The organism is Streptomyces sp. NPDC006624 (assembly GCF_040611555.1).
In the GTDB taxonomy this organism is placed as follows: Bacteria; Actinomycetota; Actinomycetes; order Streptomycetales; family Streptomycetaceae; genus Streptomyces.
Window position 1 is genome coordinate 1 of record NZ_JBEXOM010000021.1, and the last position, 111,615, is coordinate 111,615.

The following is a 111,615-nucleotide window of genomic DNA, read 5'->3' on the forward strand; positions in this document are numbered from 1 at the left end:
ACGCAGCGCGCACGCCAAGCCATGCACCCACCGGGACCGAGAGGTCACAACCCTACCCGTGAGGGCTGCAGAAGGGATGGTCCTCTAATGAGCACGATCGCGTTCTGCCTGCTCACCTACCGGCCCGACCACCCCTCGGGCATCGAGCGAAGCATCGCCGCCCTCGTCGAGGGCGTACGCCGGCTCGGCCACACCCCCCTCATCCTGGCGGCCGGCCCCGCCTCGCCCAGCGACGTCGCCGAGCCGGGCATGGTCCGGTTGGACTCGGTCCGCCTCCCCCGTCCCGCCCTCAACGACGACGTCCTGCGGGCCCTCGCCGACCCGCAGCCGGTCATCGAGGAAGTGCGCGGCATCCTCGCCCGCCACCAGGTGGACGCGGTGTGCTGGGCGGACACCTTGTGGGGCCTGGGCTACCTGAACCCGGTGCCGGACGGCGTCCGCTCTGCCCTCATGGTTCACAAGATCCGCCGCAGCAGCGAGGACCGCTGGCAGCAAGCCCTGGCCGCCGTCGACGTGGTGTGCCCGGCCAGCGACTACCTCGCCGCGGAAGGCGCGCAGGCCGGCCTGGACACCAGCCGCTGGGTGACCGTCCCCAACGCGCTGCTCACCGACCCCGCACCCGTGCCCGCGGACCAGCGCGAAGCTTTGCGAGCCGCCGGACCCATTCGCATCGCCTCCCGCGTGGAGCCTGCCAAGGGCCTGGCCGAGCTCCTCAAGGCCATGCCCGCCGACTGGGGGCGGCCGATTGAACTCGTACTGGCTGAAGCCGACTTCGAGTTCTTCCCCGGCATGCAGCGCGACGTCATCGCCGCCTGCAAGGAACAGCAGGCCGCCCGGCCCGAGCTGATCCGCATCCTGCCCGCGCTCGGCTGGCGCGAGGTCCCGCAGTTCCTCGCCGGAGCCGCCGCAACCGTCATTTCCTCAACCGAACCCGAAACCTTCTGCCACACCGCCGCCGAAGCCCTCTCCGTCGGCACACCCGTGATCACCTTCGACTTCGGCAACGTGCCGGGCATGGTGGGTCCCGCCGGCCGCGCCGTCCCCCTCGAGCACGGCGCGGACGCCCTGTGGAAGGCCCTGCGCGCCCTGCTGACCAGCCCCGATGACTACCGGGCCGCCAGCCAGTCCGCCCCCGACCGTGTCGCCGCCTTCAACCCGGCCGCAGCCGCCCGGACGCTGCTGGCCGCACTGCAGATCTGACGCGATCAGTCTCCGCCTCGCCGCACGGGCGCGCCGTGCGGTCCCGTCGCTCCCTTCCCACGGACAAGAGGAGGGCCTTCATGTTCGGCCTGAAACCCGGTGACCGCGCCCTCGTGGTCAGCACCCATCTCGACGACGAGACCCTCGGCCTCGGCGGCACCATCGCCAAGCTGACCGAGCACGGCGTCGACGTCGATGTCCTCGCCGTCGCCTGCACCACCGCGCCCATGTACGGCGGCAGCTCCGACGCCGGCACCCGCCGCGCCGAGTTCGACGCCGCCTGCTCCGTCCTCGGCGTCCACCAGCACCACGTGGCCTGGGTCGACACCGACCGCGCCGCCCATCCCGGAACGTACCTGCCCGAGTTGGTCGCCCTTATCGAATCCGGGCCCGGCCCGTGCCTGCACACCAGTCGGCCGCACGTCCTGTTCATCCCCACCGTCGACGCCCACCACCAGGACCACCAGGCCGTCCACACCGCCGCGCTCGCCGCGGCCCGGCCCGGCGCCGCGGACATACGGTGGATTCCGCCTCTCGTCCTCGGCTACGACGGACCCGAGGACCGGTCCTGGCGCGCCGCCGACGAACCGCGGACCGTCGTGGTGGACACCAGCACCGCCTGGCCGACCAAGGAGAAGGCGCTGCTCTGCTATACCAGCCAGCTCCGCGAGGCCCCGCACCCGCGCAGTACCGCCAAGATCCGCGCGCTCGACGAAGCGGCTGGCGCCACGATCGGCACGGAGACCGCCGAGCGGTTCCTTCCCTACCGGATGGCCTTCTGATGACCGCCCGCACCGACGTACTGGTCGCCCACCAGCCCGCGTACCTTCCGTGGCCCGGTTACTTCTCCCGCCTGCTCGACGTCGACCGGCTCATCCTGCTCGACCACGTGCAGTACACCGAGCGCGGCTGGCAGAACCGCAACTTCGTCCGCAATGCCCGCGGTGAGCGGGTGCGCCTCACGGTGCCGGTCACGGGCCGGTTCGGGCAGCCGATCCGTGCGGCCCGCATCGCCGACGACCGCTGGCGCGCCCGCCACTGGCGCACCCTCACCGAGTGCTACCAGCACGCCCGTTACTGGCCGCAGTGGGAAGGGCCGCTGCGCGCGGTCTACGGCCGCTCGTGGACGCACCTGGCCGACCTGAACCAGGAGCTGATCCGGCTCCTCCTCGACGCGTTCGGGCTGCAGATCGAACTGGCTCGCTCCTCCGCCATCACCCCTGCTGGGGCGAAGACGGACATGCTCATCGACCTGTGCAAGACCTCCGGCACCCGCGTGCTGCGGGTGGGCACCGGCGCTGCCGAATACCTCGACGCCGGCCTCCTCGCGCAGGCCGGGATCGAGGTCGAGGTCGCCACCTACAGCAGCCCTCCGTACGACCAGGGACGCGGGCCCTTCACTCCCGGCCTCTCCGCCCTGGACCTGCTGCTGCACCAAGGGCCCCAGGCGCGCGCAGTCCTCACCGACAGCGCCCACCTGCGGCCGTGGGCCCCGGAGATGGCGGTGCTCGGATGACCGCCACTGACACCCGCCTCCCCACCACCGACGGCATCGACCTCGGCGAGGTCGAGGCGCTCTACCGCAAGCTCCTGGTCGCGCTCGGCCAGGACGTCGACAGCGAAGGCCTGCGCGACACCCCCGCTCGAGTCGCCCGCTTCTGGAAGGACTTCCTCCAGCACGACCCCGGCACCACCGACACCGCCTTCACGCACCAGGAATCCGGCGGCCAGTACGTCGTCGTCAGCGGCATCCGGGCCTGGAGCCTGTGCCAGCATCATCTCCTCCCGTTCCGGCTGGACGTCCACATCGGCTACGTGCCGGCCGGGCGGGTCCTGGGCCTGTCGAAACTGCCGCGGATCGTCCAGACCTACGCCCACCGGCTGCAACTCCAGGAGGCACTGACCGCGCAGGTCGCTCACGAAGTCGCCGCGCTTTCGGGCAGCGGCGACGTCGGAGTGTGGTCGGTCGGTGAGCACCTGTGCATGGCCATGCGCGGCGTCCGCGACCAGGCCGCCCGCACGACGACAGCCTGTCTGCTCGGCCGGCTCGAGAGCGACGACCGACTCGCCGACCGGCTGCGCACCGCCGCCTTCCTCCCTCTGGGGGCGCGATGAGCAGGCAAATCGCGCTGGTGAACGTCGAGGGCACCAACGGGGTCGGCAAGACCCGACTCAGCCGCCAGGCCGCAGAGCGCCTCGGCCCCCGTTGCGTCCCGCTGGTCGAACTGCCCGACGCCCCGCCCGCCGGATTGCCCGGCCAGGTGATCGCCGCACTGCACCAGGACGGCGACCTCTTCCTGCGCACCGGCCACCCGCGCACCGAGACCCTGCTCCTCATGGGACTGCAGGTCCACCGCTTCGAGAGCCTGGGCCCGGTGACACCGGGACAGGTCGTCCTGGAAGACCGAGGCCCGCACTCCGTGGCCATCTACCAGGCCGCCGTGCTCGCCGAGACGGAACAGCACTCCGACGAACAGGCCCTGACCACCGCCTGGCACATCCTGTCGACGATCGAATCCTGGCGCCCGCAACCCACCGCCACGATCTTGCTGTTCGACGACCCTCGCCGCTGCCTCCAGCGATTCGAGCAACGCATCGGCCGCACCGCCACCGCCAGCGAGCGCTCCCTGATGGCCCGGGCCGACCGGCTCTACCGTCTGCTCGCCCACACCCAGCAGGGCCAGTACTACGTCCTCGACCGCCAACAGGTCGACGAGCCGCACGCCGTCGCCTTCATCACCGATGTGTGCCAGCGCGCCGCGGCCGCCGCCACGCCGAAAGGAGCCGTCCCGTGCCCGACCGGAACGTGACCGTACTGTGGGCGCTGCGCTCATGGTGCGCCTCCCACAAGTGCCTGCCGTGCTACTTCAACTGGCCCGAGAACGCCACGCTCCAGGCCCTGCCGCGGTCCGGCGTGCTGGACCATCAGTCGCCGGACGACGTCCCCACCCAGCAACTGTTCGCCTTCGCCCGCACCCTGGGCGACTCGCCTGTCCGCCGCGTCTTCCTCGCCGGCGGCGAGCCGCTGCTGTGGGCCCCGGCCCTGAAGCTGATCGAGATCCTCAAGACCCAGAGAATCGAGGTCGTGGTGTGCACCAGCGGCCCGGCCCTGAACAAGCCGGGCATGGCCGAGCGGCTGGTCGACCTCGGCGTGGACGCGTTCTCGGTCTCGCTGGACTCCACCGACGCCGAGTACAACGACCGCTGGCGCCCGCCGCGCAAGCCCGGCTTCGGCTGGGAGGGCGTCGTCAACGGCATCCGTACCGTCCTGACGGCACGCGGTGACCGGCCGCAACCCCGAGTCGGCATCTACAGCATGATCACCAAGCTCAACCTGGACGCCATCACCACGGTGCCCCGTCTGGCCGCCGAGCTGGGCTGCGACTACTTCGTCGCCCAGCCCGTCTCGCTGCCCGCCGACCACAATCTCCACGACGAGCTCGTGCTCACCGAGACGGACATTCCGCGCCTGCGCCGGGAGTTCGGGCAGCTCTACGCCTCCGGCCTGCCCCTGACCCTGCCTTCCGTCGACTACCCCGGCCAGTTCGTCTCGGCCGTCCAAGAGTCGACCGGCCTGGTCCGCGACTGCTTCGGTGGCAACGACCTGTTCTTCGTCGAACCCGACGGCTCGGTATGGGACTGCCCCTCCGCGCTGCGCATCGCCCAGACCCCGCCCCAGCGGCGCCGCAGCATCCGGGAGACCACCGCGGCGGACGCGTTCCGCCCGGCGGGCTGCGCGGACTGCGCGCTGTTCAGCGTGGACTGCGTCAACATGTGGCCCCTCATGGGATTCGACCGTGTCGTGGACCCCGCACCCGCCGGGAGCACATCATGAACGCCGGAGTCGATCCCGCGCTGATGCAGGCCTTGGAACAGGTTCTGGCCCGCATGCCCGACCCGGCCGGGCGCCGCGAGGCCGAAGCGCTGGAGAGCGAACTGGCGTCCGTCTTCGGCGCGCGGCACGCCGTTGTCGTGGCCTCGGGCACTTCGGCGCTGCACACCGCGGTCGTGGCCTGCGGCATTGGCCCCGGCGACGAGGTCCTCATGCCTGCCACCACCGTGATCATGACCGTCGAGGCCGTCGCCGCGACGGGCGCCACGCCCGTCTTCGTCGACTGCGCCCCAGGCGGAGGCGGCATCGACCTCAAGGACCTGTCCGCCAAGAGGACCCGCGCCACACGGGCGATCCTCCCTGTCCACCTCGCCGGCCGCACCGACGGCATCCACGAACTGGCCGCGTACGCCCAGGCGACCGGACTACGCCTGATCGAGGACGCGTGCCAGGCGCAAGGCAGCCGCACCCGCGGCCGCCAGGCCGGCACGATCGGCCACATCGGCTGCTTCTCCCTCAAAGACGGAAAGATCATCTCCAGCGGAGAGGGCGGATACCTCCTCACCGACGATCCGGAACTCGCCGCGCGCGCCGCCGCCTTCCGCACCCACTGGCACACCCCGGCCCCCGAGGCTCCGGCCGGCAGCCGACTGGGGCTCGGCCTCCGGCTCGCCGAGCCGCTGGCCGCCATCGCCCGCCACCAGCTCGCCGCGTTCGATGACGCGCTCGCCCGCCGCCGACACCAATGCAGGATGCTGCACGAACTCGTCGACGACACGCCCGGCCTCGTCCCGAACCATCCCCCGGACGAGCAGGAACCCAACGGCTACAGCGCCCTGTGGCACCTCACCCTCGACCGCCCGCGGGCGTTCAGCGCGCGCCTCGCCGAACAGGGGGTGACCAACAGCGTCGGCACCTTCGGTCTGCGCACCGCCCCCGAGCATCCGGCATGCCGCGAGCTTGGCCAGAATCCGTGTCCGAACGCAGCCCGTGCGGTAGACCGGCTCCTGGCCGTGCCCTTCACCGCCCGCATGGACGAGGAAGACCTCCACCAGATCGCGGCCACGATCCGCCGGGAGGCCGCACAGTGGACATCCTGACCCGCCTGCACTGCACCTTCGTCGTGATCGACTTCGAGGCCCTGACGCCCGCGGGCCGGCCCGCCGAGCCCACCGAGGTCGCCGCGATGGCGCTCGTCGTACGGGACGGCAAGCTGGTGGAGGACGGCCGCTTCGAGTCGCTGATTCAGCCGCCGGCCGACGTGCCGGTGACCTCCCGCGACATGAGCCACGGGATCACCGAGGCGGCGCTGCGGTCCGCCCCGCCCGCAGCCGCAGTGCTCGGCGAGCTGGACGGGTTGCTGTCGACACCCCCCTACCGACTGGTGGCGCAGCACGCTTCGACTGAGGCCGGGCTCATCGCCCGACAGGGGGAGCACTGCCCCACCCTGGCCACGACGCCGCTCGTGGACACCGTGAGGATGGCCCGGAAGACCGTCCGCGGCATGTCCTCGTACGGGCTGGACGAGCTGCTGCGCTACTACGGCATCCCCAAGCCCGTGCAGCGGCACCGGGCCATGCCGGACGTGGAGGTGACCGCCGACGTCTTCCGGTTGCTGCTGGAGGAAGGAGCGGCCGCGGGCCACTGGTCGACGCTTCTGGAACTCGACGCGGCCGCCGGTCTTCAACCGCGTCCCAAACCGGCTACGGAAGCCACCGTTCAGGACACGCTGTTCGGGCCCGACGGCGGGTAGCTCAGATGCAGTTAGCCCCGACGACGTCATCGATCCGTCCGAAGAGCTCCTTGGCCTGCAGCCGGGAGTCCTCGGCGATGCTCGGTGCCTCGGCCAGTTCCTGCTCGGTGAACCAGCGGACCTCATGGACCGGCTGCCGCGACGGCGTGGTGTCGTCCACTACGGCCACGAAGACGTGGTCGACATGCCGGTGCGGCGCGCGCGTGTGGTTGTCGGCGCCGGCCCGCATCTCGCACACGTACCACGGCGCGATCACCTGCGTGTGCGGGAAACCGGCGGGCAGTGGCAGCGCCGGCCCTGGCAGCAGCAGGGCGGTCAGGCCGGTCTCCTCGTCCACCTCACGCACCGCCGCCTCGGCGGCGCTCTCGTCACTCTCCACGTGTCCGCCGGCGGGAAGCCACTCCTCCAGACGCGGATGCCACACCAGCGCGCAGCGCCACACCCCTTTCTGGCCACGGTTGAAGACGAACACGCTCGCGGTGGATTCCTTGACGACCATCAGCGCACATCCCTCGGCTCGACAGGCACTTCCCGGCCCAACGGGGCACGGCCGCCCCAGGCCCGCATCGAGCCTCCCACAGCACCCAGGGCCACCACCGCAGATTCGCGCCACATCACCCGCGCCTTCGCCGATCCGACCCCCATCCCCCGGGAGGACCCCCATGGAACCCGTCTGGAACGGGATGCTGACCTGCGACTACGAGCGCAGCCGCCCCGCGAGCACGCTGCTGGAGTGGGATCTTTACACCACATCGCTCATAGCCTGGCCGAGGGTGCTCCTGGAGGATCCGACCCCGTACGGGCGGCTGCGGCGGCCGGGCATCGTCGACATCGACGAACCCGTACACCTTCGGCTCGTCGCCGCCTTGGAGAAGTTCCTGTCCGACCCCGATCGCGTCCGGGACCTGGCCGATCGCACGGCCCTCCACCGGGAGCAGACCGCCAGCGCACTAGACCAGGCCGAACAAGCCCTGAGCGACCGGGACGTGAAGGCAGCGGACGAAGCCATCGGGCGGGGGACGGCGGCGTTCTTGAAGGTGATGTCCGCCCACATCGTCAACTGGCTGCTGCCCGAGCAGCAGTGGGAGGACCTCCTGAGCCAGGTGCTGTCCAGCCGGGCCCGCGCCCGAGACTGCACGCTCGCCCTGGCCACCCCGAACCGCACCGGCCACCTGCTGCAGGCGCACCGTCTCCTCCTGGAAGCCGCCGCCAGCATCCGTGACGGACGTCCCCTTGCCCTGGCCGCAGCCGACGTCAGCGCCCGGGCCGGAACTCTGTACGGGGCGGGCTCACCGGCAGCTGCCGCCATGCCCCTTGAGGACCCCGACCGCGCCGCCGACCTGCTGCGAACCCTGTCGTCCAGCGCAGACCCCGAATCCGAGCTGGCATCCCTCACCGGCTCCCTGGACCGTTCTGCCGCCGTACGCGAGGCATGGGAGACCGCGGCGCTGCTGGCTGCCGGCGGCCGGCCCGGCCAGCTCGCCGCGGTGCGCGCCCTGAGCACCGCCCTCGCCTGGGCCGCCGACAGCGAGGAACGGCGCAAGGAGTTGCGCCACCGCTACCTGTCGCTGGTGCGCCGCTGGTGCACGGCCAGAGAGCACGATGCCACCCGCGTCACCACACCCGACTTGCTCGCCCTGGGAGACGGCCGATGACCCCCACCCCCCTGCTCCCCCTCGACCAGGCCCACAATGCGGCGCGCGTCGGCGGGAAGGCCGCCGCCCTGGCCCGGCTGCTCCGCCAAGGTCTGCCGGTTCCCGAGGGCCTGGTGGTCCCGGTCGGTACACCGGAGAGCGCGGTGCCGATCCTTGTGGACCGCATCCTGGCCTGGGCGGAGGGGCGCGCCCCGTACGGCCTGATCGCCCGGTCCTCCGCCGTCGCCGAGGACGGCGCCGCCGTCTCGTTCGCCGGGATGTACGCCTCACGCTTCACCCCCGCCCACTCCGGCCCGCTGCACGCTGCGATTACCGAGGTCCGCTCCTCCGCACTGCAGCCGACGGCGCAGGCATATGCGCGGGCCCACGGCATCACCGCGGCTCTCGGGATGGCCGTGGTCATCCAGCCCGCGCTGCGCCCCACTGCCTCCGGCGTACTGGCAGCCGAGGTGCTCGCCGGCCGGTGCGTCCGCTGGCGGATCGAGGCCGTCCGCGGCCTGGCCGAACCACTCGTCAGCGGCACCCAGACTGGCGAGGTCCACTCCGGCCTGCGTCACACCGCCCACCCTGTCCAGCCCGCCGAGCAGCGGATCATCCTCATGCCGGGTGCCCCCGACGAGCTGCGGCTGCCACCGGGGGAGTGGACGACGATCACCGGCGTCAATCAGGACGAGACACTCGCGAAGATCAAGACGTCACAGGAAGGCGTCCTGCACCTCCATACGCCGACGCCGTGGGCGGCTGATCCCGTGCTGAGCGAGGAACGCCGCCTGGCCCTCCTGGACAGCGCCGTTGTCGCGGCAGCCGCGCTGAGCCTCGAACGTATCGACCTGGAGTGGGCCTTCACCGCCGACGGCACCCTGCACCTGGTGCAAGCACGCCCGCTCACCCGCCCCCTCCACGAAGCCCGCGCAACCGGTCGGCACTGTGAGGACGGCTGGACCGGCATCCCTGCTGTCGCGGGCACCGCAGCGGGGCCGGCTGTTCGCATCGGCGAGGGCACAGCCCTGACCGGTGCCGTGCTGATCTGCGGCGCGCTCGGTCCCGAGGCGGCCGGCGCCCTGCTGGAGCAGCCCGCCGCAGTCGTCTCCACCACGGGGGGACCGCTCTCCCATACCGCGATCATCGCCCGCGAGCTCGGCATTCCCTGCGTCACCAACGTCAAGGCCGCGACCGCGATCCCCTCGGCGCGCCTGATCGAGGTCAACGGAACTGAAGGCACCGTGCGGCCCGTCGCGGGCATTCCGGAACAACGGACCGAGCGCGCCCGCCTGGACGGAGCGGCCGTCGTGCTCCAGCGCCTGCCGGCCACCGCCGCGCACGACGGGCGTGCCGCTACCCTCCTGCTGCACTCACCGGCAGAGCATCACCCTGTGCTCCCCACCCTCACGGCGTCGGCCGAGCACGGGACGGTGGGGGTGCTGATCGTGGACGAGGACGTCGCCACTCCGGAGCTGCCGGGGTTCCAGGTGATTCGTTTGAAGTCCCTCGGACGCCTGCTGTGGCCGGTGGACGGCGGAGACGTGCCGGAGACTCTTGTGACCGTCGACCCGAACGGCCGGGTCCTCCACAGCCGAGGCCTCCATGACTGATCTCCTGGGCGACACCGCCGGTCTCATCGTGGACTGGGACGGCACGGTCGTCGACAACGGCCGGCGGCGTCTCGACGCGCTGCGCCAAGCGCTCGTGCCGTACGGACTCACGGTCGAGGAGGACTGGTACACGGTGCATGCCGGGTTGCCGGTACGCGACCTCCTGCGGGTCCTGGCTGGCGAGCGCGAGCTCCCGGTCGAAGAGGTGGTCCACGCCAGCCGGCAACGCCTGCTGAACGGGCCCCCGCCTGCAGTGATCACGGCGACCCTGGAACTGCTCGAGCAGGCCCGTGCACGCAGGATCCCCCGGGCCGTCGCGTCCAGCGCGGCCGCAGTCCTGGTGCACACCGGGATCGAGCGCCTGGGACTGAACGGGCTCCTTCCGATCGTGGTCACTGCCGAGTCCGTGGCGCGCGGCAAACCCGCTCCCGACGTCTACCTGGAAGCGGCGCGACAGCTGGGCGTGGCGCCCTCGCACTGCCTGGCGGTGGACGACGCACCCGACGGCATCGCCGCGGCCCGATCAGCGGGCATGCGGCTGCTCACCGTGAGCGGCACCACTCTGGTTCCGGTCACATGAGCCACGTGAAGGATCACTGCGCACCTGGTGCGGCTCCCTCGGCAGCCGAGGCCAATCCCGTTGGGCGCAGCGGAAGCGTGCGGATGGTCTCCCACCGGTAGGTCCTTCCCTGGCGGCGGAGCTTCACCAGGTCCACTGACGAGACATCGAGAGCTACTGGGGGAAGCGAGCGCAGTTGCGACACCACGTCGACGACCGGCGCTGCCGGGCGCTCGGCGTTGTTGTAGGCCACTCCCAGATGCGGCCGGAAGGTGCTGGTCGGCTTGCCGCCGGGCACACCGGCTTGAGCACCGAGCGCGCTGAGCGCAGCGTGGAGGCCGACGAGCGGTCTCCACGGGGTGAGGCTGAAGCGGACGGCACCGCGGCTGCCGGCAAGGGGATGAGCCAGAATGCGGAACTCACCTACGGACAAGTGCTCCGCCAGGGAGATCAGGTGCTCGAGCTGGGGATGTGACACTCCTTCCGTGGCACCGATCCGGAGCAGGGTGACGTGCAGGCCGTCGGCGGGCACCAGGTCCATGCTGAGATGCTCGAGCGCGCCCTGGCAGTGCTCCGTGCGTCGCACCAGGGCGGTGGCGTCGGCGAAGGTGAGCATCCAGTAGTAGGCCTGCTGCCGTTCCGACCATCCCGGGCGATCCCAGTGGTTCTTCATGCGGTCGACAGCTTGGAAGGCCCGCCAGTCGTGCTCGACAATCACGCGGGAGTCGTCGAGGTCGGCGGGAGGTGCGCAGGGGAAGGCCCTGGTGTCGACGGCCAGCTCGGGCGCCACGGATCTCCTAGATATGTCAGGGCGCGATCTGAGCGCGCGAGCCGACCACGATCATTCCGGCCTGCGGCTGTGACCGCCACGTCCGCAGCTCCTCGGCATAGTCCCCCACATCGGGTTCGTCATGCCACCGCTCGGCGCATTGGTAGAGCTCGTTCGCGCGTTCCCACACAGACCTGATGGGCGCGGTGGTTCCGGACCTGAGGGCTCGCCGGCCCAACGCCATGGCCTGCTCGACCTCGGGAGATGGCTGCTGCAGTAGGGCCGTTGCCGTATCGAGCCCTACCAGGGCGCGGCTCCAGTCGGAGTCGGAGTGTGCGATCAGCTCGTCGATCTGCTCCGCGTGCGTCAGGACCTCGGCTGTGTCGCCGAGCGAGAGGCGTGTGGTGATGGCGTTGGCCAAGGTGCGAGCCATGGAGTACGGCTCGAAGCTGATGCACGAAGTGAGGCCGCCGGGCAGGGCGGCTTGCCGGTCGGAGAGCTCCAGGGCCTGGCCGATCGCCTGCTCGGCGCCACGCCGATCGTCGAGTCGGGCGAGCGCGCGGGAGCGCCCGTTGACGAGCAGCCGGATCGCCTGCGGGTTGTCCGGGGCGAGAGCGATTCCGGCCAGGGCTGCGTCGTCGGCTTCCGCGTACCGCTTCTGGTAGTACAGCCCCAGAGAGCGGGTCCCGCTCGCCCACATCTCCATGGGGACGTCGCCGACCTCGCGTGCCAGGGACTCCGCCTCCGAGCAGTACGCGTTCACCAGGTCATAGGTCGCACCAGCGTTGACGGCCATGTACCCCAGAAGCCCGGCGGCTTGGGAGGCGAGGCGGAAGAGTTCCGTACGGACCCGCGGGGGCTGCTGGCCGGCCAGGACGCCGTGCAGCATTTCGCGCACGACTCGGGCTTCGCCCGCCAGCTGCTGTGGCCCCTGCGCCTCGTAGCGGTCGATGATGCCCGAGATGGACCGTCTCACCATGACCAGGACCGGGTCGTCCGCGTTGGAGCTGGTCAGCTTGTGCGTCTGGGCGACGACGGCCAGCGGGTCGTCGAAGCCGAGGCTGGCCGCCGATGCACTGGCGAGGTCAGCGCTGGCCCGCAGCGAGACCAGCGCCCCAGGTTCCACGGGCTCGAAGAGCCGCTCGGGGGCCATGTTGAACATGTGGCGGAGTACGAGATAGGCGTCCCGCCGGGGTGTGCTCTTGATCGAGCCGCGGCGGCCCATATACCGGTCGAAACTGCTGCGGGACACTTCGACGCGGGCGAGCCGGGGATCGTTCTCCTTCTCGGCGGCGCGCGCAGCGGCTTTGGCGAAGTGGATACAGAACTTCTCGTACGAATCCCACTGGTTCTCCTGCACCAGGAGCGCGAACCGCGTGGTGGTCGTGCTGGTCACCGGGCTCCCCCCTCGGGTTCGGTTCGGACGGTCGGCTGCTGCTCTTGTGTCGGAGTGAGGCCTGGGTTCCAGAGTGGCTGCCCGTTCTGGAGGTATCGGGGGATGCTCTCCCCCAAGGCAGCCAGGGCCTGCTCCGCTCGGCGCCGCTGACGGTCCCGGAGCAGGGAAAGCGCCTGGTCTTCGGGGAAGAAGGCGCACTCCGCAAGCTCCTCGTCGTGCGGTCGCAGCGTGGCGCACGTGTCCCAGGACAGTTGCCCGGCGTCGAAGACGAACGCCATGAGGTCGTCCCACGGCCCGTGGGGAGGCACCCAGTCGATGCACAGGAGTGCGTACAGCGTGACGTCGAGCCCGAGCTCCTCGCGGAGTTCCCGCCGCACGGCATCGGTGGGAGCCTCGTTGGACTCCGCCATCCCGCCAGGAAGATCCCACCCCGGCTTGTAAGTGGGTTTGACCAGGAGAAGCCGACCGTCGGGGTCGCGAAGCAGCGCGTCGGCAGTCACCCGCTTGCGAGCCTGCTTGGCGTTGCCCTCGGCCAGGTAGGCATCCCACGCCGGCGTTCCGGGAGGAGGGGGTTTCGTCATGGATACCTGCCCATTCCCGGACGGGCGTCGAAGCTGGCCAGCAGGGCCGAACGGCGACGGTTGACCTGTACCAACTGCTCCAGCACGTCCCGCACCTGCGGGACGTCTCGGAAGGGAGTGAGAGTTCGACTAAGGGCGTGCAGATGTTCGGTGACCCGTGACGAGCCGAGCGGCTCACAAGCGGCCACAAGCTGCACCCCGGTGGCACAGGCCGCTTCGAGGTCCCCACTTTGGACGAGAAGCTCGGCGAGCGCGGACTGGCTGAATGCCCGACTGCGGGCACGGTTCTCTCCACGCAACGCCACGGCGCGCTCGGCTTCGATGGTCGCCACACTGAGCATGCCCAGGTCGCGGAGGGCGAGCGCTGACTCGCTGGCGAGTGCAGCCTGATCGAAGGGGGCAATCCAATGCGGGGGCGGCACAGCGGAGGCGTCTTCCAGAATTGCGCGCGCTGTTTCCAGAGCGCGTTGGGCGGCCACATCGTCTCCGATCCTGGCGTGAGCGCGACCCTCCATGGCGTGAAGGCGGGCGGTGAGCACCGGGATAGGCTCGGTGGTCGCCATGCGTTCATGTCCGCGGCGGGCTAGGGCCAGTGCCTGCCCGGCGTCGCCGAGTTGCAGGGCCAAGTGGCTCGTGCTCGCCAGGACGTTCGCTCCCACAGATGTTTCAGGAGTCGCGTGCGCGAGACCGAAGGCGACCCTGAAGTGTTCGGAGGCCTCCGTGTCGCGTCCCAGGTCATGGGCCATCCAGCCCGCCATTTCCGTGAGGACTGCTGCGGCCAGAAACACGTCAGCTTCGGGGGACTGCCCCTTGGGCCCGAACAGATCAACCGCGATGGAGGTCTGAAGATACTGCTGGAGAGACGAATAGACATGTCCAGCGCCGAGTTGACGATCAGCGTGCCTGAACGACTCCAGTGCCCCCAGGTAGGGCAACGGGCCGGCGCTCTCGGGCGGTGCAGCTCCGGGCAGCGTGAGCAGGGGCGCGAAGTCAGGGGTGGGTGTTCCTGGCCCGGCCTCGGCTGTCGCGGCATCGGTGGTGCTGGGAGGCTCACCGGTTGGTGGTCCGAACAGCGCCACTGCCGGCTCCCCGAGCAGATGCTCCAGCACACGGCAGGTGGGAGGCCAGGGCATCCTCTTGAGGTCCCCGGCCAACCACCGGTCGAAACTACGAGACGAGACCGTGACCGCCGCCAGCCGCGGGTCGCCGTCGATACGGGCGACGTCGCGGGCGGCACGCTGGAAGTGGATGCTGAACGTGGCGAACACCGTCCAGTGGTTTCCCTCCACCAACTGCCGGAACCGGGTCGCGCGCCGCATCGCCTTCTCCCTGGCTCAGTTCGAGTCGCCGAAGGTGAGAAGGGGAACGTCATACAGATCGGGGCTCTGCGGCCGGGTCACCGTAGGGGCGGTCCACTCCTCGATGACGAGCTCGCTGATGAACTGCACGGTGCCGCCCAGGAGGTGACTCGTTCGTCCATCGGCAGAGGCCCCTTTCAGGCCGGCGGTCACGTGGATGTGAGGTGCGACCTTGCTGTTCACGGTGTCCCACGCGAGCGTGCCGGCTCCGAGCACTTCGAGGGTCTCGACCTTGATCTCGTCCCACAGAGGGCGCTCCGGGTGCTCGAGTGGGCCGCACGAGCCCACCAGCCGGACACTGCTGAAGCCGCCGATGAACGTCGGGATGTGGCCAGCCCGGATCCCGGTGTCGCGGCAGAAGGCGTCCAGCGCAGGGAAGAAGTCTTCGCCATCATCGAGAGCGACGACGAACCGCCGCCCGGTGGTGACTTCAGTGGCACGCATGTGGCTCCTCGATCTCAGAATTCGATCTTGTGGGGGAAATCAGCGTCGGCGGAGTTCGAAGGCGTCCCTGATCTCCGGCAGCTCTGCTCCGGAGCGCAGAAGGGCCAGCAGGAGGAGCCGGGCTTTGCGCGGCTCCAGGCCGCCGCCGCTGATGAGGCCTCGCTTGAGCAGGTCTGTCTCGGAGCCGGGGCCGAAATCGTAGGTGTTGCTCAGGACGCTGCCCGCGCCGGTGCGGGCAGCAAGGATGACCGGCATACGGGTTGCCAGCTCACCCAGCGGTTCAGCCCATGTCTTGGGGGCGTGCCCCGCTCCGAAGGCTGCGATGACCAGGCCGTCCGCGAGGCCAGCAGAGGCCTCCAGAAGGGCCACGGAGGCGCCCAGGGTCGCCTGGATTACCTCCACGGACGCCGGACGGACCTGCGGCAGTGCCACCGGCGCCTGCCGCGGCACGGCGAAGTGAAAGCGGGGCTGGCCTTCCACCACGTACCCGACGGGACCGGCGCCGGGCGAAGCGAAGGCCGACGTGCTGGTGCTGTGGACCTTCTGCACATGGCGGGCGGCGTGCAGTTCGTCGGCGAAGGCGACGAGTACGCCGAGGCCGCGCGCGGAAGGGCTGGCCGCGGTGTGCACAGCGGCCACAAGATTGCCCGGGCCGTCAGCGCCGGCCATCTCCGCGGTGCGCATGGCGCCTGTGATCACGACCGGGGCTTCCCCGGTGTACAGGAGGTCGAGGAGGAAGGCGGTCTCCTCCAGGGTGTCGGTGCCCTGGGTGATGACGAAGCCAGCCGTGCCGGATTGCGCCCGCTGATTCAGCAGTTCGGCTATGGCGACGATGTCGTCGATCTCCAGCCAGGCGCCGGGGATCTGCCGGAAGTCCTGCAGCTCCAGCGTCGCAGCATCTGCCAGCTCCGGCACGGAGGCAACGAGATCGGCAGCCGCCAGACGGGGGGTCGCCCCGCTTCCGCCGCTCGGCGCCGACATGGCGATCGTGCCGCCGAGTGAAAGCACCAGGACAGTGGGGCGCTGGGACCGCGGGGTGGAGATCACGACGGCTGCCTTTCGGAGAAGTGGATCACGCAGTACGGGTCAGCGTCGGGCTCTCACCGGTCCGGGGCAAGGGCGCCGAGGAACTGGAAGACGTCGTCGAGCGCGCTCACGCTGAGGTGCCGACTGCGTGGACGCACGATGCTCGCTGTGCCGCACTCGCTCAACTCGCGGCACCGGCGAATCAGCCACGGCCACGGGATATCCAGAAAGCCGGCCAGTGTCCGCAACCGAGCTTCCGGGTCAGGGCCCGTCGCCACGCTGTGTGCGCGCGCCTCCCTGAAGGCCTCGTGATACGCCCGCAGCGCGGGACGATGGGTGACGGTATCGGCAGCCCAGATCGCCTCGGTCCGGACCCAATTGGCGACGGCCGCGCGCTGACTGGGGACCAACGCGAAGCCGTCGACCTCGGAGTACTCCGGGTCAGCGAGAACGTCGACCTTGATTCCGTGCAGTTCCATCAGCGCGATGGCCAGAAGCAGCAGGATGCGTTCGTACCGGCTGCTGCGGGTTACCTCGGCCTCCGGAACGCAGAAGACCCGGACCATGGGCGTCGCAGCGTCGGTGTACTGGGCCGCCAGAGTCTTGAGGTAGTCGGCTTTGTGACGGAACCACAGCCACGGGGCGGCCTGCTCACCGGTCTGTTCCCGAGTCCAGAAGACAGGGGATGTTGTCACCCCATCGAGTCGCCGCACGATGTGCCGGGCACAGAACGCAGATCCGAGCCACTGTGCTCCGGCCGTCGTGAGATCGGGCAGCGCCACCCGGCTCGGCGCGGAACGCGGCAGCGAGAGGTAGGTGTCCAGCGCCTCCTGTTCCTCGGCGAGGGCGAGGTCGTCCGCCAGGAGCCCGTCATCGAGCTGAACCAGGGACCACAGCAGTCCGTACGTCAGATCGTCCAGCAGGTGCGCGGCCGGCAGGGCAAGCACTTCGGCGTCGGAAGACACCGTCAGCGCGCGGCGGGCGTTCGCCGCGTCGATCACGTAGAGCTGGGTGTCGTCGCCCTGCTCAGCGACGCCTACGAGCATCCCGCGGCGGGCCGGTCGTAAGAACTGATGCAGCGCTGGGTCGGAGGCTTCGATATAGGCGGAGCTGTCCCGGACTGTGGCAGCCCGAATGCCGATCGCAGCGGTTGTGCCGTCGAGCACCTGCCGACCAGCGAGTTCCCACGAGTCGGCGACTTCATCGGAACTGGACAGGAACACCCTGCTGGTGGGCCAGCGCTCGGTGATCGTGGCGGCGGCGCGTATGTCTCCCCGGCTGTGCGGCAACGAACGCACCTGCATGACGGATGGCGCGGGACTGAACAAGTCGGAGCAGGGGACTCCGAACAGGCGCTCCAGAATCAAGGCCGCATCTGGCCAGGGCTGCCCGAACCAGTAGCCCTTCGCCCACCGGTCAAAGGTGGAACGTGAGACCGAGACGGTCGCCAGGCGCGGCGAGTCGGTCTCGTTGGCCAGCTCCCGTGCGGTCCGCTCGAAGTGGGTGCAGAAGACCACCCATCGGTCCCATCGGCGTTCTTCGAGGAGAACGCGGAACAACGTGGGGCGGGCGGACATCTCGGACCTTCCTGGGGCGAAGGCGGGGGAGCGTGCATCCGGGCTACGTGAGCTGGGTCACCACGCAACTATGCTCGCTACTCTGTGGCGTTGGCAAGCCTCACTCTGCAACCTGCATAGTTCGGGCTGCAGTCTGTTCGCCTCGTGGGTGCCGTGGCACACTTCAGCGAACGACAGCTGCCGGCCGAAGGGGAGAGGAACCGGCGTGAGCGAACCGAAGTCCGCCCCGACCGTGCTGGCCATCGTCTTGGGCCGGCGCCTGGCCGCCCTGCGCGAGGCGGCCGGCTTCACCGCTGCACAGGCCGCCAAGCCCCTGCGGATCGCGCCGACGACGGTCACCAGGATGGAGAAGGCCGAGACTTCTCTGAAGTACGCCACCGTCAAGACGCTTCTCGAGATCTACGGCGTCCCCCAGGCCGAGATCCAGGAATTTCTCGTCCTCCTTGACCAGGCGAGTACGCCCGGCTGGTGGCAGAGTTTCCGCGACGTACTCCCGGGCTGGTTCGGGGTGCACGTATCGCTGGAGGGGGCTGCGACCAGCCTCCGCGGCTACGAGCCTGGCGTCCTCCCTGGTCTGCTGCAGACACCCGGATACGCCCGCGCCGTCATGGAGCGAGGACTCCCTCGCATGGCGCCTGATGTTCTTGAACGAAGCGTCGACCTGCGCATCAAGCGCCAGGAGATCCTCACGCGCGAGAAGCCGGCCCCACCCCAGCTGTGGGTTGTAACGGACGAGACGAGCCTACGGCGCCCCGTCGGCGATGCGGCCGTCATGCGCGAGCAGATCGAGCACCTCTTGGAAGTGACCGACCTCCCGAACGTCACACTGCAGGTGTGCCCCTTCGCAGCAGGGCTCCACCCAGGCGCCTTCGGGCCATTCACCATCTTCCGATTCGAAATCCCCGAACTTCCCGACATCGTCTGCACCGACAGCCTGAGCCGCGCCGGATACAGCGAGGACAAGGAAGAAGTCGCCCTGTTCCGTGAAGCGCTGGGCGAGATGAGTGTGTACGCATTCTCAAAGCAAGAAACCAAGAAATTCCTTGGTGATATTCGCAAGGAGCTGTACCTATGAGTCACGTCCTGCGCGCCGCCACAGAGCTTGGAGCGGCAGAGTGGGTGAAGCCTTGGAGTGGTAGCAACGCCGGAAACTGCGTGGAGGCGAAGCCTCTCGACGATGGCCGCGTGGCGCTGCGCCAGTCGACCGACCCTGACGGCCCCGCGCTGATCTACACGCGGGGAGAAATCGCGGCCTTCATTATCGGGGCAAAGTCCGGGGATGCGGATTTCCTCCTCTCCTAAGCCCCACGTAGCTCGCAATACCGCGCCAAAAATCCGACACGAAGGGCAAACAGAATAGCGATGACGTTAAAGCCCATCGATACCAGCCGCCCCCACCCGGCCCGCATGTACGACTACTACCTCGGCGGCAAGGACAGTTACCCGGTCGACGAGGAGGCTGCCGAGAGAGTCATATCGTTCCTGCCGGCCATCAGGGTCGCTGCCCTCACCAACAGGGGCTTCATGAATCGGGCTGCCCGGCTCCTGGCTGACCGCGGCGTGCATCAGTTCCTCGACATCGGAACCGGCATCCCGACCGAACCCAACCTTCACCAGGTCGTCCAAGCGGTCAACCCGCAATCACGTGTGGTCTACGTCGACAACGACCCCGTCGTTCTGCGCCATGCGGAGGCGCTCCTGCGGAGTACGCCCGAGGGGGCGACGAAGTACATCGAGGCGGACGTCCGCGAGCCCGGGAAGATCATCGAAGGCGCCCAGGAGATCCTCGACTTCGAGGAGCCTGTCGCCCTCTCGCTCGTAGCCCTCCTGCACTTCGTCTCCGACGAGTACGGGCCCTACGATCTTGTCAACGAGCTCTTGGCCCCGCTCCCCTCAGGTAGCTTCCTCATGCTCTCGCACGTGACGGGAGACTTCGACCCTGCCGGGTGGGACAAGGCCGTCGAGATCTACCGGAAGAGCGGCATACCCGCGCAGGTGCGGTCGCGAGACGAATTCGCCCGTTTCTTCACGGGACTTGACCTGATTGATCCGGGCGTTCAGGTCGTCACCAACTGGCATCCGGAGCCTGATCAGGAGTTCGCCGACGAACAGGTGCCTCTCTACGTCGGCGTCGCGCAGAAGCCGTAGACGCCTGGCGGCATGGCTGGGCCGAGAGCCTGTCCAGCATCAGTCCGGACAGAGCACGGTGATGATGTGCGGAGAGGCCCTATGGAAAACAGCAGGGGGTATGTCTGATGGGCGACCGAGGTCTGGAGGACTCGCGTGCCAGCATGCTGGTCGCCGTCGACGAGCGAGACCTTCGCTTCGTTCCCCGCGCCCAGGGTTCGTTTTCCGTGTACTGGCGGGACGTTCACGCACGTGCGGTCCAAGCCCTGTCGGCGGGGGAGCCGGTCTTGCTGGCCCCGCTTGTCGACTTCGCCTACGTCAAGGGGTGCGAGGAAGCCGGACTGAATCCCCGTTCGGAGAAGGGTTTCCGCGCCTACGCGAGCCGATGGGTCCCGAGGAACGAGCTGTGGTCCTTCGCGGGAGAGACGGCTGACGAGATGCTCCTGCAGATGAAGCGGGAACAGCAGGCATGGGCCACGGCTGTTCGCTGCAGGAGCGTGTTCGACGCGGTGAACGCGCAGCACCCCGGTGCGGAGGCCTGGGCGAGAAGCTACGCGGCGGGCGTTCTGACGGCGCTGACCGAGGAGGCGGTGCGGCGTGCCGAGTCGCGCGGCGGTGCCGGCGGCCGGATCGCCTTGGTCGCCAAGGCCGGAGACCTGGAGCTCGGTAGTTACGCGATGCCGGTCGGCGTCATCGGCGGGGAGATCCGTGTACCGGATCGGGACCGGGAGCGATTCGTCGCGCTGCTGGGTGCCTCGCTCGTCGCCGCGTCGAGCGGCGTTCTGACGCTGGTGACCGGTGACGACGGCCCGGTGCACGTATGGACCGTAGGGAGGCAGGGGTTGGTGCCGAGCGAGCACGGCGAACTCATCCTCGAGCCGAATGACGCGCGCGGCCGGTCGGCGACGTACGTGCCTGGGTTTCCGCTGCCGTCGCCCGCGTAGCTGAGCGTCCCGGTCGCGAGCGCCGCAGTCAGAGGGCGCTGTAGGGGATCGAGGCCGCCACGAATCGGTCTCGTTCGGCCGCAGCCATCAGTTGACGCTGAAGTTCCTGTTCGCCGCCGCGGAGCGGCAGCCCGAGGTCATCGGACACGTACAAGACGACGTATCCCACCTTGTTCGCGAGGTAGTTCCAGCGCGGTGGCACGTCGCCCGCCAGTGTGAGCAGGGGTTCGTCTTCGTTCGGCATGTGGACTTCGATGGTTCGGGCGTCCTGGTGCAGGGTCATCCGCCAGCCGTGCGCTTCGCGGATGCGCATGGGGTGCCCGGCCTTGACCAGGGGGAGGCCGGCGGCGAGGAGTACGGCCAGCAGCTTGGGCATCAGCGGGCCGTTCGGGCCGAGGCGTACTTCCTCATGCGAATCCTGAAGGGCGTACCAGGCCAGCTTGTCCTGCGACATACCGGCAGACCATGCCCTGGTCTTCGCTTCGGTGGTGCTCATGCAGCTGCCTCATCTCGTGCGTGGTCAGGTGGCCCCGGCGGGTTAACGATCGGCTGTCCCCCTGGCTACGGGAGCGGCGGCCCGGCGGGCCGGGTCACGAACGTCGACGGAGGACTACGACACGCAGACCGACACACCGAGCGCACCAATGATCATGTACGGGCCGAAGGCGATGCGACCGCGGGTGCGTCCCTGGAGCAGGTTCACTGTGGCGCCGAGGGCGAACATCGCGAAGGTGCCGACGAGCACGGTGGCCCAGTTGTGCCAGCCGAGCAAGGCCCCGAGGGTGGGGGCGAGCTTCACATCGCCGAGTCCGATGCCGCCGAAGGTCATGAGGGCGAACGCGGAGCCGAGCGCGGCGGCGGCTGCAAGACAACGGGCGAAGCTGCCGGGTTCTCCGGCCGCTGCTGCGGCTGCCAGCAGGGTGATCGTCCCGGCGAAGGCGGGAGCGGTGAGGATGTTGGGGAGGCGGTGCACTTTGGCGTCGATCAGGATGAGCGCGGTGCCGCAGGCGGCGACCCAGTAATGCGCGGCGGCCAGCCAGCCCGTCAGGCCGGTGGCGGCGACGAGGGCGAAGGCGAGCGCGGTCATGGCCTCGGGGAGGCCGCGGGCCGGGTACCAAGGCGTGCGGCATGACGCACAGCGGCCTCGGGGCGGTGCGAGGAGCCGGATGGCCGTTGGGGCTGGTGCGTCACACGAGGGGCAGGCGTGCCGGAGCGGTGCGCCGGCGGGAACGGTCCTGGTGAACAGCAGCGGGCGGGTGGCGGTGCCGGCCAAGGCGCCGGCGAGAAGGGCGACGGTCGTGGTCAGCACGGTCATCACGGCGGCTCCCGGTGTCGTTCTGCCCCGGCATATGCCGGGATCTTGGAGCCTATGCGAGTCGCCCCCTCGGTTCGATGGGGTATCGGGGAGCAGGCCCGAAAGCAACGACCAGGTCACGGCGCGAGCAAGGGCCCTGATCACGGTGGATGCGCCGGGCCGGCGCTCCTACCGTTCAGATTCAGAAGCGCGATCACCGAACCGCGGAGGGGCGGAATGTCACACGGCGGCGGCTGATCGCACCTCTATAGGCGACAGCGCCGAGGGCACGGGCACGACGAAGGGGGCATGGGTCCATGACGATCACCGCCGATCTCGGGAAGGCGGGGGCGGTCGGGGGCGGCCGCCGCCGGGTCGTGTGGACACGTGGCCGCCGCATCACCTTCGGGATCATCGGGTTCGGGTCCCTGCTGATCGCCCTGACCGGCTTCGTTGGCTCTTACACGGCCGTACGCGACCTCGCCGAGGAGAAGGGTTTCGGCTGGTTTGCGACTATCTTTCCCCTTGGGATCGATATTGGCATCATCACGATGCTCGCCCTGGATCTTGCCCTGACCTGGGTCGACTTGCGGTATCCGCTCCTGCGGCACATCGCCTGGCTGCTGACCGTGGCAACGGTGGCATTCAACGCGTTCTCTTCTTACCCGGACATACTTGCATCTTTTATGCATGCGGCGATTCCCTTGCTGTTCATCGCGATCACCGAGGCGGTCCGGCATGCGATCGCCGTCGCGACGGCGCGCGAGGAAGGGCGGGAGGATTATGCGCTCTCGCTGGGCCGGTGGCTTCTCGCCCCCTGGTCGACCTGGTTGATCTGGCGCAGCAGGAAGCTGTGGCCGAGCACGATTTCCTCGTACGAGGTGGCGCTGGCGCTGTACCAGGAGAAGCTGGACTACCGCCGGGAGTTGCGGGACGCCTACGGCTGGCGCTGGCGGAGGAAGGCCACGCGCGAGGAACTGCGGCCGCTGCGCCGCAGCCGTCTGGGATACGCCGTCCGCCCGGCAGCAGAGCTGCGCCATCCGGAGCGGGAGGACCTGGCCGAGCAGTCCGCGCCTACCGCGCTCACCACGCCGGGGGTCGTGCTGGAGAAAGTGCCGGCCAGCCATCCGCCTGCCCTGTCACCGGCCTCCGCCTCGGCGTCGCCCGAGCCGGAGGATGCCGCCGAGCACGAGCGCGCGCAGTGCCCGCCGGCGGACCGCGCACGAGCCGGCACCGAGCCTGCGGAGGAGCCGCTGCTCGAGCACCCGCGCGAGGACCTCTTTGCCGGCGACACCCCTGTGAACCAGGAAGCCGAAGCAGCCGAAGACGAAGACCCCCTCGAGCAGCGAGAGCCCGACACGGGGCAGGCCGGCCACCCGGCCGGGGGCCAGGCCAACGTGGACGTGGACGAGGCCGAAGACGAGGAAGACCCCGTAGAAGACGAGGAAGGCCCCGACGAGGGCGATGATCCCGCCGCTGCCCCGCCGCCGACGATTGAACTGGGACCTGCTCCGGCGAACGAGAGCAAGAGGCAGCGGGCCGAGCGGATATACCTGGCGCACCAGAAGGCGGGCGTCGAGCTCACCCGCAAGGACCTGACCCGGTGGGCCGGATACCAGAACGAGGGGTCGGGACGGAGCGCCTACAACGACCTGGAGCGCAAGCACGGGCCGATCGTGGCCGGCGAGGCGGCGTGGGAGACCGATGGCGCCGAACTGGCCACGGTGCCGTCGTAGAGAGCGGCCGCGCGCAGCAGGCCGGCACCTACTGGCGATCATTCCTGCCGCAGCAAGCCATCCCCACCGGGACGGGCGCCGGGAACCGACCCGAGGCGCTGACCGCCCCGCCCGTGGTGGGACACGGTCTTCGTCGGCGCAGGGAGCCTTGGTCCGTCGGCCGGTTCACGTCTCGCGAGCGCGCCGCCGTCGAGTACCGGACTCCTGTGCTGGAGCGGGTGATTCACGGCCGGTCTCGGGTACCGCGATCATGGGACCGTGCGTCGGCTGCGCCTCAACCCATCCGTCGGCCGTGTGCTCGACCAGGTACCGGCGGGAGAACGGCGCCTCGCGCAGCGCGTTGAGCACCTCCTCGTGGTCGTAGGAAGAGGCGATGACGCGCTCGTCGGCGAACTCGTCCTCCTGTACAGCGACGCCGTACAGCACTGGGTCCGTCATCCTGTCCCTCCTGGGCAGATCCCACCACGGTATTCCGGCACGCTTGTGCGCGGTCCGGCCCGCTGCTGCGCCGGGCAGCACCAACTACCTGCGGGTCGTCCTTGGTTCAGCCATCGGCGCGCATCGGCGCGATGAACCGGCGCATCGCGACCATGAGCAGGCCGGCAGATGCGAGGCCGACCAGGAGCCCGGCCGCACGCACCGCCAGGTCCGCCCCACCGGCAAGGTCCAGGGTGTTCGCGACCGAGACGGCGCCGGTCCATCCGGCGCCCCACAGCACCATGCAGCCCAGGAACAGCAGGGTGACCCGCATGCCGAGCGAAACCCGGGACGCGGGCTGCGACGCGGGCCCGAGGCAGCGCCGGGCGGGGGGGGGGGGGGGGGGGGGCCCCCCCCCCCGCGGGGGGGGGGGGGGGGGGGGGGGGGGGGCGCCCCGGGCGGGGGGGGGGGGGGGGCGCCCCCCCCCCCCCACGCCTGCTGTGGTGTACCTGGCCGGTGGGGAGGCAGACGGCCGCACGAGCACAGTGCCCGGTGCTGGGCCTCGCCGGCAGCCGCGGAGGCGTCCTCGTCGATGACGAACTGCGGCTGATGCCGCCCGTCGTCGACGACGAACCGGTCATAACTCACCACAACGTGAAGTCCCTTCGGTAAAGAAGTCCCGCGGGCCCCGTCCGCCCGCCTTCAGCGGGGCCGGTGGCCGGGCAGGCTCGGCGGAGTCAGGGCAGTTGGCAGCCGTACCGTTCCAGGACCTCGCGGGTGCCGCGGTCCTGCGGCCGCAGCGGGTGTGTCCCGCCGTCCTCGGCCGGACCGAGCCGCAGCGTCGTATCCCCGCTGATCGGGCGGATCACCAGGGTCCCGCCCGCGACCTCGGACTGGATCGCGTCGTCGCGGTAGGGACTGGCGGCCAGGCAGCCGTCGCTGAACTCACGCTCGTAGCGCTCGAACGGGCCCGCGAAGAAGTAGCCCGCGACCGGCCCCTGCACCTGCATCACCAGGTAGGCCGCCACCCCCGCGGCAGCACCCGTCAACGCGATCGTCCGGCCGGACTGCCGCATCAGACGCGGCCCAGCCCGGTGAATGCCATAGGCGCCGAGCCCCGCCAGGGCAACAGCGCCGAGCAGTATCGGCTTGGGGTGGTCGGTGAGCACCCGGGCTTTCATGCCGACCGTCCACGGGATCGCGGCGATCACGAGTACCAGCCACCCGAGTACAGCGAGGGTGAACCCCTGGACGGCGGTCAGCTTCTGCGGCCACGGCGTCAGCCAGGGCACCGCCTGCTGCTCCCGACCGATCCAGCGGGCCGCCCCCCGGAGACGGGCAGCCCGTCCCGGGGCCGCAGGCCCGTGATGGTGCTCCAGCAGCCGCAGCACCGCGGAGCCGAACGCCTCCACCCGCGCGTGCACGGCACGCTCGTTGTCCTCCAGGGTGCGCAGGGTGCCCTCGCGGCCCGGCTGGATGCGCCAGCCGTCACCGCGGGCGAAGTTCTGGTTGACCCAGTGGCCCGGATCGGGAAACCCCGGCAGCGTTCGTGCCGTTCGGCCGTCGGAGAACCCGAGGGACGAGCGGGACGAGCGGTCGGGGATGTAACGCTCGTACAACCGGGGGCTGGTGCAGTGACCGTGGTGACTTGCCTGCAGATCCCTGATCGCTTCAATGACGTCCACGAGGACCTCGTCGTGGCCGGCGGCCTCGGCCTGGGCGAGCAGCGATGCTCGGGGGATTGCCCGCCACACACCGCCGCTGCGATCGTGCGCGTGTTGCCTCCACATGTGTCGCCACGGACGCGGCCACACCACCGCAACCGGTCTGCGCAGCGGCGGCCGGTCCCGGGACAGATGGGCGCGCAGCAGGGCGGTGGCACAGCGGAGGTAATCCGCCTCGCACACCTGCCACACGGCCTTCGCCGTGGCCAGCCGATCCCGGTGCTCGTCGAGGTCCGTGGCGTCGTCCGCGAGGGCGTCCATGAACTCCTCGACGCGGCGGCGTGCCTCGCGTACGGCTTCATCCTGGGCGCGCAGTGATGCGATCGCCGTCCCCCACCGGGCGTGTGTCATCTCCGCCTGCCCTCCCTGGCTGCCTGGGCCGACAGTACCCAACGGCATCCGCCCGGGTCAGGTCTGTTCGTACTGGTCGTACTGCGGGCCGGACCCGAACGGTCGGGCGCCCCCGGGTGGTTGTCAGCCCGCCAGAACGGGCCGTCGTCCCAGTGCTCACCGGCGCCGGGCGTGCCGGACCAGCCGTTGCCACAGTCGGGGCGCGGGCACGGGTGCCGACGGAGCCGGCACGGGCGGCGGAGGACCGGCTGGCCGCGGAGGCGGCACGATGCCCGCTGACGTCCCGGTCCCCGCGGGCGGCGTCGCGCCGGCCGGGTGCTCCGCCGCCCCCGTCGCCGGCAGGGACTCGGGCTCCGGCTCGGGCTCTGGGGGCGTGCGCAGTTCGGCGGCCTCCCCGTCCGCGGCCGTGACGGGCGAGGGCGGGGGTGACTGCTGTGGCTCGACTTCTGCTTCCGGTTCTGCGGGCGGCGTGGCGCGCGCGGCGTAGACCTCACGCGCGTGCTCGTTGCGCCAGGTGATCCGGCGCTCCTGGGCGGCGTAGAGGTCGTCCATCACCTGGTAGGCGTCGGCGGGCCGGAACGCGCCCCGGGTGCGGGTGAGCGAGACGAACGCGACCGGCACCAGGCCCCAGGTGTCGGCGTCGGGGGCCGGGCGCGGCTTGCTGATCCGCCAGTCGTCGCGCGGGTCCGACCGCCACTTCCAGTTCGTCCAGTCCTGGCCTGGCTGTACCGGGTGCTGGAATCGGCGGATGCCGTAGGGGACGAGGACCGCCTTCCCGTCGAGCCAGTACACGTGGCCGCCGGCCTCGTTGATGGCCTTCTGCCGCTCGTTGGGCGCCACCTGCTCGTGCAGTGCCTTCTGCCCCCGCAGCCACACGGGGTGCGGGGCAAGCTGCTGGAACTGGGCGAGGTCGCGTTTGAGGAACCACACATGCGCGGCCCCCGCGTGCTCATCCCGCACCGCGCGGATCCTGCGCCGGATCGCCTCCGGGCCCGGCAGTGCCGACGGCGCCTCGATCACCACCGTCGTGGTCCCGCACTGGGCCAGGACGGCCGGCGGCAGACCGGATGGGTGCTCAGGGTCCTCTCCTGGGGAGGCGGTGACGCAGTGCGTGACACCGGGAAGCGCGCGGATCTGCTCCCGCAGCTGGATGACGACTTCGTCGGCGGCATCCACGAGCGCCTCCTGCTCCGGTCTGCTGCAGCCGTCGTTGCCTCGGTGGGCGAAGTGCGGCTGGACCTTCGCGCTCGGGCGCGCCCCCTTGAGGATCAGCCGCTCGCCGCAGGCGCGGCACCGATAGCGTCCGCCGGCCATGCCGGGCGCCAGGCCCTCGACGCCGTCGTCGACCCATACGGTGGTTCTTCTCTCGGTGTCCCAGGCGCTCCTACCCATGCGGCTGATCATGTACGGCGTGGGCCGGCGCGCGCCAGAGTGCTGTCCGCCCGGCGGGCGCCACCACATCCCCGGCGCCGCAGGGCGGGAGATGAACTGCCGTGGCGTCCCGCCCGGCGGGCTCGTGCCAGTCGCAGCGCCGCCGATGGCCTCCAGGCTCGGCGCCGCCCGCGCCGTCCGTAGCAGGGCGGTCGGACCGGCCGGACTAGGCCTGGTCGCTGGCGCGTTGCGCTGAAAAGGGGATGTGGATCGGGCGAGTGCCGAGGACGCGGCGAGGGCGGAAGAGTGTGTCCAGCAGGTCCGCTGTCTTCGGCCCGTGGCAGGCCGGCTCGGAGACTGCAGCGGCGTGCTCGAAGTTCTTGACCAGCTCCCACATCTCGTCTTGCACGACGAGCGTGTTGGCAACGGCAGGCGACTGTTCCACGTCGATTCCTTCGGAGGGACGGCAAGGGCCCGGGCACGGCGGCCTGCAAAGGCTGGCGACGCGAAAGCCGGGCCCTGGGAGATCGTCCTGTCAGGGTAGTTCGTCAGTGTCACCAGGTCCGGCGCTGCCGGGACCGTCCTCGACCAGCGACTTCGGCCCCGGCACGGGAGCGCGGGTCTGCTGCTCACCGTTCCGTCGGCCCGCCTGCGAGAGGGCGGTGGTAAGGCCGACACGAAACGGCCCCGGCCGTCATGCACGGGGGGACGCGACGGCCGGGGCTCGTTCATTCCAGCTTAATGATCACAAGACACGTAGGAGGGTATTTCAGTCGGATTGGCGCATTTTCTCTGAGGGTTGATCGGTTCGGCCGATTCAAGTCCGTGCTGCTCTCCTGCCGTCCGGAGCCTGCCCGCTCCGCGCTGTTCAGCAGCGTCGCGGGCGGGATCCCAGGACATCCAGGATGAATGCCGGCCGTGCGCGTGCGTCACGGGTCCCGAACGCCTCGGGCTCGGCGGTCGGCATCCTGCTCTCGATGGCCGGAACGCGCCGGGTCAGGGCTGACCGCACGGCTACGCCCCTTGGGTGCCGGTGGCTGCGGGGTGGTGGAGGTAGACGGACAGCGACCGCTCCAGGTCCAAGACCACATCCGTTGCGTCTCCGGTCACCGGCGGGTCCTGCACATAGCCGTGGGGCGGGCGCCAGTTCCGGCCGGGCTCTTCCAGACCCGGCAGCGGCTCACCCACGGGTGCTCCTCCCCACAGGTGCGCGACCTCGGCGGCGACGTCCTCCGGCAGTGCCATGACCGGGCAGGCCAGATCACTCAGGCAGCTGCCGAGAGATTCGTCCGGTGCTGCTTCGAGAAAGGTGAACCAGCCGCTCGTGTCCATCCACCCCACCACCCAGCGCAGCGGCCGGTCCTCGCCCGGTTCGCGGTCCTCGTCGCCCTCGCCGAGGGTGATGTAGATGCGGCGGTCCTCATCGACGTGCACGTCCCAGTCGGCGATCCGGCCGCCGCGACCCCGGATGGCGGCGACGACGGCCAGGGCGTAGGCATCGGCGGTCTGGTGGAAGGGAACCGTGCCCCACAGCTCTGTGGCCTGGTCCTCGAGCATGCCCCGCTCGCTGCGGGTGAGCTGCAGCTGACCGCCGTCGGGAAAGAGGTCCTGCAAGTCCTGGCCGGCCGCGACGTCCCAGCCCGTCCAGGACAGGCTGTTGCGCAGGCTGTCCGTGTTGTACGCGGTGCGGACGTGGCCGTCGAGCGACATCTCCAGGGCGCCTCGCTCGCCCGGGGTCAGCCGGGCGGTCGCGGTGCGCGGGGTGTGGTGCTGGCGCAGAGCCGATGTGTACTTCGCGCCCTGGCGGGTCGTACGGCGGGCCTTCTTGGCGGCGGTGGACTGCTTCTTCGGCATGACGTACTCCTCGGCGCGACGGCCCCACGCTGCCGTCGGCGCTCGGTACGCACACCAGGCAGAGATCAGCGCGGGCCCCGGGAGACCTTGACCGGCAAAGTCACCGTGCGGCGTGGGGCGCCGGTGACGACGGCGGACGGCAGTACGCGGCTAGCCGTTGGATCATCAACGGTAGCGGGCACCACTGACACCGACCCCGAGCCGGCGATCCGCCGGTACGCCGGTACGCCGGTATGTGCGGTGTGCGGTGTGTGGAGAGGCCCGCAATGGCTTCGCGCGTGAATCCGTCGCCTTCTTCAACCACCGGGCCGGGCAGCGGATCGGCCCGCCCATACCCGGGTGCCGGCTGTCCGGCCAGGTACGCGCACGAGGCGTCAAGCCGCCCCACCATCGCTCCCGCAGGTCCACCCGCCGCCGAGCGGCCCGCGTGCAGCCGGGCGCCCGGGTCAGAGGCTGCGCAGCACGGCGACGACTTTGCCGAGGATGGCGGCGTCGTCTGCCGGCAACGGTGCGTAGGCCGGGTTGTGCGGCACAAGCCAGACGTGGCCGCCCTCGCGGCGTAGGCGTTTGACCGTGGCCTCACCGTCCAGGAGCGCGGCGACGATGTCGCCGTGGTCGGCGGAGTCCTGGCGGCGGACTGTGACGATGTCGCCGTCGCAGATCGCGGCGTCGATCATGCTGTCGCCCCGCACTTTCAGTGCAAACAGCTGGCCCTCGCCGACGAGGCGGCGGGGCAGGGACAGTACGTCCTCGACAGACTCTTCCGCGAGGATCGGTGCGCCTGCGGCGATCTGGCCGACCAAGGGGACGTCGGCCGTCTCGGGGGTGGTGCCGGTGGGCGCCTGGTCGAAGCCGGTGTCACGGTGGGGCCGGACGCGGTAGGCGCGGGGGCGGTGGGGGTCGCGGTAGAGGATGCCCTTGCGCTCCAGAGCCATGAGCTGGTGCGCGACGGATGAGGTGCTCTTGAGGTGGACCGCCGCGCCGATCTCGCGCATCGACGGGGGATACCCCTGGCGGGCGACGGTGCGCTCGATGAAGGTGACGATGTCCGCCTGCCGGGTCGTGAGTCCGTCGGGGCCGGTGACGATTCCGGGCGGGCGTCCGGCCCGGCCCGCTGGTTCGGTGACGTGCATGGTGCTTCCCCCCTGGCGGGATCTTGCTTGACGTGGACCGTAACCCCGAAACCACAGCAAAGGGAACACCAATTCGATGAACGCTCCCCGGTGCTGGTCAGGAGGCGGCTCGGTAGGCGGCAGCAGGGCCGATGACGCCGGCGCCGAACTTGTCACAGACCCGGTCGACGGCGGCTTCGGCCACCAGACGCGCCTCGCGGGCGTGGTCCAGCGTGATCTGCCGGGCCACGGTGCCGGCGTTGCACAGCTCCTCTGCCCGAAGGGACAGTGCGGTCAGGCGTCCTCGCTGCAGAGCTGCGGCGTCCATGAGCCGGTAGGCGGCAGCGCGCAGATCGTCCTCGTGCGCGGAGGGCTCGGGCAGGCGGTGGGTCTTGCTCCAGCGGCCGGTCCCGGCGAAGGACAGTGTCAGCGTCAGCGCCTGGGGTGATTGCCCGCGGCGACGCAGCATCCGTCCGAGCTGCACGACCAGGCGGAGCAGGGCAGAGCGCACGTCGGGGCCGTCCAGCGCGTGCCGGGCGAAGGAGCAGCTGACGCTCGCGGAGGCGGGCAGGGAGCGCGGGACGACCGGACGGGGGTCGGCGCCGCGCGCCCGGTCGCGGGCCAGGCGGCCGGCGCGCCCGCCGAGCAGCCGCTGGACGGTCTGGGCGGGGACGGCAGCGAGCAGGCCTGCGGTGTGGATGCCGTAGTCGTGGAGCACGCCCGCCTGCCGGGGGCCGATGCCGTGCAGGGCTTCCACCGGCAGCCCGGCGAGCCACTCCGCGGCCCGGTCGGGGGCCACGACCAGCACCCCTCCAGGCTCGGGGACCTGAGCAGATGCGGTCGCGGCCACGCTGATCGTAGGACCGATGCCGATGCGAAGGTCGGCGCCACAGCGGGTCAGCGTTCGCACGCGCAGCATCTGGCCCAGTCGGTCCACGTCCGCGCCGACGCCGTGGTAGCGCAGGGCGCCCTTCAGCTCGGCGAGGGCCGCGGTGGGCGGCAGTGCCTGCACGACGGGGGACAGCTCGGCCAGCTGCTCGAGGACGAGGCGGTACAGCTCCTCCGGGAGACGGTCCGGACAGCGCACGTGCATCACGGTGGGGACCCGCCCCGCAGGTGCCTGGTCGATCGTCACGTCGTCGCCTCCTCCCTCCCCAAGGATATCGAACACGTGACCGAATAGCTGTGTGGGGATCTCACCACCGGACAAATCGTCCCGTTGCGTGCTGCTCCGCTTCGCCCGTCGGGTCGTGGTGCAGCAGACGCCGCCTCGACCCACCCGCCCCGCCGGCCGGGGGCCCATGCCCCCTGCGGCGCGGCGGGCGGTTACGCGATCGCGGTCCCCACCACTGAGTTCGCTGCCAGCAGCGCATTGAGCAGAGCCACGGTCTCGGGCGAACTGTCGAGCCCGGTTTCGGTCGAGATCCGGTTGAGCTGATGGGCGGTGCGCTCGAGGCCGGCCCGGTCGCCGGTCTCGCTGTAGATCTGGAACAGGTCGCGGTAGAGAAGTTCGGCCTGGATGTCGCAGGTCAGTCCGATGGAGACTGCGCTGGCCGCGGCGCGGAAGTCACGGGCGGACATGCGGCGCATCGCCAGCTCGTGGGCGACGTCGACGCTGGCGGAGATCATTTCCTGGATGTTGTGCTCGGCCCAGGCGTAGCGGCTCTGGTCTATGCCGGAGAACGGCCGGCCCCGTACGAGGGCCAGGGCGTGAGCGAGTGCGGTGTCGGCGTCCTCGCCGTGGTGGTGCATGCCCTTGGCGTACAGGTCCTGGAACTGGTGCCAGTCGGCGGTGACGTCGGCGTTGAAGCTGTAGACCCCGTCGGTCACCGGCAGCAGGTAGGTGCTGTCGGGGGCGTCGGCGGGCAGGCGCGGGTCACGCCCGAGCCAGGTCCGCAGCTTGCTGATGGAGGTGTTGCGGGTCTTGGCATTCACCCGCTGGCCGGGCCAGATGGCCTCGTCGAGTTCGTGGCGGTTGCGTCCGGGGTGCAGCACGAGCCACGCCGCGATCTCGGTGAGGCTGTTGCGGCGGTAGGACTCGACACGACCCAGCGCACCGACCACGTCGACCGTGCCCAGGACCCGGATCTGTGGTGCTGCCGGCGGGTCGGGCGGGGTGTTCAGCGCCGCGAGGATGTGGGAGGTGACGGCGGTGACCCGGGCCAGGGGCGGCCTGGGCGCCTGCACGGCTGCAGCTTCGGGGGACGGATGCTGCTGCGGTGCCTCGTCGGCCGGCGGGCCTTCGAGGTGGGCGGGGCTGGCCGCGCCGTCGCTGGTCTCGTCGAGCTCGTCCGGCATGTCGGTGTTGGAGGCGGTGGTCTGCTCGTCGAGGACTTCCGCGATCACCTCGTCGAAGTCGAGGGGGGCTTCGCTGTCCGGAGCAGCGGGTGTCACCTGCTCGTCCAGGTCCTCCGACGTAGGGGCGGCAGCGCTGCTGACGGCGGGGTTCAGGGCGCTGTCCTCGTCCGTCCGCCAGAGGGCCTCTGAGCCCTCGTCTTCCCCAAGGTCTTCGTTGGCGGGGGGTTCCCACTCGGGCTCGAAGTCGTCGTACGCCGATTCCTCTTCCGGGTACGTGGCCGCATCCGGTGCGAGGGCACTGTCGCCGGAGGTCTCGGGCGACAGGCCGCCATCGCCTGCCGTCTCCGCCTCGCCGGGTTCGGCCGGCGCTTCGGCGGCCGTGGCGAGGGCGCCGAAGTCGGGCAGTGCCGTGGCGAAGTCGCCTGCGGTGGTGGAGGAGACGTGGACCGGCACCTCGCGGGACGGCCGGCTGGCGGCCTGCATCTCGCCGGCCGTCTCGGGCGCGGCGGTGCTGTCCTCGGCGGCCTCGGTCCATGCCGGGGCGGGGACGTCGTCCGTGCGGTTGGCCATCCCCAGCAGATCCAGGAGGGGGCCGTAGGCGTGGGGCTCCAGGCGCTGCAGGGTGACGGTCAGGTCGAGGCCGGGCAGCTGGACTTCGGCGCCGGGGGCGGCGGGAACCAGCCAGGCGCCGGGCAGCTGGAGGGCTTCCTCGGCGGAGGTGATCACCGCCAGGGCGGTGCGGGGGCGTGAGGCGAGCAGGTCGGACAGGGTCTCGGCGTGTTGCCCGCTGGGGGCGGTCGGGCACATGAGGACCCGGGGGATCCAGGTGTCGCCGCCGTCGGCGGACAGGCGGGCGTCCAGCAGGCTGTCCGCGCCGGCCGCGTCCAGGGCGCCTCGCTGGAGGGCGTCGTGTGCGCGCAGTTCGTCCAGTGCGGCGGCGAGCTGCGCGTGGTGCTGGATGCGGGCGGGGAAGACGGCCTCGAGTTCGGCCCCGAGTCCGGACAGCAGCAGGGCCGTGTCGTCGGTGAGTGTGGAGGAGGCGAGTTCGACCGCCATCCCGAGCATGACCGAGGTCACGTCGTCGGTGCTGCCGTGGAGTTGGAGCAGGCCGATGGTTTCGAGGTTGACCAGGACGGGGTCGCCGGCGGGGGTTTCACCGATGCTGACCAGGGCCGGGTAGGGGGCGGTGATGTCGCGGCCCTCGTCGGGGCCGAGCAGGGAGGTGCCGCGGGCAGGGCACCACCACACGGCGGGATCGGACTCGCTCTCGGTGAAGGGAGCGATCGCCGGGGCGGGCGCGGACAGGTGCAGTTCGAGGCCGCGCGCATCGAGGCGGGCGGCCTCGATCTCGGGCAGGGGCCGCCCGCTGCGGGCGCAGTTGGCGGCCAGGGTGCGCAAGGCCTGGTGGAGGAGGTCGAGGCCGTCGGCAGAGGAGTTGGCGCGCATCTCGTGCTCGAGTTCGGCGCTTGGGGTGTTCGCCTTGGGCATGGGGATACGCCGCTTGTGGCGCCGGCGGCGCTGCTGGTGGGCGCGGCGTGCGCCGAGCACGGCCAGGACGGTGGCGGCGAACAGGCTGGTGACGGCGGCTGCCGTGACTGCGGCGCTCGGCCCGGCGTCCTCGCCTGCGGGCTCGGCGTCCGGGGTGTGGTCGTCGGCGGGAGCCGGCGAGGCCTGCTCGGGCGCGGTCTGCTCGGGGGCGGGGGTGGAGGGCATGGTGTCCCGGTTGGTGTCGGAGCCGGCCGCGTCGCGGTCGGGGGCGGCGGGCTGCTCGGGCGGGGCCGTGTCGGACGGGTCCTTCGTGCTGTCGTTCTGCTCGGCGGGGGAGTCGTGGTCGCCGTCTTCGTGTTCCTCGGCGGGCTTGTCCGGGGCGGGGGAGCCGGTGTGGGGCAGGGCCAGCTGCCATCCGGGGTGGATGTCGTCCGGGTCGGTGAAGGTGCGGCCGTCGGCCTGCTTCTTGCCCTGGTTGAGGCGGGCGATGTCCATGTAGTCCGCGGCGTCGCCGAGTTCGTCCTCGGCGATCTGGGAGAGGGTCTCGCCGGAACGTACGGTGTGCTCGCGGTGCCCGGCGTCCTCGGTGTGCTGTGCGTCCTGGGGCTGCGTGTGCTTCCAGTCCTTGGGCATGAGCAGCTTCCAGCCCGGCTGCAGGACACCGCGGGCGGAGAAGGTCGTGCCGTCAACCATGGTGCGCCCGTCGTTGGCCTGTGCGATCTCCGTCCAGCGGTTGGCGTCACCGAGTTCCTGCAGCGCGATCTTCGTGAGGCTGTCGCGGGGCTGGACGGTGTAGCTCGACGCGGACGCGGAGGCGGCGGACTGCGGGGCGCTGGCCGGCGCGCTCTGCGGCGCCGCGGCGGTCACCGAGGGAGCGTGTGCGGGGGCGTGGGACGGGGCGGCCATGGCGGCCTGGGCCGGCAGCAGGAGCAGGACGCCGCCGACCAGGGTGGCGGCCAGCCGCTGAACGCCCAGTGTCGGCATGGACAGGCTCGGCCGGCCGCGCAGCTGCGCGGGGATCTCCAGCAGGGTGCACACGGCGAAGACGGCCCAGCCGGCCCACCCGCCGGCCATCACCACGGCGAAGAACGGCGCACCGAGGTTGCGGGACGTCATCAGGGCGGTGATCTCGTCCAGGGAGACCCCGTGCGGGAGCAGCACGCCGGTGAGGAACCACAGCAGGGCGGGCAGCCCGGCCAGCAGGGCGAGCAGGGCCAGGAGGCTGGCCAGGCCGCGCGCGAGGTTCGCGGCGAGGCTGCCGGAGCGGCGGGGTGTCATGGCAGGTCTCACTCCTCAGGAGCGCCGACGCCGTGGAGCAGCTCGGCCGAGGCGTGGCCTTCGACGTCCAGCGAGGGCTGGCCGAGGATCTGCAGGAAGACGGTGGGGCGTTGGGTGGTGACGTCGACGGTGATGGTGGTGCCGTTGCCGGCGACGGTGACGGTGCCGTCCACGCCGGCGGCGGACAGGTAGCGGCGGGCCTCGGCTGCGGCCTTGCCCGGGTCGAGGACGACGGCGTCGCCGGGAACGGCCTGGCTCTCGTCGATGGCCTGCGCGCCGGCCCGGGCGGCTTCGGCGGCGAGCGCGTCGGCGTGCTCGATGTCGCGGAGTTTGCCGCCCAGGTCGTAGGTGATCCCGAGCATGATCAGCAGAGGGATCACCATGAGGATCCACCACAGCGACAGGGAGCCGTCATCGGCGCGCAGCCGGGCGCGGAGCGGGTGAAGGCGCATCGGGAGTCTCATCGCTGGCGGTACCTGTCGATCACGGAGGTGAAGGACGACTCGACGGTCTTGGAGCCGAACCCGCTGCCGAGGTCGGCGAGTTGGACGGTGCACCGCACGCGTGCGGTGACCGCTCCGTACGCGCCGAGCGGGGCGGAGAAGCCGGAGGTGTCCACGGTCACGGACGTGCTCGAGCAGTGGAGCTTGCGTTCGGCGAACGCCGCCTGGGCCGCTGCCACGGCGCGTGGGTGGGCCTGGCTGGCGGTGCGGGCGAGGGAGGCCTCGCGGGCGGCGTCGGCGGCCGCGGCGTCGACCGCGTTGTCCGCGGTGATGATGCGCCCGGCGGTCATGGCCAGGGCGAAGAACACAAGCACGGCCGGGACCCAGAGAACGAACTCGAGCGCGATACGGCCCGAGTCGTCGGCCAGGTCCCGGCGCCACGGCGCCATCACGGGTTGGACCACCTCTCCACCGGGCCCGCCGCGTGCTCGGTCACGGTGATGTTCAGACCGAGCACGGACTGGGCCTTGCCGGTCACGGTGAATTCGATGCGGTCGGCGCTGCTGCGCGCGCTCACGCTGGGGGCGAGGAGGGTGTCTCCGACGCGGTCGAAGACCGCATCGGCCCGCCTGACGCCCTCGCCGGTGGTGCTGCCGTAGCCGCGGGCGCCGGCCACCGCCTCGCGGGCGGCGGTGGTCGCTGCGGTCTTGGCGTAGTAGATGTTGCAGGCGTCCACCACCAGGAACAGCAGCATCAGGACCGCGGGAAAGCAGATGAGCATCTCCAGCGATGCGTCACCGTCGTCCTGACGCAGCCGTCTCGCCTGGCGGCGGAGCCAGCTGGGGCACCGGATCACAGGTCACAGACCCGTCATGCCGTCGAGCTTGCCCTGGCCGAGGATCTTGAACGCGGCGATGGCGGCGCCGGCGAAGACGACCACGGCGACGATCCACATGATCATCGAGACGTCGTTGTTGCCGCGGTCGTCGTCCTCGCGCAGCTCGTCCAGGTGCCGGCCGAGACGCTCGGCGAGGTGGAGCACGGCGGCGTGGGCGTGGACTGCTATCCGCAGGTTCAGGTTTCCGGTCATGATGCTGCCTTCCTTGCGTGGATCAGATGGCGAAGATGCGGGCGAAGGCCGGGAATCCGAAGAACACCAGCAGCACCATGGACAGCAAGCTGACGGGCACTACGAGACTTTCGGATGCGGCGTTGGCGCGCGCCTGGTCGTCGGCGGCCTGCTCGGCAGCCAGGCTCTCGGCGCGGCTGCGCAGGGTGGCGTAGATGGCGGCGCCGTCGGTGCCGGCGCTGGAGACGATGTCGGCGATGTCGCCGGCGGCCGGCAGGTCGAGCTCGTCGGCGATCTGACGCATCGCCTCCCAGGCGGGCGCACGGTCGAGGCGTGCGCGCAGCAAGGCGGCCTGGATGCGCTGGAAGACCCAGCCGCTGCCGACCTCCGCGGGCCGCTCCAGGGTGTCCTGCGCGCCGGCGCTGGAGATCCGTTCCATCGCGGCGAGTTCGGCGTACGCCATGATCGCCTGAGTGGCCTCGGCGCGGGCGCGCGCGGCGCGCCGGGCGAGCTGCCGGTCGGGCAGGAACCACATCGCCGCGCCGGTCAGCAGCCCGACCAGGCCGGACAGGGCGATGGGGAACTGGATGCCGGCCATCGCGACGATCAGGGTGAACAGGGACGGCAGCAGCAGGCCCACGGTGAAGTGGAGCAGCTTCGCGCCGAACAGTTCACCGACTGATTCGCCCACCAGGTTCAGGTTCTTGACCGGGATGGTGATGCCGGGCCAGTGGCGTACGCGCTCGGCCACCGCCTCGCCCGTGCGGGTGAGGAAGGGCGCCTCGTCCTGGTCGCTCTTGCGGGAGCGGGGGGCCGGGGTGCCGTGCAGGCGTTCCAGGGCGGGGCCGAGAGCGGGCCCGGACGGGAAGAGCTCGCGTACGAGCAGGAACAGGCCGGCGCCCATACCGGCACCGATGAGCAATGACAGGGCGAGCGGGGTCACTTGGCTCCCTCCGGCTGCATGGCCGGCGCGGCCGCGGCCTTGGGTGTGGCGGGGACGGCGCTGCCCATGAAGCCCGGCAGGGTGACCGTGGCTCCGAGCCGGTTCATCCACCAGAACAGGGCGATGACGGCGGCGACCAGCAGCAGCATGACGATCATCCCCAGGGGGGTTCCGTAGGGGGCGACCTGCTCCTTGTTGAAGGAGGAGGCGATGACGACCACGACGGTGATGGCGCAGATCCAGCGGACCGTGGTGCGGTGCTTGGCCCGGTGGGCCTCGGTGTCACGGCGGCGGCGGACGATGTCCTTGGTCCGGGCCGCCATGTCGGACAGGACATCGGCCAGGCCCGGGCCGCGGTCGCGGATACGCAGCAGCAGGGCCGCGGCGACCAGGTCGGCCCGCGGGTCGCCCAGGGCCCGGGCGAATGCGGTCAGGGCCTCGCGCGGCTCCATGCGCGAGTGCAGCCGCACGGCAAGGTCGGCGACCTCCCGCTCGATCGCCTTGGGCGCGGTGCGTACCGAGGTGGCGATCGCGTCCTCGATGCCGGTGCCGGTCATGACCAGGTCGGACAGGCGCTGGGTCCATTGTGCGAGCGCTTCGAGGCGCTCGATCTGCTCGGTCGCGGTCCGGTTGGGGTTCAGCAGCCACGGCAGGAAGAACACCGCCAGAGCCGTGAGCAGCGCCGAGGGCAGCCAGCCGGTGACCGTCCAGGTGAGCATGGCTCCGCCGGCGGCGCCGGCGAGCTGCAGGCGCAGGACGCGGCGGGCACGGGGCGGACGGGCGGTGCGGACCTTCACCGGGCGGGCGGCAGCCGGGGCGCGGGTGCCGCGCACCCCGGCGACGAGCAGCAGCAGGCCGGCCACCGCGCCGGCGGCGGCGAATCCGGCAATCAGCATCCCCATCTCAGGCCACCTTGCCGTTCGGGCGGGCCGTCCAGGCCCCGATGTTCTGGTACGTGGACAGCCACTCCGGGTGGAATCCCGCCTGGAGCAGGTCGTCGAGGCATGCGGGCTGGATGCCGGTGGGCACCGCGCGCCCGTCGGAGCCGGGGCTGTAGATCCGGTTGAAGGACGGCGCCCCGGTCAGTTCGCTGAACTCGCCGGTGACCTCCAGCACCTGGTGGACGAAACGTTCCTTCGTGCCGCCGTGCTCGGTGCGGTCGTCCATGTGGATGTGCACGACGAAGTCCAGTGCCATGGCGGCGGTGAGGTAGGCGAGTTCCTGCGTCATGCCGCCGCCGTGTTGGATGCACAGCTGGGCGATCCGGGCGAAGACCGCGTCGGCCCGCTTGACGTGGATGGTGCACATCGAGCCGCCCTCGCCGGCGCTCATGGCCTGCAGCATGGGCACGATCTCCCTCGAGCGGACCTCCCCGACGATCATGCGGCGCAGCATCATGCGCAGCGACGGCGCGATCAGGTCGGCCAGCTCGATCTCACCGGCGTCCCGCCCGTCGACCCGTTCCCCGTTGCCCTCGCGGGCCTCCATCGGCACGACCTGCTGAAGGTGGCCGATCTCGTGCAGGAACAGCTCGTACTCGGTCTCCAGGGTGCCGACCCGCTCCTGGGGGTCGATCTCGCGGGCGAGCGCGATGAGCATGGTCGTCTTGCCGACGCCCTGCGTCCCGCTGATCATGATGTTCTTGCGGGCGGCCATCGCGGCCTTGAGGAAGTGCATCAGGCTCGCGTCGATGGTGCCGAGTTCCACCAGCTTCTCCAGGCTGGCGTCGCGCACCCGCTGCTTGCGGATGACGACGTAGGGCCGCGGCGTGACCTCGGTCAGCGCCTGCAGACGCGAGGTGTCCGACAGGCGCAGGGCCAGCGTGGGGGAGGCCTTGGACAGGCTGCGCTCACCGGCTCCGTGGCGCCGGGCGAGCATCTGCAGCAGCTCGACGAGCTCCTCGTCGGACTCGGCGATCGGAGCGACCTTGCGGTTGGGCTGGTTCGCGTAGTCCACCCACACGTCGTCGCAGCCGTTGATCAGGATGTTCTCCACCGCGTCGTCGTCCAGGTAGGGCTGGAGCCGGCCGTGGGCGAACTGCAGGTCGAAGACGGCCTGGGCCAGGCTCGTCTCGTCCGCGGACGTCGGCGAGATCTGCCGGGCCGCGGAGAAGTCGGCGGCCCAGCGCGCCACGAGGTCCTGGATGATCTCCCAGCCGCGCTGCTCGGCCTCCTCGGCCGACATCTCCGTGCCGGCCGACTCCTTGTACGTCTGGTACTCCGGCGCGATCCGCGCGCTGAGCTCGTCCCGCAGGGACCGCACCGTGGCCCAGTCCCACAGCGCCGCGCGGCCGGCGGCCGTGGGCGCGCCGGGCAGCGCCGCCGGGGTGCGCTCGGCCGGCGCGGCCGTTCCGCCGTCCGCTGCGACGGGAACGTCGGCCGGCGTGCCGGAAGGCGAGAGGGACGCAAACTGGCCCGGCCCGGGGGAGGTGGCCCCCGGGAACAGCGGCCTACCGCGCTGTGTCATGAGCGGCTCCCTTCGTCAGGCGGCGCAGGACGGTGGACGGGCGCAGTTCGGCCGGGGCGTGCAGCCGCAGATGCTCCTGCACGGCCAGGGCCTGGAGCGTGCGGGCCATCTCCGCGCCCTTGCGCATCAGCGGCGCGCCTGCGAAACCGCGGCCGCCGTCGCCGCCGTGGGTCAGGACACGGGCGGCCTTCTCGTCGAACGGCAGCTCCGCGAAGATCGGCAACTGGAGCTGCTCGGCGACATCGCGTGCCCGGTAGGGACCTTCGCCGATCACGACGAGGCCGATGCGACTGCTGTCGCGTCCGTGCAACTGCAGCGCCGCGCGCAGGGCCTCGACCCTGGGCTTGGCCGCGTGGACGGCGCGCAGCGTGGTGCGGACCACGATGGCGGTGAGGTCGGCGCTGCGGGCCAGGGCGCTGGCGGCGCCCGCGGCGCCGGAGCGGCCGAGGTCGACGAGGATGTCGTAGCCGCTCTCGCGCTGCTCCAGGTCGCGGAATAGCTGGGCCAGCCGGGGCCAGGTCTGGTGCAGGCCCGCGGCCTGGGCCGGGCTGGCCAGTCCGGGCAGCAGCAGCCGGTTGGCCTCCGCCTCCGGCTCGGACAGGTTCAGCAGCTGCTGCCAGAACACCTCCTCCAGGTGGCCGCGGCGGTCAGCGATCTGCAGGTGGTGCAGGCCGTGGTCGCCGAAGACGCGGGACTCGAGGTAGCCGGCCGCCACCGACCCGCCGTCCGGGTCGCATTCGGCCAGCACGACCCGCCGTCCGCCCGGCAGCGGCCAAGTCAGCAGAGCGGTGAGGGCGGTTGTGGTGGTGCCGGGACCGCCGCTGGCGCCGCAGAACGCGATGACGGCCATCTCAGCCCTCCGCCGGGACGATCGACAAGGTGACCTCTCCGGCCGCGGCCCAGATGGCCAGCCGGGTGCCGTCGAGCTGGGTGACGGCGAGGTCGACCACACGGGCGCCGGAGTTGTCCGGGCGGCCCACCTCGATCACCGTGGCCTGCATCGACTGCCCGGTCTCCTTGTCGTCATCGGCCGCTCCGGTCGCCGAGTCCTTCGGCGTATGGATCACCTTGACCTTCTGGCCCGGGCTCAGCCGGGTCGCCAGAAGCCGCGAGGGGGTGAGCGAGACACCGACCAGCTGCTCCCCGGCCTTGACGAGGGGCTCGTCCGTCACCGACGAGCGGGTCAGCAGGCTGCCGCGTGCCAGGCCCACCGTGGTGCGCTTGCCGATCAGCTTGTTCAGGTCGCGGGCCGGAACAGGGGTGAGCGCCGGATCGGTGGCGATCTGTGCTTCGACGAGGTCTTCGGCCTTCAGCTCGGCGCCCATGGGCACGTCCCGGGCGACGGCGACGACCGGCTCGCGGTGGCTGGTCTCCGTGTACAGCCAGCCGCCGGCGGCACCGGAAATGCAGATCACGGCCACGCCGAGCGCGATCCAGCTGGAACGGCGCCGGCGCACGACGGGCTGGCGCACCAGCGACTGCGGCGCCGGCGCCGGGGGCGCAGTGTCGGGTGCTGACGGCTTGGCGGTGGTGCTCATGAACGGCTTCCTTCGCGGTGCGGGAGCATCAGGGCTTGGCGACGGCCTGGGCCTCGCCGATGGTGATCTGGGCGGGCTCGGCCTCCCGCGTCGTGGTGATGTCGCCTTCCTGGCCACCGCCCACCCAGTGGACGACCCAGGTCGTGGTCGCCTTGACGGTGAAGGCGTTGTCCGGCTGAGAAGCGGATGTCTTGGTGTAGAGGTAGCCGCAGTCGGGGCTGGGCCGTCCGCCGAACCGCTTCTCGTACGGTGTGCCTGCGGTGGTGCATACCTCGGTGCCGCCGTCCCCCATCACGTATTCGATCTTCTTCACGGTCGCGGTCGCGGTGACGGTGATGCCGGGCGCGGAGGCGCTGTCGGTGATGGGCCCCCAGGTGCGCAGCGTCTTGTTGTTCCAGATCCACACGGGCATGCCGACCAGGCCGGTCTTGCCGGCCCCCGGCGCGGTGCGGATGTCGGCGCCCAGCAGGCGCATCTTCTTGATCGCTTCCTGGGCCAGTTCCTCGGCCGTGGGACCGCCTCCGAACCCGGGCGGCGGGTTCAGGGACCAGGTGCTGCCACCCATGAGCTCCCGACCCGCGCCGGGGCAGGTCACGTTGTAGACCTTGCCCTTGGCCCGCTCGGCGTCGCTGTCGGGTGCCGCGGTACCCCATTCCCAGTCGGCAGCGTCCTTCGCCGGCTGTGGCTCGAGGATCTCCCAGTAGCACTGACCGACCGGGTTGAACCAGCCCATGTCCTCGTCGTAGCAGGGCACTTCACCGATGTCGTCCCACTCGATGTAGCACTTGGCGGACCCGCCGCCGCCCCCGCTCGGCTTGCCGCCCGGTTTCGGCTTGTCCGGCTTGTCCTGGCCGCCGCCCCCGCCCGCGTTGATGTCGCAGTCAGGGACGAGCTCAGGGCATGTGACGCCGCCGCTGGGCTTGTCCCCGTCCTCAGCGAAGGCCGGAGCGGCGAACAGGCCGAGGTGGAGGGGGACGGCCGCGGCGGCGGCCGCGAGGAGCACCCCGCGGCCGCGCAGGTTCAGCATGTCGACCCCTTGTCGATCGTGGAGTCGGTGATCATCCACCTGCCGCTGCCGTACTGGGCCTTGGACGTCTGCACCTTGCGCCGGCTGGTGCTGTCGAGCTCGGACTTCTTGCCCGTCTTGCGGTTCTCGGGCACGAAGTTCGTGCTGTCGACGCAGTCGACGATCACCGCGCTCTTCGACGAGCCGCCGAGGCTGAGCGTGACCTTCGGGTCGTCCTTCAGCTTCGGCTCGCCCTTCACCACCAGGTCGTTGTTCTGGTAGTAGAAGGCCGCGGCGCGCACCTTCGCCAAGGCCTTGTCGGCGGCGTACTTCTCCAGCTGCGAGCCCTTGAACGACCCGCTGGCGTAGATCTTGACCTGTTCGGCCCACATGCCGCGGTAGGCCGCCAGCACCTGCTCCCGGGCCTGCTGCTCCGGATCAGCGGAAGGAGACGTGCTGGTGACGGGTGCAGCGGACGTCTTCTTGGCGGCCGGGGAGTCGGAGTCAGTGCCGCAGCCAGCCAGGAGCACAGCGGCGCCCAGACCCAACGCGGCCGCCGTGCGGATCTTCGCGGCCTTCGTGACGTCGGCCTTGGACAGTGCCATTGACATATCCCCCTCAATCGTGGTCGTGGAAGTACACCGTCCGGCCCCCGGAGAGGCCCGGGTCAGCCGGCGGGGCCCATGCGAACTAAGGAGCGTACGCGGCCAACCTGCGCCCCGGCATGGTCATTTCTCTCGCCGCTCGTGTTCCGCAGCGCTTGGGCCGCGCAGGCGCCCTCAGGGCGCGGCGCCGGGTGTGGAGAGCCGAGCGGGCCACCACGTCGAAGGGTCTGCCGAGGAGCTCGGCCAGCTCGCGCAGGAGCGCCGGCTCCGGTATGAGGACGCCCCGTTCGATCCTTGACCAGCGGGCCTGCGGCAGACCGAGCGACCTCGCAAGATCGCGCTGCCGGACGCCGCCCTCCACTCTCAGCCGGGCCAGATCCTCGGTCTCGACCGGCACCAGCAGTGACCGAATCTCCACACCGAGCGCCCTGGCCAACGCAACGAGCGTGCTCAACTGCGGCACCCGCGCTCCGACTTCGTACAGGCTGACATGGGCAGCGCTCAGGCACGGCTCGTACCGGGACGCGGACCGGGCCAACTCCTCCCGCGACAGATTCACGCCTGTGCGTTCGTTCAGCAGCGCGGCCGGAGCAAAGTCGGTCACTCCGCGACCGGCCACCGTCACGTCCTTCCCGCACGAACACGGTCCGGGGAGTCCGCGCGCTCCCCATCGCCGCGGCCGACATCGACGCAATTGAGCGCATCTGACACCCCCTCCGCCCGCAACAGCACAGCCTTCGACAACCACCGCTCCGCCGTGAATCTGAGCGGTGATCAACCCGAATCTGACACCGAACCCCAAGCCCGTCAAGATCGTTTTGTGATGGTTTGTCCGCTTTGATTGTTCGAGTATTTGCAGGCAGGCAGCATTGCGCGGACGTCACTTGGCAGCTGCCGATGTCTGGTCCTTCCCGCGGCGTGACGCGCTGCGCTTCACCGCGGCACCGGCCGCCGAGGCGCGCCGGTGTGCCGCGTCGACGACGGCGAACGAGGCGAGGAACGCGTAGAGGCACGCGGCGACACCCGCGCAGAAGGCGCCGACTGCGGCGGGCAGAACCAGCAGGCGGCCCCATGGCGCCGGCAGGTAGATCGTCGTCATCAGCGTGCCGACGAGGCTGACGGCGAGCAGCGTGAAGAGCACGGCCCGCCCGATGGCGCGCGCCGTGGTCATCTCGGCGGGTGCCCCTCCAGCGCCGGCCCCACGCCACAGCAGCCGGCGCACACGTGCCGCCTTGCCACGTGCTGCGGAGACAACGACCTCAGAAACTGGCTTCATGGGAATCCCTTGGACGGTGAGTGGGTGCCCGCTCCTACTGGGGGGCTGGGGGCGTGGGCGGGATGATCCGCCCGGGCAGGACGGCACCTATGCGGTGATGGCCTCGGGATGGCCTGCGGGCAGCGTGGGGTACCGGGACTGGACCAGGGCGAGCGCCGCCAGCGTCACGCCGCAGGTGATCCGGCCATCGGCCAGCCAGCGGGGCAGCTCCGCGGGTGCGATCCAGACGGGCTCGCTGACGGACTCCATGGCCTCCGGGCGGGCCGTCTGCGTCTCCGTGGTGTCCACCGGCGCGACGAAGACATGGATCGAGGAGGCGATGATGCCGGTGTCGGCATGAATGAGGCCGAGCCGGCGCGGCGCCTCGCAGGTCAGGCCTGTCTCCTCGCGCAGCTCGCGAGCGGCGGCCGCGGCGAGTTCCTCGTCGCCCTCGACGCCGCCCCGCGGGAACTCGATAGACGCGGCATGGACGGGGTAGCGATAGGAGGGCACGAGGGCGTACCCGGCCGAGCCGACCGGAACAACGACGACGCCGTCCTGGTTCCATTGCCACCGCAGGTACTGGCCGGCGGTGCCCGACGGTGCGACCACATCGTCGTTGAACAGGGTGCCGAAGCGGTTACGGAAGACAGCGACCTCCCGGACCCGTCGTATGGGCGCCGGAACGTCGACAGGTTGCGCGGACCTGGGCCCGGTCACTGTGGTCACTTTGGCCTCCTTCGGGGATCTCCAACGCCTATAGAGGTGTCGGGATCAGACGGCGTGTGACACAGCTGGCGGAACTTTTCCCGCGAGCGGCGGCCGGGGCGCGGCCGCTGGCCGAGTACCTGGACACGGGCGAACCTCGGCGGGAGGCGCCTGCCCACCTCACCCTCGGGGCAGGCGCCTGAGATCTTGTCCGCCGGGTTCAGGCCACCAGCCGGCGCAGCCCGCTCATCACGTCGGCGTCGGCGCCGTCGAGGAGGACGGCGAGCTGTGGGAACAGCAGCAGAGCGACAACTTCGGTGGGGGCGTGGAACCACGCGTCGTCCGGGGGCAGTTGAGTGAGCCGGGGGGCCTGTAGTGTCAGCCGCCCGTGCCGGTCGGCGTACATGGCGGGAGCGGGGGGAAAGTCGACGGAGCCACCGCGGCCGAGGGCCTGCACGAGACGCCCGCCGCGGCCGCAGCGCACCGCGGTGGCCTTGCCGGCGGCCAGCTGCTGCTGCAAGGCCTCGTCGGCGCGACCGTGGGCGGGGGAGGGGGACAAGCGGATCTGCTCGAAGACGGCGGCGTTCACCGACTTGGTGATCTCTGGTGCGCTGTCGAGCACGGTGACGGGCTTGACAGCGATGCGGGCGCCCGCCTTCGTCAGGACGACGTCCTGCTGCAGGGCTTGCCGGAGCACGTCGACGACGTCCGTACGGACCGCGGCCTCGGAGGGTTTCGTGCCCGACGCCTGCGCCCACGTGGCGGAGCCGACGGTGACGGTGACCTGTGCGGATGCCTGGATGCGTTTGCTCTGTCCAGCCGTCCCCCCATCGTGACGGGTTCTCTGGACGGCTTGGTGTTGGCCGGGCGCCGTGGCCGGGGCGGATCCGATCACTTGAGAGCCCCCTCGAACATGAGGCGGTCCCCGCCGCGCTGTTCCGCGTCGACGGTCACGGGGCCCGGGACCGCGCGGGAAGGAACGGAGACGTCGACGGTGCTCGTGGCGGTGCGATGCGGTGCGATGGGCGCGTCGTGGTAGCCGAGGCCGGCCGACGCCGTGTCCGCGGTGGTGAGCTCGGCGCCGACCAGAACCCGCACGGTGACGCCCATGCCGGGTCGGGGGGCGTCACTGTCGTTGCGCACCGACAGCTCGAGGGAGGCCTCGCGGCGTCCGTTGTCGTCCGCGGCGAGCTGCAGCGGGGAGATCCGGACGCCGTCCGGGGACCACTGACCGAGCGAGAGCCTCGCGCCTGCGGCCGCGGTGGCCGCGGGAGGGGACGAAGCGGGGGCGGTGGCGCCCGGAACCTTGCCTTCGAAGAACACCGCGTCGGCCTGGGCCAGGCCGGCCTGCGTCGCCTCGAGCGTGACGGTGGCCCGCTGCCCTGCACTGTGCGGAGGAACGGCTACACCGAAGTCGGCGGTAAACGTGGCTCCGGGCTTGACCTTGGCGCCGACGTCCGGCTCGGGGAAGCCGGCAACGCCAGGGCCGGTGAACGGCTTCGTCTCGAGGCCGAGTTCTCCGACGCGGACGGTCACCGAGGTCTCGGGCAGCAGAGCGATATCCGTCCCGGTGTTGGTGAGCGCCACCTTTACGCGGGCCGCGGACCAGCCGGAGGGCACCGAGTCCTTCGCGGGCGGTGTCATCTCCTGCAACGAGCGGACCGTCGCCGTCCACGATCCGCTCTCGAGCGGCTGGGCGGCACCGAAGGAAGCTATCCCGGCCGGCAGTTCGGCCGAGCCAGCCGTGGCCGGCTGCCGGGACCCGGAAGGAGCAGCGGGTGCCGGGGCGTCGTCCTGGCCGCATCCGGTCAGGACGAGGGCCAAGAGCACCGAGGCGGCGCCGACCAGAGGGGCGGTCTTCATGGGTAAAACTCCGTTGATGTGGGCGAGGCTGAGGCTGCGATAGGGATCATGCCAAAGCACCTGATCCGCTCGACAGGCTGTCCGCCCTGCATCAGGTCCACGCGCTCATCTTGGCCGGATAAGGCCTACGAAGGGCGGGACGGTACGGGAGGGCGGCCAGGCGGGGTGCCGGAGGGCTGTCCGGAGATGGTGCTGCTCCTGGGGTGCAGATGGTCCGGTTCGTGGAACGGCTGCGGGGGAGGCTGCGCCGGTGCGCAGCCTCCCCGTGCCGGAGGGGGCAGGAGGTCGTAGCCGTCAGGGAGTAGCGGGGATGGCGATGAGGTAGAACTCGTTCCCGTCCTCATCCGAGACGAGGACCGGGTGCCCCTGGTCGACCGCGGTGAAGACGCGGTCCTTGATGTCGTCGGCGCGGTCGGCCGCGGTCAGCGGGGCCTTGAGGCCGGACCGCACCGCCTCGTAGGTGGCGGGCTGCGGCCTGTAGCGGTACCGCTCACCCTTCACCACCCGGAAGCACTCGTCGATCTCCTCGGTGCTGATGGTGTCGTCGTAGCCCTGGAGTCGGGCGACCTGGCACGTGTTGACCGCGAGGAGCTGCCGGTTGTGGATGTTGCACAGGGCTCCGGGAGTGCCCTGGGGGTGAAAGTGGACGGCGGTGTCGATCGACGTGGGCAAGAGTAATCCTCCGCGATGGACGGGTAGTTGAGGCTCTGTCGAGCTCATGACATATAGAGTACGTCAGTAAATCCAATTAAGCAACCCCCGGAGTTGCCTCCGAGGGTTGTCGTCACGCAGAAGGCTCCGCTGTCAGCGGCCGAGATCGTTTCTGCGCATATGGCCAGCACCTGTCCGATGGTCTCGGCCCTACATCGCCGGGGTGTCGGTGTCTTGGGCGTTCGGCGGGAGGGGGGTGGTCCCGGCTGTCGGGAAGCGGAGCTTCTCCACATCGGTGACTGGGGGCTCGTCCTCTCGCGGATCGTGCTCCCAGTAGTCGAAGCAGTAGCGGGCCGGAGCGTCATCGGGATGTTGGGGCGCTGTGGCGATCGTGCCGCGGCATCGCGCGAAGCGCCGCCCGTCCTGGTAGACGAACCCGGCTGTTCTGCCGCCGCTGACGGTGAAGAGTTCGGGCGACGTGCTGCCGCTCTCCAGCAGGAGCAGATTCGCGGGCGGAAGGCGACGCCATCTGCTGTAGCTCGCTTCGCGCGACCAGTGGTCGCAGAACCACGACAGATCGCGGACCTCAACGGTGTGCGCGCTCAGGTAGAGGAACTCGATGTGCGCGGCAGGGTTTCTCTGGGCGTGGTTCCTCGGCACGTTGTCTCCTGAGGTCACCGGGGGGAATGCGGGCCGGGCGTCAGCCGCTGCCGGAGCTGGCGCGCGAGCCGGCCGAGTGTGTGGCGGAGTACCCCCCAGCGGGGGCGTGCCGCGTACTCGGTTGAGGCGTTGCGCGCGTCGAGGTAGCGATCGCCGGTGGACTGGGCGGGATAGGGGTTGAGCCGGCGTCGGGAACAGAAGGAGTTCCAGGCGCCGATGAACGCCTGCTCATAGGCGTCGTAGTCCTCATCGGGGCGACGAGGGCGGAAGCAGAACGAGGGCATGACGCTCTCCGGGAGGGGTTATGTGGGGCGCGGACGCAGCCACGTAGGGGCCTAGTGGGCCTTCGGGCTCTCGGCGGCCTCCGGCCCGTGTGCGATGCGGATGGCGTCGCTTAGCGCCTGGTGCTGTTCCTCGCTCAGCATGCCGAAGAAAGCGATGAGAGCGGCGGCGGGGTTGTCGCTCTGCGACCACGCGTCGTTCATCAGCGCGGCGGCGTAGGCGGCGCGGGTGGAGACCGCCTCATAGCGATAGGCCCGGCCTTCCGGCTGGCGGCGTACCAAGCCCTTCTGATGGAGGTTGCCGAGAACGGTCATCACCGTGGTGTAGGCGATCGGTCGTTCCTGCTGGAGGTCTTCCAGGACTTCTCGAACGGTCACCGGGCGGTTCCACTTCCACACCCGTGTCATGACCGCGTCTTCGAGTTCTCCCAACGGGCGAGGTGGCTTCAGCACTCAAGTTCCTTTGGTGTGGTCGGACGAAGGGAGCTCGTGCAGCCGCCGGCCGATGGTCGGGCCGGGGACTGCATGAGGGAGGGGTATGGGTGGCCCCTCCTAGGGGGGCCGAGCCACGGGCGCGAGGGCCGCGGCTGGAGAAGATGTGCGTTGCGTAGCGCTGGCGGGACTCGAACCCGCGACCCAGGACTTATAGGATCCGCGCTCTTCCAACTGAGCTACAGCGCCGGGAGGTTGACGGCCCGTACCCGGCGGGTGGGGGGGGGTACCGGGTACGGGCCGTGAGGGCGGTGGCCTCTCGCCGACCGCCTAGATAAACTCTACAGCATGCAATCCAATTAAGCAATCCCCGGTTGGGGTGGATGCACAGACCCTGGTGCGATCCCGCACGCTGCCTCGTGGGACGCGGCGTGCGGGATCGCCGGGCCGTACGGGTGCTTGGGGTAGGGGCGCGGGGTGAGGCCGATGACCGTCCGCGTCCGTTCTGCCCGCGTACGGCCAACCCGCAGCAGGTAGCGGTGGTTTCCTGGGTGCGCCTGGTGTCGGGCGCCGATCTGGGCGAGGGCCTGATTCAGCCACTGCTTGAGCGCCTCGCCAGGGCCCGGGGGCGGTGGTGGTGCCCCCATCTCCTCAAGGCGCCGAGCGACGCCGGCCGCCCCCGATTCCTGGCGCAGCAGCTTGGACCGCGCCCGTGCGGTGAATGTGCTGCCGTCCGGGAGCACGGTGAGCGTGCGGGCCGTCCCCAGACCGGTGTACGTCGCCGACAGCGCCTGATACACGATGCCCAGATGACCTCTGGTCTGGATGACATGGCCGTGCTCGGTCCGCCGCCATCGTGGGACGGGATCGCTGAACATGACCGCGCCGCGCAGGCCGGCGGCTGCGGCGGATCTCAGCGCGGCCGAGGTGAAGAAGCTCTCGCCGTTGCTGGGTACGGACTCGCTGAGGACGAGGCGCGCGATCTCGGCGCTCTCCCGGTAGGGGAGTTTCTGCGCACCGGGAGTGGTCGTCGTCGCAGGTCACATTGCGCGCCATCTATGAGTCAATGCATTGATGGATTGGGAACGTCTTCGGCAGAGCTCCGATCTCGGGCTTCCAACCGTGGCTGTCTACTCCTTCGGGTAGTTCAGGTCGCCGTTGTCGTCCGCGCCGTTCTGCGAGCTGGTGACGTCGGATCGCTCGAACTCGCTGCGGTCGTGCGCGGTCACCAACTCCTCGCCGCGAGCAGAGGCGCTGGACTGGCCCCAGCTACCTGCGTGGACGCCCTACCTGCCGTTTACGGTCTCTTTTAAGTCGTTATCACCCAATCTGATGTGAGAAGCGCGCGCCCTCGTTCGCCGGTGCCGCTACGCCTGCGGTCGGAGTGAAGCGACTGTCATATGGGCTTCACGGCCTGCGGGAGGGGTGTCGACGCTATGGCGGATCACGTTCTGGGGCCGATGCGGCGGATCGTCAAATACGTACGCCGGTGGCGTACCGGACGGGTACGCTGTCGGCGTACCTTATGGAGATCTCCGCGGCATACATCTTGGAGTCGGCGATGCGGGACACCGCGAGCCCGTTCGAGTTCGACGGGCCAGTCCCTCTTGACTGCATGATCAACCGGCGGGCGGAGGCCGACACCATCAGGGCATGGACCCACGAGAGCCAACTGATGGCCCTGGTGGCTCCGCGGCGCTATGGCAAGACAAGCCTGATCCGCAAGATCGCGTCCGAGGGTGAGAAGGTCGGGCTGATGGTGGTCACCGCCGACCTCTTCGAGGTTGCCAGTCTCTCCGATCTGGTGCTCCGTCTGGAGCGTGCGTGGGCCCAGCACACACCTGAGGAACTCCGACCAGCGGCAGGCAAGATCCTCAGCAGCGCTCAGGCCGGCGTGTCGATCTCTGGGGCTGGCTTCGCGCTGACCATGGCCGACAAGCCCACCACCGACCCGGAGCCGGCGCTGCACGCGCTGCTGGAACTGCCCGCCCAGCTAGCTCAGCACAGGCCTGGACGGATCTTGATCGTGCTGGACGAGTTCCAGTCTGTCGCCGGGGTCCCGGAGGCGCAGGCCCTGATCTGGAAGCACGCGTGGCAGCAGCGGCAGTCAGTCTCCTACCTCTTCGCCGGCGGCGGACCAGGCATGCTGTCGACTGCGCCGGACGACAGGGAACGCCCCGTAGGGCAGATGCGGACGCTTCAGTTGGACCGGCTGCCGGCCGCGGAGCTTCGCGAAGTGATCAAGGACCGGTTCGCCGCGAGGAACCGGGACGTGTCCGATGTTGTGGACGGACTCGTGGCGGCAAGCGAGCGGCATCCCCAGAGGACCATGCTGCTGGCCCACCTCCTGTGGCATGAAGTCCCTGCGGGGGAGCGGGCCACTACCGATGATCTCGAGGCAGCAATCACCGCGGCCCTGCGACAGGTCGACGCGGAGGCCCGCGCCACGATGAGCGGGCTCACTGTGGGGCAGCGCAAGGTATTGCGGGCGGTGGCCGAGTACGGCACGCCCATGGCGGCCCGGGCCTTGCGGGCCCTGGGGCTCCCCAAGACCACGGCCCAGAAGGCGGCCCCGCACTTGGTCGCCACTGGGCTCATCGAAGACACAGACCAGGGGTGGCGCGTGATCGATCCGCTGTTGGCCCGTTGGATCCGGACGAACTACGGGACACGCGCATGAGCATGCAGCCTGACCACGAGGTGGTGTTCGAACGCGGACAGCGAGTGCGAGTCCGGGCCGCCGGAGTGCCCGAGTTCGCTACCATCCGCTTTGCCCTTCCGGGCGACGAGCCGAATTCGTGGGACCTCATCCTCGTCGATGACCAGGACCGTCGGCACGAGGTGAACCTGGCGGCCGGAGACACTCAGACCGTGCGCCCGCTGGTCAGTGATGGCCGGGCCGATTCTGCCCGGGTGTTGGCAGCCATGTGGACCCAGTGGATGTACGCGGCGGCCACGAACGCAGAGTCGAGTGCCATGGCGGCCACGCCGCTGAAGCCGTATGCGCACCAGACCACGGCCGTGTACGGCGCGATGCTGCCGCAACCGCTGCTGCGCTTCCTGCTCGCCGACGAGCCGGGCACCGGCAAGACGATCATGGCCGGTCTCTACATCCGGGAGATGCAGCGGCTGGGCCTGGTCAAACGCGCCATCATCGTGTGCCCGGCGAACCTGGCCACAAAGTGGGTGGACGACTTCGAGCGGCTGCTGGGCGGCGGGCTGCGGCAGCTCACCTCGGCGACAGTCCGTGAGAACGCGCTGAACTCCAACGACCTGTGGGTGACCTCCCTGGAGCTGGCCGCGGTCAACCCCGCTGTGCAGGACGCTATCCGGCCGGACAAGGCCGGCTGGGACCTGGTGGTCTTCGACGAGGCACACCGGCTGACCCCGACTGCGGCCGGGTTCCATCAGGTTGGCCGCCTGCTGGCCAAGAACACCCCGCGGGCCCTGCTGATGACCGCGACCCCGCATCGGGGCAAGGAGTGGCTCTTCCGGCATCTTCTGCATCTGGTCGACCCGGAGATCTACCCAGACCCGGGTAGCGATCCCAACGTCGAGCTCAGCGCGCTCAGGCCGGGCCCGATCCACTTCCTGCGACGGATGAAGGAAGACCTGGTCGATTACGACGGCAAGACACGCCTGTTCAAGGGCCGTACCGCCCACAACCACAGCGTTGCCCTGTCGCAGACCGAGTACGGCTTCTACCAGGCCGCGCTGGACATGGTCGACCGGTACTTCGCGCCCTCGGCCCAGCCGCTCGCCCGCATGGTCTACGGCAAGCGGGCGGCGTCCAGTCTGTATGCGCTCGCCGAGACGCTCCGGCGGCGCCACGACCACATGGGCGCCATGAGCGAGGCCGAAGCGGCCCTCATCGCCGACCGCGAGGGCCAAGGTGACGAGGCGGAGATCGACGAGGCCAAGGTCATCCACACGAGCTCGACGTCCACGCGAGCCGAGCGGGCGGCGATCAAGAACCTCGCGGACCAGATCAACGCCACGATCGGTAGCCCGGCGTGGACGCCGTCGAAGTGGAAGCGGCTGACCGAGGACTGTCTGGCCAAGCACGGTATTCTCCCCGGCAACGGCGAGCAGGCCGTGGTGTTCACGGAGTACGCGGACTCGGCCGAGTGGATCGCCCGGCGCCTCGAAGCCGAGGGGTTCACCGCCCGTCTCTACTCCGGACGGCAGAGCAAGCCCGAGCGCGACGAGGTGCGCCGGGCCTTCATGCGAGGCGAGTTCCAGGTCATCGTCACCACCGACGCTGGCAACGAAGGCATCGACCTGCAGGCCGCCCACGTACTGGTCAACTACGACATCCCCTGGTCGCTGGTTCGCCTCGAGCAGCGCATGGGGCGCATCCACCGCGTCGGCCAGCTCCGAGACGTTCACCTGTACAACCTGGTTGCCACGGACACACGCGAGGGCGAGACGCTCCTGCGGCTGCTGGACCACTTCGTCACCGCGGCGAACGAGCTGCGCGGGCAGATGTTCGACAGCCTGTCGGCCGTCGCCGAGATCACGGGCATCGACTACGACAAGTGGCTGTCCGACCTGTACGGCAACGACGAGATCAAGAAGCAGCAGGCGATCGATGCCGCCCGCGCAGTCAAGGCGCAGGAACTCACCCGGGCGGCCCGGCAGGTGCGCGACAACGAGCGTCGCCTGGCCAGCCAGGTCGACGCAGTCGCTGCGCTGACTCTGCTCCAGCGCGACCTGTTCGCCCGAATCAACCCCGCCATCGTCGAGGCGTATCTCGACCGGCTCGCCGCCGCCGGCGTGCTGCAATCCGCGCCTACCGCCGCCGGCACCGGGTTCCGGAGACTGTCGCTGACCGGCGGGGCACGGTTCCCGGCCACGCTCGGCAGCACGAGCGAGGTCCACATCGCCACCAGCGGCGACGCGGTACGCGAGGCTGCGGAAAGCATCGACGTCGGCGACACCATCACCCTCGGGCCCGGCGAACCGGGCTTCGCTGACCTGATCGGCATGGCCGAGCACGCCCTGGCCGAGGACCTGCACCAGTCCGGCGCCGCCGCCGATCCCACCAGCCTCACCCCGTATGACCTGTACGCGTACACGGCGACCATGACCGAGAGCGATGGCAAGCGCGCCAGCATCTGGGCGAGCCTGGTCAAGGTTGACGACAGCGGCAACGCCCGTCCGGTGCGGTGGGAGACCTTGGCCAACCTGGTGCCCACCGGGCAGCACGGGACCGCGCCTCATCCCGCACGTGAAGGGCATGCGCTCACGACGGCCCGCGAGGTGGCCGCCGCCACGGTCACCGAGCACCGGCGGGTACGGGCCGACTGGTTCGCCCAGGCGCGCCGGGATCTGACCAACCTGCCACTGAGCCTCACCGAGGACATCGACGACCGGACCAGGCGGGTTGAGCTGCGGCGCCGTCTTCAGGCCCAGACCGCCCAGCGGCTTGACGAACTCGAACGGCTCGCGGACGTGCAGCTGACCGACCCGAAGCTGATCGGCCGGATCCGCGTCCTGGCCGCGGCCGACGTCACCGTCCAGGCGGAGATCGATGCCGAATTGGTCTCCATGCGGCACGTCCAGAACCTCCTTGAAGACGACGGGTGGACCGTGGAAGACGTCCACACGGAGAGCCGCGGCTACGACCTGGAGGCCCGCCGCAACAGCCAGATCCGGCACGTCGAGGTCAAGGGCGTGCTGGGCAGCGCGGCCAGTGACGGCGTCCGGATGACCGGCAACGAGGTCCTGATCGCCACCCAGCACCGCAAGGACTACTGGCTCTACGTCGTCGACCAGTGTGCCGACGGCCGGGGCCGCTTCTTCGGTGCCTATCAGGACCCCGCCACCCTTTTCGCCAGCGACATGACCGGGAACGCGGTCTTCCGCGTCCCGGGCAGCAGCCTCAAGAACGCACCGGGGAGCAACGCATGACCAGGATGATTGAACGATGGTTTCCCAGCGCGGAGGTGTCGGCCAACAGCGAAAAGGGCTGGGGCTCCGGCAACAGCGAGATCTCCCTGTTCATGTGGTTCGCCAAGCGACCCACCGCCCAGGCCAAGGCCGCCACCATCTGCTCGCTGCTGCCGTGGCCCGATGACGCCGAGGAGCAGACGCGGCTGCAGAATCTGGTCCGGGAGGCGATGACAGGCCGCTACGCCGCTTGGAACGAGCTGCAGGCCGAGATCGCCAAGACGAATCCCGAAGGCGCGACCACGCTCGACCCGTTCTCGGGGCGGGGCATGATCCCCCTGGAGTCCGCGCGCCTGGGCGTCCAGGCGTCGGCCGTCGACTACAGCCCGATCGCGGTACTCGCCAGCCACCTGCTCACCTCCGCACCGTTCGAAGACTGGAGCGAGGAGCCCGAGCTTCCCTTCGGGGAAGAGCGGGACCACCTCTTGATGTCCCGTACGGACCGGCTACTCGGCGACCTCGAATCGCTGTTCGCGGAGATCCAGACCCGGCACGCGGCCGCCATGAGCGACGTCTACCCCCGTCACAACGGTGCCCTGCCGTGGGGCTATCTGTGGTCCGTCACGATCCCCTGCCAGGAATGCCACCACCGGTTCCCGCTCATTGGCTCCTACGAGCTGATGCCGGCCCGCGGCGACAGGGGGGCCGTGTCGTTCTACATTGACGCGGACCGGGCCACCGGCACGTGGGAGGCGGTGGTGACGCCCGGAAAGCCCACCCGGACGCCCACGCTGACCAACGCCGTGGTGAACGGCAAGAAGGTAGCGGGCAAGAGCGCGATCTGCGTGTTCTGCAACCACGTCCACCGGCTGGCCGTGCACCGCCGCCTGCTGGACGAGGGACAGGGTCAGGACGCTCTGATCCTCGCTGCGGACATCGACGTCAAGAGCCAGAAGACCTTCCGCCAGCCCACAGACGCAGAACGCGAGGCCGTCGCAGCGGCCGACCGGGCACTGGCCGCAGAGCCGGCGTTCAGCCCATTCCTGCCTGCGATCCCGGACGAAGGCATCGCACCGGGCAACAACAACATCATCGGCCCGAGCATCTACGGGGCGAAGACCTACGGCGACTTCATGGTCACCCGCCAGACCCTGTCGTACGTACGGCTCGCACGCATCATCAACGAGCTCGGCGACGAACTGACCGCCGCCGGAATGTCACGGGACTACGTGCGGGCCCTGACCGGGTATGCGACCGCAGTCGTGGTGAAGAAGCTGCGCCGCTCCACACGCGGCGCCCGGTTCCAGAGCTCAGGTGGTGCCCGTGTCGGGGATCTCTTCGTCAACGAAGGGTCGATCACCTTCTCCCACGACTTCTTCGAGGCCGGCATCGGAGACGGTCCCGGAACGTGGAAGTCCATTGCGGACAACGTTCTAACCGCCTGCCGCAACCTGTTCGCCGACCTGCGCGGCGCACCGGCCTCCGTACAGCGGGGAACCGCCACCGCCCTGCCCTTCCCGCCCCGCACCTTCACCGCGGTTGTCACCGACCCGCCGTACGACCAAATGATCGCGTACGCGGACGCCTCCGACCTCTTCTACACGTGGGCCAAGCGGTGCCTACACAACACCTGGCCGGAACTCGCCATCACGGCCGACCCGCACGGCTGCCAGGACAAGAGCCAGGAGATCATCGTCAAGCGGGTACGGGGTGAAGCCCCCGACGAGCACCGCACCCGCGAGCACTACGACACCCTCATCGCCGACGCCTTCACCCAGATGCGGCAGGTCGTCCGCGACGACGGTGTGGTCACGATCGTCTTCGGCCACGGGGAGCCCGAGGTGTGGCAGCGACTGCTGCACTCGATCGAGCGAGCCGGACTGGTGATGACCGGCTCCTGGCCGGCCAACACCGAGTCCGGTGGCCAACAGGGCAAGGCCAACATCGAGACGACCCTGACCATGGCCTGCCGCCCGGCCCCGGCAGGCCGCCCTGCCGGCCGCAAGGGCGCCGTCGAGGCGGAAATCAAAACGGAGATCAAGCAGCGCTACCCCAACTGGGAGCGATGGGGCCTGGCGCCTGCAGACATGCTGATGGCCGCCGCCGGCCCTGCCATGGAAGTTGTGGGTCGCTATAGCGAAGTCCTCGACGCCAAGGGCGAGCCCGTCGACATCTATACCTTCCTGCCGCTGGCGCGCGCCGCGGTCCAAGAGGCCATGGCGGTTGAGGTCAACCGTCAGCCGCTGGCAGCCTTCGACGCCCGCACCCGATTCGCCTTGTGGTGGATCAGGCTCTACGGCCGTCAGGTCCAGGCGAAGTCCGAGCTGCGGTGGCAGGCACTCGCGTCCTCCCTCGACCTGGCCTCGGTGCGCAACCTCGTCGCAGACGCCGACAAGGGCGTCCGCTTCATCACCTCCCGCGAATACAGCGGCAAGGTCGACGGGGATTCCGCTTCCATCGACGTCGCCTTGGCGCTTGCCGCAGCATCCGGCGAAGGACTGCAAGCGATGGGTCACGTACTGGCGGCTTCGGAGCGAGGAGTCGACGACACCTACCTGTGGTCGACCGTGCAGTTCCTCGCCGACCGGCTCCCCGACAACGACCCGGACTCCATCGCCTTCACCCGCGTCCTGCGCACCCGTCCCGGAATCGGCAGCGCCGCCGAAGCCGCCGCTGCCAGCGTCCTCGAGAGCGCCCGCCGTCAGCAAGAGCAGGACGCCCAGCTGAGGCTGCACTGATGACGAACACCGTACGAGCACCCATGACCACCAGCCCAGGAGACCAGCAGTGACGACGAGCGTGACACCGTGGTGGAAGGCACTGAAGATCCGCCAGGAGATCCTCAATGCCTCCGGCCAGATCGATGACGTGCAGATGTCACTGTTCCGGGCCGTCCACGCAACCGGTGCGGATCGGCCGCCGTACGCGGACGCCGGCTACTACGGGGACATCACCCACCCCACCGAACGCCTCATCGACCTACTCACCGAGATCGCGGTCCGTGTCGGCGGCGGCGAGGACTACCTCAAGGCTCGGGCCGTCACCCGTCTCGACCAGGGCATGGGCGGCGGCAAGTCACACGCCTGCATCGGTGCCTTCCACCTGGCCGCCGCCCCTGAGGTCCTGCTGGCCACAGAGCTCGGCGAGAGGGTCGCCGAGCGGGCACGTGCAAAGATGGGGCGACCGCTCGCCCGCGACCTCGGCCAGCCGCATGTCGTCGTTCTTCCCTGCGACAACATGACCGCAGGCGCTGGAGTGAAGGAACTCGACGGGCCGGCTGTCAGCCTTCACGAAAGGTTCTTGTGGCGGCTGTTCTCCAAGGACTACGCCCTCTACGAGCGCTATCAGCCGTTCTGGAGCGACAAGCACAAGATCGCCGAGGCAATCCGGGCCGTAAACCGGCCTGTGCTGATCATCGTCGACGAGATCCTCGACTACATCGGCAACGGCCTCGACGGCAGCAACAAGCCCGACCTCGCGGCCCAGGACATGGCCTTCCTCCGAGCCCTGCTCGACACAGTCAACGACGTGCCCCACGTAGCCATGCTCGTGGTGATGATCGCTTCCGACACCGACAAGACCGCCCTGTCGGCTGCCGCCAAGGAACGCCGCGACGACCTCAACAGCCAGCTTGAACGCAACGGCTTCCCGGCCACGGTCACCGAGGTGGGAGACTTCGCCGACATCTTGCGCCGGCGACTGTTCGACACCGAACCCGCCCGCGAGGTCCTCGCCGCGACAGCCGCACTCTACGAACCGGTGCTCACCGACCGGGCCTGGGCCAAGCACGTCTGGGAGCAGATCGGTGCTGACTGGCGACGCAACTGGTCCGACGAGGTTGCTGCCTGCTATCCCTTCCACCCCATGCTGATGGCCTTGGCGAAGGACGAGTGGAGCAGGGTCACCGGGTTCCAGCGGGTCCGCTCAACGATCCGCATCTTCGCCGCCACGGTGTATGCCCTGCAGCAGCGCGGCAAGGCCGGTGAGTGGGCGCCAGCGCTCATTGGCCCAGGCGACCTCCCGCTCTCGGACAGCACTGTTCGCGAAGCACTCCTGGGCAGCGGCCTTGTCGAGGACGACCGCACGATCGCGAACTACCGCAGCCTCGCGGAGATCGAGATCGTCAACCACGACGGATCCACGGGAACCGCACGCCGACAGGATCTCGAGCGGTCTGAAGCCCCCTGGATCGAAGCCAATCCGCACGCGGCCGAGCGCGCGGCCACCTTCATCTTCCTGGCGAGCATCGTCGGAACCCTGCGCCCTGGACGCGGACGCGGCGCCAGCGCACCCGAGGTCAAAGCCGTCACCAGCGTGCCGGACATGCGCTACACGATCACGGATGCCGACAGCGTGGTCGACGAACTCGTCGACCAGGGCCGGGGCATAAGCGCCCTCGACATCGTCCGCGGACAGGGCAACAACAAGCCGGCCCGGTACTTCCTGTCCACCCGGCTCACCCACCGAATGCTCGTCACCAATATCCGGCGCACCATCACCGAAGACGAGCGTGACCAGGTCATCTCTGAGTTCGCCCAGAAACTGGCCAGCAACGGCCCGTTCCGCGAGCTCAAGTTCCTGCCCGCCGACCTTCAGCGCACCGCGACCGAGGTCATGGCCACGAGCGGCCTGGACACCGCCTACACGACCCGCCTCATCGTGCTCGACCCTGCGCAGTTCAGCCTGCGCAACGGCATGGAAAAGTCGACCCTTGAGGCGCTCACCGTCGCGATGGGACTCGGACAGGGCGCACAGCGACTCCCCGTCCAGTGGGCCAGCAGCGCGGTCTACGCGGTAGCGAATACTCAGCGCCGCAGCCTCGTACGCAGCCTGGCCGTCGAGTACCTGGCCCGGCAGAGGGCCCTGGCTGCACCCGAAGTACAGAACGACAGCGAACTCAAGACGACCGGAACCAAGGAGCTCGCCGCCGCGAAGGACCAGCTGGAGAAGGCCCTCAAGCGGGCGTACCAGCACATCGTCTTCCTCGCCCAGCCCGATCCGGACGGAGAACGCTACCTCGACGAGCTCACGCACGACGACGACAACTTCACCGCCCTCAACGGCACCGCCGTCTGGAAGGCACTCGCCGCCCGGGACAAGGTCTTCGACGTAGGGGAGTTCACCCCCAGGGCCCTGCAGCACAACCTCCGCGACCAGGACTACGGCAAAACCCTCTCGGACATCCGGGCCGCGTTCTACAGCGCCCCGCGGCTGCCCTTGCTCTACGGCGGCGACCGTGACCTCCAGCAAGCGATCTACGACGCCGTCAACGAGAACCTCGTCAGCATCGTCGACGGCATGGGCACGGAAGTTGCTGTCACCGCACCTGGGCAGGTCAACCTCGCGAGCACGAGCCTGCGGCTGGCGAAACCGCAGCCTCGGGCATGCCCGGCGTGCAGCGAACCAGCCCATGAGGGCCCGTGTGTGACGAACAGTGCCCCGGAAGCCCCGGATGAGGCGACCCCGAGCGGCGCAGCTAGCCCCGGCCCGTCGAACGGTCCGACTAACGACGACAGCCGAACAACAAGCGGCGGCCGTTCAGACGCCGACACCCCTCCACCCGCCAAGGACAAGCAGGCGGCGTTCTCGTTCACCAGTAACCTGCTGGCCAGCGCCGACAGCGCCGACGGGTTTGCCGCACTGTTCCGGGCGTTCTACATGGCCCTGGACGAACGGCAGATCAGCTATCTGCAGGGAACGATCCAGGTCGTCCTCAACGCCGATGCCGCCGAGCAGATTCAGCAGCGCCTTCAGGAACTGGGCATCGCGGCCACCTTCAAGGAGATTTAGGCACGCGACCCGGGCCGTGCCACTCTGTAACAAGGGCTGGCCATTCCAGCTGCCGTCGGCGGTCGAACGAGGTTGACGGCCGACGGCACTGGTCCTGGAAACTGCCGAGGCCCCTCCGGAGGAGGGGCCTCACCTGCTATGCGCGCAGATCCGTGCCGGACTCCGTCCGCCGGGTTCGAGACGGCCGTGGTCGGTCAAAAGACCTCGAGTAACAGTCAAGAGTTGTGGATGGGGCCTTCCGGCGCGGTGATCTCGGCGGCCGCGAGCCGGGCGTTTTCGCGCACCTTCGAGGCGGTATTGGCGGACAACAGCGCGGCGGTAGTCCCCAGCGTGACAACATCGACGCATGGGCATCTTCAACTCCATCGCGCGTGGCCTCGGTAGCCTCCGCCCGCTGTCCGACGCGGAACTCGCAGACAAACGCGAGGCGCTGCGAGAGCGTTACGTATCCGCTGGGGATGTCAACGAAGCGGACAAGCTCTACGACGAGCTGCACCGCTACGACGCAGAGATGACGCGCCGTGCAAACGAGGCCTATGCCCGCGAGAACCCGAACCCACCAGAGCCCAGGCATCGCGAGCACGGGTGGTACCTGCCGAACGACGACTAGGCGGGCGTCTTCAGGCGGCGAGTAGGCGCTTCTGCACACTGATCGCCCTGGCCGAGGGCCTGCGGGAGCCGACCGAGTCGTGGGCCGACCTGCTGCGCGACTGCCGCCGACGCGGCATGCGCGACCCTCAAGGGCCGGGAGGCTTGGAGGCTGCTGAGGCTGTCTGGGCTGGCCCCGGAGCAGATGCGGCAATCAGCCGGCTGTTCTCGACCATCAGCCGCTGGTTGACATTGCGGAGTGCCTGCATGGCGGTCTCAGCTTGGCGGCCGGCCGCGAGTGCCGTGTCTCGTTGCTCGCGCAGTTCCTCAATCTCCGTGTCGCGCATGGAGCGGGCGTCCAGGCCGTCGCGGAGGCGGGCGCCCAGTTCGCGGGCGCGTAGCGTGCGTAGCTCGTTCTGGACTTCGTGAAGGGTCCGTTGCAGGGCGGCGTTCTGTTCCAGAAGCATGCGGTTCTCGACTTCGAGGGCTGCCTCCTTGCGTGCGGTCGCCGCTGCCGCCGCTCGCGGCCCATCTTGGGCAAGGTGGGCACGGACGGTCTCGGCTTCCGCCTTGAGGTCGCGGTGGCGTTGAAGGTACTGCGGATTGACGGCGGCCCGCCGGGTGATCTCCGCGTCGGAGAGGACCTGGCGGCTCTTGCGCATCGCGGCCAGGACGTCAAGGACCCGCTGTCGGCACTGTTCGCTGTCGGCACGGCGCCGTTGCACGGCGGCTGCCCTGCCAGCATCGAGGACCTCGACCCGAGCGGCGGGGATCGTCGCCTGGCCAGGCTTCTTGCGTGGGGCGGCCGGGCGCGTCATCCGGTCGTCCGTTCAGTGACGATCGGGTCGACTGTCGGCTCGTCCAGACGCTGGCGTCCGGCCAGAACCGCCGCTACAGGGATGACTGTGAGGAACCGGTCCCTGGTGTGGAGCCAGGACTCCACCGTGGTCCGTTCCTCGAGGGTGAGGGAGCCGATGTCGGCTTCGCATTTACCGACGAGCTCGTCGATCTGCTGGATCTCCCTGCGCAGCAGCTCCAGGTTCGCCGCGCTCAAGGAGCCCGCGGTGAGTACGGTGCCGTAGGCGCTCTCCAGCGCGGCGAGCTGTTCCGCCTTCCCGGCGCGTAATTGGCGCAACTCAGGCAGGTGGGTGAAGTCGGTGGTGTAGAAGGTGCAGGAGAAGCAGCGGTTGTACACCGGGCAGCCGTGCCCGTCGGCGCGGACGTTGTTCATCTCGTGGCAGCGTCCCGCGGGGACGGGCACCGAGCCGACGCCCGCGCGGATCCGGTCGGCCAAATCGTCGTCGGGGGTGCGGGCGCGGATCCGGCCGCCGGTGAGGTCGAACTGGTACTTGGCGGCGATGGCGCGCACCGCTTCCACCCGCCGGGGGTGCGAGGGCCGGTAGTAGACCTGGGTGGTGGAGGGGTCCTGGTGGGCCATGAGGACTTGCAGGATGTCGAGCGGAACGCCGGCGTCGGCGCGGAGCTGGGCGTAGGTGTGCCGGAAGGCGTAGGGGAACACCCGTGCCGGGTCGAAGGGCTTGCCGTGTTCGTCGGTCACGGCGAACTGGTCGAGCCAGGTCTGAAGCCAGTAGCCGATCGTGCTGCTGTCGTACGGCCGCTCGCCGAGCGCGTTGGCACGCGAGCGGCGCGGGGTGGGGAACAGCACCATGCGGGTGGAGCGGGGCCGTCCGTCTTCGTGAAACAGGTGCGGGGATTGGCGCCGCAGATGGTCCTGCTGGCGGGTGATGACCTCGGCGTCGCTGGGATGGAGCGGGAGTTTGTGCCGCCGGCGGACCTTCTGCATCCAGTACGCGAGGAAGGGGTAGGACCGGCGGCGCACCGTCCCGTCCGGGTCCTCCACATCGATGTCGTGCCACTGAAGGCAGTCGAACTCCAGGTGGCGGAGTTCCCAGGGCCGCCGGCCCACGCGCATTGCCAGCTCCACGCAGTTGCGGCGGGTCCCGGCCGGCAGCAGGGCGAGGTGGCGCTCGTCCATGAGCTGGAGGAAGACCTGCTCGGGCAAAGCGTCCTGAGAGCGGCCCTCCAGCTCGCTGGCCGTGTCGTCCTTCTCCGGGTACGGCGGCACGTCCATCTCCAGCAGATGGACATCCGCAGCATGATTATCCGCGAGCCACGCCCGGCCGTGTTCGAAGACCTCACGCAGCGTCTTCACCAGCTCGTAGTGGCGCACCGGGGTGACCAGCAACGGTCCGGCGCTGCGGCGGGAGGGCAGGAGGCGCTCGGCGACGATCTGCCGGACCGGGTCGCCGTTGTTGAGGAGCTGGTAGTCGCTGGTGTCGCGAGCTCGGTGCGTCATCCAGCGCAGGTAGGCGAGCATGCCGTCGCGGCCGACGTCGCCCGGCCGTCGGCCCTCGCCGGGCAGGGTGCGAAGGAACATCGCGAACCACCGGGCCGCGAAGCCGACGAGCATCAGCCGTGCCGAGGAGGCGCCGCTGGCGGCGAGGCGCAGGAGGTACTGCTGGGCGAGGTGCGTGACCCAGGGAGCGTGGACGTCCCCCAGATCGACGCTCCCGCCCTCGTAGCGGGGGTTGAGGATGTGCAGCCTGACCAGGGTCCGGGTGTGCTCGGTGGCCGGGTCGGCCTCCAGGAGCGGCAGGGTCCGCTGCCACAGCCGCAGGTACGTCGTCTTCGCGCCCTTGGCCGGCAGTTCCGCGGCGGCCAGGTCATCGACCGAGTTGTCGCACAACCAGCGCACCGCCGACTTGACCTGGGCGGGGTTGATCCGGCCGCCCTGACGCAGCTGGGCCTCGTAGCCGCGCAGCACCTGCACCACGACCGCCGGCGCAAGATCGACGAGCGGGACCACGTCGACGGACGTATAGACCGCTGCTGCGGTCAGCGCCCACGCCTCGCGGTCGGGCGTCCCCGCGTTGGACCACTGCTTCTGGTGGGGCAGGCACAGCCGGCTCCGCCGCACCACGGCCATGCGCGGGCACACGCGGACCAGGCACTTCCCGAAGCCCGGACGAGGGGCGCGGCCCCGGGCGAGGTATTCCTCGACGGTCAGCCGGAGCATCCGGCGCTCGGAGGCGCAGCTCTTGCACAGGCCGTGGACCTCGGCGGCACGGTCGCAGCCCACCCGGCACCGGTGCTCGGCGTAGGTGCGGCGGGCGAGCGGCACGGGCGCGCTCGCACACCAGCTGTCGATGTCGCTGGGGGCGCCGGTCTCTCGCCAGTCGGAGGCGCAGCGGTGGCACAGCCACGGCCAGCTCGTAGCTGGCCGGTCGCACCCGGTGTGCCGGCAGCGGCGCAGCGAGTGCCAGTCGGCGCCCAGAGGGAAGCGCAGCTGGAGCGGGGAGCGGTCGAGGCCGTGCCGGGCCAGGTAGTCCCAGTCCGGTTCCGCCCCGGCCACGGGGGCTGGGGCGGGCAGAGATGCGGAAGTCGTCATGCTGGTCCGAAGATCTTGTCGTTCACAGCCCGGGCGGCGTGGGCGACCCGGGCGTCGGAGGGATTGCGGTAGACGTTCTGGCTGGCCACGTCGCGGTGGCCGAGCAGGCGCTGGAGGACGTCGCGCGCGACGTCGAGGTCGGCTGCGGTCTCGCCGAAGGTATGCCGCAGCATGTGCGGATGGATGTGCCGAATGCCCGCGTCCCGGGCAAGATCCGACACAAGATCCTGCACCCGCCGGGTGCCGAGGACCTGCCCGCCCGGCTCTCCCGTGGGACCTGGGAACGACACGAAGGCCCAAGAGGACTTGCCCGCCCTGGGGATGGTGAGGCGTTCGCGCATCCAGTCGGCGTAGAGCATCACCACAGGCTCGGGCACGGGAACAACAACGGTGCCGCGGCTCTTGTTCGCCGCCCCGCGCGGATGGCCGTCACGCTTCTCCAGGTGCAGGTGGGGACCCAGGCTGTAGGGACAGCCCGGGACTGTACTGCCGACCGGGACGAGGTGAATGTCCTCGCGCAACAGGCCGACGACCTGGCCGACGCGCAGCGCGCACGCACCGAGCAGAGCGACTATGCAGCGGTCGCGGGCGGTCTTCGTGGCACGTAGGAGGGCGGCGAACTCCTCGTGGCTGGCGGCCGGTGCCCGACCGGAAGCATGACTCGGCCGCGGATCGACGCGGATACGCGGCTCAAGTACCAGTTTTCCTGCCGCCGGGTGCGGAGCGGTGACGAACAGGGCGTCGACCGCCTTCGCACTGATCCGGCGGAGGTCGGCCAAGTGCTGGTAGAAGCCGTGGATTGCCGCCAGGGCGGGAGCGAGCGTGGAGTCCTGTGGCAACTGCCCCTGGCTGCGGCCGCTCGTCAGCCGGGGCGTGGTCCGCAGCTTCATCAGGTAGTGCGGGAGCTCGGCGGCCGCGTGCTCCCGCGACAGGCCTTGTTCGTCGCACCAGGCGTGGAAGCGCTTGAGGTGACCTGCGTACGCCTTTGTGGTCGATTCCGCGCGGGTCCGGCCGAAGCGCAGGTGGCGGAGGAAGCCGTCCACGTCCTCGACGACCCTCAAGGTGGGCCCGGCAAGAACCGTCCAGTAGGCCAGCGTGTCAGTGACCTCGACCCGCAGGATCTCGGCGGTCGGCCTGTCCGCAGCGAACACAAGCGGAATGTAGCAGCTCGATCACTCAACGACATAACCGGTGTTGGAACCGTGCGCGAGTGCATCAAGGGGCGCATGGATGATTCGACTCACTGGACCGCCTGCCCGCGAACGGAACGAGTCAGTCGACGCTCAGACGCGGTTCATAGAAGGCTCCAGGTGCGGGAAGGCGCCCGTGAGAACACGGGGGTTCATGGGGCTGGCCAGCACCAGGACGCCCACCAGCGGCAGTCCCTCGACCGCGAGGTCGCCGGCACCCAGTGGCGCCTCCTGGTCGAGGAGTCCGTAGGGGTGGTGCAGGACGGCGGGCCAGCCGGACAGGTAGTGGTGCCGCTGCACGAAGGCCTTCGCGGTGGCCTCCGGGATGGCGGTCACCGCGTAGCGCTGGGCTCGGAACCCGCCTTCGGAGACGTGGCGCCACGTTGGGGTGCCGTAGCGCCACCGCTGGGTGAAACCGCGGGGGTCGCCGAGCTGCATGGCCCGCAGGTCGGCGGGCCGCGGCGTGATGATCGAGGTCATGGGCACCTGCGCTGGGCGTCGGTGATGTGGTCGAGCAGGTCCTGGCGCCACCACAGGGCGTGGCGCATGCAGTTGTTCTCGCGCTGGTGGGACTCACTGCATCCGCGCTCGTGGCGGCCGCCGTAGGACCAGGCGAGGCTGTCGGCCGAGACCACGCTCTTGTGTGCGATCTTCAGCCCGGCCTTCTTGAAGCCGAACGCGTGGATGCGGATGCCGGCCCGCGCGAGGTCCGCCAGCAGCATCACGGGCAGGTCCAGGCGTGGGCGGCGGCAGATGCTTCCGACGCCGACGAGCGGTTCCTTCGTCAGGTCCACTCCGGCCTTGTCGAACATGTCGACGCACTGGAAGTAGCTGACGGACGTCCACCCCTGGATCACGGGGATGATCGGCAGGTCGGGTGCGAGCGAGCGCAGTTCGACGAAGTTCGCAACGGTCAGCTCGAGATGCTGCTTCAACGTCTTGCCCGTCTTGCGGAGCACATCCCATTCGCACATCCAGTCCTGCTGGGCGGCGGCGTGGAGCTGGCCCACCTCCTCGTGGTAGCGGCGGACCGCCGCCGCGTAGGTGCGGGCGTCCTGGCGCCACCCTCCGTGGAGCGAAAGCTCGCTGAATCCCCCGCTGTCGAGGAACCATCTGTGCCGGGCGCGTGGCAGGGCGCGCCGGCCTGTGAGGCGGCGGTGTGAGACACACAGGGGGACGTCGGCCGTCTCGAGCCAGGCCGGGTGGTGGGCGCCCAGGAAGAACTCGAAGGGCGGTGCGGGCGGTGGTGCGGTGGTGGTCACGGCGTGCGGTCTTCCGATGGAATCGGGGCGGACGGGTCGAGATCGGGCCAGGGCGCGGGCAGGGTGGGGTCGTCGTCGCGCTCGCGGACCTTGTCCAGGGCGCCGGCGGCCCGGAGGCGGGGGACGTGCAGTTCGGCGGCCTCGTGGCCGCTGGGCCTGCGGCAGCGTCGGCCCGCGGGCGCCGCGCACCCGGGGCAGTCCATCGACAGGGGGCAGGTGTAGCCGTCGACCAGACCACCGCAGCGGCACGGTGCCCCGAGCGGTGTCCCGGCCCGGTCGATGAGAATGCCGCTCGCCAGAAGGGCCTGAAGCTCGGACAGGAGAGCGGGACGGGGGACCGGCTGGGTCAGGGCCGCGTCCGGGCGGTTCACGCCGGACACTGGGTGCCCTCGCAGAAGTCTGCGTCCCTGGGCCACAGCCAGGTGATGCCGAGCCTGCTCAGCAGCCCCGTCAGGTCGCTGTCCGGGGGCTTGGGCACCAGAAGGGTCTTGGTGAGGGTGTCGCCGAACAGTCCGCCCAGGTCGAGGAGTTCGCCGATGGCTTCCTGGAGGGCCGGGCGGCTGGTGGTGCCCCGGGCGACGACAAGCCGGCCCGAGGTGAGATCGACCAGGTCGACGGCCAGGGGGTGGGGCTCACCGGCCATCTTCAGGGTGCATCGGCTCAGTTCGTGCCCGGCCGCCAGTAGGTGGTCACGCAAGGCGCAGAGCAGCAGCTCCGCCGCCGCGTCCTGCTGCGCCGGCTCGACTCCTGGGTGGGGGCGGAAAGGGTGGGAGAGGGGAACGGGGGCGACGCGGGCATGGGCCGAGCGCGGCCCCAGGGGGAGGAGTGGAGCGGGCTGAGACGGCAGGGCCGGATCGTGCATGGCGGACCAATCGGGGTGATGACGTGGGGTGGGGCGGGCCCGACCAGTGAGTCCTGGCCGGGCGAGGGGTCAGTCTGAGATCAGACGCATGCGCTGGGCTTGGGCATCCCACCGGCACTCGGTGTAGAGCCGGTTGAAGTCAGGCATGGCGTCCGGGTGGTCGGCCGGGCATGGCTCCCAGCCGCTGGAGCCCAGTCGCGCGTAGAACCCGTACTCGTGGCACTCGGCCTCGCCGGGCAGGCGTCCGGTCCACGGCGTCCTGCACCGGTCGGTGAAGTGGCCGCAGCCGGAGCGCTGCAACCCGGTGAAGGCGCACCGGGCGAGGTCGCAGAGATCCGTGTGCAGTGATCCGGCCGTCACGTAGCAGCTCGGGCAGGGCCCGTCGGCGGACTGGGTGTCCGCGGCGACGTTGACCAAGTGCTGCAGCCGGGCGCCGATCCAGGCCTCCTTGTACGCCACGAAGGTCTTGACGGTCTCGTCGGTCAGGCCGAGCGGGCCCGTGACCGTGATCTCCCCGGTGTCCGTGACGGCGAGTTGGGTGTCGGTGTAGCTGGTGCTGGTGATGACGGTAATGCTGAACGAGCCGCTGGTGAGCGTGCGGCGGGCGAGTGTCACGGGAGGGCATTCCTCTGGGCGGGGCGGGGCAGTCGTGAGGCGATGGGAGCGGAGGGGCGCGAACTTCGCGGTGCGGGGTTGGTCGGCTGGCCGGGAGCGCCCCCGGCGGCTGCTCGGGGCGGTGCACCCGTGCCCCGCGCGACCACTCGCAATGACGTCGAAGTAAATCCAGTTATGCGACGTCGTCCGGGTGGATGGTGTGGTGCGCGGCCTCGGCGACCAGCGTGCCGAGGCCTGTGCGGAACGGGGTTCCGTCTCCGGGGGCGGGGTTTCCCTGCTCATCGCGGAACTCGACGAGCAGAAGCCGCGCCAGGGTCTGCTGTGTCGGCCACGGCACTCCTCGGGCGAGCCGCCCGTCAGGCCCGATCTCTTCCGTCAGGGCCTTGATCTGCCCCCTGTTGAGGGCGGCGCGACGGCCTGCCGCGGTGATGATGAACGGGCGGGAGTCGTCGGCACAGTTCAGGTCCTCGAGGGCGGCTTGGCCGTCGAGAACGAAGCCGTCGGTGTCGTTGCGGTAGGCGTACTTCTCCGTGACGAACAGGCGCAGCATCCTCGGGCCCACCTTGGGCAGGTGGCCGTCGGGGTGCACGGAGGCCGTCCGCAGACGGGCGACGGCCGTTGCGGTCAGCGTGGTGGAAGGCATGAAAAGCTCCCGGATGTCGGGGTGGAACGAGGGGTGATCCTTCAGCGGAGGGTGAGCCGGGGGGCGTAGTGTCGGCCGATGTCGCCGCACGGGATCTCAGCGCCAGCGCGCCGGGCCTGGCTCAGAAGGCCTTTCAGGGTCCGCTTCTTGGAGTCCGCGTGCGCACCGAGGTGTGGCCGTGTGATGCGCTTGGGCAGCCGGTCCAGCGGCCACTCCCACACGAGGTGGTGGGGGTACTTCGGGTTCCGCTGCCGGTCCAAGGGGCCGATCGTCCGGCGGCCCTCCGCCGTGTAGACGAACAGGGAGTTGGCGCAGAGGAACTTGCCCTCGGGGAAGAGCTCCGCCACGACGGCACAGATCGCGTCGAGAACCTCGGGGGTGGTCTCCTTGAGAGCGGCCCGGGCGGCGTCCATCTTGCTGATGGCATCTATTTCTGGGGTGTTCACGGGTCTCCCGGGGATGTCGGCTCTGGGTAGTGGGTGCCGTCACGTGTGGCGGGGCAGCCGCCCGGGCACTCACCAGCGTTACTCACACAATACATCTGTAAATCCAGTTATGCAATCTCCGGGGGTGGTGTCCGACATCCCTGGCCCCTGACTGGTCGTCGGCCAGGACGTCGGGACCGGGCCGACCATCGTCGTCCCCGCTACCTGGCCGCCCGCCGGCCCGAGCACCCTCCGCAGCGCGAACCGGGTCAGCTCTCCGACGGAGTTGGTATGGCCAGCTGTCCGGGATCTCCGACAGGGCATCCGTCACAGTGAGGGGCGGCCCGCCGTGGACCAGCGCCGGCGGCGCCTGCCGCTCGCTCCCTCGGGCGGTCAGCCGCCGTCCTTCTGCCGCCGGAAGGGGGCGGATCCGCTGCGCTGAACCCAGGGCGTCTTCGTACGTGCCGGGTAGATCAGGCGACCAGGCCGTACAGCGCAGCTTGACGGGCGCGGTACTTCGTCGTCATCGCCCGCCCGACATGCGCCGCCATCGCCGTACCTGCCGGCGGCCGCGCGGCGGGTCCCTCGGCCGCCTCCAGGGCTTCGGCGCGTCGGATGATCTCCCGCATCGACAGGCCCTTCTTGAAGTCGGCGCCGATCTTGGCCTCCGTCCGGGCGAACGCCGCGGCGAGCTCCGGCACGCGTCGCGCTCCGTTCACGAGGTCGCTGTTGCATCCGAGGACACAGAAAACGCAGCTCAGGCGCCGGTTTCCCCAGTCGTAGGCCGGGTGGTACGGCAGGCGGGAACGGGCGATCTCCCGCCAAACTCTCCGGTCGTTCCACGTGTGAATAGGCCGCCATGTCGTGATGTGCCGGCGCCCGTTGCTCGCCCCGCGGTCGATCTCCACCTCGGCGAGCTTTGCCCGCTGGGTGCTTTCGGCTGCGCGCTGCCCGATGCACGCCAAGATCCGCACGGGACGCCCCAGGTGCGCGAGCTCGTTGGTGAGCCGGGTGTAAAGGGTCCGGATCGGTCCCCGTTTTTCGCCGCTCGTGCACCAGCGCGCCGAACTCGACGGCCAGGCCGGCGCGACCTTCGCCTGCGCCGGGTTCTCGCCGCGCTCGAGAGCTTCCTCCTCCGCCTTCGCCTTCAGTTTGCCGTGGCGGGTTTCGACCCGGTCGAGGAAGTCGACGCCAGAGGTCACCACCTCGAACCGTCGGACCCCGCACAGGCGGGCCTGCAGTTCGGCGAGCTCGCGGGTACCTTCCCACTCGGCCCGGCCCAGGTCCGCGTGCACGACGACGACCTTGTCCAGCATCCCCAGAGCCTTCGCGCGGCGGACGACATAGGAGAGCATGGCCTGGCTGTCCTTGCCTCCGGAAGACGACACGACCACCCAGTCCGCGTCCCGGATCAGCTCATCGGGAACGGTCGTCGACGGCGTGAACGGCACGGACGGGTGCACAACCCGCCTGCGCCTCCGCTTCGGCTTGGGCTTCGGAACGACCAGGACGGCCGCGGGGACCTCCTGCGGGTCCTCGAGGCCGCTCAGGCTGAAGAGGGCGTCTGTATGCATAGCGGGGCGTCCTTGAGGGTCGGTGCGCATCGGGCCGGGGCGAGGCCTGGGCCATGCCCCGGGAGCCGGTGGTCGAGCCCGTAGTGGGGTGGGAGGGGCGACCGCCCCAGACCGGGGCGATGAGTCGAAGGCACGCCACCGGATCGGCAGCTCCGGTGCCGTCTGGACGAGGCCACGGGCAGCCCGGAGCTGCCGTGTCAGCCCGCAGTCGTCACGACCCGCCCTCCTGCGCGGCGGCCTGGGGCCCGCAGCCCGGCTCCCACGAGAGGTGGATGACTGCCGGACGCTCACCGGGTTCGTACGCGAAGTGCCACCTCAGACCGGCCTCGTCCGTGGCACGCCGACGGCCTGCGTGGTTCGACGGGGGGTCGGGCTGTACGTGGGTGCTGCGGCTGTACGCGGCCTCGACCACCTTCTTCCCCGTCGAGCGGGTGAACTCCGTGCCGAGTACGTCCCGGGCGAAGCGGCGCAGCACCAGGGTGGTGAAGCGGACCGGGAGGTCGTCTTGCAGCGCGAGGACCCAGCGCTTGTCCCTGCGGTGGCCGCTTCGGCTTCGGCTTCGGCTTGGCACACCGGCCTTGACCTGGCCGTAGGTCCGGTCGCGGTGCGCGGTGCTGTAGCCGAGGACGCGGTTCGCATCAGCGGAGAGCAGAAGGGAGAACCCTTCTTGGGCCAGCAGCCGCCAGGCACCGCCCTCGACGCGCTGATGCGTGCCGGTGGCGATGAGGTTTTCCAGCAGCGAGCGGATCTCCGCTTCCGCCGTCGCGCGGTCGCCCCCGTGCGTGGCGCAGTACCGCTCGATCGCCGAGCGGGTCACACCGAGCTGCGGATCGTGCGCTTCGTCGGAGGTCAGAGGCAGTCGATCCGTGGCGGCCGTGACCGGCTCGCGCGTGGAGGGAGCGGTCGGGCACGGGACTACCGGGTCGGCGGGCTTCTGTGGGCGCCGGAAGCCGGCGCACGTGCCGCACCACCCGTCGGCGCGCCGTGTCGGCCGGTGGCAGCGGCTCCCGCCCCGCTCGTAACGGGAGCAGCGACTGTTGCTCGTGAGAGCCGCCAGGGAGGAGGGGTTCGGTCGGTTGTGCATGCGTGGTCCTTGCGGGCGGAAGGCAGATCGAAGGGGGACGGCGCCCCTATCCGGCGAGTCGGACGTCGAGGCTGAACACCAGGTGATCCGGCGGCAGTTCGTCGAGGTAGCGGTTGGCCAGATCCAGGTAGCGCGTGCTGCGGGTCTCGGCGTCGTCGTCGGCGTCGATGAAGGACGGGTTGATGTGGAGGGTGCCGTCGACCGTCAGGAGAAGGTCGCCGGGAACGGCCCGCTGCCGGGCGCGTTCGACGAACGCATCGTGGTCCAGCGCGACCAGGGCGGCAGTATCGGCTTTCCGGCGGTGCGACCGGGGCGCGTCAAGGTCGGTGAGGACCTGGAGCTGCGGTTGGGCGCGGAACTCCTGCAGTGCCCGGCCGGGGTCCTGCGGATGGCGCTGGTGGAAGGAGCTGAGGGGGACGGCCGGGGGCAGGGTGGCCGTGGCGTTCGTCCACGCACGGTGGAGCCGCGAGGCCTGCGCGGCACGGTGTGTGCGCATCGCGGGGAAGTCCAGCAAGTCTCGGCGGCCGCCGCTGCACGTGGGAAGGCGGGACTGGCGTGCCCGTGAGCTCTGGACGAGACTCCCGTCGCTCGGTGTGACGTCCGGGCGGACGGCGAGATGAGTGTCGTATCGCCCGTAGGCGGTCCAGGTGTAGAGGTCGTCGGGGTACGGCGCGATCGCCTCGTCGATCGCGTCCGCCCAGGCGTGCGGGTCGTTCAGGGGCGGGAGGCAGACGAGCGTGTGGCGGGAGGTCATGGGGTTCCTGCATGGGTGAAGGGCAGCGGCCGGGCACACCGGGCGGCCGGTCGCTGCCGGTCGGTCGTGTTGCTGGGCCCGGTGTTCACGGGAGCTGGAGGTAGAGCTCTTCGCCGGGGGCGAGGGAGCCGACTGCGGCATTGGTGAGCCCGCGGAGGATCGCTTCCGCCTGCGGCTTGAGGTCCTGCGGCACCGTGAGCTGTTCGATCCACTCGCGTCCGTGCCGGGACGCGAGCGGCAGATACAGCCCGTCTGAGCTGTAGCGGACCGGCTGCGGCTGGGACCGGGTCGGCTCGAACGCGACCGCGCGGACGACGAGCTGCCGGGCGTGGGCGTCTTCCCGCGCCTGGACCTCGGAGATGACCGGAGTGAGCAGCCGGGCGAGCTTTGCCAGTTCGAGCCGGGTGAGACGCTCGTGGGCGGCGACCAGGATCTCGTGGACGGCGTAGTCGTCCTGAAGGCGGCTGATCTGGTCGAGGACCGGACGGATATCGACGGCGCGGGACGTGGTGGTCATCGGCGGACCTTCCGTGGTGTGAGCGGCGGTGCCAGCGGGCAGCGTTCGGGGCCCGCTGGCATCCCCTGATACAGCATCAACCTACCGCAATAAATCCAATTATGCAATCTAAAGGGGTGGGTGGAGGCTGCTCAGGAACGCGTCCCGGCGGGCGATCGCCTCCTCGCGTTCCTGGTGCGCCTGCGTCAGACCGCTGTCGCCGGCAAGTGCGTCCGCGCAGGCGATCAGCACATCGGTCCCCAAACGCCACAACAGGCTGTTCGCGCCGAGTACAGCCGCCGTAAGGGGGTCGATCTCGACGCCGACCCACCGGTAATGCGCAGCGTCGCGGCCCTGGTCATGCAGCATCCGGGCCTGCGCGCGCCACATGGCGCCCGAGCCGGCCGCCGCCTCGCCGATGACCGTGCCCGGCGGAAGATCGTCGGCGAAGTACTCGACCATGTGATTGGTGACGACGTCGGGCGTGTGGAAGGCGCCGCGGCGGCTCTTCTCCCCGCGGTTGCTCAGCGCCTGCAGCAGCCGGCCCAGCAGATCGGTCGCCAGATAGCGCTTCGGATCGGCGCCGTACTCGAGGATGCCGCCCTTGAACAGATGGTGGGTCATCTCGGTCACGGCCTGCGCGGTTTGCTGAGGCGGATCGGCGAGCCACCGCCACAGCAGGCCGGCCCGCTCCACGAGATACGGCTGGCTCTGCCACAGGTGGGCCCACATCTGCCGGAGCACGACGATGAGGTCGTCCGGATCCAGAGCGGCGACGTCGTGGGCGAGTTCCGGGCTCTGCGCATCGGCCAGCGGGAGCAAAGCGAGCGCCGCCGTGGTGCCCAGGGGGACCTCCAGCGACGAGGAGGGCCACAGCGCCGTGATCGTGTCGATTAGGCGCCGGGCGTGCTCCTGGGGATCCTCGGGGAGGAACGCCCGTCGGGCGTGCGCGGACGGAAGCCAGGTCAGGTCACGCGGGCGGGTGGTCATCGTGTTCCTGTTCATGCGGCGCGGGCGGAGAAGAGGGTGTCGAGCTGGCGGAAGGCGTCGTGGGTGGCCTTGGCGAAGGCGGCGACGTCGCGGAGTCGGTCTCGGTGGGCCTGCATCTTCCGCTGGTGCGCGAAGGCCTGCTGGCTCAGGTCGCTGTGGGCCAGGGTGTTGCCCACCGCGACGACCGCCTTGGGGCCCAGGTCCCAGACGACGGTGTTCACCGCTGCTCCGGCGGCCGCGATCGGGTCGAGTTCCTGCATGACCCACTCGTGCTTGTGCGGATCCCAGCCGCGTTCGCGCATGGCCTGCACCATGGAGCGGAACATGCCGCCGGTACCCGCAGCCGGCTCGTTGAACGACTGCCCCCGCCCCGGCTCGGAATCGGCGTCTGATGCGCCGTCATAGAGGAGACGGGCCATCATGTCGGCGACCTCCGGAGGCGTGTGGTACTCACCCAGGCCGCGGCGCGAGCTGTGATGCCGCAGATTGGTGATGGTCCACGACATGAGGTCGATATCCGAGCGGTAGTACGGATCCTTGTCGCCGGTGTACTGGAGTACACCCGCGCGCAGTGCGGCCCGGGTGACGGCCGCGACGCCGCGCAGGGCCTGCTCGTCGAGGTCCTCCTCCGTCCAGCGGAAGATCGGTGCGGCCACATCCATGAGCTCGGGGCGCAGCATCCACGTGGCGGCGTACACCTCGGCGTAGCCCTTGGCAAGGACGCGAGGAGGCTGGGCGGCAAAGTAGCGGGAGAGCTGAGCGGCATGGAGCGCGCCTGGGGACTTGATGGGGCACAGGGCCAGGGCCGCGACCACGCCCGCTGGAATGTCCATACGGCTGCTGCCGCAGCTGCGGTACCAGGCGTCGGCGACGGATTCTCCGAAGTCGGAGCCGCGCCGGCGTGTGATGGGGAAGGGTGGACAGTCGGTGGTGCCGGCGTGCCGGGCACATCCCGGATCGCTGCAGTCGGCGGTGCCGTCGGATTGCGCGTGGCCTGCTGGGGCGAGAGCCGCCGGTGCGGGCCGCTGGGCGGAGGCGAGGGCTGCGGTGAGGCGGGAGCCCAGGTCGGATGGTGCCATGGGTGAAGCTGACTTTCGTGCGCTGTGCTGATGGATCGTGCGGCCGGCGCTGCGTTTCAGCGCGGGTCGGCGGGAAGCCGGGTGGCGGGTGCGACCTTCGGCCATACGACGGTGTCGGGTTCCACGTGGGCGCGCTGGCTGCTGAACCGGCGCCGGGCTGCGAGTTCGGCGCCGTCCGCGCGGGCAGCCGTGGTCTCGTACGACGAAAGGCCGCTGGCGTACAGCACGTTGTAGAGCGCGTCGTAGGCCGCGGCGTCCTCGTGCGGAGTGCGGTAGACGGCGAGCACGGCCATGCGATGGCCGTGGTCGGCGAAGGCGACCGTCCACGCGTCCGGGGCCGCCGGCTGGTATCCGCCGGCCTGCGCCTCGTCGAGGGCCCGGGCGAACTCCGCCGGGTCGGTGGTGGTGTGCTCTCGCCAGGGCAGGAAGCCGTGGCCCAGGGCGTAGCGGCCTTCGGCGTCGGGCTGGCAGCGTTCGAGGACCTTCGGAGGATCGCCGAGGCCGAGGATCTCGATGGCTTCGCCGGTGAACCGGAGGTTGAGGGCGATCGAGGCGTCCGACCGGAGTTCGGCTGCGATCCGGCCCGTCACCTCGCTGGTGAAGCGGGGCTGGATCATGCCGTCGTGCCGGTGGCCGAGGACTTCGGCCGGATACGGCCCGCAGTCCTTGAGGGTGACGGAGGAGGGGAACCATTCGGCCGGTCGGCCGGGAGGCTGGGTGTGCATGCTGCTGTGTTTCTGCGTCGGAGAAGCGCGCCGGGGGCGCGACTGGCGAGGCGGCGTTCAGATCCGGCAGCTCCAGAGGCGCCGTGGGTACGCGACCAAGGATATAGACATTACGTCCCTAATTCCAATTATGCAATCTAGAGAGTGGTGCCGATCCACAGGAACCGGAACGCCGCCTTGAACTGCTCGTGACGGATCAGCGCGTCGGGCATGGCGCGCAGCAACCGGGCCCGGAACTCCGGCCCATGGGATCGACCCCGCGGGCGCGTCCCGTGGACCAGCTCGTGCACCAGGACGTACTCCAGCAGCGCCGGCGGGAGCTGGAAAACCGCCCAGTGCAGAGTCAGCCGGTGAGCGCGCTCCTGGTAGATGGCCCCGTTGCAGCGGCCGAGGTCGCGCACCGCCAACTGCGGGAGCCGGCGCCGGGTCCGCATGCGCGACCAGTGCGCCAGCGCCTCGCCCTCCAGCCAGGCCCGGCCCGCCCGCGCGTACCAGTCGATGACTGGCTGCGCGCCGTGCCTCTCCAGGTCACCGCGGTAGACGACGAGCAGTCCCGTTCCGTCCTCCTGCTGCCGCATGCGGACCGCAACGGGAGTGTCGACCAGGTGCAGTCGGATGGTGCGGCCGAGCCAGAGCAGCTCACAGCCGTCCACCAGGCGCCTGTTCGGGTGCTGGGGCGCCCTCTTGGCCATCTGCCGGGCGTGGGCCTCCAGGCGCGGGGCGTTCTGGCGGACGAACTGCGTGATCTCGGCGGCCGTCGACGTCGGCAGGATGCGCACGACACGGCGCCCGTCCGGTCGCGTCGTCACTGCATGCGTGGTACGCCGATGTGACACCACGACGTCGAAGGTGCCGGAGGCGAGGATTCCGTCGGCTTCCAGGGCCGCGGTGACGCCTCGGATGAGGACCTCATCCGAGGCGGCGGTCGGGTTCATGAAAAGGAGCTCCTGTCGGTCGGTCCGGCGGGCGGGGCGCCGGCGCCCGGTGCCGGCACGCCCTGCCGGCACCGGGCGCCGGTGGCGTGCCAGCGGGGCAACGCGCGAGGCCCCGGCGGGAGCTGAGCTCGCCGCCAGGGCCATGCAATCGGGGAATGATGGGGTTGGGTCGGGCCGTGTTCCTCCGGTACGGATCGGGCCCGTGACGGACCCGGCCCGGTCGGGGCGGTGCGGGGGCCGGGCGCCGCTGCCGATTACGCAGCGCCTCGTGATCCGTCGCCGCCTCCACTGACCATGGCGCGGACGTAGCCGTGCGCAGCCGTGGTGTCCTGCGGGTTGCCCAGGGCGGTGGCGAGGGCCGTGACCAGGGCGCGGAGCTGGTGGCTGAGACTGTCACAGGTGATCCAGTCCCAGGCCGCGTCGTGCCGTTCACGCAGCGGGAGGATCTGACGGGCCAGATCCTGCGCGATCTGGTCGCGGGCGGCCTCGCACAGGGCGTCGACCAGGGCGGCCGCCCGGGGTTCGGGCAGACCGCCGTCAGCAAGCCTTTCGATCATGTCGTGACGCTGGCTCTCCAGGTCGAATGCCTGTTGCCTCGCGCGACTTCGAGCGGAGGGATGCATGGGGTACTGGGCTTCTCTCTGGGTGGGCGGGGGCGCGTCCTTCTGCGTGGCCGGCTGTGTGTGGCGCCGCCCAGCGGTGGCTGCCCGGCGGAGGGCGTACCACCAGGCAGCCACCGCTCATGCGGCCATGCGTTCCAGGAGTGCGCGCGTGGCGTCGCTGCGGGTCGAGTCGAGGATCCGGAAGTACGTGTCCTCGTGCCGCCGGAAGGCCGCGTCGAGAGCCTCTTGCAAGTCCGTCTCGGCCAATTGCCCGAGCACTTGCCTCTGTTCGCTGCTCAAGTCGGGGGCGTCGTGCCAGTCGGCGCGCAACTCGGCGACCGTGATCGGATTCATGAGGTCTCTCGCGTGCCGTCGTTGGTCGGCGCCAGGGGCGCGGCCTCGAAGGCGACGCACGCCGGGGTCTCCTTGTGGAGGTCGGGACCGCCGTTCCGGCGGCCCGTGCCGATCACCAGAGCGCACTTCAAGTGCCGCGAGTCGTCGGCAAGTTTCTTCATCTGGAGATGAGCACAGCCTCCGCAGTGCTGTCCGGCCTGGAGCGGGCGCCGGGTCGCCGGGTGGATACCTGCGTCCAGGGCCTGTCGTATGAACCCGCGGCCGCGCCCGGTACGGCCCTCGGCCGAATCGGTGCGCTGCGTCGGGGCGCTCGCGGTGGTGGGCGAAATGGTCATGGCAGATCCTTGTAGCTACTGGGAGACGACGGCTGCGGGCGCTTCCGCCGCCGCGCCGCGGTGGTGACGGCTGCGAGCGCCGTGGCGCTGACGATGGCGAGCCCGTACGCCGAGTGCATCGCGGCGCGCGCCAGGAAGTCGACGGTGACGGCTCCGTCGGCGAACCGTGCCGGGGTGATGCCGGTGGCCGCCTGAGCCGTCATGCCCGCCCCGGTGGCGGCGGCTGCCGTCACGGCCAGCCCATGGCCCGAGCGGCGTGAGGTGCCACGGCGCGCCTGGACAACTGTGCGCTCACGGGCTGGAAAAGGTACGGACATGGTTCTCCGGAAGTCGGGCGACCGGACGGCGCCTGGCCGTGTCGGTGGAACGCGGCGACCGCATCGGACTGCGGGTCACCGTCACAACACAAGCCTACCGCTATAAATCCAATTATGCAATCCAATGGGGATGGGCGAGGGCTTCCTTCAGCCGGTCCTCGGCAAGCCTGCGGCGAACGGCTTCGGCGATCGCCGACCACACCTTTCCCCGGGCCGGGTCCGCCGGGATCGCCGGCTCACCCTGAACCCCCCGGACCGTGATCACCGTGTCACCCTGGGGTGGGCGTACGCGATGGCACAGGATGACCGTCGGCGTGCCGTGGCCAGGGATGTACGCCCCGGAGGTGTCAATGACCCACCGCATATCGAACTGGGGCAAATACTCGGTGACGAACTTGCGACCGAACTCCCGCTTCATGAACGCGTTCGAGGTCAGCTGCGCGACATGCCCGCCGGGGACCGCGAGGGAGAACATGAGTTCACAGAACGGCAGCGCCAGCGGGAACCTCCCTGCGGCCACACGCGGATACGCCTTGCGGATCAGATCGCGCTGCTGAGCGTCGGCCACCGTGATGTAGGGCGGGTTCCCGACGACGCAGTGATACTGGCCGCGCTCGAGCAGCGGCTCGCCGCGGTCCAGCAGGGAGTTCGCACAGGCCACTTGGACGGGCCACGAGTGCGGCAGCTGGTCGAGGCGGCCACGGAGAATCGAGGCGCTGGTGGCGAGCAGCCGGTACCGGGCGAGGAGCACCGCATAGGGGTCCAGGTCGACGCCGTGGACGGTCCGCAGAGCGCGCTCGATCGATGCCCGGGCGTCGATCGGTACCCCGTGCCCGCGGCCGCGGCGGCGGTAGACGCGGGCGGCGTGGAAGGCGCTGAGCAGGATGTGCCCCGTGCCGCAGGCCGGGTCGATCATGCGGACGTTCTGGGGGCCCACCTCGTCGGTCGCCGGCTCCAGCGAGAGCTCCAGGAGGAGTTCGGCGATCCACGGCGGAGTCTGGCACAGGGCTCTCGACCTGCGCGCGTCGTGCGACAGCGCCTGGTAGGCGTCCCCGAGCCGGTATCCGTCGACCCGGTGCGGCCCGTCGTCGATGGCAGCCCCTGCTTCCCAGAACTCGGCGAGGGCTGTCCAGGAAGCCGTATTGGGCGGTGAGGTCCAGAGCGGCACGACCTGCGGGTCGAGGAAACCGGCGAGCCCGGGGTGGGCGCCAGCCAGCTCGTCAAGGATCCGGCGTACGGCATCGGGTGAGGTCGGCGGCTCGGTTGTGGAGACCAGGCCGTGCCGGACGCAGTGGTGGGTGACTGCGGTCGCGTGGGCCCAGGAGACCGCAGTCGCGGTGCCGACGTCGTCGGCGAGGCGCTGGACGAGACGCTCATAGGCGCGGGCGGAGGGAGGGGTGCTGTTCACAGGGTTGTGGTCCAGGACTGGGAGCGAAGTGACATCAAGATCGTTCAGAAGAGCTAGTCGAGGATGAACTGCCCGAGCCACACGAGGACCAGGACTGCCACACCCAGGGTGATCGCGGCCTCGGCGTTTCCGGTGCCGAACCAGACGATGACGGTGATGGTCGTGCCGAGGACAAGACCGAGAAGAAAGCGGTGCGAAGTGCGCATAGTGATTCCTTGACCAGTGAGCGGGCCGGGGCGTCCGCGTAGGAGGGTGGGAGGGGCTGCTCACCGCGTGACGAGCAGTGCGCCGTTGGGCTGGACGGTCACCTTCATGCCTTCGCCTCGAAGAAGGGCCGAGCACAGAAGGCGCACCCCGCCAGTACTCCAGGCGGGATGGTAGTGATCGGGCTCCGCCTCCAGGTCCGGGGACCACCAGGTGACCTCGACGCTCTCGTGCCGGCATTCGACGACCACCCCGCTGCCCTGGAATGTGCGGCGGTCGGCGAGGTGGACATGGGCGGCGAGCACCGTCAGCACCTCGTGCCGAAGTGTCTCACCGGCCCGGTCGGGGGGCACGGAGGGTGCTACAGGGCGGTAGACGGTGTGTCCGTGAGTGCCCTGCGCGATCACGACGGTCCGCCCGGGGCCTGCCAGGCTCCTTCGGCGGCCGGCAGCCACGCACAGCTTGCGCACGCTGCGCCCGTGTACGGGGCGGGGGCGGCGTGGGCTCGGGTCTGCCGCGTAGTGCTCGTCCGCTACCAGGGACATGGCGTGCGCGACATCCCGCACGCGCTCGGCGATCTCGCCCGCACCCAGGTCGTGTCCGTCGGCGTAGCGCCACAGTGCGTCGACTGCCCGGGCTGCCGGGGAGGCGTCTGGGGCGTGCACCGTGCTGTCTCTGATGAGCCAGTCGACGACCTGCCCCGTGTACGGCGCCGTGAACGGGGCGCCTTCGAGAAGCTCCAGAAACTCCTGAGCTTCGGACTCGTCGGTGGCGGGCAGACGAGGTTCTGTCTGCATCGCAGACCTCCTCGGTGGGGGGCACCGTCGCAGATCATGGACCGGTGCAACCGCAGTGGTTCGTTCGTGCCGGGCGGGGAGAGGCTTCACCCGCCGACCCACCTCAAGCTACCGCAGTATATCCAATTATGCAACTTTGCGGGTTTGGGTGGATGCTGCTCGGCGCATCACTGCAGAGCCCACCAGGTCGGCGCGGGTGAATTTGAAAGACAACGGACTCGCCTTCACCGGGTGCAATTTGGCGAGAAACGATGGGGAGAGAGAATCTGCTAATCCTCTGCGCCTTTTTCGCCCGTCTGCAACTTTCCCCGTGTAAGGCGTCTACGGATCTCCTGGTAAATCGTCTCCCGATACCACATCGGCTCGAATACCTCCGGGCGCTTGCGGTCGCCCGGCCGCCGGTCAGGAGCTTCGATCTGTCCCCGCAGGAGATACGACTGCATGGTGCGCCGCGATGCGGGCTTCCCACTGATCGCGTTCCCACGGATGACGCCGTACTCGGTGATGTTGAGCAAGTCCCTGGGGTCCCCTGCGGGAAGAGGCTTCGCGAACTGAGGCTCGCCGCCGGCGTAGGCCGCCCACACGCGGGGCCGGTGGACGCGCACCCACGCATCCACCGTCTTCGCCTCCCACCGCCCCTCCGACGCTGGCGGGGGGAACGCGGCCGCCACGACCTTGCCGCTGGAGTCACGTCGTTCCGTGGCCTTGGTCCAGGCGTCCACGGCGTTGAAGGTCATGCCGAACCGCTTGGCCATCTCGGACCGGGTCTCGGTGACGGGCGCGACCGCAGCCTTCTTCTGCTTCCCCTTCTGGGGGCTGGTGACCGCGCCGGCCGCAGGCGCTTCCGGCCGGGGCGGCCAGTACTGCGGCCGCATGGCCTGCACCCACGCGTCGACCAGCGTGACGTCCCACAGACCGTCCTCGCCCCTCGCCGGAAAGTTGACCAGCGTGGTCCACACGGCGGTGTCCTTCGGCTTGACCCCGTACCGGGCGCTGATCCCCGCTTCGTCGATGCGGCGGTTGGTCATGGACGTCCTTGAGGGTCGGGGCGGGAGTGCGTCGGACTACTGGTCGGACTTCGCAGCGGCGGCGCCGCGCCGGCCGAGGGGGCGGAGCAGGTACGGGCGGGCGGACTCGGGCGTCCACATCGGCTCGTCGACCTCAGGCGTCTTGCCGTCGTTCGGCAGACGGTCCGGGGGCGCCAGCAGGCCGCGAGAGCGGTACGCCCGCATCGTGGACAGGGCGGTCGGCTTGCTGCGGCCCTGTTCCTTGCCGTCGAGCTCAGCGATCTTCTCGAGGGTCAGCAGGCCCGGATTCTTCTCGAAGTACCGCTTCAGGGCCGCACTCGGCTCCCGCAGCTCACCTTCCGCAGGAGCAGTGGGGGCCTCCTTCCTCGCCTGTCGCGGGGTGGCGAGGAAGGGCAGGGCAGCCTCGGGCGTCCACATCGGCTCATCCACCGCCGGCGTCTTGCCGTCGCCCGGCTTCCGGTCCGGCCGCGCCAGCTTGCCCTGAGAGATGTAGACCTTCAGGGTCGACAGGGCGGTCGCCTTGGGGCGGCCCTGTTCCCGGCCGTCGAGCTCGGCGATCTTCTCGAGGGTGAGCAGGCCCGGGTTCTCCTCGAAGTACCGCTGCAGGAACTCGCTCGCCTCCACCGCGGCAGCCTCCTCCTGCGCAGGCTTCGGCGCACCGTGCCGGCTGTCCGGCCGGCACAGGTAGGGCAGAACGCTCTCGGGCATCCACATCCGCTCGTCGACGTCGGGCGTCTCGCCGTCGCCCGGCTTGCGGTCCGGCCGCGCCAGCTTGCCCTGAGAGATGTAGTTGTCGAGCGTGGACAGCGCCGTCGGCTCGCGATCGTGCTCCCGGCCGTCGAGCTCGGCGATCTTCTCGAGGGTGAGCAGGCCCGGGTTCTCCTCGAAGTACCGCTGCAGGAACTCGCTCGGTTCCCTCCGCTCACCGTCGCTCTTGCCGGTCTTGCGCCGGACCCGGCGCGGACGGGTGATGTAGTTGTAGGCCGTCTCGCGGAACCACATGTCCTCCGTGACCTCGGGCTGGCCTCCGTCGCCGGCGCGACGGTCGGGCCGGGCGAGCACGCCTCGGGAGATGTACGTGCGCAGGGTCGCGACCGGCGTGGGCTCGCGTGAGAGGAACCGGCCCTCGAGCACTCCGATGTGGCGCAGAGGGAGAAGGTCCTTGGGCCCGCCGGCAGGCAGCGCGGTGGCCTTCTCCTTCTGCTTGGGGTGAGCCACCACCCAGGCCTCCGGCTTGTGCTCCAGGACCCACTCATCGACAGCTGCCTCGTCGTACAGCTGGGTCTTGCCCCAGCCCTTGTCGAGGCACGGCGGGAAGGTCTCCTCGAGCGTCCAGGAGGCGGCGGTCGAGCCGCTCACGTGGTAGCGCTTTGCGATCTTTTCGACCGTGGTCTGCTTGATCTTCGAGTTTGCGGGGATCATCGTCTGCTCCAGGGCCTGCGTGGCCTGATCGTTTCCTGCCGGGCCGCGGATGCGCCGGCGGGGGGATGCTGTTGTGCGTGGCCAGCGGCCCCTTCCTGTGCCTTTGCTGATGCCCGGACGGGGCTGGAAGGGCGCAGGGAGAGACCCGGCTCGCAACGTACAGCGATTCAAGCGATTAAGCAATTCGTCGTGGGTGTGTCGGTGTGGATCGCCGCCGGAACCGACGCGGGCGTGCCGGGGAGCCTGTGCTCCCCGACACGCCTGGAGGTTCGCTGTGCGGTGATTTCCCGGCCCCGGCTGGCGAGCCGGTGGCCGGCGGTCAGGAAGCGAGACCGAGGCTGCCTGCGGCCGTGCGGCGCTGCTTCTTCTCGGCGAGCTTCTTGTCCAGGGCGCGCTGCAAGCTGCTGAAGGTCTCGTCACCCTGCCGTTTGAGCAGCGCCGGGATGTAGTTCGCGGGGATGCCGACCTTCGGCGACTCGCTCAGGACAGACAGGAGGTCGGATTCCGTCTGGTCGGTGTAGCCCGCCGCCTCCAGTTCCTCGACGCCGGGGAACACGTCGGCATGGCGGTCGCTCTCCAGGTCCAGCAGAAAGTCCTCCTTCCCGCCCAGGCTGTAGCACCACAGGAAATTCTCGGGCGGATTCGGCTCAACGAGCCTGCGGAAACGCGAAACGGATTTCGTGTAGCAGTAGAACCAGGTGTCCGCGGGGGCGTTCCGCATGATGCGCAGCCACGCCTGCAAGTATTCGTCGGAATGGAAGTCGCCGGAATCGTGCAAGCGAATCCATTTGCCCCGATACCGCCGGTGGCGGAGTTCCTCGGCCATCTGGGATTCCCACTCGTCCAGGGCATGCATCGTCATCCACATGTTGCGCTCGTGCGCGGCCAGGACGACCGGCCACCGATAGGTCCCCACCCTCGCGTAGCAGAGCTTCGCGCAGGCCCCGGCCTCCGGGCAGGCGTTGTATGTCGATCCGTCGGAAAAGCGGCCGGCCCAAGCGGGAAGTGGCCAGTTGAAAATCCCTTCGGCCCGCAGTTGCCGGTTCTGGGTGAGGAGCCACCGGCGCGCCTTGGGCTTCGTGTGCGGCGTGTCGGTGGTCGAGCTGGTGTTCATGTCGTGCTTTCCGTCTGGTTGGAGCTCGATGTGTCAGCAGGGCAGTCGTCATGGGGCGCGGCGCAGGCGTGCACACCGAACTTGGTGATGCCGCCTGCGGTCATCAGCGCCAGGTAGGCGAGACCGAGGTCCAACTGCTGGCCCGCCTCGGCGGTGTGCTTTTTGCTCGGGAACTGGAGAACGTCGCCGCGGCCGCCGATGGCCGCGGCCGCCGTGGCCCGGAGCGGGTCCAGTGCGTGCGGTGGCATGCGGCTGATCTCGAGCATCGCGATCGGCAGCGCGAACAAGAGGTGTTCGGTGAGGCCGTCGTGGAAGATCTGTTCCTTCTCGGTGCGTCGTGCAGGGGCCGGCACCGACACCACGGTGATGGTCGGTTCGGCCTGCTTCCGCAGCGGGTGCGGGGGATGGGAGCGAGTCATCGGTACTGCTTCGATCTATTCGGGCGCTGCGACGCGTTCGGGCGCCGCGACGCGGGGTGCTGCGGACCCGACTACGTCGTCAGTGGCTGACCCGGGAGCGGGCAGTCATCGTGATGGGCGGGCGAGGTGCGGTAGAACGGGGACTCGGCGAGGTCCTGGGCGCCACGCAGCCAGTCGCCGTAGTCGGCCAGGTTGTTGATGCACACCGTCGGAACGCGCGCTCCGCACTGCGGGCACGGGGCGATGGGGCTCAGGGCGAAATGCCGGGTGCTGTCGTAGGCGGCTAGGAACTCGCGGGACACGGTTCCGGCCGGGATCTGCAGCCGGATGGCCGGGCTCACTGCCCCTTCGATGAGGGGATGGAGGTCGTCGGCCTGGCTGATGACGGTGACCCACTGCCTCAGGCGGAGCACGTGGCGCAGCATGGTGCGCGCATAGCCGGCGGTGGCGAAGACAGCGTATGGAGCTGTCGTGCCGCCGGCCCGGCTCGGCCGGCCTTCTGCTGACCTTTGGCCAGCCGCGCGGAGTGCCGCGTGGTCGAGCCGGGCCAGAGCGCGGGTGCTCATCATGAACGGCATGGGCAACTCCATTGATTGAAGGGCCGGTTGCAGGGGAGTTCGGTCCGGGCGCGGCGCAGTGGGCGCCGCGCCCGGGGCCTGTGCCTCCGCTGTGCTGGGAGGGGGCAGCGGAGGTTGAGCCACACATGGGCGGCTCCTTCACAGGGCCGCCGGGCGGCGAGTGTTCACGCCCGACGACACACTCAAGGTACGGCAGTAAATCCAATTACGCAACACGAGGAGTGGAAGGTGTGGCCGATCAGGGGAGTTGCATAAATGGAAATAGTGCTGTAGAGTTGAGTCATCAACGCCGGAGAAGGTGACCGGCGAGCAGTACCAGAAAGGTGGCGAACCCGTGTTCACCACTGAGCAGAGGCCCGTCTTCGTCTATGGCACGCTCCGTGCCGGGCAGGGCAACTACTTCGGCATCCTGGAGGGCACCACGATTCAGGAGCGCCCCGCGATCCTGAACGACTACGCGATCTTCGGTTCCGGTGTCCCCTTCGCGATCCAGCGGGACGGCCGGAAGGTCGTCGGCGAGGTCATGGACGTGGACCCCGAGCAGTGGCCCGACGTGCTCCGTCGGCTCGACCGGCTCGAAGGCTACCGGGGCGAGGGTCGCAACAACATGTACGACCGCAAGGTCCGCACCGTGACTCTTGCCGACGGCAGCGAGATCGAGGCGTACGTGTACCTCGCGGGCGAGTCGTCCCGCCGCTGGTTCACCGACGCCGAGGAGATCCCCGACGGTGACTTCGTCAAGGCGGAGTCCCGGTAAATCCACACCGCCCTCTGGGGTGGGCGGATGAACACCCCACCATGCAGTACCCGTCAGGCCGCGCGCGGCGCGGCCTGACGGCTTGAGCAGTACACCTCGGTCTCCTCGCGGAGAATCGAGGCAGAAAAGGAACAACTATGTGCGGTCTGTTCGGAGTTGTCCGAAACCAGACCTGTGACCCCACCCGCGCCACCATCATGTGCGTCGCCCTGGGCCAGCTGGCCGAGGAGCGGGGTAAGGACTCGGCGGGGCTGGCATTCGCCATCTCCGCGACGAAGAAGCTCGACCGGCGTCCGGTCACCAACCGTCGCGACGTGACGGCGGGCGGCTGGCGGATCATCAAGGGACCGGGCCGGTTCCGCGATGTGTGGAAGCCCGCCTACAACAGCGCGCTCGACGCGGCTCCGGTCGCTCTCGGTCACACCCGCTGGGCGACCCAGGGCGGGACGACGCTGGTCAACTCCAGCCCGCTACAGGTGGGGCAGCTCATCGGCACGCACAACGGAGACGTGGACACCTGGCCGCTCCGGTCGGAATTCGGTCTCCCGCGTCCGACCGGGGGCACCGACACCGAGGTCCTGTACCAGGCTCTCGATCAGGCGGGCGGGGTCATCCTGCCCACCCTCGACGTCCTGGAGTCCGTCGTGGGCCGGGCTGCTCTGGTGTGGACCGACCGGCGCTGGCCGCAGCTGGTCATGCTGGCACGCACGGCGGTGAGCCCGCTCTCCGTCGCTGTCGACACCGAGGGGAACCTCTACTGGGCGTCCAACCCCGGATGGTTCCGCAAGGCCGCTCGCGCGGCGGACGTGACCATCGCCGAGATTCTGATGGTGCCAGAGGGCACGCTGATGATGATCGACTACTCCTCGGGCAGTCCGGCGCTGGTGGGCGACCGCCGCTTCACCGCGACGGCGCGGGCGAAGGACGACCGGCTGGCGCACATCGTCGCCTACCGGGGCTTCAGCATCGAGGACCAGGTGGCCGACGAGGAGGTGTGCAGTCACCGAACGCTGCGTGAGCCCCAGCGCTCGCGGTCCGTTTCGGCGCCGCTGTGGCTGTCTCCTAGCGGCAAGTAGGTCATCGACCCGGAGGAAGAAAGGGGCCGGGGCACCGCAAACTGCGGTGCCCCGGCCCCTTTTCGCTCTTTACCGGCCTCAGTACCGGCCGTCGTGCCAGCGGGTGCCGGCGAACAGCGCGGCCACCTGCGCCCGGTTCTCCTCCCGGCCGAAAATCCTGTCGGCCATGTCGCGGAACGAACGCGTGGCATTGGTCCATGCCTCGCCGGTCAGAGGTCCACGCTGCCCGGCCTGAGCCCTCGCACGACGGTGGTGCCCGACCCGCTGCGGAGGCGGCGGCGGAGTGCTGCCGGCCTCCCGCAAAGCCGCATTCGTCAGGCCCAGCGACACGTTGACCTGGGCCTGGATGGTCCCCGGGTCCAAGGAACCGTCCCACATGCGGAACTCGGCGTGGTCACTCTGCCGTCCGTGCACGGACTGGAAGTTCAGTCCGATGTGATGGCTGTTGTTGTAGCTCTGGACGGCTGACACTGAGGTGTACGGGCGCGACGGCTGGGTGTTCGGGGTGCACCACTCCAGCCCTCGATGACGGTCGGCAGCGGGGTTCTGGGCGAGCCGGTAGATGACGTCCTCGTACCCGGCCACCGTGTTGATCAGCTGGTTGTGGTTCTCGACCGTGTGGTCGTAGTCGGGAACCGCGACGTGGACGTGGCCGCCCGTTCGCGGACTGGCGATGCCCCCGTTGCGCCGGACGATCTCGCACACCTGCGCCAGGTTGTTCCAGGTCTGCGGCTCGTCATAGAGAATGGGCGAGACGATCTCACCGGCGACAGTGCTGTCGTACTCCAGCCGCCACGCGTTCGGTGCGTCGGTGTAGCCCGCGCGCGCCGAGGCATGCCAACCGTTCACGTTGGCGTCCGGCGCGATCCCCGCTTCGTGGAGTTCGCGCGCGATGCGCCGGCTGGCGGCCTGCCGCTCGGAGTGCGTCATGGAGGCCGGGTAGTCGAATTCGATCTCGACACCGAACGCGCGGCCGCCCTCACGGGCGCCGAGGCCGCCCGTGGCGTTCTCCGTCATGTAGGGCACCAGAGGCTCGCCCGCCCGCTGGCGCTCTCGGGCCTGGTCGTACGCCTCCTGGAAGGCGTCCATGTCCTCCAGGTAGGAGCGCACCGCGGGCTGGGCCGCCCGCTCGGCGCGCGCCTGGTCCTGTGCGGCGATCGAGGCGGCGTGCTCGGCCGCAACTTCGTCGAGGACTTCCTGGGCCGCGGCCCGGTCGACCGCGGAGCGGCCGCTCGAGCCGAGCTGATCCTGAACCAGGTTGGCTATGGCGCCCTGGTGAACGCAGGTGCCGTCCTCGTCGCCGGCGTGCATGTCGCCGCCGGTGCACCTCAAGTTTTCCGGGCTGACCTGGAGTTGGCCGTCCGGGCCGCGGCTGACCCGGACGTCGCCCTCGATGAAGTGGCGTCCGTCCTCGTCGGAGACGCTGGCCCCCACCTGAACCAGGGCGTCCTGGTCGTCGGTCACTTGGCCCCGGATGATGTCAGGGTTGCGCGGCAGGAACAGCAGGTGGTCGTCGCCGCTGACCACGTAGGTCTGCAGGATCGGAGCATCGGCCGAGGTGGTGTCGACGATGCGGACCGCTGTGCGCTCCGGCCGCTCCTCAATGGTGAGCGGCGCGGCCTCGGCGACGAGCGTGTCCGTGCCTCGTGTGGGCGCGACGCTGTGGTGCTGGTGGTCTATTCGGCTTCCCGACCCCACGATCATTCCCCTCGGACATTGGGCGGCAGCGCGCCCTGCTCGGCGGCCACGTGGATCACGCCGGCCTGGTGCAGCGAGACCAGCAGGCTCCACTCGTCGTCCGGCTCGATCCAGATCAGCGCGCCCTCGGGTCCCTCAGGCCGCGGCAGACGGCCGGCCGGCTTGTAGAACGTGGTCACCAGCACCAGCGGGACGGGAGCGTCCCAGCGGCTGACAACCGGCGGCGTGTCCCGCGGGGCGAGGATTGCCTGCTGCTGCTCGGGGGTGCACTGCCCGAACTCCTCCGATGCCGCGAGCACAGCCTGCAGCTGGACCTGAAGACGCAGGGCGAGCCGGATTCGGGCAGCCGCCTTCTCCTTCGGGCTCACCAGCTCGGGGTACTCCGGGATCAGGCCTTCCATGAGCTCGGTCGGGGTATCGGCGTAACCGCGCCAGCTCCCGCCGTCGTAGATCATCTCGAAGACGTAGTTGCTGCCGTCGTCCTTGGTCGGAGGGTCGAGAGGCGTGGCAGCCGAGGAGGCATTGCGGGTGCGGATGAACGTCATGACATCTCCAAGGGGTTAGCGGCGCTGCCAGCGGGTTTCGTGGAATAGAGCGGTGGCCTGAGCCTTATCCTCAGGGCGCTGGAACAGCGAGTCGACCAGTTGCCGGAAGTTAGCGGTAGTCGTACGCCAATCGTCACCGGACAGCCGCCGCCGCTGCCCGAGTCCGGCCTGACGTCGCTGCTCGCGGTGGCTGCCCAACTCCATACGCGGACCAGAGACGGCGGTGTCCTGCCGCACGGCCGCGGCGGCCATGCCCAGGGAGAGCTTCACCTGCGTCTGGATCACGGACGGGTTGAGGGAGCCGTCCCACAGCCGGAACTCGCCGTGGGCGCTCTGCCCGCCGCGCCGGGCCCCGCTGAGATTCACCGCCTGCCCATGGAACGAACTGATCTCCGAGATCGCCGAATATCCCTCGGACGGCACGGGGTTAGGGCTGCACCAGCGCGTGCCCCGGTGCTGGTTCCCCTCGGAGGCGGGGTTCTGCGCGAGCCGGTACAGCACATCCTCATGGGCCTTGTACATCTGCATGAGGCGCGTGTGGTTGGCGACGTCGTGGTCGAAGTCGTGCATGCCCACGTGCACGTGGCCGCCGGTTCCGAACGACGCGCGGCCGCCGTTACGCTCGATGATCTCGCAGGCCGTGGCGAGGTTCTGCCAGGTCTGCGGCTCGTCGTACAGGATCGGGGAGACCAGCTCGCCGGCCACGGTGCAGTCCGACTCAAGCCGCCATGCGTTCGGCTCGTCGGTGTATCCCGCGCTCTGCTGCGAGTGGTAGCCGTACTGCCGGGCCGTGCGGGACAGGCCGGCGTCGCGCAGTTCACGGGCGATGTTCTGGATCGCCTGCTGCCTGTCGACGCCGGGCTCGATGTCGAACTCGATCTCCACTCCGAAGCCGCGGCCGCCCTCGCGGGCGCCGAGACCGCCAGTGGCGTTCTCCGTCATGTAGGGGACGACCTGCTCACCGCGTTCGGCGCGGTCGCGGGCGGCGTCGTAGTCGCGCTGGAAGGCGTCGAAGTCCTCCGTGTAGCTGACCTCGTCGGGCGGCCACTGTTCGCGGGCCTGCTCCTGGAGCGAGGTGGCGGCCTGGTGCTCGGCGGCGACCTCGTCCAGGACCTGCTGCGCCGCGGCCCGCTGGACAGCCCGCTCCTCCGCACTGCCCCATTCCGGCGGGAGGTCCCGCTGCTGGGGTACGGACACGCCTGTGCCGGCGGCCTGCACGATCTGCTCGTCGAGCGAGTCCTCGGCATGCCCGAACTCATCCTGTAGACGCTGGCGGAGCTCGTAGAACTCGGCGAGCTCCTCCGGGTTCTCGCGGCGCTCGGCTACGGCCGTGCCGAGCTGCAGCACGCGGCTGACCAACTGCTGGTGTTCGTCCTCGGGGGACAGGCTGACTCCCTGGCTGGGAGCGCTGATGGTGGTGCCTGCCGCGGTGGTGGCGACGAGGTGGTGCTGATGATCGATTCTGCTGCCGGATCCCATGGGTACGGCCCCCTTTCAGTGATCTGGCCGACCGAGGCGGTGCAGGTCGGCGGCGTGATGTGCGGACGTGACGGCGGGCGCTACCAGCCCTGGTACTCGGGTTGTTGCCAGCGGGTGACCGCGTAGAGCGAAGCCGCCTGCTGCATCTGTGCGCGCCGGTGGAAGATCTCGTCGGCGAACTGGCGGAAGTGGAGGCTGTTGGTCTCCAGCTCCCCGACGCTGAGGCGGTGATCGGGCCCCCAGTCCTGCCGGTGGCGGCCGAGCGGCATCCGCTCCCCGCGCCGGGTTTGCGCAGCACTGCCGCGCACGGCCGCGTTCACCATGCCCAGGGAGAGGTTGATCTGCGTCTGGATGACGGCGGGGTCCACCGAGCCGTCCCACAGCCGGAACTCGCCGTGGTCGCTGCGCCGGCCGTGTGCTGCTGAGAGGTTGACCGCGAGGCCGTGGCCGTTGCGCTGCACCTCGCTCAGTGAGCGGTATCCGCCTGTGGGCACGAAGTTGGGCTCGCACCATTCGGTCCCGCGGTGTGCGGAGTCGGGGGCGATGCGATTGGCAGCGAGCCGGAACAGGACGTCCTCGTAGTGGTCGTACATCTGCATGAGGCGGGTGTGGTTGGCGACGTCGTGGTCGTAGTCGTGCAGGCCGACGTGCACGTGGCCGCCGGTACGTTCGCTGGCGCCGCCACCGTGCCGGCGGACGATCTCGCAGACGGTGGCGAGGTTCTGCCAGGTCTGCGGCTCGTCGTACAGGATCGGCGAGACGATCTCGCCGGCCACGGTGCAGTCGTCCTCCAGCCGCCAGGCGTTGGGGGCGTCGGTGTAGCCGGCCGCCGCCTGTGAGTGATAACCGTGTTGCCGGCTGTCCCGCGCCAGACCGGCTTCATGCAGGTCCCTGCCGATGGCGCGCAGTGCCTCCGCCTGGTCGTCGTAGTCGCCGTCGGTGACGAACTCGATCTCCACGCCGAAGCCGCGCCCGCCTTCGCGGGCGCCGAGGCCGCCGGTGGCGTCTTCGAGCAGGTAGGGCACTGCTTCTTCGCCGCGGAGCTCCCGGTCCCACGCGGCGTCGTGGACCTGGCGGAAGGCCTCGAAGTCCTCAACGAAGCTGACTTCCCGCTCGTCGGGCCACCGGTCACGGGCCTGCACCTGGAGCGCCGCGGCAGCGCTGTGCTCGGCGGCGACCTCGTCCAGGACCTGCTGAGCGGCAGCGCGCTGGACGGGGATGTCGGCCGGTGGCTCGGTGGCCCGGGGCGGGAAACCGGGGCTGTCTTGGTCCTGGACGTCTTCGCGCTCGGCGTCCTGGATGAGGCCGTGTCCGTTCCACAGGTCGTGCTCCAACCGGAGCCGGTCGCGCAGGCCCCAGTACTCCATCGCCTCCTCGAGCGAGGCCCGTCCGTTGTTCGCCTCCCAGCGGGCCTGGATTGCCAGGGCCTGGTCGATGAGTTCACGCTGGCCCTCGGGCATGAGGTCGACCCGCTCGGCCGGGGCCTCGATGGTCAGCCCCGCCGCGGTGGTGGCGACGAGGTGGTGCTGGTGGTCGATCCGGCTGCCCGAGCCCATAATCAGGCCTCGTTCCGCGGGGTGATCGTGCCGTCGGCGAGGCCGGCGTAGAAGCGGACGTTGGCGGTGAACAGGTCCTCGGTGCGCGCGTGGGTGTCGACGCGGCCTTCCTCGGTCATGACGGCGCCGTGGCGGGCGTACTGCAGCGGGTTCTGGCTGATGAGGTAGAGCCGGCCGGGGAAGAGGGCCTTGAGGGTGGCGATCCGGTCGGCGCGGCTGGCTCCGGTCAGGACCATGGGCAGGTCCGGCGGGAGGGTGGCGGCCAGGTAGGTAAGACCTGGGACCGCCATCTCCTCCCAGTCCGCCTGGGTGCGGAACGTCTGCAGGTTCATGGCCAAGGCGGGCGGCAGAGCGGGGGCCTCGTCGAGCCAGTCGAGGTAGCGGTCGAGGTCTTCGAGGCGGAGCCAGTAGATGTTGGGGACAGCCGTGACGCCGGCGGCGGAGAGTTCGGCGGCGAGCATCAGGTTGCGCCGCATGTTGATCAGGTTCTCGGCGCGGGGCTGGTTGAAGTACATCGACGCGTTCGGGGTGAGCACGAGGTCCCACTTCTGGGCGGCGAGCATCTCGGCGAAGCCGTCGGCCTTGCGGCGCGTCCAGTACGCCTCGACGAGAGGGTCTTCCGCGTAGCCGCTGAGAATGGCCTTTTGCTCGGGCCGCAGGTTCAGGAACTGATGCGCGGTCTGGCCCTCCCAGCGGGGGAACAGCTTGTGCGTCTTGGGGCTGATGACGCGGCGCAGCCCGAGGGCGTACGCGGGCCAGCGGAGCTGGGCGTCGAGGGTCGGCACGTCGTGTCCGTCGACCTGGGGAGTGAACAGGGGCAGGTCGGGGAGGGTGCCGGGCGCCCGCAGGCCGGTGAAATGCATCGTGCCGCCGATGTCCTTCATCCAGGCCTCGCGGTCGGGCCGGGTGCCGCAGCGGATCGGGCAGCGGGTGCAGGCCAGTCCCGGCTCGCTGCCGGGGAGCGGGTCCTCGGCGCGGGCGCAGCCGCAGTACTCGCAGCTGGAGGTGCAGCCGGAGCACACGGGTTCGACGGCCCTGGGGTTGTCCATGAAGAAGGGGCAGTTGTTGCAGTCGCAGCCGGAGGCGGGTGCCGGAACGGGCTTGCCGACTCCGGGCATGGGCAGGGGGACAGTCATGCGGCATCGGTCCTTTCGGCGCCGGCGCTGGTGTGGCGCTGGAGGTCGGTCAGGAGCATGCGGAGTGAGCCCGCGTCGAATCGGTGGAGGGCGCGGCCTTCTGCGAGTTGGGTGTTGAGCGCGCGCAGCGCCTCAAGGGCGGCGGTCACGACGGGCGGATCGACGGGCTCGTCAGCGCGCGGATGTTGCTCGCCCCCCGACCCTGCGGTTACCGGTTCCTCGGAGATGTCGTCGAAGGCCGTCGTTTCGCCGCCCTGTCGCGGCTGTTCAGCATCCGCGCTGTCAGCCAGGGGGGCCGCTGTGGTCTCGTCCGGAGCTGCGGCATCGTCCTCGTCGTCGTGCCCGCCGGCCGGCGCCGGCGGCCGGGCAAGTGCCGCGGCTCGTTCGGCGTTGGCTCGCTCGTATGCGGTGACCGCGGCACTGGCGGCGGTGTCGGCCGGCATGTCCGGGTTGGTGGCCTGTGCCCGGGTAGCGGCCGACAGCAGGTCCGTGCGGCCGAGACGCTTGACGGCCTGCCACAGTTCGGCGGCGGCCTCGCGACGTCCGCGGCTGAGGCGGGCGAGATTCGTCCGTGCGGCGAGCGCGACCTGGTGCTGGTCCATGTCCGCGGACAGTTCGCGCGGCAGGGTCCGGAACGCGGCAACGACCTCGCGAGCTCGGCGCGGGGTAATCTGCAGGCCCAGCCGGCGCAGCACCAGGTTCCACGGCGCGGCGAGGTTGGCGTCGCTGCCGCGCAACTTCTCCAGGGCCTCGAAGCGGGCGACGGGGTCTTCCAGCCGCTGGACGTCCTCGCTCACCTCGATGCCGGCGTTGTCGAGCTGGGCACGCAGGATCGCGCTGCGCTCCAGGAGCAGAGCCTTGGCGAGCTCGCCGGGCTGGAGGTCCTCGCGAGCCAGGTTCTCCACCAGCTGCCAGGTCCGGCGGTCCTCGTCACTCAGCGGTCCGGGGCAGATGACGGCGGGCAGCTTGTCGAACCGCGGGTTATCGGGCTGGTTGACCGCGCCCCAGCGGCAGGCCCGGTAGCGGCGTTCGCCGATCACCAGGCGCCGCTGGATGTGGTTGTCCGGACCGGGCAGTTCCTCCACCAGGACGGGATGGAGCACGCCGACGGTCGAGATCGAGGTGATCAGATCGGCGAGGCCTTCAGGGCTGGTGCTCGGGCCTGGCCCGCGGCCCTGCACGTCGGTGTAGACCGAGCCGCGCATCGGGAGCATCTCGAAACGACGCTGGCGCAGTTGCTCCGAACTCTCCAGAGCCTCGGCCAGTCCCAGTACGGCAGGCGCAGGGGCCGGGGATTCCTCAACGGCGACGGTCATCGGCAGAGCCTCCTTTCACAGGTAGTCGTCAGGCGCGCAGGCGCCCGGCCCCGAAGGGGTTATGCGTGCAGGTCAGCGGGGAGCGGGGGCGGGCGGGTGGCGAGCCGGCGCCGCCGCGGCCGGTCGGCGCAGCAGCATGTCGGTGAGGGGATGCCGCTGCTCGGGTGTTCCGCGCAGCAGCGGCGTGAAGATCCGCCCGAACGGGCCGTGCTCCTTGAGCTGCGCAAGGGTGGTGACCCCGACGGAGAGGTTGCTGGCGAGCCGGGACAGGCGCGGGTCGACCCGGGTGAGCGTGTACAGGTCTTCGGTGCGGTCGGCGAGCCGCTTGGCCAGGGTGGGGCCGGGCGCACCGTCGAGGACGATCAGCAGGCGCGGGAAGGCCGGGTACGTGTGCTGCCACGCCGGCCGGGTCGACGCCGCGGAGCGCCGAGCCCGGTCGGGGTGCTGCGGCACGAACTCGTACAGCCGCCCGTACGCGGAGACCTTCTTGGCGAGCTCGGCCGCGGTCATGGTGGCCCGGTCGAGCTCGATGAACACGTTCAGCATGGTGCGAGCGCCGCGGTGGACATGGACGTAGTGCAGGACGGCGTCGGAGATCACGTGATCGTCCTCGAAGCGGCGCTGCCCGTCGCGGATCCGGTGGGCGACCTCAGGGGTCCACGACAGGGGCGTGCAGTCGTGCCCGAGCCGGCGGGCGTGCTCGACGAACGCGATGCCGACCTCGTTGACGGCCAAGGTGTGGGCCTGGCGCGTGCTGGCCGCCGACTCGGGTGTCACCCGGTAGCGGCGGGAGAAGATCTCCGCCGCCTGTTCCACGGCGTCGGCGCCCGTCTCGGTCAGGAACCACACGTAGGGCCGGTTGAACCCGTGGCCCGGGCTGGCCTTCCCCTGGGCGCGCAGGCGCTGGACAAGGCCGCCCTCTTCGAGCGCCACCAGCTGCCGCCGCAGGTAGGACGTGCTGTGAGCAGTCGGCGTCAGCAGCCTGGCGAGCTGATCTGTGGTCATGAGGCGGTGCTGGTAGAGCAGGTCGAGGGCCGACTTGGCGACGGCGTGGAAGCTGAGGGTCCGCTGCGGGCGGTGCAGCAGTTCGGGTTCGGTCTGGGTGCTCATCCGACGTGTGACCCCTTGGTCTTGGTGAGGTAGGTGACGTTGCTGGGGGCCGGCTCCTGCTCGGCCGGGTCCGGGCCGTCATCCGGCGGCTCGGGGCCCGGATCGTCGACCGGCGGCTCCTCGGGACCGGGATCGTCGTCGTCCGGCGGGGGCGGCGGCAGCGTGGCCATGAACAGACGGATGCGGGTGTCGAGCCTGGCGAGGTCGTCGAGGATGTCCCGCACCCGGCGCCGGCGCAGGTTCTCGTTGACCGCGGCGTCCAGGTGGTGGACGTCATCGGGGCGGTGGTAGTCGCTGTAGACGTCCTCGACGCTCGCGCCCCGGACCCGGAAGGGGTCGCTCTGGCCGCCGTCGAGGGTGACGGACATGACGTAGTGGTAGCGCTGCAGCTGCGAGATCGTGTCGGGAGCGACCTTCTTGCCCCAGCGCCGCACCACCATCTGCGCCTCGTCGATGTCGCTGGCCGTGGTGGACAGGATCGACAGGTTCTGCAGCAGGCCCTGCCTCGTGGTCGCCGACAGCCGCTGCGCCATCTGCGTCATCGCCAAGAGCTTCACCTTGTACTTGCGCAGCTGTTCGGCGATCGCGGCGAGCGTTCCCTTGCTCGCGCCGTCCACCGCGGTCAGCTCGTCGATGAAGGCGTAGAAGTCCTTGCGGTCGGCGACGGGCATGGTGCGCCGCGACAGCCCGGCGCGAAACAGGTCGTAGATCAGCAGGCAGGAGACGATGCGGTCGGTGTCGCCGGTGCCGGACGGGCACACGAAGACGATCTTCCCGTTGTCCATGGCGTGCCGGATGTCGTACGTGCTCAGCGAGGACCCGAGGAACCCCTTCAGGGCGTTCGAGCTGTCGAGACGCTCGATGATGTTCGTGACAACGGGAGTTGCCTCGTTGGAGTACTTCGGGTAGGTCTGCACCCAGAAGTCCCGCAGCGTCTTCGGCAGATACGGCACGACCGCGTCTCGCCACACCTCGTCGTTGAGCAGGGTGCGGATCTGGAAGATCGTCGGCGCCAACTCGGGCCGGCCGGCTCGCGACAGCATCCAGGACAGATGGGCGAGGGTCTGCACCGATCGCGTCAGGATGGTCTTGGCTCGCCCCGCGCTGTCCGACCAGTTCAGAGCGCTCGCGAAGCCGGTGACGATCGCGTTGACGATGTCCGGGATTTCCTCCTCGCCACGGTTCTCCATGGACAGCGGGTTCCAGGAGCCCACCATCGCGTCCAGGTCCGGCGAGGTCAGGTCGATCTCCCACAGCCGCGGCGCGATGTGCGGGTGAGCGAGGTAGGGCCGCGCGCGCTGCCAGCCGTCGCCGTGCGGGTCCAGGAAGAGGGTCCCGTGCCCGTTGTGAGCGAGCGCGATGGCCTGCACCAGCGACATTTCCGTCTTGCCGTATCCCGCCTTCCCGAGGAAGAGCCCGAACAGCAGGTAGGCCAGGGGCAGGCCGGCCAGCCGCTCACCGCCGCCGGGCTTGGCCACCCACCCCAGGGGAAGGAGATCCGCCTGGCCGGTCCACGTGGGCAGGCTCGGCGGCGGCGGGGGCACCACACCGCCCGAACGGGCCACGTTGGCCGCCATGTTGTGCTTCGTGGCGGGCTTGAGAAGGCCGGCGAGCTCCGCGCCGGTTACCCAGCTGGAACGCCGCGGCGCGAACTCTCCGGTGACGAATCGGCGGTCGAAGCTGCGCCGGTAGAGCCGCGAATCCGCGCGCAGCCGCGTCACGAGCAGGTTCGCACCCACCGGGCGCAGGTGGTTGTCGCCGGCCCAGCCCTCGAGCGTTGCCATGATCTGCTCCAGCAGTATCCGCGGCCGCGCCGGGTCGGAGGAGCAGGTACGGATCAGCATCTGCAGGGCGAACACCGGATCCGCGCCCGGACCGAACTTGCCCATGGCCGCCTTGACGTCGGACACAGTCGGCATGCGCTGGCGCTGAGCGGGGCGCTGGCCGCCGCGGCCCTGCTGCCCGCGCATCTCCGCCGCGATCTCGCTTCCCAGGGACGCCAGGCGGTCCAAGCCGAAGCCGCCCCCCGAACCCTGCTGCGGAAGGCCGGGTATCGCCGGCATCCCGCTGGGGTTGCGACGCGCTCGCGCCAGCAGGCGGCTGCGCCGACGGCCGACCCGGGAGGGCGATATCGGCACCAAGTCCAGGACGATGTCCGCTCGTTCACCCAGGTCCTCACGCACATCCGCGACGGCGGCCGCGAGCGCCTCCAGCGGATCGGGCTTGATCGGCACCTCGCGCAGGGCGAGGTGGTCCGGCAGCGCCAACGCCAGCTCGGCGCGCGCTACGTGCTGCTGCTTGGGCGTGTCCTTGCGCGGCTTGGGCCTGCGCGGCCCGCGTCCGTGACCGCGGGGGGATGTCGCCTTCTTCTTGCTCACCACAGACTCCTTCGGAAGGTCACGCCGCAAGAGCGGTCTGAGAGCTGGTGTCGAGGTCCACGCCGAGACGGATCTCCGGCCGCTCGGAGCTGGCTACGGCGGGACCGACCGCCCGCATCTCGCACTGGCTGTAGCTCTGGTGGCGAAGGACCGCCGCGGCCCGGGCCGGCCCTTCAATGCGCATGGTCAGCAGGCCGCCCTGGGACAGCAGCCGCACGCGCACCGCCGTGCCGCGCACCGGAGTGAAGGCCCAGCGCGAGACGCTCCGCTGCGCCTGGGCCAGCTGCTTGGCGAAGCGGAGGACGTCCTCGAGCACCGGATCGAAGCCGGTGGTCGGGAGGAGCTCGAACGCCTGCCGGTCCTTGAGCGGCTTCCGGCCGAAGCGTCGACGCGCGACGGATACGGAGACAGCGACGACCACCGGCACGGGAATCAGCCACCACATGTTGCCGGTCAGCCACGTGATGGCGGTCTGCCCGTACGCCGGGAGGTCTTGTCCGACTTGGATCAGCCGGTCGATGACGTCGTTCGTGGTCATCGGGCGGCTCCTGGGCGCGAGAAGGCCGGAAGGAGAGAGGCAGCAGGCATGTCGGAACTCCGGGGAGACGGGGAGTGCGGATGCCTATAGAGGTGCGCTTTCGGACGCCCGTGTGACATGGGCGCCTGAAGTTTTTTGATCTCCGGCCGAGGCCGCCGGCCAAGGAGTCCGGCCGCGGTGGGAGGTCAGGTGTCCTCGACATCAGTCGGGAAGCTGCCGGATTGCTTAACCGAAGCGGACCTTGGCGGTGCGCCCCGTCTCTTGGCGATCGTCGCCTGCCTGGCCTGGGCTACCACGCCTGTCTGCAGCCCTGCGTGGGCCCGGCTGCGGCTGTCCTCGGACGTTGTCAGCATCGACCGGTATGCTCAATGCAGCGCACCTCGCTTGTGCGCGCCGGCCCGGGCCCACCCCCGGAGCTACCGGTGAACCGTGCTGCCGCGCGGGGGGCGAGTGACGACTGGTGCCCTCTTCCGAACCGCGCACCCTGGCCATGCTCGTGGTGGGACGAACCGCAGCGTCAGGACGCGACGATGGAGAAACGATGGCCCCGTCCTCCCGCAACACCACCAACCACCAGCGGATTGCCCGCGAGCTGAACCGCTCAACCGGTTGCGGCTACCAGAAGGCACTGCAGCGCGTAAAGGCCGCAGCCGACGTGGGCCAGCTGCCCGCCAAACTCGACCAGGCCGGCCGCGAAGAAGCTGTGCGGATGCTCGCCGAGAACCGCCCCCAGCCTGCACCTGCCCCGCTGGGCGAGGTGAGCGGCTCGTCCTTCGACACACCTCCAGTAGTCGTGCACGGGCTGGTCCGCGGAGGCGCGGACAAGACCGTGACCACGCTTCCGGTCGGCCAGGTGGTCGAGATGTACCGGGCGATCGAGGCGCACCGGAACCTGCGGAATAAGGAGCGGACCGTCGACGCCATGCGGGCGCAACGGGACCAGGGCCTGCTCCCGTTCCTCCTCCCCGCGGTGCCGCAGGATTTGGCGACGCAGATGGAACAGCTGCTGGAGCAGACCCGTCGGCGGTCAGGGCGGTCAGGGCGGTCAGGGCGCGACGAGTCGCAGTGAACTGCCGTACACCGGTCGACGGTCGGGTCAGCCAACCCGCTTCATGACGAGGATCTGGGACTTCCAGTACGAGAGCGGCTTGATCCGTACCTTGAGCCCCGTCTTGGGCGCGTCGATGACCTGGCCGCTGCCGATGTACATGGCGACGTGCTCGGGCCGGGCGGCGCTGCCGCGGCTGAAGAGCAGATCACCGGGTTGCAGATCGGCGGTCGACCGTATCTCCGTGCCTCGTTTGACCTGGTCGTAGGTGGTGCGGGGGAGGTTCACGCCGACGCTGGCCCAGGCCATCTTCATGAGGCTCGAGCAGTCGCATCCGTTGTTCTCCCGCAGGCTGAACGGCCTGCGGCAGTTGCCGCCCCACTGGTAGTCGGTGCCCAGTGCCGTCTGGGCTGCGGCCACCACCTGACCGGTGCGTCCGCTGCCGGCGGGGACCGGGCCGCTCGACTGCATGGCATCGGTCCACTTCTCGGCGAGAGCACGGATGATCCTGACGTAGTTCTGAGTCTCCGTATACGGGGGGATCCCCTGGTACTTCTTCACCTTGTACGGTCCGGCGTTGTACGCGGCCAGCATGTTGTCCGACTTGTCGCCGGGGATGTTGCGGACCTCTTCGGCGATGTCGCAGTCGTAGTCGACGGCCGCCGGCACCGCGTCGATCGGGTCCCAGACGTCCTTGTCGCCGTCGCCGTCGCCGTCCTTGCCGTGTGTTTTCCACGTGCCGGGGATGAACTGTGCGATTCCCTGAGCGAGCGGGACTTTGACCTCGGTCCCGTCCTTCTTCTTGATGATCTTGTAGGACTCGGCCTTGGGGTCGAAGCCGCTCTCCTGGTACAGCTGCGCGGCGAGCAGGGCCGGAGTCACTTCAGGGCATCCGTACTCGTTGATGGCCTTGTCGATCAGGGTCCGCAGCCAGTCCGGGACATCGGCGCTCTTGGAGATGCCGCCTCCGAAGCCGGCGTTCTGGATGTCATTGCCGGTGTTGTCGCTGCCGAGCTTGGTCACGACGGCCATCACGGCGGCGATGATGAGGGCGCACCAGCACAGCCAGGCGATCCCGAGGCCCGTGAGGATCTTCTTCAACGTAGTCTCCTCAGGCGTTCACGATCGCGGCGACCCGCCACGCGCCTGCGGGCACGTGGTGCATCTCGAGTGCGAGCTGGTCGTGGGAGCGGGTGGCCGGCTGTCCAGCAGCGCGGGTCGTGCAGGTGTAGAGGAGCCGCACGTACGCCCGTTCGGATGTCGCGGCGGGTGCTCCGTCGGGGGTGGCGACGCGATCGACCGCGCAGTTCACGCGGGTCTCGTCTGCGAGCCACTGCTGCCACAGCCGCGTGGACCGGTCGCCCGGTTCGCGCAGTTGGGCGGCCAACTCGTCGGTGGCGTACGTGGCTGCACGTCGGCCGGCATCGCTGAAGGAGACGTCGTGTCCCGGGCGTGCGTCATGCGAGGCCCACGCCAGGACGAACCGGCGTGCCGTGTCGGCCGCCTTCGGCGGCACTGATTCCGGTGCGGACGGCTCCTGTTCCTCTGCTGCGGTGTCCTGAGCCGTCGGCGTCGGTTCGGACGATGTGCTCGGAGTGGAGGAAAGGGGTCCTGGAGAGGCCGTGGCCGTGCCCGGCTCGGCAGACGGGGCGGCTCGGCCGGGGTCGACGACCAGGAGCAGGATCCCGGTGATCGCCAGGAGGGCGGCCGCGGCGAAGAGCACGAAGATCTTCCAGGGGCTCGACTTCTCGGGCTGGGGTGCGGGCATCGGACACCTCCTGTAGGCGAGGCAGGGTGAGGGGAGTCGGGCGCGGGGGTCAGCGCGGTGCGCTCACCCCCGCGTGGATCGATCAGCTGCGGCGTCGGGGCGGACCGGCAGGCCGCGTGGCCCTGCGAATGGCGCGCGGGGCGGTGGGCGGCGGCGGTGCCGGCGGGTCATCGCCCTTCCTGGGGACAGGCGGGAGGTTCAGCACGGGCGTGGAGACGGACGCCGGATCCACCGCGGGAACCGTCGGTGAGGAACCGGACCGCGTCGATGCCGGGGCTGTGCCGGGGACCGGGGGAGCGGTGGCGGCCGCGCGTGTGCCGGGAGGGCTGGACGGCCGGGTCGCACCTGCCATCGGCTGAGCCATCCCGAGCTGGGCGTTGGCGGCATGACGGCCGACGAACCGCGCGGCGGTCTGCACATTCCGGCGGTACTCGTTGCCGAAGGCGCGGGCTCCGTCGACCTTGGCGGTGACCCGGGCACCAGCCCGGTTCTTCGCCGCGGTGAGCTGCCCCTTGACCGCGTTGGCCCGCGCGGCTGCGGCCGTGCCTCCCCGCTTGGCGGCGGCGATTCCGCGGGGAATCCCGACCGGGGCGCCCACGGTGGCCAGGGCGGCGACCTTGGTCGCCTTCCAGCCGAAGCGGGCGCTCGCTGCTGCGCCCTTGCCGGCCATGAGGGTGGCGCGTCCGCCGCGGGACTGCGACAGCTTGTTCGTGGCTGCCGCAGCGAGCCGGCGGCGCAGTGCCTGCTTGGCGGCGCCCTGGGCTGCGACCTTCGCGGCGGTGGCGGCGCCGCCGGTGCCCACGGCGGCTGCGGCGTTGGCCGCCAGACGGGCGGCAGAGCGCAGGCGGCCTCCGCGCTTGCCTCGCTGCGGCGGTCCCATCCACATCTGCTTGGCGCTGCGTCCGGCTCGGGCGAGCGGCTGGGTGACCTTGCGTGCCTCGCCGCGTGCCTCGCCGAACAGCTGCTTGATGCCGGGGGCCGTCTCGGCGTAGCGGCCGAACTGGTTGAAGACGCTCTGGCGGCTGCCGCCGACGCGGGCGTTGGCCAGGCGGCGGTTGAGGTTGACGCTGACCTGCCTCGCCGTCTCCTTGATCTTCTTCTGGCCGACGAGCCCGGCGACCGCGGCCAGGTCGAGGCAGATGAACTTGACCGCGAGGATCTCCCCGGTCTCCGCGTCGATCAGCGCGATGATCACGACGACGAAGATGGCGAGGAACAAGATCGCGAGGATGACGCCGAGGATCGCCTTCACGATCGCGGACACCCAGCGCCACAGCACTCCGCGTCCGCCGCCCGGCAGGATGCCGGCGGCCAGGGCCCAGTGGCCCTTCATCGCCTCGAACGCCAACCAGCCCTGCGAGACCAGGAAGGTCCCGGTGACCAGCACCATGAGGACGGACACGATGATCGCGGCGAGCGCGACGAACGCGGCCGAGAAGGTCATGTCGGCCGACGCCTTCTTCGCGTCCCCCTTCTTGACCTTGCAGACCTTGGTGAAGTGCTCGCCGGCGTTGGTGAGCTGGGCTGCGTAGGTTGCTTCACCCGTGGGGTTGATCCGGTTGGCCTCGAAGAAGTCGATGCCCATCTGCTCGAAGTTGTACTTGACCAGTGAGGCCTCCGCGAACGCCTTCGAGCAGGCAGGGTCCTTGAACGTCTTGCCGTAGAGCATGAGCTGGGTCGGCTTGACGATGAACGCGTCGACGAGGGCGTCGGTGATCGGTTTGGAGACGTCCTCGGGCTTGGAGTCTCCTTCGGGGTTCTGCGACAGCACGACCGCGCTCACCTCGAGCGACAGGTCCTTGGCCTTGCCGACCATCCCCTCGTCGCTCAGCAGCATCGTGGAGCCGCCGGGGGACGGCTGGTCGTGCGTACCCAGCAGTACCTGGGCCGGGGAGAGCAGCACCGTGGTGGCCACGGCGGCCACGACCAGTGACATGCCGGCCTCGGCGAAGCCGCGGCTGCGGTTCTTGAACAGGATGTGCCACGCCGCGTACAGGCCGGAGAAGAGCAGGAAGAGTCCCGGCAGGCCGAGGCGGTTGATGACCTGGTCACGCAGGCTCGTGGCGATGTCGTCGGCGGGCTTGACGAGGATCTTGGCGAGACCGAAGTCGAGCGCCCAGTCGATCAGCCAGCACGAGAAGCCGATGAACCATTTGGCGATGCCCATGAAGAACTGCGAGAGCAGGTTCCAGATCTTCAGGTCGATGTCGTTCCAGTCGCCTGTGTCCGAATCCACGCTGTACGCGCTGATCGGGACGCCGTCCCTGTCCTTGACGTTGAACGGCTGCAGCAGCCCGTCGGAGGCGTCCTTGGGCGACTTGCTCAGGTCCTCGACCGGCCGGTTCTCATCGCCCGGCTGCGGCGCAGGCGGCGTCACGCCGGGCCGGGGCTCCATGGGGTTGTAGGAGTCCTCCGGCTCGGGCTTCGGCTTGGCTTCCGGCTTGTCGTCGTTGCCGCTGTCGTCGCCCCCCTTGCAGTACTTGTACTGGGCGCTGCCTTTGGGCAGTTGGTCGCACGGATCCGGCTTGTCCTTGCCGGGCTCGGGCTCGGGCTTGGGCTTGTCCGGCTTCGGGGTCGGTTTGGCATCCGGCGCGGTGGGCGCCGGTCCCGGCTTCGGATTGGGGACCGTGTCGGCGAACGCGACCGCGGCGGACAGGCCCAGCAGCAGTGCCAGGGGCACGGCTATGAGCCAGATCCGCAGGGCGCGGCCGCGCGGCGCGGCACGGGAGGCGGACTTCATGCCAGTGCCCCTTCGATGGGCACATCGACGGCCGGCTCGTCCTCATCCATCTGCCCCGGAGTGGTGTGGATGGCGTCGGCGGCTTCGTCGTCGGCCGGGATGAGCACCTTGATGCCGCCGATGCGCCGGCGCAGGTCGCGGTAGAGGCCCTCGCCGGCGCGCAGGCTGCGCTCGGCGTCGGACACGTTGAGAGGGCTCAGGTTCTCCGTGATCAGCTTGATCATCTCGTCGTCGGCGGGGTCGAGGTCGATGAACTCGAGGCAGCGGGCGGCGAGGGTCTTGCTGCGGTGGCGGAAGACGAAGATGTGGCTGAGCAGGGCGCGGATCTTGTCGCCGATCTCGTTCTTCGGCCCGATGTCGTACGGGTCGTGCGAGCCCGCGTAAACCCCGGCGTTGTGTTTGCGGCCGTCGGCGATGATCTCGAGCAGAAGGTTGGAGCCCTCGGCGGATGCGGTGAGCCACCAGCATTCGTCAAGGAACACCCCGGTGAACTCGGCCGGGTTGGAGAAGGCGACCTCGCGGCACAGCGCGGTGATCAGGTACATCAGGCGCCAGCCGAAACGTGTCTCCACCTCCAGGCTGCGCAGGCGGTGCTCGTCGAGTTCCTCCTTGCGCGGCAGGGCGAGGCGGTCGACGGCGAACACGATCGAGTCGGCGTTGCTGATCCTGACGACCGGCAGATTCGGATCGAAGATCGTGCGGCCCAAGTCCTTCTTGGCCAGGGCCCGCATCTTGCGGACGAGCTCGGAGGCCGCGGCGCGCACCGCTATGTCGTTCGGCTCGTCCGGGTCCGGAGTCTTGGCACGCAGGCCGAGGTTGGTGATGAGCGAGGTCATCGACGGGTTGGGGCCCAGGCGCGTGGTCTCGATGGCCTCGGCGAGCGTGACGCCTTCGACCGACATGCTGGCGATGTCGAGCAGGGGGGTAAGGAAGGACTCGCAGTAGCGGGCCGCGCGCGGGCCGCGGAAGACCCGCAGCGGGTCGAGCGAGACGCCGGCGGTCTCGTCAACGCGGATGATCTGGGTCTCGCCCGGGCAGGCCAGGGCGAAGCGGCTCCATTCCTGCTGCGGGGTGCGGTCGATCACCAGGGCGCGGCCGCGGCTTCGAGCCTGGCCCGCGCGGTGCCCGGTGGACAGGATCGAGTACATCGCGGTCTTGAGGGCGACACTCTTGCCGGAGCCGAGCTCGCCGACGAACGCGGCGCTCGCGCTGGCGTTGACGCGCGGGCCGTGGCTGAAGTCGATGAGGACAGGGCGCACGCCGCCGCCGGACAGCTGCAGGCCGAACAGGGAGCCGGTGTCGTCGCCGAGGTTGGCGCCGCTGAACGGCATCGCCATGGCGAAGTCCCTGGCCAGCAGGTACTGGGTGAAGTCGAGGAGTGGCCGGGGCGTCTTAGTGCCGGGCAGCATCGCGTGGAAGAGCGGCACTTGGTCGCCGACGGGCCGGGTGAGGGTGTAGTCGTTGCCGCCGAAGTGGTGCTGCAGGGAGGCCGCGCGTTCGTTGGCCTCTTCCGGGGTGGCGCCCCACACACAGGTGACGACGGAAGCACGGATCTCGACCTCGGTGGCCGAGGAGGTCAGCCGGTCGCGGTACTCGTCCAGAGCGAAGGCGGCCTTGTCCAGACTCGCGGGAACGCCGGCGGTCTCGCCGTCGTACTCGCCGCGCTGGTGGGCCAGTTCGCGCTGCTGCCTGCGGGACTTCGGCTCGGCCTTCGAGCCGGCCTCGATGTTCAGGCGGACCGCCCAGTCGACCGGGAAGCCGAAATCGTCCAGGGCGGCCAGGTACTCCGAGCCGGGGAACCGGAAGCTCTCCGGCATCTCGGCCAGGACGCTGAAGGCCTGGTAGCTGCTGCCGTGTTCGGTGGTCACCTTGGCGTACCGGCGGGCGAAGGGGTTCGAGGGGCCCTTACGGCGCTGGCCGCCGCGGCCGCCCTCGTCGAGAACGACCTGGGTGTGGGCGGCGACGGTGTGCCCCCGGCCGCGCAGGCCGCGGGGCGCTCCCTCTTCGGGGAACAGCGGCTCGTCCAGGCCGCGCCGTGCCGCATGTCCGTAGATCCACAGGATCTCGGCCTCGGTGGCGGCCTTGAGCTTGATACCGGCCGGCCACGAGGCGGCGAGGCGGTTGGCCTGGAGCAGGCGCTTGGCTTCCTCGGCCGCGGAGATGGGCGGGCTCGGCAGGCCGAGCGCGGCCATGAGCTCGACCTGGGCGGAGGAAGCAACAGCCTTGGCGGTCTGCTTGAGGTCCAGGTGCGGCAGAGGTATCGCCAGGAAGTCGACGCGCCCGGTGAGCTCGAGCCCGTCCAACTGGTCGAGCACCTTCAGGGAGAGGTCGACGTACTCCGGGCTCTTGTCCCAGTCGACGCCGGCGGTCATGCGCTTGACGACGGAGGCCGCGTCGACCTGCGGGCACAGGCTCAGAAGCAGGGCCTCGCCGCGCAACGCCTTGAAGAGCGCCTCGAGCGCGTCGAGGCGCTCCCGCTTGGTGGCTTTCGAACCGTGGGTGTAGTTCTCGCTGTCGACCTTCCACACGCCCCACGTGGCGGCGTTGGTCGTCCAGATGAGATGGCCGCTGATGTGCCGGACGGGGAGACGCATGGGGAAGTCCTTCGTGAACAGGGCGCGCGCGGGGCAGCGGCGCTAGGAACGGGAGTTCTGGTCCTCGATCGAGGCGAGGAGGCTCTGCAGCTGGCTGCGCCCGCCGGTGCGCGGCGCCACCGTGCGCGCGGAGGTGGCCGGCGCGGTGGGCGTGGCGATCGGCGCGGGGCCGGCCGTCCGACGCGCAGGCCGTGTCGGTCCCGCGGCGCGCGGGGCCCGCGCCGGCGCGACGGCAACGGGTTCGTCGGTGGGCCGGCTGGTGACGCGGACGGTGCAGGTCGTGCGGGTCAGATGGGGGCGAGACTGCCGCTGCGGGCGGCCCGCGAGCCGCCCGCCCGCCGGCGCCGAGGCGTAGACGAGCAGGGACCGCAGCGCGCGCGCCGGGTCCCGGCCGTCGATGCGCGCGTAGCGCAGCACCCAGGCCAGCCCCCACGGGAGCGCGATCATGATCAGGATGTTCGCGAGACCGAAGTGGGCCCACAGGGCCTGCGTCAGGGCCAGGGAGCCGAAGACGACGACCATGGTGACGATCTGGGTGATCGTGTATGGGCCGCCCGGGATCCGTCCGGCGCCCGGGAGCTTGCCGATGACGAGCGGGTGCTTGCGGGCGCGGGTGTAGGAATGCCCGATGAGGTCTTCCTCGGACGCACTCACAGCAGCGCCCTGACGTCACCGGTCCCGGGACCGGGCACCTGCACGGAGGCGCTGGCAGTGTCCTCGATCTCCGAGCCGACCTTGGTCTGCAGCGACGGCAGGTTGGCGATGCCCCACATCACGAGGGCGCCCAGGAGGAACGCGACGAGCGTGGCCACCCAGGACTTGGTCCTCCAGTACGCCATCGCGACGGCAGCGAGCACCATCACACCCACGACCAGCTTGATGAGCGTGCCGATCTGGTTGGTCTTGAGGGTGGCCCAGTCGAGCAGGTCGCCGGCGAGGACGACGGTGTTGGGGTCAGCGGTCAGCGTGTGCATGAACGATTCCTCTTTCGGTCGTGGCGACGTGGTCAGCTGCCGGACGGCGGCGCGGAACCGCCGGGCGTGGAGGGAGCCGAAGGGGCGGAGGGCGCCGCCGAGTTCGGTGCGCTGGACGGCTTGCTCGTCGCGGCGGTGGCCGGTGCGTCGTCGAGGGAGGAGACCTCCCAGCGCCCGGCGCGCGCGGTCAGGCCGAGCGCGTAGGTGAGGGGGAAGGTGTTGCCGTCCGCGTCGGTGGCGTCGATGGAGACCAGCAGGCGCCTGCGGACGCCGTCGCCGGGCACCTTCGTGCCGGCGTTGTCCTCAGAGTTGTCCTGGACGCTGGTGAGCTTGATCGAGGTGTAGGGGGTCGGCACCACGGGGGAGAGGTGGACGCCGGGGGACGTGTAGCGGTCGAGCTCGCCCTGGCCGGCGACGTACGCCTTCAGGAAGGAGGCCGCGGTGTCGGACGCGGGGTCGGAGCTCCCGCTCCCGCGCGAGGTGGGGTATCCGAGGTCACCGGGCTTGAGCGCGGCGGGCGCCGCGACCTGCGCCGGCAAGGACACCGCGGTGTACGCGCTGGTGTCGTCGGAGCCGGTCGACTGCACGCCGACCCGGAAGTACTGCACGCCGGCGTCCGTGTAGCCGCCCTTCTTGGACTTCGCCGCGACGTTGACCGCCACGGTGACGCTCCAGTAGCCGGGGGAGACCTCGCGGGCGTCCATCGCCTGGGTCCGCAGGGCACTTCGAGTCCCGGCCGGGTGGGTGAGGGCCACGCTGCCCGAGTAGTACGGGGCGAGGTTCTGCTCCGTCCCCTCTCCCGCCTCCAGGTAGGCGCCCACGAACAACTGCGCGAACCCGGCGGGGCCGGTGGAGGCGCTCGACTTGACCGCGGGCGTCGCCTTGGCCGCGCTCTGGGCAGGTGCCGACGAGCCGAACAGGGCCATGACCCCGATCAGCGGGCCGGAGGCGATCAGCGCCCAGGTGCCTGCCCGGGCCAGCCGCGTCAGACCGGCGAGCCCGGCCGTACTGGTCTTCCACCCGATGGACTGCTGCTCGTCGACGTCGTCCTGCTCGGTCTGGGCCGGCTCGCTGGTCTCGGCGACCGAGTCCTCGGGCCAGTCCTGCTGCTCACGGCGAGCCTTGCGGCGTGCCCGCTTCACGACACGCTCCGCTGGGCCTGGGCCGTCAGGAGCTCGGCGATGCGGGACTTCAGCTGCTCGGGGGTGCGCGCCTTGAGCGCCTCCCAGGACTGGAGCGCGGGTTCCGAGTCGTTGTCGAGGAACTGGCGCATCTGCTCGTGCACCGTCCGGTCGAGGGGGTCCCGCACCAACGCGGTCCCCAGGCGGGTCGCGGTGATGCGAGCGGAGGCCACGCGGGTCTCGTCCTCATCGGCCAGAGGACCGGAGCGGGCGGGACCGGTGAAGGGGGCGGCAGCCATGGAGTACTCCCGTGAAATCGGTGGTCAGAGTGGGGAAGAGGGCCGTACGCGGATCACCCGTAGAGGTGTGGTTTCGGCCCGCCGTGTGACAGAGGAGGGCGGAAAACTTCAGGCGGCCGACCGCCGCGTCTGAAGCGCCGCCTCGCGCAGCGGGCGGACGGCACGGCTGGCCCGCTGACGCAGGCGCGCGCCTTCACTGCCCATCGACCGCCGGGTACGGGGGGTGCGCTCGGGGGTGGCGGAGGAATCGAGGTAGTAGCTCGCGATCCGCTGCGCGTCGGAGATCTTCAGCGCCTGGATGTCGACCGCCCACATCACCAGGGAGAGCAGTTCGGCGCGGGGGTCGTCGGAGCTGAGCTCCGGCTCGTCGCGGCTGACGATCTCCAGCTCGACCGCGCGCACCAGGCAGTCGGCCAGCTGCGCCTGCGTCGCCGGGTCGGGACCGCCGGACGGCAGCAGTGCCGCGGCCCGGTCGCCGGCGAGCGGCAGCAGCGTGTCCCCTATCTCCTGCAGCACCGAGCGGTTGTCGTAGTCGGCGGCCAGGGTCTTCTGCGCCAGGACGAGAGTGTCCATCGCGATGTTCGCGAAGACGCCCCGCGGCCGCCGCTCGAGCGGGTAGGTGCCCACGACCTCGAACAGCGCGCTGAACATCGACGAGACGATGTCGTCCCATCGGATCCCGTCACGCTGCTGCGACTTGGCCATCGACACGGCCTTGGGCAGCATCACGCGCGCAGCGGTGCACCAGGCGAGGTCGCGGTCGGACCCCGACTCCTGGACCCGCCGCAGCAGGAAGAGCATCGCCTGGTCGTGCTGCTCCCACGCGCCACGACGGAAGAGACCGGTGATCCGGTCCACCACGTCCTGCGGAGTGCGAGCGCCCTCGAACGGGAGGTGTTCGTGCGACCAGTGCGCGACGGCGTCGCCGGCGCGGG

The 111,615-nt window shown here is 70.1% G+C and carries 111 protein-coding genes and 1 tRNA gene (1 of these 112 only partly in view); 24 read left to right on the forward strand and 88 right to left on the reverse strand.

Going from position 1 to position 111,615, the window contains the following annotated elements; all coding sequences use genetic code 11:
* Window positions 1-87 precede the first annotated feature (87 nt).
* The 8 genes from ABZY20_RS29915 (at window position 88) to ABZY20_RS29950 (ending at window position 6,785) form a co-directional block, all read left to right on the forward strand.
* A complete protein-coding gene (locus ABZY20_RS29915) occupies window positions 88-1,200 on the forward strand; it encodes a glycosyltransferase family 4 protein (protein ID WP_356445477.1) in 1,113 nt (370 codons plus the stop codon).
* Between the two features lie 80 nt (window positions 1,201-1,280).
* On the forward strand, window positions 1,281-1,982 hold the full coding sequence (locus ABZY20_RS29920) for a PIG-L deacetylase family protein (RefSeq protein ID WP_007490674.1): 702 nt from the start codon (window positions 1,281-1,283) through the stop codon (window positions 1,980-1,982).
* Entirely contained in the window at window positions 1,982-2,716 is a 735-nt protein-coding gene (locus tag ABZY20_RS29925; RefSeq protein WP_356445479.1) for a WbqC family protein, read from the forward strand. The genes ABZY20_RS29920 and ABZY20_RS29925 overlap by 1 nt, the downstream gene beginning before the upstream one ends.
* Window positions 2,713-3,315 (forward strand): GTP cyclohydrolase I, encoded by a 603-nt coding sequence (folE, locus tag ABZY20_RS29930; protein WP_356445481.1) that lies wholly within the window; start codon window positions 2,713-2,715, stop codon window positions 3,313-3,315. Before ABZY20_RS29925 ends, folE begins: the two co-directional genes overlap by 4 nt.
* Complete coding sequence (locus ABZY20_RS29935) at window positions 3,312-4,010, forward strand: thymidylate kinase (RefSeq protein ID WP_157846345.1); 699 nt, start codon at window positions 3,312-3,314, stop codon at window positions 4,008-4,010. The genes folE and ABZY20_RS29935 overlap by 4 nt, the downstream gene beginning before the upstream one ends.
* Window positions 3,992-5,035 (forward strand): radical SAM protein, encoded by a 1,044-nt coding sequence (locus ABZY20_RS29940; RefSeq protein WP_356445483.1) that lies wholly within the window; start codon window positions 3,992-3,994, stop codon window positions 5,033-5,035. Before ABZY20_RS29935 ends, ABZY20_RS29940 begins: the two co-directional genes overlap by 19 nt.
* The gene (locus ABZY20_RS29945) at window positions 5,032-6,132 is read left to right on the forward strand and encodes an aminotransferase class I/II-fold pyridoxal phosphate-dependent enzyme (RefSeq protein ID WP_356445485.1); all 1,101 of its coding nucleotides are present in this window, start codon (window positions 5,032-5,034) and stop codon (window positions 6,130-6,132) included. The genes ABZY20_RS29940 and ABZY20_RS29945 overlap by 4 nt, the downstream gene beginning before the upstream one ends.
* Window positions 6,120-6,785, forward strand: coding sequence for a 3'-5' exonuclease (locus ABZY20_RS29950; protein ID WP_356445487.1), 666 nt, complete (start codon window positions 6,120-6,122; stop codon window positions 6,783-6,785). Before ABZY20_RS29945 ends, ABZY20_RS29950 begins: the two co-directional genes overlap by 13 nt.
* Window position 6,786: 1 nt before the next feature.
* Here ABZY20_RS29950 and ABZY20_RS29955 read toward each other — a convergent pair whose 3' ends face one another.
* Window positions 6,787-7,284: an NUDIX domain-containing protein gene (locus ABZY20_RS29955; RefSeq protein WP_356445489.1), complete on the reverse strand. Its 498-nt coding sequence runs from the start codon at window positions 7,282-7,284 to the stop codon at window positions 6,787-6,789.
* Window positions 7,285-7,447: 163 nt separating this feature from the next.
* Between ABZY20_RS29955 and ABZY20_RS29960 the strand changes: the two genes are divergently transcribed.
* From ABZY20_RS29960 to ABZY20_RS29970, 3 genes are read left to right on the forward strand one after another with little or no spacing between them, the layout of a single operon-like run.
* A complete protein-coding gene (locus ABZY20_RS29960; RefSeq protein WP_030587949.1) occupies window positions 7,448-8,440 on the forward strand; it encodes a hypothetical protein in 993 nt (330 codons plus the stop codon).
* A complete protein-coding gene (locus ABZY20_RS29965; protein WP_356445491.1) occupies window positions 8,437-10,032 on the forward strand; it encodes a PEP/pyruvate-binding domain-containing protein in 1,596 nt (531 codons plus the stop codon). The genes ABZY20_RS29960 and ABZY20_RS29965 overlap by 4 nt, the downstream gene beginning before the upstream one ends.
* Window positions 10,025-10,612 (forward strand): HAD family phosphatase, encoded by a 588-nt coding sequence (locus ABZY20_RS29970; protein WP_356445493.1) that lies wholly within the window; start codon window positions 10,025-10,027, stop codon window positions 10,610-10,612. The genes ABZY20_RS29965 and ABZY20_RS29970 overlap by 8 nt, the downstream gene beginning before the upstream one ends.
* Window positions 10,613-10,625: 13 nt before the next feature.
* Here ABZY20_RS29970 and ABZY20_RS29975 read toward each other — a convergent pair whose 3' ends face one another.
* The 7 genes from ABZY20_RS29975 to ABZY20_RS30005 are packed head-to-tail and all read right to left on the reverse strand — an operon-like array spanning window position 10,626 to window position 17,742.
* The gene (locus ABZY20_RS29975) at window positions 10,626-11,381 is read right to left on the reverse strand and encodes a 2'-5' RNA ligase family protein (RefSeq protein ID WP_356445495.1); all 756 of its coding nucleotides are present in this window, start codon (window positions 11,379-11,381) and stop codon (window positions 10,626-10,628) included.
* 16 nt (window positions 11,382-11,397) lie between these two features.
* Window positions 11,398-12,756: a hypothetical protein gene (locus tag ABZY20_RS29980; RefSeq protein WP_030587960.1), complete on the reverse strand. Its 1,359-nt coding sequence runs from the start codon at window positions 12,754-12,756 to the stop codon at window positions 11,398-11,400.
* Window positions 12,753-13,337, reverse strand: coding sequence for an NUDIX hydrolase (locus ABZY20_RS29985; RefSeq protein ID WP_356445497.1), 585 nt, complete (start codon window positions 13,335-13,337; stop codon window positions 12,753-12,755). The genes ABZY20_RS29980 and ABZY20_RS29985 overlap by 4 nt, the downstream gene beginning before the upstream one ends.
* Complete coding sequence (locus ABZY20_RS29990) at window positions 13,334-14,656, reverse strand: hypothetical protein (RefSeq protein ID WP_356445499.1); 1,323 nt, start codon at window positions 14,654-14,656, stop codon at window positions 13,334-13,336. The genes ABZY20_RS29985 and ABZY20_RS29990 overlap by 4 nt, the downstream gene beginning before the upstream one ends.
* 15 nt (window positions 14,657-14,671) lie before the next feature.
* Window positions 14,672-15,139 (reverse strand): PPC domain-containing DNA-binding protein, encoded by a 468-nt coding sequence (locus ABZY20_RS29995; protein WP_030587970.1) that lies wholly within the window; start codon window positions 15,137-15,139, stop codon window positions 14,672-14,674.
* A 39-nt stretch (window positions 15,140-15,178) separates the two neighbouring features.
* Window positions 15,179-16,186 carry an asparaginase gene (locus tag ABZY20_RS30000; RefSeq protein ID WP_356445501.1) on the reverse strand — a complete coding sequence of 336 codons (1,008 nt, stop codon included), beginning with the start codon at window positions 16,184-16,186 and terminating at the stop codon, window positions 15,179-15,181.
* A 53-nt stretch (window positions 16,187-16,239) separates the two neighbouring features.
* Window positions 16,240-17,742, reverse strand: coding sequence for a transcriptional regulator, XRE family protein (locus ABZY20_RS30005; RefSeq protein ID WP_356445502.1), 1,503 nt, complete (start codon window positions 17,740-17,742; stop codon window positions 16,240-16,242).
* A 205-nt stretch (window positions 17,743-17,947) separates the two neighbouring features.
* Between ABZY20_RS30005 and ABZY20_RS30010 the strand changes: the two genes are divergently transcribed.
* The 4 genes from ABZY20_RS30010 (at window position 17,948) to ABZY20_RS30025 (ending at window position 20,813) form a co-directional block, all read left to right on the forward strand.
* Window positions 17,948-18,817: a helix-turn-helix transcriptional regulator gene (locus tag ABZY20_RS30010; protein ID WP_356445504.1), complete on the forward strand. Its 870-nt coding sequence runs from the start codon at window positions 17,948-17,950 to the stop codon at window positions 18,815-18,817.
* Entirely contained in the window at window positions 18,814-19,044 is a 231-nt protein-coding gene (locus ABZY20_RS30015) for a DUF397 domain-containing protein (RefSeq protein ID WP_030587981.1), read from the forward strand. The genes ABZY20_RS30010 and ABZY20_RS30015 overlap by 4 nt, the downstream gene beginning before the upstream one ends.
* Before the next feature lie 60 nt (window positions 19,045-19,104).
* The gene (locus ABZY20_RS30020) at window positions 19,105-19,890 is read left to right on the forward strand and encodes an SAM-dependent methyltransferase (protein ID WP_356445506.1); all 786 of its coding nucleotides are present in this window, start codon (window positions 19,105-19,107) and stop codon (window positions 19,888-19,890) included.
* A 143-nt stretch (window positions 19,891-20,033) separates the two neighbouring features.
* Complete coding sequence (locus ABZY20_RS30025; protein ID WP_356445507.1) at window positions 20,034-20,813, forward strand: hypothetical protein; 780 nt, start codon at window positions 20,034-20,036, stop codon at window positions 20,811-20,813.
* A gap of 28 nt (window positions 20,814-20,841) precedes the next feature.
* On the opposite strand, the gene ABZY20_RS30030 is transcribed toward ABZY20_RS30025, so the two are convergent.
* Both ABZY20_RS30030 and ABZY20_RS30035 read right to left on the reverse strand, forming a co-directional pair.
* Window positions 20,842-21,309, reverse strand: a complete 468-nt coding sequence (locus ABZY20_RS30030; protein WP_356445509.1) for a hypothetical protein — start codon at window positions 21,307-21,309, stop codon at window positions 20,842-20,844.
* 114 nt (window positions 21,310-21,423) lie between these two features.
* The gene (locus ABZY20_RS30035) at window positions 21,424-21,900 is read right to left on the reverse strand and encodes a prepilin peptidase (RefSeq protein ID WP_033894604.1); all 477 of its coding nucleotides are present in this window, start codon (window positions 21,898-21,900) and stop codon (window positions 21,424-21,426) included.
* Window positions 21,901-22,424: 524 nt separating this feature from the next.
* On the opposite strand from ABZY20_RS30035, the gene ABZY20_RS30040 reads away from it, so the two are divergent.
* Window positions 22,425-23,843: a DUF2637 domain-containing protein gene (locus tag ABZY20_RS30040; protein ID WP_356445510.1), complete on the forward strand. Its 1,419-nt coding sequence runs from the start codon at window positions 22,425-22,427 to the stop codon at window positions 23,841-23,843.
* A 165-nt stretch (window positions 23,844-24,008) separates the two neighbouring features.
* On the opposite strand, the gene ABZY20_RS30045 is transcribed toward ABZY20_RS30040, so the two are convergent.
* The 30 genes from ABZY20_RS30045 to ABZY20_RS30190 form a co-directional block, all read right to left on the reverse strand.
* Entirely contained in the window at window positions 24,009-24,281 is a 273-nt protein-coding gene (locus tag ABZY20_RS30045) for a hypothetical protein (RefSeq protein ID WP_356445512.1), read from the reverse strand.
* A gap of 106 nt (window positions 24,282-24,387) precedes the next feature.
* A complete protein-coding gene (locus ABZY20_RS30050; RefSeq protein WP_356445514.1) occupies window positions 24,388-24,594 on the reverse strand; it encodes a hypothetical protein in 207 nt (68 codons plus the stop codon).
* A 403-nt stretch (window positions 24,595-24,997) separates the two neighbouring features.
* Entirely contained in the window at window positions 24,998-26,335 is a 1,338-nt protein-coding gene (locus tag ABZY20_RS30055) for a hypothetical protein (protein WP_356445515.1), read from the reverse strand.
* Between the two features lie 156 nt (window positions 26,336-26,491).
* Window positions 26,492-27,727: a hypothetical protein gene (locus tag ABZY20_RS30060; RefSeq protein ID WP_356445517.1), complete on the reverse strand. Its 1,236-nt coding sequence runs from the start codon at window positions 27,725-27,727 to the stop codon at window positions 26,492-26,494.
* Between the two features lie 205 nt (window positions 27,728-27,932).
* The gene (locus ABZY20_RS30065) at window positions 27,933-28,151 is read right to left on the reverse strand and encodes a hypothetical protein (RefSeq protein ID WP_356445519.1); all 219 of its coding nucleotides are present in this window, start codon (window positions 28,149-28,151) and stop codon (window positions 27,933-27,935) included.
* Window positions 28,152-28,720: 569 nt separating this feature from the next.
* A complete protein-coding gene (locus ABZY20_RS30070) occupies window positions 28,721-29,560 on the reverse strand; it encodes a DUF6292 family protein (RefSeq protein ID WP_007490727.1) in 840 nt (279 codons plus the stop codon).
* A 446-nt stretch (window positions 29,561-30,006) separates the two neighbouring features.
* Window positions 30,007-30,693, reverse strand: coding sequence for a transcriptional repressor LexA (gene lexA, locus ABZY20_RS30075; protein ID WP_356445521.1), 687 nt, complete (start codon window positions 30,691-30,693; stop codon window positions 30,007-30,009).
* Between the two features lie 97 nt (window positions 30,694-30,790).
* The gene (locus tag ABZY20_RS30080; RefSeq protein ID WP_356445523.1) at window positions 30,791-31,807 is read right to left on the reverse strand and encodes a hypothetical protein; all 1,017 of its coding nucleotides are present in this window, start codon (window positions 31,805-31,807) and stop codon (window positions 30,791-30,793) included.
* 191 nt (window positions 31,808-31,998) lie between these two features.
* On the reverse strand, window positions 31,999-35,736 hold the full coding sequence (locus ABZY20_RS30085; protein ID WP_356445524.1) for a LysM peptidoglycan-binding domain-containing protein: 3,738 nt from the start codon (window positions 35,734-35,736) through the stop codon (window positions 31,999-32,001).
* Window positions 35,737-35,744: 8 nt separating this feature from the next.
* Window positions 35,745-36,188: a pilus assembly protein TadG-related protein gene (locus ABZY20_RS30090; RefSeq protein ID WP_007490731.1), complete on the reverse strand. Its 444-nt coding sequence runs from the start codon at window positions 36,186-36,188 to the stop codon at window positions 35,745-35,747.
* Window positions 36,189-36,196: 8 nt separating this feature from the next.
* Window positions 36,197-36,628, reverse strand: a complete 432-nt coding sequence (locus tag ABZY20_RS30095; RefSeq protein WP_356445526.1) for a TadE/TadG family type IV pilus assembly protein — start codon at window positions 36,626-36,628, stop codon at window positions 36,197-36,199.
* On the reverse strand, window positions 36,628-37,035 hold the full coding sequence (locus ABZY20_RS30100; RefSeq protein ID WP_356445528.1) for a TadE family protein: 408 nt from the start codon (window positions 37,033-37,035) through the stop codon (window positions 36,628-36,630). Before ABZY20_RS30100 ends, ABZY20_RS30095 begins: the two co-directional genes overlap by 1 nt.
* Before the next feature lie 3 nt (window positions 37,036-37,038).
* On the reverse strand, window positions 37,039-37,269 hold the full coding sequence (locus ABZY20_RS30105) for a hypothetical protein (RefSeq protein ID WP_356445530.1): 231 nt from the start codon (window positions 37,267-37,269) through the stop codon (window positions 37,039-37,041).
* Window positions 37,270-37,291: 22 nt separating this feature from the next.
* Window positions 37,292-38,191: a hypothetical protein gene (locus ABZY20_RS30110; protein WP_356445531.1), complete on the reverse strand. Its 900-nt coding sequence runs from the start codon at window positions 38,189-38,191 to the stop codon at window positions 37,292-37,294.
* Window positions 38,188-39,093, reverse strand: a complete 906-nt coding sequence (locus tag ABZY20_RS30115; protein ID WP_356445533.1) for a type II secretion system F family protein — start codon at window positions 39,091-39,093, stop codon at window positions 38,188-38,190. Before ABZY20_RS30115 ends, ABZY20_RS30110 begins: the two co-directional genes overlap by 4 nt.
* Window position 39,094: 1 nt before the next feature.
* The gene (locus ABZY20_RS30120; RefSeq protein ID WP_356445535.1) at window positions 39,095-40,657 is read right to left on the reverse strand and encodes a CpaF/VirB11 family protein; all 1,563 of its coding nucleotides are present in this window, start codon (window positions 40,655-40,657) and stop codon (window positions 39,095-39,097) included.
* On the reverse strand, window positions 40,641-41,507 hold the full coding sequence (locus ABZY20_RS30125; protein ID WP_007490743.1) for a hypothetical protein: 867 nt from the start codon (window positions 41,505-41,507) through the stop codon (window positions 40,641-40,643). Before ABZY20_RS30125 ends, ABZY20_RS30120 begins: the two co-directional genes overlap by 17 nt.
* A 1-nt stretch (window position 41,508) precedes the next feature.
* Window positions 41,509-42,195 carry an SAF domain-containing protein gene (locus ABZY20_RS30130; RefSeq protein WP_063739495.1) on the reverse strand — a complete coding sequence of 229 codons (687 nt, stop codon included), beginning with the start codon at window positions 42,193-42,195 and terminating at the stop codon, window positions 41,509-41,511.
* A 28-nt stretch (window positions 42,196-42,223) separates the two neighbouring features.
* A complete protein-coding gene (locus ABZY20_RS30135) occupies window positions 42,224-43,222 on the reverse strand; it encodes a hypothetical protein (RefSeq protein ID WP_007490747.1) in 999 nt (332 codons plus the stop codon).
* Window positions 43,216-43,806: a hypothetical protein gene (locus tag ABZY20_RS30140; protein ID WP_007490749.1), complete on the reverse strand. Its 591-nt coding sequence runs from the start codon at window positions 43,804-43,806 to the stop codon at window positions 43,216-43,218. The genes ABZY20_RS30135 and ABZY20_RS30140 overlap by 7 nt, the downstream gene beginning before the upstream one ends.
* Window positions 43,807-43,891: 85 nt before the next feature.
* The gene (locus ABZY20_RS30145; protein ID WP_356445538.1) at window positions 43,892-44,410 is read right to left on the reverse strand and encodes a helix-turn-helix transcriptional regulator; all 519 of its coding nucleotides are present in this window, start codon (window positions 44,408-44,410) and stop codon (window positions 43,892-43,894) included.
* 276 nt (window positions 44,411-44,686) lie between these two features.
* Window positions 44,687-44,977, reverse strand: coding sequence for a hypothetical protein (locus tag ABZY20_RS30150; RefSeq protein ID WP_007490752.1), 291 nt, complete (start codon window positions 44,975-44,977; stop codon window positions 44,687-44,689).
* 192 nt (window positions 44,978-45,169) lie between these two features.
* The gene (locus tag ABZY20_RS30155; RefSeq protein WP_356445540.1) at window positions 45,170-45,790 is read right to left on the reverse strand and encodes an NUDIX domain-containing protein; all 621 of its coding nucleotides are present in this window, start codon (window positions 45,788-45,790) and stop codon (window positions 45,170-45,172) included.
* Between the two features lie 199 nt (window positions 45,791-45,989).
* Window positions 45,990-46,466 (reverse strand): hypothetical protein, encoded by a 477-nt coding sequence (locus ABZY20_RS30160; RefSeq protein WP_210907599.1) that lies wholly within the window; start codon window positions 46,464-46,466, stop codon window positions 45,990-45,992.
* 194 nt (window positions 46,467-46,660) lie between these two features.
* A complete protein-coding gene (locus tag ABZY20_RS30165; RefSeq protein WP_356445542.1) occupies window positions 46,661-47,632 on the reverse strand; it encodes a hypothetical protein in 972 nt (323 codons plus the stop codon).
* A gap of 294 nt (window positions 47,633-47,926) precedes the next feature.
* Entirely contained in the window at window positions 47,927-48,304 is a 378-nt protein-coding gene (locus ABZY20_RS30170) for a hypothetical protein (protein WP_007490758.1), read from the reverse strand.
* A gap of 189 nt (window positions 48,305-48,493) precedes the next feature.
* Window positions 48,494-48,961, reverse strand: coding sequence for a hypothetical protein (locus tag ABZY20_RS30175; RefSeq protein WP_356445544.1), 468 nt, complete (start codon window positions 48,959-48,961; stop codon window positions 48,494-48,496).
* Complete coding sequence (locus tag ABZY20_RS30180; protein WP_356445546.1) at window positions 48,958-49,227, reverse strand: hypothetical protein; 270 nt, start codon at window positions 49,225-49,227, stop codon at window positions 48,958-48,960. The genes ABZY20_RS30175 and ABZY20_RS30180 overlap by 4 nt, the downstream gene beginning before the upstream one ends.
* 51 nt (window positions 49,228-49,278) lie before the next feature.
* Window positions 49,279-49,656 carry a BlaI/MecI/CopY family transcriptional regulator gene (locus ABZY20_RS30185; protein ID WP_356445663.1) on the reverse strand — a complete coding sequence of 126 codons (378 nt, stop codon included), beginning with the start codon at window positions 49,654-49,656 and terminating at the stop codon, window positions 49,279-49,281.
* Window positions 49,657-49,832: 176 nt separating this feature from the next.
* A tRNA-Ile gene (locus tag ABZY20_RS30190) sits at window positions 49,833-49,905 on the reverse strand.
* A 1,276-nt stretch (window positions 49,906-51,181) separates the two neighbouring features.
* Here ABZY20_RS30190 and ABZY20_RS30195 point away from each other — a divergent pair.
* From ABZY20_RS30195 to ABZY20_RS30215, 5 genes are all read left to right on the forward strand, one after another.
* Window positions 51,182-52,336 carry a helix-turn-helix domain-containing protein gene (locus tag ABZY20_RS30195; protein ID WP_356445547.1) on the forward strand — a complete coding sequence of 385 codons (1,155 nt, stop codon included), beginning with the start codon at window positions 51,182-51,184 and terminating at the stop codon, window positions 52,334-52,336.
* Window positions 52,333-55,569, forward strand: a complete 3,237-nt coding sequence (locus tag ABZY20_RS30200) for a helicase-related protein (protein WP_356445549.1) — start codon at window positions 52,333-52,335, stop codon at window positions 55,567-55,569. The genes ABZY20_RS30195 and ABZY20_RS30200 overlap by 4 nt, the downstream gene beginning before the upstream one ends.
* Entirely contained in the window at window positions 55,566-58,286 is a 2,721-nt protein-coding gene (locus ABZY20_RS30205; RefSeq protein WP_356445551.1) for a DUF1156 domain-containing protein, read from the forward strand. Before ABZY20_RS30200 ends, ABZY20_RS30205 begins: the two co-directional genes overlap by 4 nt.
* Window positions 58,287-58,335: 49 nt before the next feature.
* Window positions 58,336-61,338 (forward strand): DUF499 domain-containing protein, encoded by a 3,003-nt coding sequence (locus ABZY20_RS30210; protein WP_356445553.1) that lies wholly within the window; start codon window positions 58,336-58,338, stop codon window positions 61,336-61,338.
* A gap of 346 nt (window positions 61,339-61,684) precedes the next feature.
* Window positions 61,685-61,948, forward strand: coding sequence for a hypothetical protein (locus tag ABZY20_RS30215; protein ID WP_356445555.1), 264 nt, complete (start codon window positions 61,685-61,687; stop codon window positions 61,946-61,948).
* A 127-nt stretch (window positions 61,949-62,075) separates the two neighbouring features.
* Here ABZY20_RS30215 and ABZY20_RS30220 read toward each other — a convergent pair whose 3' ends face one another.
* From ABZY20_RS30220 to ABZY20_RS30365, 30 genes are all read right to left on the reverse strand, one after another.
* Window positions 62,076-62,744, reverse strand: coding sequence for a hypothetical protein (locus ABZY20_RS30220; protein ID WP_356445665.1), 669 nt, complete (start codon window positions 62,742-62,744; stop codon window positions 62,076-62,078).
* Entirely contained in the window at window positions 62,741-65,335 is a 2,595-nt protein-coding gene (locus ABZY20_RS30225; RefSeq protein ID WP_356445557.1) for a site-specific integrase, read from the reverse strand. Before ABZY20_RS30225 ends, ABZY20_RS30220 begins: the two co-directional genes overlap by 4 nt.
* Window positions 65,332-66,486: a tyrosine-type recombinase/integrase gene (locus tag ABZY20_RS30230; RefSeq protein ID WP_062189917.1), complete on the reverse strand. Its 1,155-nt coding sequence runs from the start codon at window positions 66,484-66,486 to the stop codon at window positions 65,332-65,334. Before ABZY20_RS30230 ends, ABZY20_RS30225 begins: the two co-directional genes overlap by 4 nt.
* Window positions 66,487-66,618: 132 nt before the next feature.
* Window positions 66,619-67,005 carry a hypothetical protein gene (locus tag ABZY20_RS30235; protein ID WP_356445559.1) on the reverse strand — a complete coding sequence of 129 codons (387 nt, stop codon included), beginning with the start codon at window positions 67,003-67,005 and terminating at the stop codon, window positions 66,619-66,621.
* Window positions 67,002-67,787 carry a hypothetical protein gene (locus ABZY20_RS30240; protein WP_007490763.1) on the reverse strand — a complete coding sequence of 262 codons (786 nt, stop codon included), beginning with the start codon at window positions 67,785-67,787 and terminating at the stop codon, window positions 67,002-67,004. The genes ABZY20_RS30235 and ABZY20_RS30240 overlap by 4 nt, the downstream gene beginning before the upstream one ends.
* Window positions 67,784-68,158, reverse strand: coding sequence for a hypothetical protein (locus ABZY20_RS30245; RefSeq protein ID WP_356445561.1), 375 nt, complete (start codon window positions 68,156-68,158; stop codon window positions 67,784-67,786). Before ABZY20_RS30245 ends, ABZY20_RS30240 begins: the two co-directional genes overlap by 4 nt.
* Window positions 68,155-68,484 carry a hypothetical protein gene (locus ABZY20_RS30250; RefSeq protein ID WP_356445563.1) on the reverse strand — a complete coding sequence of 110 codons (330 nt, stop codon included), beginning with the start codon at window positions 68,482-68,484 and terminating at the stop codon, window positions 68,155-68,157. The genes ABZY20_RS30245 and ABZY20_RS30250 overlap by 4 nt, the downstream gene beginning before the upstream one ends.
* 234 nt (window positions 68,485-68,718) lie before the next feature.
* Window positions 68,719-69,264 (reverse strand): DUF45 domain-containing protein, encoded by a 546-nt coding sequence (locus ABZY20_RS30255; protein WP_051860270.1) that lies wholly within the window; start codon window positions 69,262-69,264, stop codon window positions 68,719-68,721.
* Between the two features lie 172 nt (window positions 69,265-69,436).
* Window positions 69,437-69,907 (reverse strand): hypothetical protein, encoded by a 471-nt coding sequence (locus ABZY20_RS30260; protein ID WP_356445565.1) that lies wholly within the window; start codon window positions 69,905-69,907, stop codon window positions 69,437-69,439.
* A 41-nt stretch (window positions 69,908-69,948) separates the two neighbouring features.
* On the reverse strand, window positions 69,949-70,353 hold the full coding sequence (locus ABZY20_RS30265) for a hypothetical protein (protein WP_356445567.1): 405 nt from the start codon (window positions 70,351-70,353) through the stop codon (window positions 69,949-69,951).
* A 452-nt stretch (window positions 70,354-70,805) separates the two neighbouring features.
* Window positions 70,806-71,906, reverse strand: a complete 1,101-nt coding sequence (locus ABZY20_RS30270) for a phosphoadenosine phosphosulfate reductase family protein (RefSeq protein ID WP_356445569.1) — start codon at window positions 71,904-71,906, stop codon at window positions 70,806-70,808.
* 211 nt (window positions 71,907-72,117) lie between these two features.
* Window positions 72,118-72,723 (reverse strand): hypothetical protein, encoded by a 606-nt coding sequence (locus tag ABZY20_RS30275; RefSeq protein ID WP_356445571.1) that lies wholly within the window; start codon window positions 72,721-72,723, stop codon window positions 72,118-72,120.
* Window positions 72,724-73,036: 313 nt separating this feature from the next.
* On the reverse strand, window positions 73,037-73,744 hold the full coding sequence (locus tag ABZY20_RS30280) for a hypothetical protein (RefSeq protein WP_356445573.1): 708 nt from the start codon (window positions 73,742-73,744) through the stop codon (window positions 73,037-73,039).
* An 85-nt stretch (window positions 73,745-73,829) separates the two neighbouring features.
* Entirely contained in the window at window positions 73,830-74,261 is a 432-nt protein-coding gene (locus tag ABZY20_RS30285; protein ID WP_356445575.1) for a hypothetical protein, read from the reverse strand.
* A gap of 108 nt (window positions 74,262-74,369) precedes the next feature.
* The gene (locus ABZY20_RS30290) at window positions 74,370-75,230 is read right to left on the reverse strand and encodes an N-6 DNA methylase (RefSeq protein ID WP_356445577.1); all 861 of its coding nucleotides are present in this window, start codon (window positions 75,228-75,230) and stop codon (window positions 74,370-74,372) included.
* A gap of 11 nt (window positions 75,231-75,241) precedes the next feature.
* Window positions 75,242-76,309 carry an N-6 DNA methylase gene (locus tag ABZY20_RS30295; protein WP_356445579.1) on the reverse strand — a complete coding sequence of 356 codons (1,068 nt, stop codon included), beginning with the start codon at window positions 76,307-76,309 and terminating at the stop codon, window positions 75,242-75,244.
* A gap of 56 nt (window positions 76,310-76,365) precedes the next feature.
* Window positions 76,366-77,034, reverse strand: coding sequence for a hypothetical protein (locus ABZY20_RS30300; protein ID WP_356445581.1), 669 nt, complete (start codon window positions 77,032-77,034; stop codon window positions 76,366-76,368).
* 137 nt (window positions 77,035-77,171) lie between these two features.
* Entirely contained in the window at window positions 77,172-77,969 is a 798-nt protein-coding gene (locus ABZY20_RS30305; protein WP_356445583.1) for a YgjP-like metallopeptidase domain-containing protein, read from the reverse strand.
* 254 nt (window positions 77,970-78,223) lie between these two features.
* A complete protein-coding gene (locus tag ABZY20_RS30310) occupies window positions 78,224-78,526 on the reverse strand; it encodes a hypothetical protein (protein WP_356445585.1) in 303 nt (100 codons plus the stop codon).
* A gap of 183 nt (window positions 78,527-78,709) precedes the next feature.
* Complete coding sequence (locus ABZY20_RS30315) at window positions 78,710-78,925, reverse strand: hypothetical protein (protein WP_030590006.1); 216 nt, start codon at window positions 78,923-78,925, stop codon at window positions 78,710-78,712.
* On the reverse strand, window positions 78,922-79,260 hold the full coding sequence (locus tag ABZY20_RS30320; RefSeq protein WP_030590007.1) for a hypothetical protein: 339 nt from the start codon (window positions 79,258-79,260) through the stop codon (window positions 78,922-78,924). Before ABZY20_RS30320 ends, ABZY20_RS30315 begins: the two co-directional genes overlap by 4 nt.
* Window positions 79,257-79,493, reverse strand: a complete 237-nt coding sequence (locus tag ABZY20_RS30325) for a hypothetical protein (RefSeq protein WP_356445587.1) — start codon at window positions 79,491-79,493, stop codon at window positions 79,257-79,259. The genes ABZY20_RS30320 and ABZY20_RS30325 overlap by 4 nt, the downstream gene beginning before the upstream one ends.
* Window positions 79,494-79,689: 196 nt before the next feature.
* Complete coding sequence (locus ABZY20_RS30330; protein ID WP_356445589.1) at window positions 79,690-80,985, reverse strand: DNA methylase; 1,296 nt, start codon at window positions 80,983-80,985, stop codon at window positions 79,690-79,692.
* Between the two features lie 53 nt (window positions 80,986-81,038).
* On the reverse strand, window positions 81,039-81,191 hold the full coding sequence (locus ABZY20_RS30335; protein ID WP_356445591.1) for a hypothetical protein: 153 nt from the start codon (window positions 81,189-81,191) through the stop codon (window positions 81,039-81,041).
* Window positions 81,192-81,251: 60 nt separating this feature from the next.
* Entirely contained in the window at window positions 81,252-81,986 is a 735-nt protein-coding gene (locus ABZY20_RS30340) for a hypothetical protein (RefSeq protein WP_356445593.1), read from the reverse strand.
* A 269-nt stretch (window positions 81,987-82,255) separates the two neighbouring features.
* Window positions 82,256-83,014, reverse strand: a complete 759-nt coding sequence (locus ABZY20_RS30345) for a hypothetical protein (protein ID WP_356445595.1) — start codon at window positions 83,012-83,014, stop codon at window positions 82,256-82,258.
* 36 nt (window positions 83,015-83,050) lie between these two features.
* Entirely contained in the window at window positions 83,051-84,436 is a 1,386-nt protein-coding gene (locus ABZY20_RS30350; protein WP_356445597.1) for a hypothetical protein, read from the reverse strand.
* Window positions 84,437-84,755: 319 nt separating this feature from the next.
* Window positions 84,756-85,550, reverse strand: a complete 795-nt coding sequence (locus ABZY20_RS30355) for a hypothetical protein (protein ID WP_356445599.1) — start codon at window positions 85,548-85,550, stop codon at window positions 84,756-84,758.
* Complete coding sequence (locus tag ABZY20_RS30360) at window positions 85,547-85,909, reverse strand: hypothetical protein (protein ID WP_139063543.1); 363 nt, start codon at window positions 85,907-85,909, stop codon at window positions 85,547-85,549. Before ABZY20_RS30360 ends, ABZY20_RS30355 begins: the two co-directional genes overlap by 4 nt.
* Window positions 85,910-86,040: 131 nt before the next feature.
* Window positions 86,041-86,382 (reverse strand): hypothetical protein, encoded by a 342-nt coding sequence (locus ABZY20_RS30365; protein WP_356445601.1) that lies wholly within the window; start codon window positions 86,380-86,382, stop codon window positions 86,041-86,043.
* A gap of 499 nt (window positions 86,383-86,881) precedes the next feature.
* On the opposite strand from ABZY20_RS30365, the gene ABZY20_RS30370 reads away from it, so the two are divergent.
* Together ABZY20_RS30370 and ABZY20_RS30375 are read left to right on the forward strand one after the other, a co-directional pair.
* Window positions 86,882-87,304, forward strand: coding sequence for a gamma-glutamylcyclotransferase family protein (locus ABZY20_RS30370; protein WP_030590023.1), 423 nt, complete (start codon window positions 86,882-86,884; stop codon window positions 87,302-87,304).
* A 137-nt stretch (window positions 87,305-87,441) separates the two neighbouring features.
* A complete protein-coding gene (locus ABZY20_RS30375; protein WP_007494389.1) occupies window positions 87,442-88,380 on the forward strand; it encodes a glutamine amidotransferase in 939 nt (312 codons plus the stop codon).
* 78 nt (window positions 88,381-88,458) lie between these two features.
* Here the strand turns inward: ABZY20_RS30375 and ABZY20_RS30380 are convergent, their stop codons facing one another.
* From ABZY20_RS30380 to ABZY20_RS30420, 9 genes are all read right to left on the reverse strand, one after another.
* The gene (locus ABZY20_RS30380) at window positions 88,459-90,084 is read right to left on the reverse strand and encodes an amidoligase family protein (protein ID WP_007494390.1); all 1,626 of its coding nucleotides are present in this window, start codon (window positions 90,082-90,084) and stop codon (window positions 88,459-88,461) included.
* Window positions 90,081-90,623 carry a hypothetical protein gene (locus tag ABZY20_RS30385; protein WP_356445604.1) on the reverse strand — a complete coding sequence of 181 codons (543 nt, stop codon included), beginning with the start codon at window positions 90,621-90,623 and terminating at the stop codon, window positions 90,081-90,083. The genes ABZY20_RS30380 and ABZY20_RS30385 overlap by 4 nt, the downstream gene beginning before the upstream one ends.
* Window positions 90,624-90,638: 15 nt before the next feature.
* Entirely contained in the window at window positions 90,639-92,102 is a 1,464-nt protein-coding gene (locus ABZY20_RS30390) for an amidoligase family protein (protein ID WP_007494392.1), read from the reverse strand.
* 80 nt (window positions 92,103-92,182) lie between these two features.
* A complete protein-coding gene (locus tag ABZY20_RS30395; protein ID WP_356445606.1) occupies window positions 92,183-93,658 on the reverse strand; it encodes an amidoligase family protein in 1,476 nt (491 codons plus the stop codon).
* Window positions 93,659-93,660: 2 nt separating this feature from the next.
* Window positions 93,661-94,794 (reverse strand): DUF4417 domain-containing protein, encoded by a 1,134-nt coding sequence (locus ABZY20_RS30400; RefSeq protein WP_356445608.1) that lies wholly within the window; start codon window positions 94,792-94,794, stop codon window positions 93,661-93,663.
* Window positions 94,791-96,110 (reverse strand): ParB N-terminal domain-containing protein, encoded by a 1,320-nt coding sequence (locus tag ABZY20_RS30405; protein ID WP_356445609.1) that lies wholly within the window; start codon window positions 96,108-96,110, stop codon window positions 94,791-94,793. The genes ABZY20_RS30400 and ABZY20_RS30405 overlap by 4 nt, the downstream gene beginning before the upstream one ends.
* 72 nt (window positions 96,111-96,182) lie before the next feature.
* Window positions 96,183-97,220, reverse strand: coding sequence for a replication-relaxation family protein (locus tag ABZY20_RS30410; RefSeq protein WP_356445611.1), 1,038 nt, complete (start codon window positions 97,218-97,220; stop codon window positions 96,183-96,185).
* A complete protein-coding gene (locus ABZY20_RS30415) occupies window positions 97,217-99,598 on the reverse strand; it encodes an ATP/GTP-binding protein (RefSeq protein WP_356445613.1) in 2,382 nt (793 codons plus the stop codon). The genes ABZY20_RS30410 and ABZY20_RS30415 overlap by 4 nt, the downstream gene beginning before the upstream one ends.
* Window positions 99,599-99,617: 19 nt before the next feature.
* Entirely contained in the window at window positions 99,618-100,136 is a 519-nt protein-coding gene (locus ABZY20_RS30420) for a hypothetical protein (protein WP_007494400.1), read from the reverse strand.
* Window positions 100,137-100,677: 541 nt separating this feature from the next.
* Here ABZY20_RS30420 and ABZY20_RS30425 point away from each other — a divergent pair.
* Entirely contained in the window at window positions 100,678-101,205 is a 528-nt protein-coding gene (locus tag ABZY20_RS30425) for a hypothetical protein (protein WP_356445615.1), read from the forward strand.
* 27 nt (window positions 101,206-101,232) lie between these two features.
* On the opposite strand, the gene ABZY20_RS30430 is transcribed toward ABZY20_RS30425, so the two are convergent.
* From ABZY20_RS30430 to ABZY20_RS30470, 9 genes are all read right to left on the reverse strand, one after another.
* Window positions 101,233-102,285: a bifunctional lytic transglycosylase/C40 family peptidase gene (locus ABZY20_RS30430; protein ID WP_356445617.1), complete on the reverse strand. Its 1,053-nt coding sequence runs from the start codon at window positions 102,283-102,285 to the stop codon at window positions 101,233-101,235.
* Window positions 102,286-102,295: 10 nt separating this feature from the next.
* Complete coding sequence (locus tag ABZY20_RS30435; protein WP_356445619.1) at window positions 102,296-102,952, reverse strand: hypothetical protein; 657 nt, start codon at window positions 102,950-102,952, stop codon at window positions 102,296-102,298.
* An 82-nt stretch (window positions 102,953-103,034) separates the two neighbouring features.
* Window positions 103,035-105,692 carry a hypothetical protein gene (locus ABZY20_RS30440; RefSeq protein WP_356445621.1) on the reverse strand — a complete coding sequence of 886 codons (2,658 nt, stop codon included), beginning with the start codon at window positions 105,690-105,692 and terminating at the stop codon, window positions 103,035-103,037.
* A complete protein-coding gene (locus ABZY20_RS30445) occupies window positions 105,689-108,286 on the reverse strand; it encodes an ATP-binding protein (protein WP_007494409.1) in 2,598 nt (865 codons plus the stop codon). The genes ABZY20_RS30440 and ABZY20_RS30445 overlap by 4 nt, the downstream gene beginning before the upstream one ends.
* 42 nt (window positions 108,287-108,328) lie before the next feature.
* A complete protein-coding gene (locus ABZY20_RS30450; protein WP_356445623.1) occupies window positions 108,329-108,940 on the reverse strand; it encodes a hypothetical protein in 612 nt (203 codons plus the stop codon).
* Entirely contained in the window at window positions 108,937-109,260 is a 324-nt protein-coding gene (locus ABZY20_RS30455) for a hypothetical protein (RefSeq protein ID WP_007494414.1), read from the reverse strand. The genes ABZY20_RS30450 and ABZY20_RS30455 overlap by 4 nt, the downstream gene beginning before the upstream one ends.
* A gap of 32 nt (window positions 109,261-109,292) precedes the next feature.
* Window positions 109,293-110,402 (reverse strand): conjugal transfer protein, encoded by a 1,110-nt coding sequence (locus ABZY20_RS30460; RefSeq protein ID WP_007494416.1) that lies wholly within the window; start codon window positions 110,400-110,402, stop codon window positions 109,293-109,295.
* Entirely contained in the window at window positions 110,399-110,680 is a 282-nt protein-coding gene (locus ABZY20_RS30465; protein ID WP_007494418.1) for a hypothetical protein, read from the reverse strand. The genes ABZY20_RS30460 and ABZY20_RS30465 overlap by 4 nt, the downstream gene beginning before the upstream one ends.
* A gap of 108 nt (window positions 110,681-110,788) precedes the next feature.
* Window positions 110,789-111,615 carry the 3' portion of a hypothetical protein gene (locus ABZY20_RS30470; protein ID WP_356445626.1) on the reverse strand. 109 nt of this gene lie beyond the right edge of the window, so 827 of the gene's 936 nt are visible here — the last part of the coding sequence; its start codon lies off the right edge, out of view; its stop codon occupies window positions 110,789-110,791.

What these genes read in the sequence shown, in the direction of transcription:
- ABZY20_RS29915 (WP_356445477.1), top strand. Translation starts at nt 88, where the DNA reads ATGAGCACGATCGCGTTCTGCCTGCTCACCTACCGGCCCGACCACCCC.
- ABZY20_RS29920 (WP_007490674.1), top strand. Translation starts at nt 1,281, where the DNA reads ATGTTCGGCCTGAAACCCGGTGACCGCGCCCTCGTGGTCAGCACCCAT.
- ABZY20_RS29925 (WP_356445479.1), top strand. Translation starts at nt 1,982, where the DNA reads ATGACCGCCCGCACCGACGTACTGGTCGCCCACCAGCCCGCGTACCTT.
- folE (WP_356445481.1), top strand. Translation starts at nt 2,713, where the DNA reads ATGACCGCCACTGACACCCGCCTCCCCACCACCGACGGCATCGACCTC.
- ABZY20_RS29935 (WP_157846345.1), top strand. Translation starts at nt 3,312, where the DNA reads ATGAGCAGGCAAATCGCGCTGGTGAACGTCGAGGGCACCAACGGGGTC.
- ABZY20_RS29945 (WP_356445485.1), top strand. Translation starts at nt 5,032, where the DNA reads ATGAACGCCGGAGTCGATCCCGCGCTGATGCAGGCCTTGGAACAGGTT.
- ABZY20_RS29955 (WP_356445489.1), bottom strand. Translation starts at nt 7,284, where the DNA reads ATGGTCGTCAAGGAATCCACCGCGAGCGTGTTCGTCTTCAACCGTGGC.
- ABZY20_RS29960 (WP_030587949.1), top strand. Translation starts at nt 7,448, where the DNA reads ATGGAACCCGTCTGGAACGGGATGCTGACCTGCGACTACGAGCGCAGC.
- ABZY20_RS29965 (WP_356445491.1), top strand. Translation starts at nt 8,437, where the DNA reads ATGACCCCCACCCCCCTGCTCCCCCTCGACCAGGCCCACAATGCGGCG.
- ABZY20_RS29970 (WP_356445493.1), top strand. Translation starts at nt 10,025, where the DNA reads ATGACTGATCTCCTGGGCGACACCGCCGGTCTCATCGTGGACTGGGAC.
- ABZY20_RS29985 (WP_356445497.1), bottom strand. Translation starts at nt 13,337, where the DNA reads ATGACGAAACCCCCTCCTCCCGGAACGCCGGCGTGGGATGCCTACCTG.
- ABZY20_RS29990 (WP_356445499.1), bottom strand. Translation starts at nt 14,656, where the DNA reads ATGCGGCGCGCGACCCGGTTCCGGCAGTTGGTGGAGGGAAACCACTGG.
- ABZY20_RS29995 (WP_030587970.1), bottom strand. Translation starts at nt 15,139, where the DNA reads ATGCGTGCCACTGAAGTCACCACCGGGCGGCGGTTCGTCGTCGCTCTC.
- ABZY20_RS30005 (WP_356445502.1), bottom strand. Translation starts at nt 17,742, where the DNA reads ATGTCCGCCCGCCCCACGTTGTTCCGCGTTCTCCTCGAAGAACGCCGA.
- ABZY20_RS30015 (WP_030587981.1), top strand. Translation starts at nt 18,814, where the DNA reads ATGAGTCACGTCCTGCGCGCCGCCACAGAGCTTGGAGCGGCAGAGTGG.
- ABZY20_RS30020 (WP_356445506.1), top strand. Translation starts at nt 19,105, where the DNA reads ATGACGTTAAAGCCCATCGATACCAGCCGCCCCCACCCGGCCCGCATG.
- ABZY20_RS30025 (WP_356445507.1), top strand. Translation starts at nt 20,034, where the DNA reads ATGCTGGTCGCCGTCGACGAGCGAGACCTTCGCTTCGTTCCCCGCGCC.
- ABZY20_RS30030 (WP_356445509.1), bottom strand. Translation starts at nt 21,309, where the DNA reads ATGAGCACCACCGAAGCGAAGACCAGGGCATGGTCTGCCGGTATGTCG.
- ABZY20_RS30035 (WP_033894604.1), bottom strand. Translation starts at nt 21,900, where the DNA reads ATGACCGCGCTCGCCTTCGCCCTCGTCGCCGCCACCGGCCTGACGGGC.
- ABZY20_RS30040 (WP_356445510.1), top strand. Translation starts at nt 22,425, where the DNA reads ATGACGATCACCGCCGATCTCGGGAAGGCGGGGGCGGTCGGGGGCGGC.
- ABZY20_RS30045 (WP_356445512.1), bottom strand. Translation starts at nt 24,281, where the DNA reads ATGACGGACCCAGTGCTGTACGGCGTCGCTGTACAGGAGGACGAGTTC.
- ABZY20_RS30050 (WP_356445514.1), bottom strand. Translation starts at nt 24,594, where the DNA reads ATGCGGGTCACCCTGCTGTTCCTGGGCTGCATGGTGCTGTGGGGCGCC.
- ABZY20_RS30055 (WP_356445515.1), bottom strand. Translation starts at nt 26,335, where the DNA reads ATGACACACGCCCGGTGGGGGACGGCGATCGCATCACTGCGCGCCCAG.
- ABZY20_RS30060 (WP_356445517.1), bottom strand. Translation starts at nt 27,727, where the DNA reads ATGGGTAGGAGCGCCTGGGACACCGAGAGAAGAACCACCGTATGGGTC.
- ABZY20_RS30070 (WP_007490727.1), bottom strand. Translation starts at nt 29,560, where the DNA reads ATGCCGAAGAAGCAGTCCACCGCCGCCAAGAAGGCCCGCCGTACGACC.
- lexA (WP_356445521.1), bottom strand. Translation starts at nt 30,693, where the DNA reads ATGCACGTCACCGAACCAGCGGGCCGGGCCGGACGCCCGCCCGGAATC.
- ABZY20_RS30085 (WP_356445524.1), bottom strand. Translation starts at nt 35,736, where the DNA reads ATGACACCCCGCCGCTCCGGCAGCCTCGCCGCGAACCTCGCGCGCGGC.
- ABZY20_RS30090 (WP_007490731.1), bottom strand. Translation starts at nt 36,188, where the DNA reads ATGCGCCTTCACCCGCTCCGCGCCCGGCTGCGCGCCGATGACGGCTCC.
- ABZY20_RS30095 (WP_356445526.1), bottom strand. Translation starts at nt 36,628, where the DNA reads ATGGCGCCGTGGCGCCGGGACCTGGCCGACGACTCGGGCCGTATCGCG.
- ABZY20_RS30105 (WP_356445530.1), bottom strand. Translation starts at nt 37,269, where the DNA reads ATGACCGGAAACCTGAACCTGCGGATAGCAGTCCACGCCCACGCCGCC.
- ABZY20_RS30115 (WP_356445533.1), bottom strand. Translation starts at nt 39,093, where the DNA reads ATGGGGATGCTGATTGCCGGATTCGCCGCCGCCGGCGCGGTGGCCGGC.
- ABZY20_RS30120 (WP_356445535.1), bottom strand. Translation starts at nt 40,657, where the DNA reads ATGACACAGCGCGGTAGGCCGCTGTTCCCGGGGGCCACCTCCCCCGGG.
- ABZY20_RS30125 (WP_007490743.1), bottom strand. Translation starts at nt 41,507, where the DNA reads ATGGCCGTCATCGCGTTCTGCGGCGCCAGCGGCGGTCCCGGCACCACC.
- ABZY20_RS30130 (WP_063739495.1), bottom strand. Translation starts at nt 42,195, where the DNA reads ATGAGCACCACCGCCAAGCCGTCAGCACCCGACACTGCGCCCCCGGCG.
- ABZY20_RS30135 (WP_007490747.1), bottom strand. Translation starts at nt 43,222, where the DNA reads ATGCTGAACCTGCGCGGCCGCGGGGTGCTCCTCGCGGCCGCCGCCGCG.
- ABZY20_RS30140 (WP_007490749.1), bottom strand. Translation starts at nt 43,806, where the DNA reads ATGGCACTGTCCAAGGCCGACGTCACGAAGGCCGCGAAGATCCGCACG.
- ABZY20_RS30150 (WP_007490752.1), bottom strand. Translation starts at nt 44,977, where the DNA reads ATGACCACGGCGCGCGCCATCGGGCGGGCCGTGCTCTTCACGCTGCTC.
- ABZY20_RS30165 (WP_356445542.1), bottom strand. Translation starts at nt 47,632, where the DNA reads ATGAAGACCGCCCCTCTGGTCGGCGCCGCCTCGGTGCTCTTGGCCCTC.
- ABZY20_RS30180 (WP_356445546.1), bottom strand. Translation starts at nt 49,227, where the DNA reads ATGCCCTCGTTCTGCTTCCGCCCTCGTCGCCCCGATGAGGACTACGAC.
- ABZY20_RS30195 (WP_356445547.1), top strand. Translation starts at nt 51,182, where the DNA reads ATGGAGATCTCCGCGGCATACATCTTGGAGTCGGCGATGCGGGACACC.
- ABZY20_RS30200 (WP_356445549.1), top strand. Translation starts at nt 52,333, where the DNA reads ATGAGCATGCAGCCTGACCACGAGGTGGTGTTCGAACGCGGACAGCGA.
- ABZY20_RS30205 (WP_356445551.1), top strand. Translation starts at nt 55,566, where the DNA reads ATGACCAGGATGATTGAACGATGGTTTCCCAGCGCGGAGGTGTCGGCC.
- ABZY20_RS30215 (WP_356445555.1), top strand. Translation starts at nt 61,685, where the DNA reads ATGGGCATCTTCAACTCCATCGCGCGTGGCCTCGGTAGCCTCCGCCCG.
- ABZY20_RS30220 (WP_356445665.1), bottom strand. Translation starts at nt 62,744, where the DNA reads ATGACGCGCCCGGCCGCCCCACGCAAGAAGCCTGGCCAGGCGACGATC.
- ABZY20_RS30225 (WP_356445557.1), bottom strand. Translation starts at nt 65,335, where the DNA reads ATGACGACTTCCGCATCTCTGCCCGCCCCAGCCCCCGTGGCCGGGGCG.
- ABZY20_RS30235 (WP_356445559.1), bottom strand. Translation starts at nt 67,005, where the DNA reads ATGACCTCGATCATCACGCCGCGGCCCGCCGACCTGCGGGCCATGCAG.
- ABZY20_RS30260 (WP_356445565.1), bottom strand. Translation starts at nt 69,907, where the DNA reads ATGCCTTCCACCACGCTGACCGCAACGGCCGTCGCCCGTCTGCGGACG.
- ABZY20_RS30270 (WP_356445569.1), bottom strand. Translation starts at nt 71,906, where the DNA reads ATGCATACAGACGCCCTCTTCAGCCTGAGCGGCCTCGAGGACCCGCAG.
- ABZY20_RS30280 (WP_356445573.1), bottom strand. Translation starts at nt 73,744, where the DNA reads ATGACCTCCCGCCACACGCTCGTCTGCCTCCCGCCCCTGAACGACCCG.
- ABZY20_RS30285 (WP_356445575.1), bottom strand. Translation starts at nt 74,261, where the DNA reads ATGACCACCACGTCCCGCGCCGTCGATATCCGTCCGGTCCTCGACCAG.
- ABZY20_RS30290 (WP_356445577.1), bottom strand. Translation starts at nt 75,230, where the DNA reads ATGACCACCCGCCCGCGTGACCTGACCTGGCTTCCGTCCGCGCACGCC.
- ABZY20_RS30295 (WP_356445579.1), bottom strand. Translation starts at nt 76,309, where the DNA reads ATGGCACCATCCGACCTGGGCTCCCGCCTCACCGCAGCCCTCGCCTCC.
- ABZY20_RS30300 (WP_356445581.1), bottom strand. Translation starts at nt 77,034, where the DNA reads ATGCACACCCAGCCTCCCGGCCGACCGGCCGAATGGTTCCCCTCCTCC.
- ABZY20_RS30305 (WP_356445583.1), bottom strand. Translation starts at nt 77,969, where the DNA reads ATGAACCCGACCGCCGCCTCGGATGAGGTCCTCATCCGAGGCGTCACC.
- ABZY20_RS30310 (WP_356445585.1), bottom strand. Translation starts at nt 78,526, where the DNA reads ATGATCGAAAGGCTTGCTGACGGCGGTCTGCCCGAACCCCGGGCGGCC.
- ABZY20_RS30315 (WP_030590006.1), bottom strand. Translation starts at nt 78,925, where the DNA reads ATGAATCCGATCACGGTCGCCGAGTTGCGCGCCGACTGGCACGACGCC.
- ABZY20_RS30320 (WP_030590007.1), bottom strand. Translation starts at nt 79,260, where the DNA reads ATGACCATTTCGCCCACCACCGCGAGCGCCCCGACGCAGCGCACCGAT.
- ABZY20_RS30335 (WP_356445591.1), bottom strand. Translation starts at nt 81,191, where the DNA reads ATGCGCACTTCGCACCGCTTTCTTCTCGGTCTTGTCCTCGGCACGACC.
- ABZY20_RS30340 (WP_356445593.1), bottom strand. Translation starts at nt 81,986, where the DNA reads ATGCAGACAGAACCTCGTCTGCCCGCCACCGACGAGTCCGAAGCTCAG.
- ABZY20_RS30345 (WP_356445595.1), bottom strand. Translation starts at nt 83,014, where the DNA reads ATGACCAACCGCCGCATCGACGAAGCGGGGATCAGCGCCCGGTACGGG.
- ABZY20_RS30350 (WP_356445597.1), bottom strand. Translation starts at nt 84,436, where the DNA reads ATGATCCCCGCAAACTCGAAGATCAAGCAGACCACGGTCGAAAAGATC.
- ABZY20_RS30355 (WP_356445599.1), bottom strand. Translation starts at nt 85,550, where the DNA reads ATGAACACCAGCTCGACCACCGACACGCCGCACACGAAGCCCAAGGCG.
- ABZY20_RS30375 (WP_007494389.1), top strand. Translation starts at nt 87,442, where the DNA reads ATGTGCGGTCTGTTCGGAGTTGTCCGAAACCAGACCTGTGACCCCACC.
- ABZY20_RS30380 (WP_007494390.1), bottom strand. Translation starts at nt 90,084, where the DNA reads ATGATCGTGGGGTCGGGAAGCCGAATAGACCACCAGCACCACAGCGTC.
- ABZY20_RS30385 (WP_356445604.1), bottom strand. Translation starts at nt 90,623, where the DNA reads ATGACGTTCATCCGCACCCGCAATGCCTCCTCGGCTGCCACGCCTCTC.
- ABZY20_RS30390 (WP_007494392.1), bottom strand. Translation starts at nt 92,102, where the DNA reads ATGGGATCCGGCAGCAGAATCGATCATCAGCACCACCTCGTCGCCACC.
- ABZY20_RS30395 (WP_356445606.1), bottom strand. Translation starts at nt 93,658, where the DNA reads ATGGGCTCGGGCAGCCGGATCGACCACCAGCACCACCTCGTCGCCACC.
- ABZY20_RS30400 (WP_356445608.1), bottom strand. Translation starts at nt 94,794, where the DNA reads ATGACTGTCCCCCTGCCCATGCCCGGAGTCGGCAAGCCCGTTCCGGCA.
- ABZY20_RS30405 (WP_356445609.1), bottom strand. Translation starts at nt 96,110, where the DNA reads ATGACCGTCGCCGTTGAGGAATCCCCGGCCCCTGCGCCTGCCGTACTG.
- ABZY20_RS30410 (WP_356445611.1), bottom strand. Translation starts at nt 97,220, where the DNA reads ATGAGCACCCAGACCGAACCCGAACTGCTGCACCGCCCGCAGCGGACC.
- ABZY20_RS30420 (WP_007494400.1), bottom strand. Translation starts at nt 100,136, where the DNA reads ATGACCACGAACGACGTCATCGACCGGCTGATCCAAGTCGGACAAGAC.
- ABZY20_RS30425 (WP_356445615.1), top strand. Translation starts at nt 100,678, where the DNA reads ATGGCCCCGTCCTCCCGCAACACCACCAACCACCAGCGGATTGCCCGC.
- ABZY20_RS30435 (WP_356445619.1), bottom strand. Translation starts at nt 102,952, where the DNA reads ATGCCCGCACCCCAGCCCGAGAAGTCGAGCCCCTGGAAGATCTTCGTG.
- ABZY20_RS30440 (WP_356445621.1), bottom strand. Translation starts at nt 105,692, where the DNA reads ATGAAGTCCGCCTCCCGTGCCGCGCCGCGCGGCCGCGCCCTGCGGATC.
- ABZY20_RS30445 (WP_007494409.1), bottom strand. Translation starts at nt 108,286, where the DNA reads ATGCGTCTCCCCGTCCGGCACATCAGCGGCCATCTCATCTGGACGACC.
- ABZY20_RS30455 (WP_007494414.1), bottom strand. Translation starts at nt 109,260, where the DNA reads ATGCACACGCTGACCGCTGACCCCAACACCGTCGTCCTCGCCGGCGAC.
- ABZY20_RS30465 (WP_007494418.1), bottom strand. Translation starts at nt 110,680, where the DNA reads ATGGCTGCCGCCCCCTTCACCGGTCCCGCCCGCTCCGGTCCTCTGGCC.